This is a genomic window from Streptomyces lucensis JCM 4490, assembly GCF_014650035.1.
GTDB lineage: Bacteria > Actinomycetota > Actinomycetes > Streptomycetales > Streptomycetaceae > Streptomyces > Streptomyces lucensis.
In genome coordinates, this window is sequence record NZ_BMUE01000006.1 from 286483 (window position 1) to 400512 (window position 114030).

The 114030-nt window shown below is 72.5% G+C and carries 101 protein-coding genes, 1 tRNA gene and 3 pseudogenes (2 of these 105 cut by a window edge); 58 read left to right on the plus strand and 47 right to left on the minus strand.

The features are described 5' to 3' along the window. From sbnB to IE177_RS16505, 3 genes are all read right to left on the minus strand, one after another. A protein-coding gene (gene sbnB, locus IE177_RS16495) for a 2,3-diaminopropionate biosynthesis protein SbnB (protein ID WP_190016226.1) crosses the window boundary here: on the minus strand, positions 1 to 337 show its 5' end (the start). It extends 659 nt beyond the left edge of the window; only the first 337 of its 996 coding nucleotides appear in the window; its start codon is at positions 335 to 337; the stop codon falls past the left edge of the window. Positions 338 to 377: 40 nt separating this feature from the next. After that, a complete protein-coding gene (gene sbnA / locus IE177_RS16500; RefSeq protein ID WP_190016088.1) occupies positions 378 to 1394 on the minus strand; it encodes a 2,3-diaminopropionate biosynthesis protein SbnA in 1017 nt (338 codons plus the stop codon). Positions 1395 to 1638: 244 nt separating this feature from the next. Further along, positions 1639 to 2562: a helix-turn-helix transcriptional regulator gene (locus tag IE177_RS16505; RefSeq protein WP_308431560.1), complete on the minus strand. Its 924-nt coding sequence runs from the start codon at positions 2560 to 2562 to the stop codon at positions 1639 to 1641. Between the two features lie 228 nt (positions 2563 to 2790). Here IE177_RS16505 and IE177_RS16510 point away from each other — a divergent pair, with 228 nt between their 5' ends. The 4 genes from IE177_RS16510 (at position 2791) to IE177_RS16525 (ending at position 6439) form a co-directional block, all read left to right on the plus strand. Next, a complete protein-coding gene (locus tag IE177_RS16510; RefSeq protein WP_190016090.1) occupies positions 2791 to 3090 on the plus strand; it encodes a hypothetical protein in 300 nt (99 codons plus the stop codon). A 169-nt stretch (positions 3091 to 3259) separates the two neighbouring features. Next, the gene (locus IE177_RS16515; protein ID WP_190016091.1) at positions 3260 to 3502 is read left to right on the plus strand and encodes a hypothetical protein; all 243 of its coding nucleotides are present in this window, start codon (positions 3260 to 3262) and stop codon (positions 3500 to 3502) included. Between the two features lie 48 nt (positions 3503 to 3550). Further along, complete coding sequence (locus tag IE177_RS16520; protein ID WP_190016092.1) at positions 3551 to 4522, plus strand: ParB/RepB/Spo0J family partition protein; 972 nt, start codon at positions 3551 to 3553, stop codon at positions 4520 to 4522. A gap of 48 nt (positions 4523 to 4570) precedes the next feature. After that, on the plus strand, positions 4571 to 6439 hold the full coding sequence (locus IE177_RS16525) for an AfsR/SARP family transcriptional regulator (RefSeq protein WP_190016093.1): 1869 nt from the start codon (positions 4571 to 4573) through the stop codon (positions 6437 to 6439). Between the two features lie 116 nt (positions 6440 to 6555). Here the strand turns inward: IE177_RS16525 and IE177_RS16530 are convergent, their stop codons facing one another. Next, complete coding sequence (locus tag IE177_RS16530) at positions 6556 to 7257, minus strand: DUF5324 family protein (RefSeq protein WP_190016094.1); 702 nt, start codon at positions 7255 to 7257, stop codon at positions 6556 to 6558. A 279-nt stretch (positions 7258 to 7536) separates the two neighbouring features. Between IE177_RS16530 and IE177_RS16535 the strand changes: the two genes are divergently transcribed. Further along, complete coding sequence (locus IE177_RS16535) at positions 7537 to 8067, plus strand: peptidylprolyl isomerase (RefSeq protein ID WP_190016095.1); 531 nt, start codon at positions 7537 to 7539, stop codon at positions 8065 to 8067. A gap of 111 nt (positions 8068 to 8178) precedes the next feature. Then, complete coding sequence (locus IE177_RS16540; RefSeq protein WP_190016096.1) at positions 8179 to 9069, plus strand: rhomboid family intramembrane serine protease; 891 nt, start codon at positions 8179 to 8181, stop codon at positions 9067 to 9069. Positions 9070 to 9339: 270 nt separating this feature from the next. Here IE177_RS16540 and crgA read toward each other — a convergent pair whose 3' ends face one another. Next, positions 9340 to 9594 carry a cell division protein CrgA gene (gene crgA / locus IE177_RS16545; protein WP_190016097.1) on the minus strand — a complete coding sequence of 85 codons (255 nt, stop codon included), beginning with the start codon at positions 9592 to 9594 and terminating at the stop codon, positions 9340 to 9342. Between the two features lie 152 nt (positions 9595 to 9746). Here crgA and IE177_RS16550 point away from each other — a divergent pair, with 152 nt between their 5' ends. The 6 genes and pseudogenes from IE177_RS16550 to IE177_RS16570 all read left to right on the plus strand — a co-directional run bounded on the left by IE177_RS16550 (position 9747) and on the right by IE177_RS16570 (position 13441). Continuing rightward, positions 9747 to 10535, plus strand: coding sequence for a DUF881 domain-containing protein (locus IE177_RS16550; protein WP_190016098.1), 789 nt, complete (start codon positions 9747 to 9749; stop codon positions 10533 to 10535). 33 nt (positions 10536 to 10568) lie between these two features. Next, positions 10569 to 10713, plus strand: a pseudogene (locus tag IE177_RS34825) (class E sortase); the annotation flags it as partial. A gap of 52 nt (positions 10714 to 10765) precedes the next feature. Continuing rightward, complete coding sequence (locus IE177_RS16555; protein ID WP_190016099.1) at positions 10766 to 10927, plus strand: hypothetical protein; 162 nt, start codon at positions 10766 to 10768, stop codon at positions 10925 to 10927. Next, entirely contained in the window at positions 10924 to 11562 is a 639-nt protein-coding gene (locus IE177_RS16560) for an aminodeoxychorismate/anthranilate synthase component II (RefSeq protein WP_190016100.1), read from the plus strand. Before IE177_RS16555 ends, IE177_RS16560 begins: the two co-directional genes overlap by 4 nt. Then, positions 11559 to 12665, plus strand: coding sequence for a class E sortase (locus IE177_RS16565; protein WP_190016101.1), 1107 nt, complete (start codon positions 11559 to 11561; stop codon positions 12663 to 12665). Before IE177_RS16560 ends, IE177_RS16565 begins: the two co-directional genes overlap by 4 nt. A 26-nt stretch (positions 12666 to 12691) precedes the next feature. Further along, complete coding sequence (locus IE177_RS16570) at positions 12692 to 13441, plus strand: class E sortase (protein ID WP_190016102.1); 750 nt, start codon at positions 12692 to 12694, stop codon at positions 13439 to 13441. Positions 13442 to 13492: 51 nt separating this feature from the next. Here the strand turns inward: IE177_RS16570 and pknB are convergent, their stop codons facing one another. The 6 genes from pknB to IE177_RS16600 all read right to left on the minus strand — a co-directional run bounded on the left by pknB (position 13493) and on the right by IE177_RS16600 (position 21701). Then, positions 13493 to 15484 (minus strand): Stk1 family PASTA domain-containing Ser/Thr kinase, encoded by a 1992-nt coding sequence (pknB, locus tag IE177_RS16575; RefSeq protein ID WP_190016103.1) that lies wholly within the window; start codon positions 15482 to 15484, stop codon positions 13493 to 13495. A gap of 170 nt (positions 15485 to 15654) precedes the next feature. Further along, the gene (locus tag IE177_RS16580) at positions 15655 to 17130 is read right to left on the minus strand and encodes a peptidoglycan D,D-transpeptidase FtsI family protein (RefSeq protein WP_190016104.1); all 1476 of its coding nucleotides are present in this window, start codon (positions 17128 to 17130) and stop codon (positions 15655 to 15657) included. Next, the gene (locus IE177_RS16585) at positions 17127 to 18578 is read right to left on the minus strand and encodes an FtsW/RodA/SpoVE family cell cycle protein (RefSeq protein WP_190016105.1); all 1452 of its coding nucleotides are present in this window, start codon (positions 18576 to 18578) and stop codon (positions 17127 to 17129) included. Before IE177_RS16585 ends, IE177_RS16580 begins: the two co-directional genes overlap by 4 nt. 27 nt (positions 18579 to 18605) lie before the next feature. Continuing rightward, on the minus strand, positions 18606 to 20147 hold the full coding sequence (locus IE177_RS16590) for a Stp1/IreP family PP2C-type Ser/Thr phosphatase (protein WP_190016227.1): 1542 nt from the start codon (positions 20145 to 20147) through the stop codon (positions 18606 to 18608). A 140-nt stretch (positions 20148 to 20287) separates the two neighbouring features. Further along, a complete protein-coding gene (locus tag IE177_RS16595; RefSeq protein ID WP_190016106.1) occupies positions 20288 to 20824 on the minus strand; it encodes an FHA domain-containing protein FhaB/FipA in 537 nt (178 codons plus the stop codon). A gap of 10 nt (positions 20825 to 20834) precedes the next feature. Beyond that, on the minus strand, positions 20835 to 21701 hold the full coding sequence (locus tag IE177_RS16600) for an FHA domain-containing protein (protein WP_190016107.1): 867 nt from the start codon (positions 21699 to 21701) through the stop codon (positions 20835 to 20837). 425 nt (positions 21702 to 22126) lie between these two features. On the opposite strand from IE177_RS16600, the gene IE177_RS16605 reads away from it, so the two are divergent. Then, positions 22127 to 22210 (plus strand) — tRNA-Leu (locus tag IE177_RS16605). Positions 22211 to 22386: 176 nt separating this feature from the next. Here IE177_RS16605 and IE177_RS16610 read toward each other — a convergent pair. After that, a complete protein-coding gene (locus tag IE177_RS16610; protein WP_190016108.1) occupies positions 22387 to 23439 on the minus strand; it encodes a serine hydrolase domain-containing protein in 1053 nt (350 codons plus the stop codon). A gap of 422 nt (positions 23440 to 23861) precedes the next feature. On the opposite strand from IE177_RS16610, the gene IE177_RS16615 reads away from it, so the two are divergent. From IE177_RS16615 to IE177_RS16640, 6 genes are all read left to right on the plus strand, one after another. Continuing rightward, positions 23862 to 24530, plus strand: coding sequence for a response regulator (locus IE177_RS16615; protein WP_190016109.1), 669 nt, complete (start codon positions 23862 to 23864; stop codon positions 24528 to 24530). Beyond that, positions 24527 to 25639 carry a sensor histidine kinase gene (locus tag IE177_RS16620; RefSeq protein ID WP_190016110.1) on the plus strand — a complete coding sequence of 371 codons (1113 nt, stop codon included), beginning with the start codon at positions 24527 to 24529 and terminating at the stop codon, positions 25637 to 25639. Before IE177_RS16615 ends, IE177_RS16620 begins: the two co-directional genes overlap by 4 nt. 253 nt (positions 25640 to 25892) lie before the next feature. Next, positions 25893 to 26546, plus strand: a complete 654-nt coding sequence (locus IE177_RS16625; protein WP_190016111.1) for a histidine phosphatase family protein — start codon at positions 25893 to 25895, stop codon at positions 26544 to 26546. Positions 26547 to 26733: 187 nt separating this feature from the next. After that, complete coding sequence (locus tag IE177_RS16630) at positions 26734 to 28167, plus strand: DUF2252 domain-containing protein (RefSeq protein ID WP_190016112.1); 1434 nt, start codon at positions 26734 to 26736, stop codon at positions 28165 to 28167. 122 nt (positions 28168 to 28289) lie between these two features. Next, positions 28290 to 29102 (plus strand): hypothetical protein, encoded by an 813-nt coding sequence (locus tag IE177_RS16635; protein WP_190016113.1) that lies wholly within the window; start codon positions 28290 to 28292, stop codon positions 29100 to 29102. A gap of 49 nt (positions 29103 to 29151) precedes the next feature. After that, positions 29152 to 29481 carry a rhodanese-like domain-containing protein gene (locus tag IE177_RS16640; protein WP_190016228.1) on the plus strand — a complete coding sequence of 110 codons (330 nt, stop codon included), beginning with the start codon at positions 29152 to 29154 and terminating at the stop codon, positions 29479 to 29481. Between the two features lie 212 nt (positions 29482 to 29693). On the opposite strand, the gene paaE is transcribed toward IE177_RS16640, so the two are convergent. From paaE to paaA, 5 genes are read right to left on the minus strand one after another with little or no spacing between them, the layout of a single operon-like run. Continuing rightward, entirely contained in the window at positions 29694 to 30758 is a 1065-nt protein-coding gene (paaE, locus tag IE177_RS16645) for a 1,2-phenylacetyl-CoA epoxidase subunit PaaE (protein ID WP_190016114.1), read from the minus strand. Then, positions 30758 to 31285 (minus strand): 1,2-phenylacetyl-CoA epoxidase subunit PaaD, encoded by a 528-nt coding sequence (gene paaD, locus IE177_RS16650; RefSeq protein ID WP_190016115.1) that lies wholly within the window; start codon positions 31283 to 31285, stop codon positions 30758 to 30760. The genes paaE and paaD overlap by 1 nt, the downstream gene beginning before the upstream one ends. Then, positions 31279 to 31998: a 1,2-phenylacetyl-CoA epoxidase subunit PaaC gene (gene paaC / locus IE177_RS16655; RefSeq protein WP_190016116.1), complete on the minus strand. Its 720-nt coding sequence runs from the start codon at positions 31996 to 31998 to the stop codon at positions 31279 to 31281. The genes paaD and paaC overlap by 7 nt, the downstream gene beginning before the upstream one ends. After that, positions 31995 to 32282 carry a 1,2-phenylacetyl-CoA epoxidase subunit PaaB gene (gene paaB, locus IE177_RS16660; RefSeq protein ID WP_190016117.1) on the minus strand — a complete coding sequence of 96 codons (288 nt, stop codon included), beginning with the start codon at positions 32280 to 32282 and terminating at the stop codon, positions 31995 to 31997. Before paaB ends, paaC begins: the two co-directional genes overlap by 4 nt. Further along, entirely contained in the window at positions 32279 to 33307 is a 1029-nt protein-coding gene (paaA, locus tag IE177_RS16665; protein WP_190016118.1) for a 1,2-phenylacetyl-CoA epoxidase subunit PaaA, read from the minus strand. Before paaA ends, paaB begins: the two co-directional genes overlap by 4 nt. 430 nt (positions 33308 to 33737) lie before the next feature. Between paaA and IE177_RS16670 the strand changes: the two genes are divergently transcribed. From IE177_RS16670 to IE177_RS16680, 3 genes are read left to right on the plus strand one after another with little or no spacing between them, the layout of a single operon-like run. After that, on the plus strand, positions 33738 to 34652 hold the full coding sequence (locus IE177_RS16670) for a DUF5819 family protein (RefSeq protein WP_190016119.1): 915 nt from the start codon (positions 33738 to 33740) through the stop codon (positions 34650 to 34652). Next, on the plus strand, positions 34649 to 35857 hold the full coding sequence (locus tag IE177_RS16675) for an HTTM domain-containing protein (protein WP_190016120.1): 1209 nt from the start codon (positions 34649 to 34651) through the stop codon (positions 35855 to 35857). The genes IE177_RS16670 and IE177_RS16675 overlap by 4 nt, the downstream gene beginning before the upstream one ends. A gap of 50 nt (positions 35858 to 35907) precedes the next feature. Beyond that, a complete protein-coding gene (locus tag IE177_RS16680) occupies positions 35908 to 36657 on the plus strand; it encodes a TrmH family RNA methyltransferase (protein ID WP_190016121.1) in 750 nt (249 codons plus the stop codon). Between the two features lie 9 nt (positions 36658 to 36666). Here the strand turns inward: IE177_RS16680 and paaN are convergent, their stop codons facing one another. Next, the gene (paaN, locus tag IE177_RS16685) at positions 36667 to 38373 is read right to left on the minus strand and encodes a phenylacetic acid degradation protein PaaN (RefSeq protein WP_190016122.1); all 1707 of its coding nucleotides are present in this window, start codon (positions 38371 to 38373) and stop codon (positions 36667 to 36669) included. A gap of 159 nt (positions 38374 to 38532) precedes the next feature. Here paaN and IE177_RS16690 point away from each other — a divergent pair, with 159 nt between their 5' ends. Further along, positions 38533 to 40047, plus strand: coding sequence for a 3-hydroxyacyl-CoA dehydrogenase (locus IE177_RS16690; RefSeq protein ID WP_190016123.1), 1515 nt, complete (start codon positions 38533 to 38535; stop codon positions 40045 to 40047). After that, the gene (locus tag IE177_RS16695) at positions 40044 to 40634 is read left to right on the plus strand and encodes a TetR/AcrR family transcriptional regulator (RefSeq protein WP_190016124.1); all 591 of its coding nucleotides are present in this window, start codon (positions 40044 to 40046) and stop codon (positions 40632 to 40634) included. The genes IE177_RS16690 and IE177_RS16695 overlap by 4 nt, the downstream gene beginning before the upstream one ends. A 39-nt stretch (positions 40635 to 40673) precedes the next feature. Here the strand turns inward: IE177_RS16695 and IE177_RS16700 are convergent, their stop codons facing one another. Continuing rightward, positions 40674 to 41174 carry an Lrp/AsnC family transcriptional regulator gene (locus tag IE177_RS16700; protein ID WP_373305099.1) on the minus strand — a complete coding sequence of 167 codons (501 nt, stop codon included), beginning with the start codon at positions 41172 to 41174 and terminating at the stop codon, positions 40674 to 40676. A gap of 174 nt (positions 41175 to 41348) precedes the next feature. Here IE177_RS16700 and pdhA (IE177_RS16705) point away from each other — a divergent pair, with 174 nt between their 5' ends. The 7 genes from pdhA (IE177_RS16705) to IE177_RS16735 all read left to right on the plus strand — a co-directional run bounded on the left by pdhA (IE177_RS16705) (position 41349) and on the right by IE177_RS16735 (position 49431). Beyond that, entirely contained in the window at positions 41349 to 42503 is a 1155-nt protein-coding gene (gene pdhA, locus IE177_RS16705; RefSeq protein ID WP_190016125.1) for a pyruvate dehydrogenase (acetyl-transferring) E1 component subunit alpha, read from the plus strand. Continuing rightward, positions 42500 to 43504, plus strand: coding sequence for an alpha-ketoacid dehydrogenase subunit beta (locus IE177_RS16710; RefSeq protein WP_190016126.1), 1005 nt, complete (start codon positions 42500 to 42502; stop codon positions 43502 to 43504). Before pdhA (IE177_RS16705) ends, IE177_RS16710 begins: the two co-directional genes overlap by 4 nt. Then, entirely contained in the window at positions 43504 to 44850 is a 1347-nt protein-coding gene (locus tag IE177_RS16715; protein ID WP_190016127.1) for a dihydrolipoamide acetyltransferase family protein, read from the plus strand. Before IE177_RS16710 ends, IE177_RS16715 begins: the two co-directional genes overlap by 1 nt. A gap of 210 nt (positions 44851 to 45060) precedes the next feature. Beyond that, complete coding sequence (locus IE177_RS16720; RefSeq protein WP_229816080.1) at positions 45061 to 45960, plus strand: DUF6457 domain-containing protein; 900 nt, start codon at positions 45061 to 45063, stop codon at positions 45958 to 45960. Then, positions 45957 to 47309 carry a molybdopterin molybdotransferase MoeA gene (locus IE177_RS16725; RefSeq protein ID WP_190016129.1) on the plus strand — a complete coding sequence of 451 codons (1353 nt, stop codon included), beginning with the start codon at positions 45957 to 45959 and terminating at the stop codon, positions 47307 to 47309. Before IE177_RS16720 ends, IE177_RS16725 begins: the two co-directional genes overlap by 4 nt. Then, on the plus strand, positions 47306 to 48403 hold the full coding sequence (locus IE177_RS16730; protein ID WP_190016130.1) for a potassium channel family protein: 1098 nt from the start codon (positions 47306 to 47308) through the stop codon (positions 48401 to 48403). The genes IE177_RS16725 and IE177_RS16730 overlap by 4 nt, the downstream gene beginning before the upstream one ends. Before the next feature lie 47 nt (positions 48404 to 48450). Beyond that, positions 48451 to 49431 (plus strand): NAD(P)H-quinone oxidoreductase, encoded by a 981-nt coding sequence (locus IE177_RS16735; protein WP_190016131.1) that lies wholly within the window; start codon positions 48451 to 48453, stop codon positions 49429 to 49431. 15 nt (positions 49432 to 49446) lie between these two features. Here the strand turns inward: IE177_RS16735 and IE177_RS16740 are convergent, their stop codons facing one another. Next, a complete protein-coding gene (locus IE177_RS16740) occupies positions 49447 to 50238 on the minus strand; it encodes a hypothetical protein (protein ID WP_190016132.1) in 792 nt (263 codons plus the stop codon). A gap of 200 nt (positions 50239 to 50438) precedes the next feature. Here IE177_RS16740 and IE177_RS16745 point away from each other — a divergent pair, with 200 nt between their 5' ends. Then, positions 50439 to 50975, plus strand: a complete 537-nt coding sequence (locus tag IE177_RS16745; protein ID WP_190016133.1) for a bacterial proteasome activator family protein — start codon at positions 50439 to 50441, stop codon at positions 50973 to 50975. A 120-nt stretch (positions 50976 to 51095) separates the two neighbouring features. Here the strand turns inward: IE177_RS16745 and IE177_RS16750 are convergent, their stop codons facing one another. Continuing rightward, the gene (locus IE177_RS16750; RefSeq protein WP_190016134.1) at positions 51096 to 52733 is read right to left on the minus strand and encodes a protein kinase domain-containing protein; all 1638 of its coding nucleotides are present in this window, start codon (positions 52731 to 52733) and stop codon (positions 51096 to 51098) included. Positions 52734 to 53076: 343 nt separating this feature from the next. Between IE177_RS16750 and IE177_RS16755 the strand changes: the two genes are divergently transcribed. Next, a complete protein-coding gene (locus IE177_RS16755; RefSeq protein WP_190016135.1) occupies positions 53077 to 54702 on the plus strand; it encodes a protein kinase domain-containing protein in 1626 nt (541 codons plus the stop codon). A 94-nt stretch (positions 54703 to 54796) separates the two neighbouring features. Here the strand turns inward: IE177_RS16755 and IE177_RS16760 are convergent, their stop codons facing one another. After that, positions 54797 to 55813: a phosphotransferase gene (locus tag IE177_RS16760; RefSeq protein WP_190016136.1), complete on the minus strand. Its 1017-nt coding sequence runs from the start codon at positions 55811 to 55813 to the stop codon at positions 54797 to 54799. A gap of 619 nt (positions 55814 to 56432) precedes the next feature. Between IE177_RS16760 and pdhA (IE177_RS16765) the strand changes: the two genes are divergently transcribed. Genes pdhA (IE177_RS16765) through IE177_RS16775 form a run of 3 tightly spaced genes read left to right on the plus strand, consistent with a single transcriptional unit; the run spans position 56433 to position 60049 of the window. After that, positions 56433 to 57662 (plus strand): pyruvate dehydrogenase (acetyl-transferring) E1 component subunit alpha, encoded by a 1230-nt coding sequence (gene pdhA / locus IE177_RS16765; protein WP_190016137.1) that lies wholly within the window; start codon positions 56433 to 56435, stop codon positions 57660 to 57662. A gap of 1 nt (position 57663) precedes the next feature. Further along, positions 57664 to 58641 (plus strand): alpha-ketoacid dehydrogenase subunit beta, encoded by a 978-nt coding sequence (locus tag IE177_RS16770; RefSeq protein WP_190016138.1) that lies wholly within the window; start codon positions 57664 to 57666, stop codon positions 58639 to 58641. Positions 58642 to 58651: 10 nt separating this feature from the next. Beyond that, positions 58652 to 60049: a dihydrolipoamide acetyltransferase family protein gene (locus IE177_RS16775; protein WP_190016139.1), complete on the plus strand. Its 1398-nt coding sequence runs from the start codon at positions 58652 to 58654 to the stop codon at positions 60047 to 60049. Positions 60050 to 60124: 75 nt separating this feature from the next. Here the strand turns inward: IE177_RS16775 and IE177_RS16780 are convergent, their stop codons facing one another. After that, a complete protein-coding gene (locus tag IE177_RS16780) occupies positions 60125 to 61027 on the minus strand; it encodes a D-alanyl-D-alanine carboxypeptidase family protein (protein ID WP_190016140.1) in 903 nt (300 codons plus the stop codon). Positions 61028 to 61215: 188 nt separating this feature from the next. Between IE177_RS16780 and IE177_RS16785 the strand changes: the two genes are divergently transcribed. Beyond that, a complete protein-coding gene (locus tag IE177_RS16785) occupies positions 61216 to 61890 on the plus strand; it encodes a GntR family transcriptional regulator (protein WP_190016141.1) in 675 nt (224 codons plus the stop codon). Next, positions 61887 to 63185, plus strand: a complete 1299-nt coding sequence (locus tag IE177_RS16790; protein ID WP_190016142.1) for an MFS transporter — start codon at positions 61887 to 61889, stop codon at positions 63183 to 63185. Before IE177_RS16785 ends, IE177_RS16790 begins: the two co-directional genes overlap by 4 nt. A 260-nt stretch (positions 63186 to 63445) precedes the next feature. Here IE177_RS16790 and IE177_RS16795 read toward each other — a convergent pair whose 3' ends face one another. Both IE177_RS16795 and IE177_RS16800 read right to left on the minus strand, forming a co-directional pair. Further along, positions 63446 to 64198 carry an SAM-dependent methyltransferase gene (locus IE177_RS16795; RefSeq protein ID WP_190016143.1) on the minus strand — a complete coding sequence of 251 codons (753 nt, stop codon included), beginning with the start codon at positions 64196 to 64198 and terminating at the stop codon, positions 63446 to 63448. A gap of 135 nt (positions 64199 to 64333) precedes the next feature. Continuing rightward, entirely contained in the window at positions 64334 to 65158 is an 825-nt protein-coding gene (locus tag IE177_RS16800; RefSeq protein WP_190016144.1) for a maleylpyruvate isomerase family mycothiol-dependent enzyme, read from the minus strand. Between the two features lie 182 nt (positions 65159 to 65340). On the opposite strand from IE177_RS16800, the gene IE177_RS16805 reads away from it, so the two are divergent. After that, on the plus strand, positions 65341 to 66141 hold the full coding sequence (locus tag IE177_RS16805; RefSeq protein ID WP_190016145.1) for a carbon-nitrogen family hydrolase: 801 nt from the start codon (positions 65341 to 65343) through the stop codon (positions 66139 to 66141). Positions 66142 to 66183: 42 nt separating this feature from the next. On the opposite strand, the gene IE177_RS16810 is transcribed toward IE177_RS16805, so the two are convergent. Then, the gene (locus IE177_RS16810; RefSeq protein ID WP_190016146.1) at positions 66184 to 66678 is read right to left on the minus strand and encodes an LURP-one-related/scramblase family protein; all 495 of its coding nucleotides are present in this window, start codon (positions 66676 to 66678) and stop codon (positions 66184 to 66186) included. A gap of 259 nt (positions 66679 to 66937) precedes the next feature. Here IE177_RS16810 and IE177_RS16815 point away from each other — a divergent pair, with 259 nt between their 5' ends. Next, positions 66938 to 67780, plus strand: coding sequence for a calcium-binding protein (locus IE177_RS16815; RefSeq protein WP_190016147.1), 843 nt, complete (start codon positions 66938 to 66940; stop codon positions 67778 to 67780). A gap of 91 nt (positions 67781 to 67871) precedes the next feature. Then, the gene (locus tag IE177_RS16820; RefSeq protein ID WP_190016148.1) at positions 67872 to 69692 is read left to right on the plus strand and encodes an NHL domain-containing thioredoxin family protein; all 1821 of its coding nucleotides are present in this window, start codon (positions 67872 to 67874) and stop codon (positions 69690 to 69692) included. A gap of 12 nt (positions 69693 to 69704) precedes the next feature. Here IE177_RS16820 and IE177_RS16825 read toward each other — a convergent pair whose 3' ends face one another. The 3 genes from IE177_RS16825 to IE177_RS16835 all read right to left on the minus strand — a co-directional run bounded on the left by IE177_RS16825 (position 69705) and on the right by IE177_RS16835 (position 73282). Then, positions 69705 to 69962, minus strand: coding sequence for a DUF6458 family protein (locus IE177_RS16825; protein ID WP_190016149.1), 258 nt, complete (start codon positions 69960 to 69962; stop codon positions 69705 to 69707). Positions 69963 to 70071: 109 nt separating this feature from the next. Next, the gene (locus IE177_RS16830; protein WP_190016150.1) at positions 70072 to 71370 is read right to left on the minus strand and encodes a M18 family aminopeptidase; all 1299 of its coding nucleotides are present in this window, start codon (positions 71368 to 71370) and stop codon (positions 70072 to 70074) included. 85 nt (positions 71371 to 71455) lie between these two features. Beyond that, positions 71456 to 73282: an acyl-CoA dehydrogenase gene (locus IE177_RS16835; RefSeq protein WP_190016151.1), complete on the minus strand. Its 1827-nt coding sequence runs from the start codon at positions 73280 to 73282 to the stop codon at positions 71456 to 71458. A 283-nt stretch (positions 73283 to 73565) separates the two neighbouring features. On the opposite strand from IE177_RS16835, the gene IE177_RS16840 reads away from it, so the two are divergent. The 3 genes and pseudogenes from IE177_RS16840 to IE177_RS16850 all read left to right on the plus strand — a co-directional run bounded on the left by IE177_RS16840 (position 73566) and on the right by IE177_RS16850 (position 76015). Further along, the gene (locus IE177_RS16840) at positions 73566 to 74045 is read left to right on the plus strand and encodes an SseB family protein (protein ID WP_190016152.1); all 480 of its coding nucleotides are present in this window, start codon (positions 73566 to 73568) and stop codon (positions 74043 to 74045) included. 122 nt (positions 74046 to 74167) lie between these two features. Further along, positions 74168 to 74872: pseudogene (locus tag IE177_RS16845) on the plus strand (pirin family protein); the annotation flags it as partial. A gap of 75 nt (positions 74873 to 74947) precedes the next feature. Continuing rightward, a complete protein-coding gene (locus tag IE177_RS16850; protein WP_190016153.1) occupies positions 74948 to 76015 on the plus strand; it encodes an AI-2E family transporter in 1068 nt (355 codons plus the stop codon). Here IE177_RS16850 and IE177_RS16855 read toward each other — a convergent pair. Beyond that, positions 75964 to 78120 carry an ATP-binding SpoIIE family protein phosphatase gene (locus tag IE177_RS16855; RefSeq protein WP_190016154.1) on the minus strand — a complete coding sequence of 719 codons (2157 nt, stop codon included), beginning with the start codon at positions 78118 to 78120 and terminating at the stop codon, positions 75964 to 75966. The genes IE177_RS16850 and IE177_RS16855 overlap by 52 nt on opposite strands. Positions 78121 to 78296: 176 nt before the next feature. Here IE177_RS16855 and aspS point away from each other — a divergent pair, with 176 nt between their 5' ends. The 3 genes from aspS (at position 78297) to IE177_RS16870 (ending at position 82591) form a co-directional block, all read left to right on the plus strand. Further along, positions 78297 to 80060 (plus strand): aspartate--tRNA ligase, encoded by a 1764-nt coding sequence (gene aspS, locus IE177_RS16860; protein ID WP_190016155.1) that lies wholly within the window; start codon positions 78297 to 78299, stop codon positions 80058 to 80060. Between the two features lie 198 nt (positions 80061 to 80258). Further along, entirely contained in the window at positions 80259 to 80975 is a 717-nt protein-coding gene (locus IE177_RS16865; protein ID WP_190016156.1) for a response regulator transcription factor, read from the plus strand. Next, on the plus strand, positions 80972 to 82591 hold the full coding sequence (locus IE177_RS16870; RefSeq protein WP_190016157.1) for an ATP-binding protein: 1620 nt from the start codon (positions 80972 to 80974) through the stop codon (positions 82589 to 82591). Before IE177_RS16865 ends, IE177_RS16870 begins: the two co-directional genes overlap by 4 nt. Before the next feature lie 75 nt (positions 82592 to 82666). Here IE177_RS16870 and IE177_RS16875 read toward each other — a convergent pair whose 3' ends face one another. The 5 genes from IE177_RS16875 to IE177_RS16895 form a co-directional block, all read right to left on the minus strand. Then, positions 82667 to 83884, minus strand: coding sequence for an ABC transporter permease (locus tag IE177_RS16875; protein ID WP_190016158.1), 1218 nt, complete (start codon positions 83882 to 83884; stop codon positions 82667 to 82669). After that, positions 83881 to 84615, minus strand: a complete 735-nt coding sequence (locus IE177_RS16880; protein WP_373305100.1) for an ABC transporter ATP-binding protein — start codon at positions 84613 to 84615, stop codon at positions 83881 to 83883. Before IE177_RS16880 ends, IE177_RS16875 begins: the two co-directional genes overlap by 4 nt. Further along, entirely contained in the window at positions 84612 to 86072 is a 1461-nt protein-coding gene (locus IE177_RS16885) for a peptidoglycan-binding protein (protein ID WP_190016159.1), read from the minus strand. The genes IE177_RS16880 and IE177_RS16885 overlap by 4 nt, the downstream gene beginning before the upstream one ends. A 22-nt stretch (positions 86073 to 86094) precedes the next feature. Beyond that, positions 86095 to 86679: a hypothetical protein gene (locus tag IE177_RS16890; RefSeq protein WP_190016160.1), complete on the minus strand. Its 585-nt coding sequence runs from the start codon at positions 86677 to 86679 to the stop codon at positions 86095 to 86097. 154 nt (positions 86680 to 86833) lie between these two features. Beyond that, complete coding sequence (locus IE177_RS16895; RefSeq protein WP_190016161.1) at positions 86834 to 87586, minus strand: nucleotidyl transferase AbiEii/AbiGii toxin family protein; 753 nt, start codon at positions 87584 to 87586, stop codon at positions 86834 to 86836. Between the two features lie 337 nt (positions 87587 to 87923). Between IE177_RS16895 and IE177_RS16900 the strand changes: the two are divergent. Then, positions 87924 to 88136: pseudogene (locus IE177_RS16900) on the plus strand (pectate lyase family protein); the annotation flags it as partial. A gap of 31 nt (positions 88137 to 88167) precedes the next feature. Here the strand turns inward: IE177_RS16900 and IE177_RS16905 are convergent. The 5 genes from IE177_RS16905 to IE177_RS16925 form a co-directional block, all read right to left on the minus strand. Further along, positions 88168 to 88818, minus strand: a complete 651-nt coding sequence (locus IE177_RS16905; protein ID WP_308431561.1) for a hypothetical protein — start codon at positions 88816 to 88818, stop codon at positions 88168 to 88170. Positions 88819 to 89259: 441 nt separating this feature from the next. Continuing rightward, complete coding sequence (gene metG, locus IE177_RS16910; protein ID WP_190016162.1) at positions 89260 to 90975, minus strand: methionine--tRNA ligase; 1716 nt, start codon at positions 90973 to 90975, stop codon at positions 89260 to 89262. Between the two features lie 141 nt (positions 90976 to 91116). Beyond that, positions 91117 to 92943 (minus strand): VWA domain-containing protein, encoded by a 1827-nt coding sequence (locus IE177_RS16915; protein ID WP_190016163.1) that lies wholly within the window; start codon positions 92941 to 92943, stop codon positions 91117 to 91119. Between the two features lie 126 nt (positions 92944 to 93069). Continuing rightward, positions 93070 to 94026, minus strand: a complete 957-nt coding sequence (locus tag IE177_RS16920; protein ID WP_190016164.1) for an endonuclease/exonuclease/phosphatase family protein — start codon at positions 94024 to 94026, stop codon at positions 93070 to 93072. A gap of 16 nt (positions 94027 to 94042) precedes the next feature. Then, positions 94043 to 94834, minus strand: coding sequence for an alpha/beta fold hydrolase (locus tag IE177_RS16925; protein WP_190016165.1), 792 nt, complete (start codon positions 94832 to 94834; stop codon positions 94043 to 94045). Between the two features lie 88 nt (positions 94835 to 94922). Here IE177_RS16925 and IE177_RS16930 point away from each other — a divergent pair, with 88 nt between their 5' ends. After that, the gene (locus IE177_RS16930; protein WP_190016166.1) at positions 94923 to 96263 is read left to right on the plus strand and encodes an aminotransferase-like domain-containing protein; all 1341 of its coding nucleotides are present in this window, start codon (positions 94923 to 94925) and stop codon (positions 96261 to 96263) included. Between the two features lie 357 nt (positions 96264 to 96620). Here the strand turns inward: IE177_RS16930 and IE177_RS16935 are convergent, their stop codons facing one another. Both IE177_RS16935 and IE177_RS16940 read right to left on the minus strand, forming a co-directional pair. Continuing rightward, on the minus strand, positions 96621 to 97577 hold the full coding sequence (locus tag IE177_RS16935; RefSeq protein ID WP_190016167.1) for a hypothetical protein: 957 nt from the start codon (positions 97575 to 97577) through the stop codon (positions 96621 to 96623). A 237-nt stretch (positions 97578 to 97814) separates the two neighbouring features. Continuing rightward, the gene (locus tag IE177_RS16940) at positions 97815 to 98297 is read right to left on the minus strand and encodes a hypothetical protein (protein ID WP_229816070.1); all 483 of its coding nucleotides are present in this window, start codon (positions 98295 to 98297) and stop codon (positions 97815 to 97817) included. A 153-nt stretch (positions 98298 to 98450) separates the two neighbouring features. Here IE177_RS16940 and IE177_RS16945 point away from each other — a divergent pair, with 153 nt between their 5' ends. Next, positions 98451 to 99605, plus strand: coding sequence for a PP2C family protein-serine/threonine phosphatase (locus IE177_RS16945; RefSeq protein ID WP_190016232.1), 1155 nt, complete (start codon positions 98451 to 98453; stop codon positions 99603 to 99605). 91 nt (positions 99606 to 99696) lie between these two features. Then, positions 99697 to 101097 carry a hypothetical protein gene (locus IE177_RS16950; protein ID WP_190016168.1) on the plus strand — a complete coding sequence of 467 codons (1401 nt, stop codon included), beginning with the start codon at positions 99697 to 99699 and terminating at the stop codon, positions 101095 to 101097. A 48-nt stretch (positions 101098 to 101145) separates the two neighbouring features. On the opposite strand, the gene IE177_RS16955 is transcribed toward IE177_RS16950, so the two are convergent. Continuing rightward, positions 101146 to 103119, minus strand: coding sequence for a YncE family protein (locus tag IE177_RS16955; protein WP_190016169.1), 1974 nt, complete (start codon positions 103117 to 103119; stop codon positions 101146 to 101148). Positions 103120 to 103335: 216 nt separating this feature from the next. Then, positions 103336 to 103545 (minus strand): hypothetical protein, encoded by a 210-nt coding sequence (locus IE177_RS16960; protein ID WP_190016235.1) that lies wholly within the window; start codon positions 103543 to 103545, stop codon positions 103336 to 103338. Positions 103546 to 103657: 112 nt separating this feature from the next. Between IE177_RS16960 and IE177_RS16965 the strand changes: the two genes are divergently transcribed. Next, a complete protein-coding gene (locus tag IE177_RS16965) occupies positions 103658 to 105007 on the plus strand; it encodes a helix-turn-helix domain-containing protein (RefSeq protein WP_190016170.1) in 1350 nt (449 codons plus the stop codon). A gap of 38 nt (positions 105008 to 105045) precedes the next feature. Here the strand turns inward: IE177_RS16965 and IE177_RS16970 are convergent, their stop codons facing one another. Beyond that, positions 105046 to 105828 carry a hypothetical protein gene (locus IE177_RS16970; protein ID WP_190016171.1) on the minus strand — a complete coding sequence of 261 codons (783 nt, stop codon included), beginning with the start codon at positions 105826 to 105828 and terminating at the stop codon, positions 105046 to 105048. A 260-nt stretch (positions 105829 to 106088) separates the two neighbouring features. Between IE177_RS16970 and IE177_RS16975 the strand changes: the two genes are divergently transcribed. Both IE177_RS16975 and IE177_RS16980 read left to right on the plus strand, forming a co-directional pair. Next, on the plus strand, positions 106089 to 107057 hold the full coding sequence (locus IE177_RS16975) for a nucleoside hydrolase (protein ID WP_190016172.1): 969 nt from the start codon (positions 106089 to 106091) through the stop codon (positions 107055 to 107057). 107 nt (positions 107058 to 107164) lie between these two features. Continuing rightward, a complete protein-coding gene (locus IE177_RS16980; protein WP_190016173.1) occupies positions 107165 to 108811 on the plus strand; it encodes a glycoside hydrolase family 13 protein in 1647 nt (548 codons plus the stop codon). Between the two features lie 60 nt (positions 108812 to 108871). Here the strand turns inward: IE177_RS16980 and IE177_RS16985 are convergent, their stop codons facing one another. Next, the gene (locus tag IE177_RS16985) at positions 108872 to 109615 is read right to left on the minus strand and encodes a DUF4142 domain-containing protein (protein WP_229816071.1); all 744 of its coding nucleotides are present in this window, start codon (positions 109613 to 109615) and stop codon (positions 108872 to 108874) included. Positions 109616 to 109865: 250 nt separating this feature from the next. Between IE177_RS16985 and IE177_RS16990 the strand changes: the two genes are divergently transcribed. The 3 genes from IE177_RS16990 to IE177_RS17000 all read left to right on the plus strand — a co-directional run bounded on the left by IE177_RS16990 (position 109866) and on the right by IE177_RS17000 (position 112329). Then, positions 109866 to 110552 carry a DUF4328 domain-containing protein gene (locus IE177_RS16990; RefSeq protein WP_229816072.1) on the plus strand — a complete coding sequence of 229 codons (687 nt, stop codon included), beginning with the start codon at positions 109866 to 109868 and terminating at the stop codon, positions 110550 to 110552. A 71-nt stretch (positions 110553 to 110623) separates the two neighbouring features. Further along, positions 110624 to 111289, plus strand: a complete 666-nt coding sequence (locus IE177_RS16995; RefSeq protein WP_190016176.1) for an SDR family NAD(P)-dependent oxidoreductase — start codon at positions 110624 to 110626, stop codon at positions 111287 to 111289. Positions 111290 to 111372: 83 nt separating this feature from the next. Further along, entirely contained in the window at positions 111373 to 112329 is a 957-nt protein-coding gene (locus IE177_RS17000; protein WP_190016177.1) for an MIP/aquaporin family protein, read from the plus strand. 28 nt (positions 112330 to 112357) lie between these two features. Here the strand turns inward: IE177_RS17000 and IE177_RS17005 are convergent, their stop codons facing one another. Further along, a complete protein-coding gene (locus IE177_RS17005) occupies positions 112358 to 113464 on the minus strand; it encodes an SCO2400 family protein (RefSeq protein WP_190016178.1) in 1107 nt (368 codons plus the stop codon). A 276-nt stretch (positions 113465 to 113740) separates the two neighbouring features. Between IE177_RS17005 and IE177_RS17010 the strand changes: the two genes are divergently transcribed. Then, positions 113741 to 114030, plus strand: the 5' end (the start) of a protein-coding gene (locus tag IE177_RS17010) for a VOC family protein (protein WP_190016179.1). The gene runs 502 nt beyond the window's last position; the window shows 290 of its 792 coding nt (coding positions 1–290); it begins with the start codon at positions 113741 to 113743; its stop codon lies beyond the right edge, outside the window.

Here is a 114030-nt window from a genome sequence, read left to right on the forward strand (position 1 = left end):
TCGCGGAGATGACGGACGACTCCATGCAGGCGAACGGGAAGCCGGTCGCGCAGTCGTTGAGGATCAGCGTGGCCGAGGCGCGGGGGATGCCGTGCCGGGTGTTCTCCGGGAAGCTCGCGATCCACTTGTTGCCGGCGACCTCGAACTCGCCGCCGAGGTAGGCGGGCAGCGAGATGATGCGGGCACGGTCGTTGTGCGGGAAGCGCAGGAAGGAGCTGTGCGGGTTGGCGCTCTGCCCGGCGTCGTGCGCCAGGTAGGCCGCGCGGACGGTCTCCACGATCTCGGGGCGGTGGCCCTCGATCTGGGCGGCGATGTCACCCGCGTCGATCACCGTCATGGGCGGCGGGGTCAGGGTGGGCACGGAAGATCGTTCTCCTTCAGTTGACGGCCAGCACGGGCACGGGCGGGACCAGGTCCTCTTCCGTGAGCAGCTGGCGGCACCAGTCGGCGTTGTAGACGGTCTTGGCGTAGGCGTGACCCCGGTCCGGGGCGATGAAGGCCACCCTGGGGCGGCGCGTGCCGGGGCGGTTGCGGGCGAAGTAGCTGCGGATGGCGGCGTAGATGCTGCCGGTGGAACCGCCCGCGTAGAGGCCGTACCGCTCGACCAGGGCGCGGCAGCCCTCGACCGCGCGCGCCTCGGGGACGATCTCGACCTCGTCGATCACCGCCTGCTCGCACAGCGGGGGCACGATGCTGGAGCCGATGCCGGGGATGCGCCGCTTCTTCGGCGGACCGCCGAAGATCACCGATCCCTCGGTGTCGACGGCCACCACGACGCAGGCCGGGAAGGCCTCCTTGATCCGGCGGGAGACGCCGGCGATGGTGCCGCCCGTCCCCACCCCGACGAACAGGTGGTCTATGGGGCCGGCTTCCGCGATCAGCTCCGCCGCCGTGAAGCGGTAGTGCGCGTCACGGGCGTCCGGGTTGGCGTACTGGTTGGGCCAGTAGGCGTTGCCGAGTTCCACCAGCAGGTCCTGCACCCGGGCCAGCCGGGTGCGCAGGTATCCGCCCGCCGCGTCGTGCGTGGAGACCTTCTCCACACGCCGGCACAGCAGCCGCAGCTGGGCCTCGGTCGCCTCGCTGCAGTTCGGGTCGATCACCGGCACGAAGGGAATGCCCAGCATGCGGCAGTAGAAGGCCAGCGCCAGCGCGAAGTTGCCGGACGACGACTCGACCACCGTGGTGTCCCGGGTGATCTCGCCGCGGTGGATCGCCCGGTCCAGGATCCACAGCGCCGAACGGTCCTTGGAACTGCCCGTCGGATTGCAGAACTCCAGCTTGGCGAGGAGGTCGAGTTCGTCGTCCGCCAACGGCATCAGCGGGGTCCCCGCGAGACCGGAGCGGACCCGTCCTATCCGGTCGATCAGGGTTTGATCAGCACGCCTTTGAAGCATGCCGGGACTGTGGCACGCGGTTTCCAAGACCGGCTCAAGCGCGACTCAAGCGGCGCGCACGGTCGGCGTGGGCCGCTCGGGCGCCGTGCGGCGGGCTGTTCGACCGCGCACGGCGGACAGTCGGACGGCCGGACAGCCGGACGGGGTGGCGGGCGCCCGTGGCACCGGGCCGCCGTCCGGTCGGACCGGGGTGTCGTCCGGTCGGTCCGATGTGCCGTCCGGTCGGTCCCAGGGTGCCGTCCGGTCAGTCCGGGGCGTCGGGCAGGTAGTTGCGCCGTACGGCCTGCACGCCCGCCTGGAAGCGGCTGCGCGCGTCCAGCAGGCTCAGCAGGGACGCCATGGTGCGGCGCACCGTGCGGTCGGACACCCCGAGCTGATGCGCGATCGCTTCGTCGGTGAGCCCTTGCGCCATCAGCCGAAGCACCTCAGCCTGGTGCGCGGTGAGTTTCCCGGGGCTGCGCTCCGGAGAGGCGCCCATGGGCCGTGCGGACTGCCACACCGTCTCGAACAGCGCGTGCAGCAGGGCGATCGTGCCCGGGTTGTCCACGACGACCGCGCCGGCCCCGGTGTTCTTGCTGTCGGCCGCGATGAGCGCCGTACGACGGTCGATGAGGATGAGGCGATTGGGAAGGGTGGGGGTGGTGCGGACCTGGGCGCCGTGAGCGGAGAGCCATTCGGCATGGGCGACGGTCGGCGCGTCGCGGCGGATGCTGTCCAGATAGACGGTACGCATCCGGACGCCGCGATCGAGCAGGCGGAGATTGAGCGGGCGCGAGGAGGCCATGTTCTCGGGGGTCTGCGGACCTCCGGGGGCGAACGTCAGGAATTCCTCCCGGACCTCCTTGGTGAGGATCTCCAGGTGCTCCCTGATCGCCTCCACACCCGACAGGAAGTGGAACCCGGAACCGGCACCGGGAGCGTACTGCTGCGCGAACTGGGCGATGGTCTCGGCGACCATCGCGCGACTCGCCTCCACGCGCTGGCGGTGGGCCGCCAACTCGGCCTGCTGCTGGGCGAGGAGGGCCTCCAGGCCGAGCAAAGGGTTCACCGCGCGTAGACCCGACTGGTTCTCCGACGACGGCCTGATCAGTGCCAGCCCGCTCAGCCGGTCCAGTGCCGCGCGCACCTCGCCCGCCGGCAGACCGAGATCCTCCGCCCAGGCGGCCACGTCTCCCTCCGGCCGCGCCAGCATCGTCCGATACACGGCTTCCGAAGTCGGATCTATCCCGAGTCCAGAAAGCAATGCGATCTCCCCCCAGACACCTCGTCGGTGCAGGCCCGCATGCGAAAAAAACGCTCCTGAGATTACACGAGTGAGCGGGCCGGAGCTGTGACGGAGATCGCCCCCCGTCTTCGCAGGCCACAACGGGCCTGCCCCGCACTGGAGTTGTCACCGATGTACCTGGTCCACCTTCATCTGGGACCGCATCCGGCCGGTCTGCGGCTGCCCGAGGACACCGCGTCCGTCGTCGCCGGCGCCGCCCCGGACGCGGCGTTCCTGCGGCACGCCACCGTGCACGCCGGGGACGAGCCCGCCCTGGGTCTCTTCCTGTCGGCCGAGGGGCCGGAGCAGGCCCAGACGACGGCCCGCCTGGTGTGGTGGCGGGCGGTCGCCGCCCGCCCCGAGCTGGGTGGCTGGCCGGTGCTCGGCACCCGCCTGGCCCTGACCCCGCCGGACCGGACACACAGCTGCTGACCTGCATCGCGACTCCGATGTGTCCGCCAGCGGACATGTCCGCTCTGCCCCCTGGGAAACCCCTTTTCTCCGTGCCCCGTCCCGGGTGGAATTCCCTGTGTCGGAGTGATCACGGACCGGATCGACGCCGACGGGTATCACGCGGAAGAGTCGAAGGGGAGACGGACAGATGCGTCGAGTTGCTGGTTTCGGGGTGGCGGTCGCGGCGGTGCTGGCGATCGTGACGGGCGCGGCGCACCCGCAGGACCGGACGGCCGAGCAGGCGGGGGACGCGGGCTGGCAGAAGGCGACCCCCACGGTCGTCCTCGCCGACGCGGGCTGGCAGAAGGCGACCCCGACGGCGGCCCGCACCGACGCGGGCTGGCAGAAGGCGACCCCGACGGCGGCCCGCACCGACGCGGGCTGGCAGTAGGGGAGCGTGGGTGACAAGGGCGCCCGGGAGTCCCGTGTGGAGACTGTGATGTCCGAGACCGCGATGTCGGTGCCGGCCTGCCGGAACGACGCCGACCACCTGCTCGCACTGCGCGACGACCTGCTCCGCCTGCCGGTGGAGGAGATCCCCGTCGGGGCGCTGAGGGTGACCGGATCGCCCCGCAGCCGAGCGGAGGACCCGGACCACACCCGCACCCTCGCGGAGGCCGGCGACGCCCTGCCCCCGGTGATCGCGCACCGCCCGTCCATGACCGTCGTGGACGGAGTCCACCGCCTGCGGGCGGCACAGTCGCGGGGCGCGGCCACCATCGCCGTCCGCTTCTACGACGGCAGCATGGAGGACGCAAGGTTGTTGGCGGTCGCCCTCAACGTCACCCACGGCCTGCCGCTCACCCTGGCCGAACGCACCGCCGCCGCGGAACGCGTCCTCACCGCCCGGCCCACCTGGTCGGACCGGGCGGTGGCCTCCGTCGCCGGGCTGTCCCCCGGCAAGACGGCGCAGATCCGGCGCCGGGTCCTCGGCCCGGCGGTGCCCGGCACCATGCGCGTCGGCCGGGACGGTCGCGCCCGCCCCGTGGACGCCTCCCACGGCCGTGCCCTGGCCGCCGCCCTGCTCCGGGAGGATCCGACGGCCTCACTGCGCCGGATCGCCCGGGAAGCCGGTATCTCACCGGCCACCGTCGCCGACGTCCGCGACCGGCTGGCCCGCGGCGACGACCCCGTGCGCCCCGGCGACGGCCCCCGGCGCAGAACCACGCCCAAGACGCCGGGACCCGCACCGGACGTGGGCGAGATCCACAGCCGGCTGCGCCGTGACCCGGCGCTCCGCCTCAGCGAGACCGGCCGCTCCTTCCTGCGGCTGCTGGACGCCGGCGCCACCCTCGCCCGGCACCGCGAGGGCATCGCCGCCAGCCTGCCTCCGCACTGCAAGGCCGCCGCGGCCCACCTGGCCGAGGCCTATGCACAGAGCTGGCAGAAGCTCGCCAACGAACTGCAGTAGACCGGATCACCGGGCCGTACCCAGGCCCGCCGGAAACGGGGAGAACCCATGCGAGTCAATCTTCTCGGACCGCTGGAGATCTATGCCGGCGAACCCGGCGTCAACGCGGTCCCCGCGGCCCAGAAGGTCCGCCAGACCCTGGCGGTGCTCATCCTGAACGCCAACCGGGTGGTGCGCTTCGAGCAGCTCATGGAGGAGCTGTGGGAGGACAACCCGCCCGCCCGGGCCCACACCGCCCTGCAGACGTACGTCTACCAGATCAGGAAGCGCTTCGACCTCGGCAACCCCAGGAGCGACGGCCACGACCGGGACACCGGCCGGCCGGTCCTCGGCACCGTGGACGGCGGCTACCAGCTCACGCTGCCCGAGGACCACGTCGACGCCTTCCGCTTCGAGCCGCTGATCGCTCGCGCCCGCAAGGACTTCCGGGCCGGCGACCACCCCACCGCCCGTGACCGCGTCGCCGCCGCCCTCGCGCTCTGGCGCGACACGGCCCTGGTCGACGTCCGCAAGGGACCCCTGCTGGAGGCGGAGGCACTGCGCCTGAACGAACTGCACACCAGCGCCAACCAACTGCGCATCGAGGCCGACCTCCACCTCGGCCGCCATCACGAACTGCTGAGTGAACTGACCTCCCTGGCCGCCCTCGAACCGACCAACGAGAGCCATCAGCGGAACCTGATGACGGCGCTGTACCGCACCGACCGCCGGGCCGACGCCCTCCGCGTCTACCAGCGGGCCCGCACCCTCATCGCCGACGAGTTCGGACTCGACCCGTCACCCGAGCTCCAGGCCCTGCACACCGCCATCCTGCAGTCCGACGACAATCTGCTGCGCACCACGGGGCCGTCCGCACCGGCACCGGCGTCCGCCCCGCGCGTCCCCTGTCATCTGCCGGCCCCGCACGAGCGGTTGACCGGCCGCGGCGGCCAGCTGGCCCGGGCCACCTCCGCGCTGCGGTCCGGGGTGGTCCCCGGACCGGCTCTCGTCGTCGTGGGCGGCGCCCCCGGCACCGGCAAGACCGCTCTGTGCCTGCACGCCGCCCGCCAGGTGAGCGACCACTACCCCGACGGCCAGCTCTACGGCCGCCTCCTCGACGACTCCGGCCGGCCCGTCGCCCACGCCGACATCCTCCGCTCCTTCCTGCGGGGACTCGGCGCCACGGAGGACCTGCTGCGCCTCGGCGCGACCGACCTGAGCCTGATGTTCCGCAGCTGGACCGCCGACCGGCGGGTCCTCGTGGTGCTGGACGACGTGACCGGACCCGACGACCTCGGCCTGCTGCTCCCCTCGGGCCGCCGTTGCGGCGCGGTGATCAGCAGCAGGCGGCGGCTGTTCGTCCCCTCCTGCACGGAGCACATCGAACTCACCCGGCTCCCGCTCGACGACTGTCTGCACCTGCTGGTCTCCTCCGTGCCGGAACACCGCATCACCATGGATCCGCACGGCTCCCGGGAGCTGGCCGAGCTGTGTCACGGCCTGCCCGGCGCGCTGTCCGCCGTCGCCGCCCGGCTCCGGCTGCGGCCGCACTGGACCGCCCGCCAGGCCCTCACCTGGGCCACGGCCGCCGCCCGGTCGGGCGAGGACCCGCTCGGGCTGCGGACCGCCCTGGAGCGGACGCTCGTCACCCTTCCCGGCAACCTGCGCGGGGCCGTGCCCCTGCTGCTCTCCTGCGACGGCGCCGACCGGCCCACCCCGGCCGCGGCGGCCGCACTCCTCGGCACTGACGAGCAGCGGGCCGCGAACCTGCTCGAAGACCTCGTCGACGCCTACCTGCTCAGCGCCCCGGCCTCCGGGCCGGCCGGAGACCACCCCTGCACCGGAGACCACCCCTACCTCTGGGAACCGCCGCTCCAGGCGCTCCGAGCCGCCACCGGCGAACCGGTCCACCGCGCGGAGCACTCCGTGGCAGCCTGACCCGCCCGGCCACGGGACGGGCGGGCGGCCGGTTTCACGTGAAACAGGCCGTGGGGCGGACGCGTTGTTCTCGTCCGCCCCACGGCCTGTTCACGCTCCGACGTGACCGATCCGGCTCACTCCTGCTCGTCGCGGTCCGCCGCCTCGTCCTCCGCCTGTTTCGCCTGCACCTCGGGGTCGAGCACCGAGCCGCCGCTGCCGTCCACGGAACTCAGCCGGCCCGCCTCCGGGACCTCCGTGGCGGCGGGAGGCTCGACCAGCCAGTCGGGGTTGGCCTGCTTGTCCCACCACTTCCAGGCCGCGAAGGCGCCACCGGCCACGGCGGTGAGCACTGCCAGCACCTTCAGGGTCCGGCCGGCCCTGGACCGCCGCGCGTTCTTCCTGGCCATCTTCTGGATCTGCTGCGCGGAGACCTGACCGCGCAGCGCGACCAGGGCGGCGGCGCCCCGTGCGGCGGCCTCGTCGCGCACCGGGGCGGCCGCGGCCAGGGCCTGCTCGATCTTCGGGCGCGAGTACTCGGCGGCCTGCCGGGCGGCCTTACGGGTGCGGACGGCGGCTTCGTGCGCGGCCAGGTCCACCTTCGGCGGCACGTGCGCGCGCGCCTGCTCCAGACGCGGGGCGAGCAGGGCGTCGTACTGGTCGCGGGCCTGTTCGGCGGCCTGCGACACCACGGGTGCCAGCCGTACGCGCGCTTCCTGTGCGTAGTACGCGGCACGCTCCTTGGCTGTGTCGGCGTAAGGCGCCACCACTTCCGCGGCGTGCAGCACGCTGTCCTTCGCCGAACCGGTCGCGGCGCGCACGCTGTCGATGCGGGTCACGGGTTCCTCCTCCTCGGTGGCGTACGGTATTTCGACTTTCCACCCTTTTACGGATCATGCCTGCCAATGCTCCGTGCGGCATGTGAGGGCGGGCATATGGGTGCCGATCCACGCTTCGGCCCGATTCCGGGCGAACCAAGATGAAGCAGCCTCCTGTCGACCCTGCCACGAATCACCGTCGCGCGCCCCCCTCACCCCACAACTGACCGCTGCCGGGCGACGTACGCCCCGGACCATGCGAGGATCGGGGAGTCACAGGAAGACAACGGAAGGCAGATCGTGGCTGAGCAGCTTTACGCCACCCTGAAGACCAACCACGGCGACATCGAGGTCCGGCTGTTCCCGAACCACGCGCCCGTCACGGTCAAGAACTTTGTCGAGCTGGCCCAGGGCGAGCGCGAGTGGACGCACCCGGGCACGGGTGAGAAGAGCACGAACCGGCTCTACGACGGCACGATCTTCCACCGTGTCATCAGCGGCTTCATGATCCAGGGCGGCGACCCGCTGGGCAGCGGCATCGGCGGCCCGGGCTACAAGTTCGAGGACGAGTTCCACCCGGACCTGTCCTTCAACAAGCCCTACCTCCTGGCCATGGCCAACGCCGGCCCGGGCACCAACGGCTCGCAGTTCTTCATCACCGTCGCCCCGACCACGTGGCTGACCCGCAAGCACACCATCTTCGGCGAGGTCACCGACGAGGCCAGCCAGAAGGTCGTCGACGCCATCGCCGGCGTCCCCACCGGCCGCAACGACCGTCCTGCCAAGGACGTCGTGATCGAGTCGGTCGTCATCGAGAAGCGCGAAGGCTGACCCACCGCTTCCCGGGACCGTCCGCAGGGAACCAAACGCCCCGCTCGTCCGTAAGGATGAGCGGGGCGGGGTATTTGTCCCGGGCAGTCCCACGACGAGCAAGGGAATCCGATGGAGAACCAGGCCGCAGGCAGCGCGCAGGGTGCTCGCAGCGCGCCCGTGTGCTACCGGCACCCGGACCGTGAGACCGGCGTGCGCTGTACCCGGTGCGAGCGTCCCATCTGCCCCGAGTGCATGGTCAGCGCCTCGGTCGGCTTCCAGTGCCCCGACTGCGTCCGCGGCGGATCCGGCACGGGCCACGCCCCGGCCGCGTCCCGGCCGCGCACGGTCGCCGGCGGCACCGTGGCCTCCGACCCGCGACTGCTCACCAAGATCCTCATCGGGATCAACCTCGCGGTGTTCGTCGCGGTCCAGGCCGACACGTCACTGCTCGACCACCTCGTCCTCTACGGAGCCTGGCCGCCCAAGCCGTTCACGCCCACCTCCGGGGTGGCCGGCGGCGAGTGGTACCGCTTCGTGACGTCGATGTTCACGCACCAGCAGTACTGGCACATCGCCTTCAACATGCTGAGCCTGTGGTGGATCGGCGGCCCGCTCGAAGCGGCCCTCGGCCGGATCCGCTACCTCACGGTCTACTTCGTCTCCGGGCTGGCCGGCGGCGCGCTGACGTACCTGCTCGCGCCCGCGACGCAGGGCTCGCTGGGCGCGTCCGGTGCGATCTTCGGCCTCTTCGGAGCCACGGCCGTGCTGATGCGCCGGCTCAACTACGACCTGCGGCCGGTCATCGCGCTGCTGGTCATCAACCTGATCATCACCTTCAGCCCCGGTATGAACATCGCGTGGGAGGCGCACATCGGCGGGCTGGTGGCCGGAGTCGTCACCGGGTACGCCATGGTCCACGCCCCGCGCGAGAGACGAGCGCTGATCCAGTACGGCACCTGCGCCGTCGTCCTGGCGGTCGCGGTCGCCCTCGCCCTGGTCAGGACCGCTCAGCTGACCTGAATACGAACCGTTGTCCACAGCGCGTGCCGGATCTTGTGCACACTGTGCGCGGATGGCGGCGCCCCCTGCTGATCCGGCGCGTTCGCGCAGGTCAACAGGGGGCGAATGGGTGTGCGAGAGCCGGTAGGGCAGTCACACCGGCGTCAACCGCCGATGAGTTATCCACAGATCGTAGTCTTTTCCCCAGGGGGTATGTGGATACTTCTGCAGGCCTGTGGATAACTCAGGGGACAGCCCTGGGCAGAGGTTGCGCGACCGCCCCGGTATCGGCTACTTCCACTGCGTGGAGACGGCGAAGCCGGCGGCGATGAAACCGAAGCCGACCACGATGTTCCAGTTGTCCAGCGCGTCGATGGGCAGCGAGCCGCCGGTCACGTAGAAGACGACGATCCAGGCCAGGCCGATGAGGAACATGGCCAGCATCACGGGCGCGACCCAGGACCGGTTGGTCAGCTTGATCGCCTGCGCCGCCTTGGCGGGCGGCGGCGTGTAGTCGGCCTTCTTGCGGATACGTGACTTCGGCACGAGGGTCTCTCCTGTCGATGCGCTGCGTGGCCGCGCAGGTAACTGGGTCGGGCTCGGGGCAGCGTACAAGGGGCCAACATGACGACTCTGTGTGCTCCCCCGGGCGTCCGTTAGCGTAGTGCTTCCGTGGCGCCGAAGGAGATAAGGGTACGTTGAGCAATTCTGCCGACTCCCCAGGGACGGGAGCAATGGGTTCCGGCTCCGGACGGCGCACGCGCCTGCGGCCGGTGCGCGTGCTCACCGCCGCCGTCTTCGCCCTGGCGGGGCTCATCTTCTTCACCAGCTTCGACACGGCCAAGGGCACGGACATCCGGCAGGACGCCTCCCTGCTGAAGCTGTCCGACCTGATCCAGGAGCGCAGCCGCAAGAACAAGGAGCTGGACGAGTCCAACGCGTCCCTGCGCGGCAGCGTGGAGTCGCTCGCGGAGAGCGACGACGGCAGCACCAGGGCCCAGGACGAGAAGCTCAGCGGTCTGGAGAAGACGGCGGGCACCGAGAAGCTGACCGGCAGCGCGATCTCCGTCACCCTGAACGACGCCCCGCCCAACGCCACCGCCAAGCTTCCCGGCTACCCCGAGCCGCAGCCCGACTACCTGGTCATCCACCAGCAGGACCTGCAGGCCGTGGTGAACGCCCTGTGGCAGGGCGGGGCCAAGGGCATCAAGGTCATGGACCAGCGGCTGATCTCCACCAGCGCCGTGCGCTGCGTCGGCAACACCCTGATCCTCCAGGGCCGCGTCTACTCACCGCCGTACAAGATCACGGCCGTCGGCGATCCGGACAGGCTGCAGCAGTCGCTCGCGGCGAGCAAGGCGATCCAGACCTACATGGTGTACGTCAACGTCTACGGCCTCGGCTGGAAGGTCACCGAGGACGGGACGGTGACCCTTCCCGGCTACTCGGGCACGGTGGACCTGCACTACGCGAAGCCGGTGGAGTAGCCCCGGCGCCCCTGGACGACCCCTTCGAAGATATTCGCGTATCGGATCGACGAAGGGCCGCACAAAACCGTTCCGGCGCACGTTGAGGTGATCGACCCTGTGCCTCGTAAGTCCGGGTACGCGCCCGGACTCCGCACAGCCCGCGGAGGCAGGCGAACCGGAGGCCGTGCGCCGCTAGTCTGGTGCCGTGCGGCGGGAGTCCGGTGCCGTGGAGACAGGGAAGGGACGGCATGTACGGCTGGATCTGGCGGCATCTGCCGGGGAACGCGTGGGTGAAGGCGCTCGTCTCGCTCGTCCTGGTCCTGGCCGTCGTCTACGTCCTCTTCCAGTACGTCTTCCCGTGGGCCGAACCGCTGCTGCCCTTCAACGATGTGACGGTGGACAACCAGTGACTGCGCGGATTCTCGTCGTCGACAACTACGACAGCTTCGTCTTCAACCTCGTCCAGTACCTGTACCAGCTGGGCGCCGAGTGCGAGGTCCTGCGCAACGACGAGGTGTCGACCGCGCACGCCCAGGACGGCTTCGACGGTGTGCTCCTCTCGCCCGGCCCGGGCACACCGGAGCAGGCGGGCGTCTGCGTGGACATGGTCCGCCACTGCGCGTCGACCGGGGTGCCGGTCTTCGGCGTGTGCCTGGGCATGCAGTCCATGCAGGTGGCGTACGGCGGCGTGGTCGACCGGGCACCCGAGCTGCTGCACGGCAAGACCTCGCTGGTCGAGCACGAGGGCAAGGGCGTCTTCGCGGGCCTGCCCTCCCCCTTCACCGCGACCCGCTACCACTCCCTGGCCGCCGAACCGGCCACCGTCCCGGCCGAGCTGGAAGTGACCGCCCGGACGCACGACGGCATCATCATGGGCCTGCGCCACCGCGAACTCCTCGTCGAGGGCGTGCAGTTCCACCCCGAGTCGGTCCTGACCGAGCACGGGCACCGGATGCTGGCCAACTGGCTGGCGGAGTGCGGCGACCAGGGTGCCGTGGCGAGGTCGGCGGGGCTGGCCCCGGTGGTGGGCAGGGCCACGGCGTGACCGCGCTGCGCCCCGAGCGTGAGGACTCGTACGGGGAGCAACCGTACGCGTCCCATGGCGGTGCGCCGCACGCCGGCCGCGGCGCCGGACGGCATGCCGGCCGGCGCGGGGACCCGCCGACGGCCCCGATGCCGGCGATCACGGACCGGCAGCCGGGGGCACAGCCGCCCGCCGATGACGAGACGATGGCGTTGCGGGTCGCGGACCTGAGGTCCGGCGGCCCGCTTAGCGAGCCCCAACGGGCCTCTGTGGCCTCTTCCGCCGCTCCGGCCACCGGGGGCGCGCCGGGCGGCCGCGCGGCCCGCAGGAAGGCCGCCAAGCGGCGCGGTGGCCGCCACGGCGGGACGCGCGAGGAGCCGCCCGCGCCGCCGGCGGAGCCCGGCCGGCCGCTGTCCCGGGTGGAGGCCCGCCGGCAGGAGCGGCTGCGCAGGCCGGGTCCGGCCGTCGTCGCGAGCCGGGCGATCGGCGAGGTGTTCATCACCACCGGTGTGCTGATGCTGCTGTTCGTCACCTACCAGCTGTGGTGGACGAACGTCCGCGCCCACGCGCAGGCGGGCAAGGAGACGCACCAGCTGCAGGACGACTGGGCCAGCGGCAAGCGCAGTCCGGGCGTCTTCGAGCCGGGGCAGGGCTTCGCCATCCTGCACATCCCGAAGCTCGACGTGGTCGCCCCCATCGCGGAGGGCGTCAGCAACAAGAAGGTGCTCGACAAGGGCATGGTCGGGCACTACGGCGAGGGCAGCCTGAAGACGGCGATGCCCGACGCCAGGACCGGCAACTTCGGCCTGGCGGCGCACCGCAACACGCACGGTGAGCCCTTCCGGTACATCAACAGGCTCACGCCCGGCGACGCCGTCGTGGTGGAGACGCAGGACGACTACTTCGTCTACAAGGTGACGTCGACGCTCCCCGTGACGCCGCCGTCCAACACGAGCGTGCTGGATCCCATACCCAAGGACTCCGGCTTCACCGAACCCGGCCGCTACATCACCCTCACCACGTGTACGCCGGAGTTCACCAGCAAGTACCGGCTGATCGTCTGGGGCAAGATGGTCCAGGAACGCCCGCGCAGCAAGGGCAAGCCGGACGCGCTCATCGAGTAGGGCTCTTCGAGTAAGGCAGAGGAACTGTGGCAGCGACCGCCGACGAGACCGAAGAACACGCGGACGCGTCCGCTCCCGACCCCCGTCCGCGCCGGAGCCCGGGCCGGATCGCCCTGGCGGTCAGCCTCTTCGGCGAGCTCCTCATCACCGTGGGCGTGCTGCTCGCCCTGTTCGTCGTCTACTCGCTGTGGTGGACCAACGTGATAGCGGACCGCAAGGCCGACCGGCGGGCCGAGCAGGTCCGCGACCACTGGGCGCACGCCGCGGACTCCGGCCCGGGCACGCTGGACACCGGGGACGGCATCGGCTTCCTGCACGTGCCGGCCATGGGGAACGGCGAGGTCCTGGTCGAGAAGGGAACGGGCACGGACGTCCTGAACGACGGCGTGGCCGGCTACTACACGGATCCGGTGAAGGCCACGCTGCCCACCTCCGGGAAGAAGGGCAACTTCGCCCTGGCCGCCCACCGCGACGGCCACGGGGCGAAGTTCCACGACATCGACAAGCTGCGGGACGGCGACCCGATCGTCTTCGAGACGAAGGACGACTGGTACGTCTACAAGGTCTACTCGGTCCTTCCCGAGACCTCGAAGTACGACGTCAAGGTCCTCTCCCCGGTCCCCAGGGAGTCCGGCCGGAAGAAGCCCGGCCACTACATCACCCTGACGACCTGCACCCCGGTCTACACGAGCCGCTACCGCTACGTGGTCTGGGGCGAGCTGGTCCGCGTGGAGAAGGTCGACGGCAGGCGCACACCGCCGGCGGAACTGAAGTAGCGTCCGCCGGGGAAGTCCGGCGAGCGCCACTGATGGGTGCGGGGGCGGGCGTCAGCCGTTGTTGCCGCCGAGGAAGCCGCCGCCGTTGTTGTTGCCGCCGTTGTTGCCGCCGCCGATGCCCACGGTCGTCAGGGTGATCGTGGTGCCGGCGGGGTCGTCGACCTGCTGGTTCTGCTTCGGGTCCTGATCGGTGACGAACGCGTTGTCGCCGCTGTCGCTGCCCGGGGCGAACTGGATGTTCGTGAAGCCGGCGGCCGTCAGGATCTGCTTGGCCACGGCGACCGTGCGGCCACGGACGTCGGGGACCTGGGTCTTCTGCTTCTGCAGCTTGCCGACGTTGACCGCGATGGGCGTGTTCTTGGAGACCTGCTGGCCCGCCTGCGGGTTGGTGCTGAGGACCTTGCCGTCGTCGTCGGGGTTGGTCGTGTCGGTGTCGTTGCAGGTCGGGGCGAGACCCTGGGCCTTCAGCTTGGCGGTCGCCTCGTCGCAGGACAGGCCGGTGACGTCCTCGACCGTGACCTTCTCCTCCGCCTTGGCGACGGTGAGGGTGATGGTCGTGCCCTTCTCCTTGCTCGTGCCGCCCTCGGGGTCCTGGGAGATGACCACGCCCGGCGTCCGGGTCGACACCTCGGTCTTCCTCTCGACCTCGAAGCCCTTGCCCTTGAGCTGGGCCTTGGCGTCGGCGAACTGGATGCCCTGCACGTCCGGCACGGTGACCTTGGGCGCGCCCGTGGAGACCACCAGGTCGACGGTGGAGTTCTTGTCGACCTTGGTGCCCGAGTCCGGGTTCTGCGTGCAGACCTGACCCGCGGGCTGGTTGTCGCACTCCTTCTTGGTGACCGACACCTTCAGGTCGACGTTGACGGCCATCTTCTTCGCCGTCTTCTCGGGCTGGCCGATGAAGCTCGGCACCGGGACCTTGCCGTCGCCGTCGTTCCCGCCGCCGACGGCGTACTTGCCGATGAGAATCGCGCCGATCAGGACCAGGACGCCCGCGACCACGAGCAGGATCGTGGAGGTATTGGACTTCTTCTGCTGGCGGCGGCGGTCGGGGCGGTCGTCGTAGCCGAAGCCGCCGTCGTCCGGGTTCATCGGCGGGAGCATGCTGGTCGCGCCCGCGTCCGCCCGCATCGCCGTCGTCGGCTGGTCGTCGGGGTAGCCGCCGTAGCCGGCCGCGCCCATCGCGGCGGTGGCCGCGACCGGCTGGCCGTCGAGGCAGGCCTCGATGTCGGCGCGCATCTCGTCGGCCGACTGGTAGCGGTAGTCCGGGTCCTTGACCAGCGCCTTCAGGACGATGGCGTCCATCTCGGGCGTGATCTCGGGGTCGAAGACCGAAGGGGCCTGCGGCTCCTCGCGGACGTGCTGGTAGGCCACGGCCACGGGGGAGTCGCCCACGAAGGGCGGGCGGACGGTCAGCAGCTCGTAGAGGAGGCAACCGGTCGAATACAGGTCCGAGCGGGCGTCGACCTGCTCGCCCTTGGCCTGCTCGGGCGAGAGGTACTGGGCGGTGCCGATGACCGCGGCCGTCTGCGTCATCGTCATGCCGGAGTCGCCCATGGCGCGGGCGATGCCGAAGTCCATGACCTTGACCTGGCCGTTGCGGGTCAGCATCACGTTGGCCGGCTTGATGTCGCGGTGGACGATGCCGCTGCGGTGGGCGTACTCCAGACCCTGGAGGATGCCGACGGTCATCTCCATGGCGCGCTCGGGCAGCAGCTTGCGGCCGGAGTGCAGCAGCTCACGGAGCGTGGAGCCGTCGACGTACTCCATCACGATGTACGGGATCGACACATCGCCGATGTAGTCCTCGCCCGTGTCGTAGACCGCGACGATCGCGGGATGGTTGAGCGAGGCGGCCGACTGGGCCTCCCGGCGGAACCGGGCCTGGAAGGACGGATCACGCGCCAGGTCCGCGCGCAGCGTCTTCACCGCCACGGTGCGGCCGAGGCGGGTGTCATGCGCGAGGTAGACCTCCGCCATGCCACCACGGCCGAGCACGTGGCCCAGTTCGTACCGGCCGCCGAGGCGACGCGGCTCTTCCATAGCTACCTACCAGCCCTCTCCGTCGGTCCCGGCCGTCACGTCCTTGTACGCCCGAGGCTTCCGTCCGGGCCTACCGTACCCGGCTCGCTTTGTATGACCTGGCCAAGCCCGGAACCCGATACAGGACCGGTATCGCAACGTGCATCGATGTGGAGGTGATGTGAGAGGTCTCACTTCTTGGAGTGGATGACCGCCTCCATCACGTCCTTCGCGATCGGCGCGGCCAGGCCGCCGCCGGAGATGTCGCCACGGTTGGCGTTCTCGTCCTCGACGACCACGGCCACGGCGACCGGCGAGCTGTTGTCGGGGAGCTTGGCGTAGGAGATGAACCACGCGTAGGGGTTGGCGCTGTTCGCCACGCCGTGCTGCGCGGTACCGGTCTTGCCGCCGACGACGGCTCCCGCGATCTGCGCCTTGGTGCCCGTGCCCTCCTTGACGACCGTCTCCATCATCGACTGCAGGATCTGGGCGTTCTCCGGCGACAGCGGCCGGCTCAGCTCCTCCGGCTGGGTCTTGGCGACCGGGTCGACATTGGAGGACTGCAGCTCGTCCACCATGTACGGCTTCATGAGCTTGCCGTCGTTCGCGACCGCCGAGGCGACCATGGCCATCTGCAGCGGGGTGGCGGCGGTGTTGAACTGGCCGATGGAGGACAGAGCCGTCTGGGACGTGTTCATGTCGTCCGAGAAGACCGACGCGTTGGAGCGGACCGGTGTGAACTGCTCGGAGTCGAAGCCGAACTTCTTGGCCTCCGCCAGCATCTTGTCGTTGCCGAGGTCGGCGCCGATCTTGCCGAAGACGGTGTTGCAGGACACCTTCAGCGCGACCCGCATGCTCGCGTCCTTGCAGGGGATGGGCCCCTCGTTCTTCAGCTGGGTCGAGGTGCCGGGCATGACCCAGGGCAGCGGCGACTTCGTGTGCTGGTCGGCCGTGCTGTACAGGCCGTTCTCCAGCGCGGCCGCCGCGGTGACCACCTTGAAGGTGGAGCCCGGCGGGTAGGTCTCGCGCAGCGCACGGTTCAGCATCGGGTCGGCGGGGTTGTTCTTCTTCTGCAGCTTGTTCCAGGCCTTGCCGTCGGCGCTGGTGTTGCCCGCGAAGGACGAGGGGTCGTACGACGGGTACGACGCCAGGGCCAGGATCTTGCCGGTCGACGGCTCCAGGGCGACGACCGCGCCCTTGCCGCCCTGCCGCTTCAGCCCCTCGTACGCCGCCTTCTGCGCGGCGCCGTTCAGGGTGGAGACCACGTTGCCGCCCATCTGCGGCTTGCCGGTGATCATGTCCAGGGTCTTGCGGAAGAACAGCCGGTCGTCGTTGCCGGTGAGGATGCCGTCCTCGACCTTCTCGAGGAGGCTGCCGTCGAAGGCCTGGGAGGAGTAGCCGGTGACCGGGGCCCACATGGGCCCGTTCTTGTACGTGCGCTTGTACTTGAAGTCGCCGTGCTCGGTCTTGACGGAGTCGGTTATCGGGTTGCCGTCGACGATGATGTCGCCCCGGGGGTTCGCGAACCGCTCGATGGTCACGCGGCGGTTGTGCGGATCCGTGCGCAGCTTGTCGGCCTGGGCGTACTGGAGCCAGTTGTCACGGATCAGCAGCGCCAGGACGAGGAGTCCGCAGAAGATCGCGATGCGGCGCAGGGGCTTGTTCATGACGGGCGGACCACCTGGGTCATCTCGGCGTCGGGGTTGCTGGCGGGCGTGGGTGCCGGGCGGCGGGCCGTGTCGCTGATCCGGATCAGGATGCCGATCAGCGCCCAGTTGGCCAGCACGGAGGAGCCGCCGTACGCGACGAAGGGCATCGTCATACCGGTCAGCGGGATGAGGCCCATCACGCCTCCGGCCACCACGAAGACCTGGAGCGCGAAGGCGCCGGACAGGCCGATGGCGAGCAGCTTGCCGAACGGGTCGCGGGCGGCGAGGGCGGTGCGCACGCCGCGTTCCACGATCAGGCCGTAGATCAGCAGGATCGCCATGACGCCGGCCAGGCCCAGCTCCTCGCCGAAGGTGGCGAGGATGAAGTCGGAGTTGGCGGCGAACTTGATCAGGTCGGAGTGGCCCTGGCCCCATCCGGTGCCCATGGTGCCGCCGGAGCCGAAGGCCCACAGGGCCTGCATGGCCTGCTCGGAGTGGAGCGTGCCGTCCTGGACGCCGGCCTGGCTGAGCTTGTACTCGCGCATGGGGTCGAGCCAGGCGTGCACACGCGTCTGGATGTGGGACTCGAAGCTCGCCACGCCCACGGCGCCGACCGCGGACATCAGCAGACCGAAGACGATCCAGCTGGTCCGCTCGGTGGCGACGTACAGCATGATGACGAACATCCCGAAGAACAGCAGCGAGGTGCCGAGGTCCGTCTCGAAGACCAGGATGAGGATCGACATCGCCCAGACGACCAGGATGGGGCCGAGGTCGCGGCCGCGCGGCAGGTAAAGGCCCATGAAGCGGCGGCTGGCCAGGGCCAGGGCGTCCCGCTTCACCATCAGGTAGCCGGCGAAGAAGACGGCTAGGACGATCTTCGCGAACTCGCCGGGCTGCAGCGAGCCGAGGCCGGGGACCCGGATCCAGATCTTGGCGCCGTAGATGTCGGCGCCGAGGCCCGGTACCAGGGGCAGGATGAGCAGGACCAGCGCGCCGAACATGGAGATGTAGGTGTAGCGCTGCAGGACGCGGTGGTCCTTGAGGAAGAACAGCACGGCGACGAACATGGCGATGCCCAGCGCCGTGTACAGCAGCTGGCGGGGCGCGGCCGTGACGAAGTTGGGCAGCGACTGGAGCAGCTTGGACTGGTCCAGCCGCCAGATGCACACCAGGCCGAGGCCGTTGAGCAGGGTCGCCAGCGGCAGCAGCAGCGGATCGGCGTACGGGGCGAACTTCCGGACGCCGAGGTGCGCCACGCCGGCCAGCAGACCGAGGCCGAGGCCGTAGCTCAACAGTCCCGTGGGGACCTCGCCGCTGAGGGCCAGGCCCACGTTGGCGTAGGCGAACACCGGGATGACCACGGCGAACACCAGCAGGGCCAGCTCGGTGTTGCGGCGGCTCGGTGCGCCGATGGCGCCGATCGTGGACGTGTGGTGCGTCGGCGAATTGGAAGTGCTGCTCATCGTGTGACGGGGCCTCTCACGGCTGGCTTACTGCTTGCCGCACTGATCGACGACCTTCTGCTCATCCTCGGAGAGGCTCGGGCCGGGATTGGGAGTGGCGGTCGTGGACGGTTTCGGGGACTTCGAGGGCGAGGTCGGGGACTTCGACGACGCCGACGGGTTGGGCGTCGGCGAAGCCTTGGACGTGAGGGAGGTACGGGTGGTTCCCGCGGTGCCTCCGGTCCCGCCCTTCTCCGTCTTTGCGTTCTTCTCGCTCTCGGCGGTCGTGCGTTCCGCCTGCTTCCTGCAGGCGGAGGCCTGCACGGACAGCGCCTCGATCTTCGCCTGGGCCTGGTCCAGGCCGCCCGCCGCGATCGTGTTCTTGACCTGCTTGCGCTGGTAGGGGGGCAGGTACTTGAGTTCGATCTCGGGGTGGTCCTTCTCCACCTTCGACAGCGAGACCCACGCCAGGTCCTGGCTGATCCCGCGGTACAGCGCGACGTGCTCGTCCTTGGTGCCGACGTAGTACTGCGTCTGCGTCCAGCGGTAACCGCCGTACAGGCCGCCGCCGACGACGGCGAGGGCGAGGGCGCCGTAGAGGGATCTCTTCAGCCACCTGCGCCGGGGCGGCTTGCCGAGGTCGCCGTCGGCGTAGTCGTCGAACGAGCCGGCGGGGACGTAGCCGGTGGTGTCACCGGACCCGGGCGGTCCGAACTCGCCGCCGCCGTGGCCCTGGCGGCCCAGGTGGGAGGCGCGGCCGGCCGGGGTCTGCATGATGCCGTTGTCGTGCAGGTGGTGCTGGTTCTCGGCCACGGCGCCGACCACGACCGGCTGGTCGGACAGCTGACCGGCGAGGGTGTCACCGGTGTCCAGGTCGAGGACGTCGGCGATGATGACGGTGATGTTGTCGGGGCCGCCGCCGCGCAGCGCGAGCTGGATCAGCTCCTGCACGGTCTCCTGCGGGCCCTGGTAGCTGGCGAGGGTCTCCTCCATGGTCTGGTGGGAGACGACGCCGGACAGGCCGTCGGAGCAGATCAGGTAGCGGTCGCCGGCCCGGACCTCGCGGATCGACAGGTCGGGTTCGACGTGGTCGCCGCTGCCGAGGGCGCGCATCAGCAGGGAGCGCTGCGGGTGGGTGGTGGCCTCTTCCTCGGTGATCCGGCCCTCGTCCACGAGCCGCTGCACCCAGGTGTGGTCCTGGGTGATCTGGGTGAGCACGCCGTCCCGGAGCAGGTACGCGCGCGAGTCGCCGACGTGTACGAGGCCGAGCCGCTGACCGGTCCACAGCAGGGCGGTGAGGGTCGTCCCCATGCCCTCCAGCTGGGGGTCCTCCTCGACCATGGCGCGCAGCTGGTCGTTGGCGCGCTGCACGGCCGTGCCGAGGGAGGTGAGGAGGTCGGAGCCGGGCACGTCGTCGTCGAGCGTGACCAGGGTGGAGATCACCTCGGAGGAGGCGACCTCGCCGGCCGCCTGGCCGCCCATGCCGTCGGCGATCGCGAGCAGGCGGGGACCGGCGTAACCGGAGTCCTCGTTGCCCTCCCGGATCATGCCCTTGTGCGATCCGGCGGCGAAGCGCAGTGACAGACTCATGCGCACCTCGCCCATCGGCTCCGAATGCAGCCGGTCGTGTCGAGCCACACTGCCCACCCTCCGGTCGGGAGCGCGCCGGAGACCGGGTGGCGGCCTGCCGCTGCGTGCTCGCTCCACTCGCGCTCACTCATGATGTAGCACTACTTCCGCAGCTCGATGACGGTCTTGCCGATGCGGATCGGCGCGCCCAGCGAAATCGGCGTGGGAGTCGTCAGCCGGGACCGGTCCAGGTAGGTGCCATTGGTGGAGCCGAGGTCCTCGACGATCCACTGGCCGTCGCGGTCCGGGTAGATCCTGGCATGGCGGCTGGAGGCGTAGTCGTCGTCCAGCACGATCGTGGAGTCGTGCGCCCGGCCCAGCGTGATCGTCTGGCCCTGCAGGGCCACGGTGGTGCCGGTCAGGGTGCCCTCGGTCACGACCAGCTTGGTGGGGGCGTTGCGGCGCTGCCGGCCGCCGCCCTGCTGCCCGCGCTGCTGCGGGGGCGCGGCCTGCTGCCGGGCCGCCTGCTGCCGGCCCGACTGCTGCTGCTGCTGGCGCCCGGCCTCCCTGCGGGACCCGCGCTGGGTGACGCGCGTACCGAACAGGTCGCTCCGGATGACCTGCACGGCCACGATCACGAACAGCCACAGTACGGCCAGGAAACCCAGCCGCATGACCGTGAGGGTCAGCTCTGACATTGCCCCCGCTTCACCCTTCGGCTTGCCGGTAAATGATGGTGGTGCTGCCCACGACGATCCGCGAGCCGTCGCGGAGCGTAGCGCGGGTGGTGTGCTGCCCGTCCACCACGATGCCGTTGGTGGATCCGAGATCCTGGATCGTCGAGGGCGTGCCGGTCCGGATCTCGCAGTGCCGGCGGGAGACGCCGGGGTCGTCGATCCGCACGTCGGCCTCGGTGCTGCGGCCCAGCACCAGGGTCGGGCGGGAGATCTGGTGGCGGGTGCCGTTGATCTCGATCCAGTAGCGGGTGCGCCCGCCGCTCATGGGCGGGGCCGCGGGCCGCTGGGTGGCGGGCTGCGGGTAGCCGTAGCCGCCGGGCCGGGCGCCGGGCGGGGGCGCGGCCGGCATGGGGGGCGCGCCCGAGGGGGCGGCCGGCGGGTAGCCGTAGCCGCCGGGGGCGCCCTGTCCCGGGCGGCCGGCGTGCGGGCCCGCGGGAGGAGCCTGCGGCGCCTGCTGGCTGCTGGAGGAGGCGAGGGTGCGCGAGCGCACCCGGTACAGCCCGGTGTCGAGGTCGTCCGCCTTCTCCAGGTTGACCTTGATCGGGCCCATGAAGGTGTAGCGCTGCTGCTTGGCGTAGTCGCGCACCATCCCGGCCAGCTCGTCGCCGAGCTGCCCGGAGTAGGGGCTGAGGCGCTCGTGGTCCGGCGCGCTCAGCTCCACGATGAAGTCGTTCGGGACGACCGTGCGGTCCCGGTTCCAGATGGTGGCGTTGTTGTCGCACTCCCGCTGGAGCGCGCCGGCGATCTCCACGGGCTGGACCTCGGACTTGAAGACCTTGGCGAAGGTGCCGTTCACCAGACCTTCGAGACGCTGCTCGAACTTCTTCAGGACTCCCATGGGGCACCTCCTCCGTCCCTGCCGTTGCCTTGACCTGCTGTGTGTCGCTGCCTTGCCGGGTACTGCCGGTACTGCTCACTGATCGTATCTACGCGCCCGGCAATCAGCCGGTTCCCCCAGCGGCTCCCCTTCGAACTCCTCCCCGGAACTCGTCGCGGGACTCCTCCCGGGACGTCCTTCCGGCATGGATCGTAGAGGCGGGCGAAGACCAGTGTCCCGCACCCGGCTGTGCACCCGGTGCGCCTGCCGGGTAGACGACGGGGACCGGTACGAGGTTGATACGTGAACAGGCACCCGCTGATACGTGCGGGCCGCCCGGGGCGGTGGTGATCAACGGATGTGAATCCACCCCGTACGGCGTGCTAATGTTCTGGGTGTCGGAAGGGGCCAGCCCGAGAGGGCCGGAACCGGAGGACACACCCAATGCGCGGGTGGCGGAATAGGCAGACGCGCTGGATTCAGGTTCCAGTGCCCGCAAGGGCGTGGGGGTTCAACTCCCCCCTCGCGCACAGAGAAACCGTAGAGACGGGTCTCTGCCGGTGACGGAAGTCACGGCAGGGGCCCGTTTCTCGTCGTGTCCGGTTCTGTGAGGGATCGCACAGGCCGGGCGTGGGCGCGGGCGGCCGTGCCGGTGAGCTATCTCACGGACGCGGTCCACGGTTGCCGGACAAGTGATGCCGTGCCGTTACCCGCGGGAGAACGCGAGGGAGCGGAACGCGTCGCGGACGTGGGTGAGGGGCTCGCGGCCCCTGGTGAAGTAGTCCCTGTTGGTCAGCAGCACCGCCCAGCGGCCGTGCCCGGGGGAGAGCCACACCCCTGTGCCCGTGCGGCCGTAGTGCGCCCAGACGCCGTCGGCCGCCGGGTCGGTGCCCGGCGCCGGGTGCCAGAACAGCCCGCGGGCGGGTGCGAGGTCCCCGGTCTGGATCCGGAGCGACTGCTCGACCCAGGCGGGGCCGAGGCCGGTCGGCCCGTCCTCCCGCGCCGGCCGCAGCACGTGGCGCAGGAAGGCCGCGAGGTCGGGCAGGACGGTGAACACTCCGGCGATGCCGCAGACCCCGAGCAGGCGCGCCGAGGAGTCGTGGGCGGTGCCCCGCAGACGGGCCCCCGTGACGTCGTCGCGTCCGGTCGGCGCGCAGCGGGCGGCCGCGTCGGCGGACAGGGGGCCGTAGCGGGTGCGTGTCATGCCGAGGGGTTGCCACGCGCCGGTCGCCGCGAGGACGTCCAGGGTCTGCCCGGACAGGTGTTCGGCGAGGTAGCCGAGGACCAGTGCGGCGCGGTCGGTGTGCTCCACGGCCTCACCGGGCGAGCGGAGCGTCGCCTCGTGCAGGACGCCGTCCCTGATGTCCTGGGGGTCGGTGCCGTACAGGTGCGCGAGGTTGGTCCGCGACGGGACGCCGGCGGTGTGGGTGAGCAGGTGGCGCGCGGTCACCCGGCCCAGGGGGCGGCCGCTCACCTCGGACCAGAAGGCCCCCAGCTGTTCGTCCAGGTGCAGCTTGCCGTCCTCGACGAGGGATCCGATGGCGGGCCACACGGCGAGGATCTTGGTGAGGCCGGCCACGTCGAAGACGGTGTCGTGCCGCATCGGTTCGCCGGGCCGGTCGGGCTCCATGAGGCCCGGGGTGCCGATGACCATGTTGGTGCGGTCGCCGACGGCCCAGACGGCGCCGGGATAGACCTTGGCCCGGACACCTTCGTCGACGAGTTGGCGGATGCGGTCGATGTCGAGGTCGAGGGCCATGGTCTCCCGATCTGTCCTGGCCGTTGCTGTCCCGTCGCTCAGCGTAGTCAGAGGAGGTGTGAGGGCCCGGCTGCGCCACGGGCGGTCCGGGGGGACTCTTGGGGAGGGACCGGCGGGTGCCTTCGCGTCCGCGGGGGTGGGCGGCGGGGTGGCCGGGTTCCTTCGCGTCCGCGCGGGTGGGCGGCGGAGTGGTCGGGGTGCTTTCGCGTCCGCGGGGGCCGGGGGCGGGATGGCCGGGGTCCTTTCGCGTTCGCGGGGGTGGGCGGCGGGGCGGTCACCTGACCGGATGTCCGCCCGGACGCCGTTGCGGCCGACCGGCTGGGGTCACGCCGCCAACCGGCGGGTATCGCGCGCCGCCCGCCCACGGGCCCGGGCGGCGGGGGTATGCATCGAACGGCGGCCATGCGACGAGCGGAGCGCACGTGATCCGGGTACTGGTGGTCGACGACGAGGCCCTCGTCCGGACGGGTTTCACGCACATTCTCCAGACGGCGGGCGACATCGAGGTCGTCGCGGCGGTGCACGGTGGCCAGGCCGTGCGCACGGTGCGGGAGCTGCAGCCCGACGTCGTCCTGCTCGACATCCGGATGCCGGACGTGGACGGCCTCACGATCCTCGCCGAGCTGCGCCGCATGCCACGGGCGCCGGTGGTCGCCATGCTCACGACGTTCGACACCGACGAGTACGTGGCGACCGCCCTGCGCTCGGGCGCCGCCGGATTCCTGCTCAAGGACACCGACCCCGAACAGCTCCCCCACCTCGTACGCACCCTGGCCGAGGGAGGGACGGTGCTGTCGTCCAAGGTCACTCGCCTGGTGGTGGACGGCTACCTCGACAGCAGCGTCCGTGAGCTCGCCGCCGTCCGTCTCACGGCCCGGCTGACCGAGCGGGAGCGTGCCGTGCTCGTCCTCATGGCGGAGGGGCTCGCCAATCCCGACATCGGCGAACGGCTGCACCTGAGCACGGGCACCGTCAAGGGCCATGTCACCAGCGTCCTGGGCAAACTGCGGGTGAGCAGCCGCGTCCAGGCGGCGCTGATCGCCGAGCGTGCGGGCCTGCTCGGTCCGTCGCAGGAAGAGGGAGCCCGGTGAGCCCCCGGCGGCCGCCGGCCGCGCTGCTGGACACCGCCCTCGTCGTGTTCGCGCTGGCGGACGCGTGGACCCACGTCGGCGTCACGGACCCACCGGCCGCCGTCTGCGCGATGTCCGGCGCGCTCGCCCTGGTGCTGCGCCGCCGGCTGCCACTGACGACCTTCGTGCTCACGCTGCCCTCGGCTCTGGTCACGGACGCGGTGGTCGCACCCATGGCCGCGCTGTACACGCTGTCCTCGCTCAACCGGAACCGCCTGCTGCTGGCCGGCTGCGCCCTCATCTACGCGATCGTCGACTTCATGCCCTGGCCGTGGTCGTCCCTGGACGCCACCGAGCTGTCCCAGACCAACAACCTGTTCCACCTCAGCTACACCCTGGCCACCGCCGCCGCCCCCGTCTTCCTCGGCCAGCTCGTCCAGGCCCGGCGCGAGCTGTCCCTGCGGCTGGCCGACATCTCCGAGGCCCGCGAGCACGAACGGCTGCTGACCGCCCAGAGCGTGCTGGCGAAGGAGCGCGCCCAGCTCGCCCGGGAGATGCACGACGTGGTCTCCCACCAGGTCAGCCTCATCGCCGTGCAGGCCGGCGCGCTCCAGGTGGGCAGCCGGGACGCCGAGACCCGCCAGGCCGCGGCCACGATCCGGCGCCTGAGCGTGCAGACCCTGGAGGAGCTGCGGCACATGGTCGGCGTGCTGCGGGCCTCCGGCAGCCGGCCCACGGAACTCACCCCGCAGCCATCGCTCGCCGACCTGGAGCACCTCGTCGAGGCCAGCGGGATCGAGGCCAAGCTGGAGACCGACCTGTCCGAGGAGCTTCCGCCCACGGTCCAGCGCGCCGTCTACCGCACCGTCCAGGAAGCGCTGACCAACGTCCGCAAGCACGCCCCCGGCGCCACCGCTACCGTCCGCATCAGCCACCGGGACGGTGCCCTGCGCGCCACCGTCACCAACACCGCCCCCACCCGGCGCGCGTTCAGCCTGCCGAGCGCCCACCACGGTTTGGCCGGCCTGGCCCAGCGCGCCGAACTGCTGGGCGGCACCGTCACCTCCGGGCCCACGGCCCAGGGTGGCTACGAGCTGCGCCTGAGACTGCCGGTCGAGCGCAACCGGTGAACGCCTTCGGCCCGGGGCGGGCGTGATCGACGAACGCCGAGCGCGGCCCTGCCGGGCCCGTTTGCCCGACCGGGTGATTGTTCACGGCGCCGGCCGGGTGGCGGGGGCGCTCCGGCCGGTCGGCGGGACGGTTCCGGACACCTGGCGGATGTCGCGGCGGGGGCGCTGCCGCCGACCCTGGAGCTCAGGAGTCACGCCGTGGCGTCGGCCCTCTCGTCCGCCGCCCCTGTTCGCCCTGCCGGAGGTCGGTCCCATGACGATCCACCTGACGTTTCTGAGCGCGCCCGGCGGTGACGCCACCCTGGATCCGCGCCTCGTCGACGCTCCCGCGAGCGAGCCCGGCCTGCGGACGGCGGGCGCCGTGGGGGCGGCGCTCCGGCCCCACGAGCGGGCCGTCCGGGCGCCCTCGGCCCGCTGCTCCCGGACCGCCGACGCCATCGGCCTGGTGGCCGCGCCCGAGCCGGCCCTGCGCGATCTCGACCCGGGCACGTGGCGCGGTCGCAGCATCGCCGACGTGGCCGCGGCCGACCCCGACGGGTTCACCGCCTGGCTCACCGATCCGGACGCCGCGCCCCACGGGGGAGAGTCCGTGCGCGGGCTCTGCCGCCGGACGGCGGACTGGCTGGGCAGCCTGGCGCCCGGCACCGGCCACGTGGTGGCGGTCACCGAGGCGTCCGTCGTCCGGGCCGCGCTCGTCCATGCCCTGGCCGTACCCGCGCGAGCGTTCTGGCACCTCGCCGTGCCGCCCCTGTCCCCGGTCACCCTCACCCGGCAGGGCGACTGCTGGGACGTCCGGCTCGGCAGCGTCGCCCCGACGGTGATCGGTCCGCGCCGGCCCGAATGGGCGGCGGGGAGCGACCGGGTTCTCTTCCGGGGACGGTCCTCGACGGTCGTCAGCGGGCCCTGAAAGCGTCTCGCCACGGTGGTCCTGGGCGCCTGCCACAGGGTGCTCGCAGCCTGGGGGCCACCGCTGCCGGTGCCGAGTCGTCCACAGGGCCTGACGTGTTTCGGCCACCGGCTGTACGGTCTGCACGAGTTGATGTGCGAGCTGATCTGCGGACAGGCAGCAGCCGGGTGTGGGGGAGGCGGTCGCGGTGACCGAAACCGGTGTGGGAGCGGATAGGGGAGTGGCCGGGGCGGCCGGGCGCCGGCTGCCCCGGGTGCGGGGGTTCGCCGCCTGGCCCGCGGAGAGCACCGCGAAGCAGGAGGGCAAGGCGCTGCGGCAGAGCGTGTCGCGCGGTGCGCACCGTCTGCTCGACCCGGACGCCGGCCGTCCCGGCGCGGTGAGCGCGGTCGAGGAGTCCAACGCCGGCCGCATCCCGGAGCTGACGCCGATCCGGGTGGGCCGGATGGCGGCCACCCCCTTCGCCTTCCTGCGCGGCTCGGCCGGGCTGATGGCCCACGACCTGGCCCGCACCCCCGTGACGGGGATAGGCACCCAGATCTGCGGCGACGCGCACGCGGCCAACTTCGGTCTCTACGGCGACGCCCGCGGTGACCTGGTCATCGACCTCAACGACTTCGACGAGACCGTGCACGGTCCCTGGGAGTGGGACCTCAAGCGGCTCGCGGCCTCCCTGGTGCTCGCCGGGCGCGAGGCGGGCGCCGACGAGGACACCTGCCGTGCGGCGGCGCGGGACGCGGCCGGTGCCTACCGGCGCACCATGCGCCTGCTCGCCAAGCTGCCCGTGCTGGACGCGTGGAACGCCATCGCCGACGAGGAGCTGGTTTCCCACACCGACGCCCACGACCTGCTCGGCACGCTGCAACGGGTCTCGGAGAAGGCGCGGGCGAACACCAGCGGCCGGTTCGCCGCGAAGTCGACCGAGGCGGTGGCCGACGGCGGGCGCCGGTTCGTGGACGCGCCGCCGGTGCTCCGCAGGATCCCGGACGCCGAGGCCGCCGCGGTCGCCGCCTCGCTGGAGCCGTACGTCCACACCCTCAGCGAGGACCGGCACCCCCTGCTCGCCCGGCACGCGGTGCACGACGTGGCCTTCCGGGTGGTCGGCACCGGCAGCGTCGGCACCCGGTCCTACGTCGTGCTGCTCCTCGACCACCGTGAGCAGCCGCTGGTGCTCCAGGTGAAGGAGGCCCGCCCGTCCGCGCTGGTCCCGCACCTGGTGACGGCCGGCTTCGCCACGCCGGACACGGAGCACGAGGGACGCCGGGTGGTCCTCGGGCAGAAGCGGATGCAGGTGGTCAGCGACATCCTGCTGGGCTGGACCACGGTCGACGGGCGCCCCTTCCAGGTGCGCCAGTTCCGCAACCGCAAGGGCAGCGTCGACCCGGCCGCCCTCGCCGCCGACCAGGTCGACGACTACGGCCGCATGACCGGCGCCCTGCTGGCCCGCGCCCACTCCCACAGCGCGGACCCGCGGCTGATCGCCGGGTACTGCGGCAAGAACGAGGAGCTGGACGAGGCGATGGCGGACTTCGCCGTCGCCTACGCCGACCGCACCGAGGCCGACCACGTGGAGCTGGTCGCGGGCATACGCGCGGGACGGATTGCGGCCGAGCCGGGGGTGTGACCCGCTTGGACGAAGAGCGCCGGGGGCACGGTGGTGCCGTGGCCCCGGCGCCGCACGGGCCGGGGCACCGCACCGGACCCTCGGCATCCGGTGCGGGCCGGGCGCAGCGCTACGCTGGGCGGGTGACGACCCCGGAAGCCGATGAGTCCCAGGCACCGCGTCCCGAGGAGCGGCTCGAGCGGGCCGTCCGGGCCGCCGAGCAGGCGTTGATCGAGTACGAGATCGCGGTGGAGACCTTCCGCGTCGAAGTCGAGAACTTCTCCCGGCTCCACGAGCAGCGACTCGGTCCGCTCTACGCCCGCATCGAGGAACTGGACGCCGAGATCGCCGAGGCGAAGGCCGCCCGCACCGGCGATCCCGAGGACATCCGGCTGGCCGGAGAGGCCCGGGGCCGGGTCCTGCCGATCCCCGGCGTCGAGGAACTGCTGCACGGCTGGATGGACGGCGACGGCCTGTTCCCGGAGGCCACCGCCATGCTCACCGACCAGGCCGTACGGCCGCCGCAGCGGGTGCGGCCCAGCGAGGAGGCCCGCAAGCTCTACCGCGAGCTGGCCCGCAAGGCCCACCCCGACCTGGCACAGGAGGAAGAGGAGCGGCAGCGGCGCGAGGACTTCATCACCCGGGTCAACGCCGCCTACGCCCGCGGCGACGAGGTGCTGCTCAGGGAGCTGGCCGAGGAGTGGGCGGCCGGCCCGGTGCCTCCCGAGCGCCGTCCGAGCCCCGCCGACGAGCTGTACGCCCGCCTCGAATGGCTCTCCCAGCGCAAGGAACTGCTCACTCTCATCGCCCGTGAGCTGGAGGACGGCGCCATCGCCGGGATGCTCCGCCTCGCCCCCGACGATCCCGACGGACTGCTCGAGGAGATCGCCGCCCGGCTGCGGTCCGACATCGCCCAGCGGGAGACGAGGCTGGCCGACCTGCTCGCCCAGGGCTGAACGGATTCGCGCTTCGGGTAGCGTCGGGGACATGAACTTCGGAGCTGGTGTGCCCACGGTCCAGGTCACGGACCTCAAGGACGGCGACTTCCTGCTGGACGTCCGCGAGGACGACGAATGGCGGGCGGGCCACGCCGAGGGAGCGCTGCACATCCCCATCAGTGACTTCGTGGCCCGCTACGGCGAGCTGACCGAGGCCGCGCCGCAGGATGGCCGTGTCCACGTCATCTGCCGCTCGGGCGGCCGCTCCGCCCAGGTCACCATGTACCTGGCCCAGCAGGGCATCGACGCGGTGAACGTCGACGGCGGCATGCAGGTCTGGCAGGCCGCGGGCCGCCCGGTGATCACGGACGACGGCAAGCCGGGCGTCGTCCTGTAGCGACACCGGCTGTAGCGACACCGGCCGTGGACCGGTGGACCGGTGGACCGGTTCCGGCCCGGCGCCGCGCGATCGGCCGGGCGGGCGCGCCGCCCGCGGATCACCGACCCACTCCTTGTACCCCGTGGCCGGAACCACCGCCGGTGTGAAGGCGCCGGCCGGCGGGCAGCGTCCCGGGGCCGGCGCCGGGTGCCGCCTCGGCGAACGGTGCGTCAGCGGTCGAAGTCCAGCTCGACCGTCTCCGTCAGCGGATGCGACTGGCACGCCAGCACATAGCCGGCCTCCGTCTCCTCCGTCTCCAGCGCGAAGTTGCGGTCCATGCGGACCTCCCCCGAGATCAGGAAGGCCCTGCAGGTCCCGCAGACCCCGCCCTTGCAGGCGTACGGCGCGTCGGGCCGGTTGCGCAGGACCGTCTCCAGCAGCGACTCGCCCTCGCGCACCGGCCAGGTGCCGCCGCGTCCGTCGAGCAGGGCGGTGACGGTGCTGTGCTCGGGAGCCGCGGTGGCGGCGGCCGGGGCCGGCCCCGCGTCCACATGGAAGATCTCCTGGTGGATCCGGGCCCGGTCCACGCCCAGTCCGCGCAGCGCCTTCTCCGTGTCCTCCACCAGCCCGTACGGCCCGCACAGGTACCATCCCGCCACCTGCTCCACGGGCAGCAGCGCCGGCAGCAGGCCCGCGAGCCGTTCCCGGTCGAGCCGGCCGGACGGCAGGCCCGCCTGCTGCTCCTCCCTGGAGAGCACGGTGACCAGCTGGAGCCGCTCGGGGTAGCGGTCCTTCAGATCGGCGACCTCCTCCAGGAACATCGTGGAGGCGGCCGTACGGTCACTGCGTATCAGGCAGAACCGGGCCGACGGTTCGCGCGCCAGCAGCGTGGAGACGATGGACAGCACCGGCGTGATGCCGCTGCCGCCGACGACCGCCGCGTAGAGGCCGGGCGTCGGCTGGAGGGTGAACCGGCCGGCCGGGGTCATCACCTCCAGCTCGTCGCCCGCGTTGATCTCCTTCAGCGCGTAGGCGGAGAAGGCGCCGCCCTCGACCAGGCGCACGCCCACCCGCAGCGTGGCCGGGCCATCGCCGGCCGGGTCGGGCGCGGCGGAGCAGATCGAGTAGGTACGGCGTATCTCCGTGCCGTCCACCCGCCGGCGCAGCGCCAGGTGCTGGCCGGGGGCGTGCCGGTACTCCTCGCGCAGCTCGGCCGGGACGGTGAAGGTGAGGGCGACGGAGTCGTCGGTGATCCGGTCGACCGCGGCCACCTGGAGCGGGTGGAAGCGCGCCATCACAACTCCTTGAAGTGGTCGAACGGTTCACGGCAGGCCAGGCAGCGGCGCAGCGCCTTGCACGCGGTGGAGGAGAACCGGCTCAGCAGCTCGGTGTCGGCGGAGCCGCAGTGCGGACAGCGGACGGGCTCGCTCTGCGCCTCGTGGGTCCGGGTCGGGCCGAGGGCCAGCGGGACGGGGCCGGAGTCCTCGCGTACGCGCGGGGGAGCGATGCCGAACTCCTGGAGCTTGCGGCGCCCTTCCGGCGTGATGTCGTCGGTCGACCAGGCGGGCGCGAGCACGGTGCGCACGGAGACCTCGCGCACGCCGTGGGCGCGCAGCACCCGCTCGATGTCGAGGGTCATCGCCTCGATGGCCGGGCAGCCGGTGTAGGTGGGGGTCAGATCGACCTCGGCCGTGTCCGGGCCGCCCACGCGCACGGCGCGCACCACGCCCAGCTCCTTGAGGGTGAGCACGGGCAGCTCGGGGTCCGGCACCGAGCCGGCCAGCTCCAGCAGCTCGGCCTCCAGGGCGGTGGCGGTCACCATGACGCCCCCGGGTGGCTGCGGTGCAGGTGCTGCATCTCGGCGAGCATCCGCCCGAACGGCTCGGTGTGCAGGCCCTGCCGGCCGGCGCCCGCGGACCAGGCGCCCGTGCGCGGGCCCTCGGGAAGGGTCAGCGTGGCGCGGCCGAGTACGTCGCCGACGGACTCCAGCCAGCGCGTCTCAAGGGCCGCCCGGTCGGCGTCCAGGCCTTCGACCGGCTGGAACATCTCCCCGGTGAAGCGCCACAGCGCGTCGCACGCGTGCTGCATCCGCTCGTGGCTGGTCCCGGTGCCGTCACCGAGCCGCAGCGTCCACTGCTCGGCGTGGTCGCGGTGGTAGGCGACCTCCTTGACCGCCTTGGCGGCGAGCGGGGCGAACGGTCCGTCCCCGGAGGCCAGTTCGGCGTAGAGGAGCTGCTGGTAGGTGGAGAAGTACAGCTGGCGGGCGATGGTGTGGGCGAAGTCGCCGTTCGGCTGCTCGACCAGCTGGAGGTTGCGGAAGGCCCGCTCCTCGCGCAGGTAGGCCAGCTCGTCCTCGTCGCCGGCCAGGGACAGCAGTACCCGGGCCTGGCCGAGAAGATCCAGCACGATGTTGGCGAGGGCGACCTCCTCCTCCAGCACGGGGGCGTGCCCGGCCCACTCGCCCAGGCGGTGCGAGAGCACCAGGGCGTCGTCGCCGAGGGCGAGCGCGGCGGTCGCGGGGACGGTGGCGGTCACAGGTGCTTCACCCCTTCCGGGATCTCGTAGAAGGTCGGGTGCCGGTACGGCTTGTCGGCGGCCGGCTCGAAGAACGGGTCCTTCTCGTCCGGCGAGGACGCGGTGATCGCAGTGGCCGGAACGACCCAGATCGAGACGCCTTCACCGCGCCGGGTGTACAGGTCGCGGGCGTTGCGCAGGGCCAGCTCGGCGTCGGGCGCGTGCAGGCTGCCGGCGTGGGTGTGGGAGAGGCCCCGCCGGGAGCGTACGAAGACCTCCCACAGAGGCCAGTCGGTCGTGCTCATGCTCGCGTCGCTCCTGTCTCGTGTCCGGTCCCACCAGCGCTGCCGGTGTGCTTGGCCGCGTAGGCCGCGGCCGCCTCCCGCACCCAGGCGCCCTCGTCGTGGGCGCGCCGGCGCTGGTTGATGCGCTGCTCGTTGCACGGGCCGTTGCCCTTGAGGACCTCCCAGAACTCCGTCCAGTCGATCGGGCCGAAGTCGTGGTGCCCCCGCTCCTCGTTCCACCGCAGCTCCGGGTCGGGCAGAGTGAGGCCCAGGGACTCGGCCTGGGGGACGCAGATGTCCACGAAGCGCTGGCGCAGCTCGTCGTTGGAGTGGCGCTTGATCTTCCATGTCATGGACTGCGCGGAGTGCTGGGACTCGTCGTCGGGCGGGCCGAACATCATCAGCGAGGGCCACCACCAGCGGTTCACCGCGTCCTGCGCCATCGCGTGCTGCTCCGGGGTGCCCTTGCTCAGGGCGAGCAGCAGCTCGTAGCCCTGGCGCTGGTGGAAGGACTCCTCCTTGCAGATCCGCACCATGGCGCGCGCGTACGGGCCGTAGGAACAGCGGCACAAGGGGACCTGGTTGGTGATCGCCGCGCCGTCCACGAGCCAGCCGATCGCGCCGACGTCGGCCCAGGTCAGGGTCGGGTAGTTGAAAATCGAGGAGTACTTCTGACGGCCGCTGTGCAGCTTGTCCAGCAGCTCGTCGCGGCCGGTGCCCAGCGTCTCGGCCGCGCTGTACAGGTACAGGCCGTGGCCGGCCTCGTCCTGGACCTTGGCCATCAGGATGGCCTTGCGGCGCAGGGAGGGCGCGCGGGTGATCCAGTTCGCCTCCGGCTGCATGCCGATGATCTCGGAGTGCGCGTGCTGGGCGATCTGCCGGACCAGGGTGGCGCGGTAGGCGTCGGGCATCCAGTCGCGCGGTTCGATGCGTTCGTCGGCGGCGACGGCCGCGTCGAAGGCGTGTTGGTAGGCCGTCGTGTCGACGGGGTCCGGCGCGCCGTCCGCCTCCGAACCCGCCGTGCGCTGCGCGGCTGCTGTGGCCATGCGGTCCCCCTGATCTAGGGCTCTGCGGTGGTCTCTGTCCCGACCGATCGTTCGGTCCGTGCGGTATCAATGGTTGCCGGGCCGCCGAAAGGTGTCAACCGCTGTGGAAAACTCGTCGGGCCGCCTGTGGACAGGACACCGCGGCAGCGATCGTGAGCAGGCCGTGGGGCCGACGCGGCAGGTCGGGCGGCGGAGGCGGCCGGGCCGGCGGCCCGAGCCGGGGCCGTGAGGGCCTGCCGTGGCGAGGACCACGGTCACCGGCCCGTACCCCGGGGCTGCGCCCGGTGCCCCGGCCTGAGTACCGTTCCGTGCGAGCGCCGTGTGACGCTCGTGCACCGTGCGGCCCCTGAGGCGGGCGCCGCGCCCGGCCGAGTCACTCGGCCGATGCGACCAGCTGGAACGAATGAGCCGAAACGGGGGACGGGGCGCAATGGACGCGAACGACGAGGACCCGGGGGCCCGGCAGGGCGCGGGCGCCCCCGAGCCCTTGGAACCGCCGAGGCCACCAAGGCCGCCGAGGCCGCGCGAGCAGCCGCACCAGCCGTCCGGGGCGTCTCCCGCGACTTCCGCGACCGCATCCACCGGGTCGACCCCGTCGTCCGCGCCGGTCCGGTCGTCCTCGCCGGTCCCGTCGTCCTCGTCCGTCCTGGCGGTCGAGCCGGATCCGTCCGGCCCCTCCGCTCCCGTGGGCCCTCCCCGTACCGGCGTAGCCGCGCTCTCCCCCCGCTACCAGATCGGGGCGGCGCTGGCCCTCGCCGCGGTCGCCGTCGCCGTGTGCGTGCACCTGCTGATGGTGTTCCTGAGCCTCGCGCCCGCGAACACGGTCACGAAGAAGCACGGCGAGGCGATAGAGGAGTGGATCTATCCGGAGTTCGAGCAGAACTGGAAGCTGTTCGCCCCGAACCCGCTGCAGCAGAACATCGCCGTCCAGGTGCGCGCCGAGGTGCGCATGAAGGACGGCGCGCTGCGCACCACCGGCTGGACCGACCTCTCCGCCCAGGACGGCGCCGCGATCGAGGGCAACCCGGTGCCCAGCCACACCCAGCAGAACGAACTGCGCCGCGCCTGGGACTTCTTCGTCTCCACCCACAGCACCGACAACCGTCCCGTGGCCCTGCGCGGCGCCCTCTCCGAGCAGTACCTGCGCCGGATCGTGGTGATGCGGCTGTACCGGGACGACCCGACCAGCAAGGAGGGCGTCATCCAGCGAGTGCAGGTCCGCTCCAGCAGCACCAACGTGCAGCCGCCGAAGTGGAGCGGGGAGCGGGTCTCCGACAAGCCCGTCCACCGCGTGCTGCCCTGGTGGTCCGTGACGGTTGACGAGGCCGCGGGAGGCGTGCGGTGAACCGTTCCCCGCTGACCCTCCCGGGCGTCGTCGCCCGCGTCACCGAGGCGGCCCTCGGTCCCTACCAGAGCGCCGTGATCCGGATCGGGTTCGCCGGCACCTGGCTGATGTTCCTGCTGCGCGAGTTCCCCCACCGCCAGGAGCTGTACGGCCCCTCGGGCCCCTGGGGCTGGCAGCTCGCCAAGGACCTGACCGACGACAACCACGCCTTCTCGGCGCTGCTGTGGTCGGACGGTCGGGCCTGGTTCGAGTGCTTCTACCTGCTGGCGATCGCGGCCAGCGTGGCGCTGCTGCTCGGCTGGCGCTCCCGGACCGCGTCGGTTCTGTTCATGGTGGGCGTGCTGTCCCTGCAGAACCGCAGCGTCTTCATGGGCGACGGCGGCGACAACGTCCTGCACCTGATGTCCTTCTACCTCGTCTTCACGCGCTGCGGTCAGGTGTGGTCCCTCGACGCGCGGCGGGCGGCGCGTGACCAGGCGGCACGCGCGCGTGGTGAGCGCGTTCCCGCCGACCGGGTGGGTCCGGTGCTGTGGGCCGTCCTCGGTCTCGCGCTCGCCACCGTGACGCTCACCGGCCGGTTCGACAACGGCTGGCTGATCCCCGCACTGCTGTGGACGGTCTGGGTGACGCTCGGCCTGTGGGGGCTCGTCGAGCGCCGGGCGGCGTCCGCCGAGCCGCGGCTCCTGCTGGACGTGATCGTCAACGTCCTGCACAACGGCGCGCTGTTGGTGATCATGGCGGAGGCCTGCCTGATCTACGCGACGGCCGGCTGGTACAAGATCCAGGGGTCGCGCTGGCAGGACGGCACCGCCGTCTACTATCCGCTCCACCTGGACTACTTCACGCCCTGGCCCGGGCTGGCCGACCTGATGTCCACCAGCGGCACGATCATGCTGCTGGTGACCTACGGGACGGTCATGGTTCAGGTCGCCTTCCCGTTCACCCTGTTCAACCGGCGCGTCAAGAACGTCCTGCTGGTGCTGATGATGACCGAGCACGCGGTGATCGCGGTGGTCCTCGGGCTGCCCTTCTTCTCGCTGGCGATGATCACGGCGGACGCGGTGTTCCTGCCGACGTCCTTCCTGCGGCGGCTCGGCGGTCTGGTGGCGCGCGTGTGTCAGCGGGCGGTCCGGCGCGACAAGGGCTCGGTGCCGGCGCCGCGCTCCCCGGAGGACAGCGCCCCGGGCCGTGTGGGGGCCGCATAGGACCACGTGGGGCGGCGTGTGACGACATGGGGCCGCGTAGGGTTCCTCGCATGACCGACCCGCTGACCCGCTGGCGCGCGCTCGCCGGCACCTCCGTACTGCTCGACGGTTTCCACGCCCTCAAGCACGCGGTGCGCTTCGGCGCCGAGGTGCCGGTGGCGGTGACCACCGACCGGCGGGCCGCGCTCGCCCTCGCCGGGGAGCTGGCCGGGGACGTACGGGACGTGCTGGACGGGCTGCTGACCGAGGTGCCCGAGCAGACGTACGTCTCGCTCGTCCCGCGGCCCCATCCGACGGGGGTGGCCGCGCTGGCCGTACGGCCGTCGCGCGAGGCGAACCTGCGGGCGCTGGCCCGCACGCCGCGCACCGCGCCCGTGGTCGTCCTCGACGACCCGCGCAATCTGGGCAATGCCGGGGCCGTGATCCGGCTGGCCGCCGGTTTCGCGGCGACCGGAGTGGTCACCACGGGCACGCTGGACCCCTGGCATCCCACGGTCGTGCGCGGTGGCGCGGGCCTGCACTTCGCGACCGCCGTGGAACGCCTCGGCGTCGACGAGCTGCCCGCCGGACCGCTGTTCGCCCTCGATCCGGAGGGCGAGGACATCCGGGGCGCGAAGCTGCCCGACGACGCCCTGCTGGCGTTCGGCTCGGAACGCAGCGGACTGTCGGCGCCGCTGCGCGCCCGTGCCGACCACCTGCTGCGGCTGCCGATGCGCCCCCAGGTCTCCAGCTACAACCTGGCCACGAGCGTGGCCATGACGCTGTACCACTGGAGTGCCACCGGGGGCGCACCCCGCTGAAAACGGGTACTACGCCTCGCGGCGGACCTCCACCACCCGGAACCGGTTGGCCACGAAGGCTCCGTCGCACAGGGCAGCGTTCGCCGCCGGGTTTCCGCCGGAGCCGTGGAAGTCGGAGAAGGCGGCGGTCTGGTTCACGTACACCCCGCCGGTCAGGTTGAGCGACAGCTGGGCGGACTCCTCCAGGCAGACCTCCTCGACGGCCTGCTCGACCTCGGTGTCACTGGTGTAGGCGCCGACCGTCATCGCGCCCTTCTCGCGGACCGTGCGCCGCAGCAGGTCCAGCGCGTCGGCCGCGGAGTCGACCGCGACGGCGAAGGAGACGGGGCCGAAGCACTCGCTCAGGTAGGCCACGTCGGCGTCCGCCCCCTCCCAGTACTTCCGCGCGCCGTCCAGCTTGACGATCACCGGCGTCCGGACGACCGCGTCCGGGAACTCCGGGTTGCCGATCTCGCGGGAGGCGAGGGCGACTTCGCCCAGACCGGCAGCCGCCTCCAGGCGGGCCTTGACGTCCGGGTTGACGATGGCGCCGAGCAGGGCGTTGGCGCGCGCGTCGTCGCCGAGCAGGCCGTCGACCGCGCGGGCGAGGTCGGCGGTCACCTCGTCGAAGGTCTTGTGGCCCTCGTCGGTGCGGATACCGTCGCGCGGGATCAGCAGGTTCTGCGGGGTGGTGCACATCTGACCGCTGTACAGGGACAGTGAGAACGCCAGGTTCGACAGCATGCCCTTGTAGGAGTCGGTCGACTCCACGAGCACCGTGTTGACGCCGGCCTTCTCCGTGTAGACCTGTGCCTGGCGTGCGTTGGCCTCCAGCCAGTCGCCGAAGGCCGTGGACCCCGTGTAGTCGATGATCCGGATCTCGGGTCGCGTGGCGAGGGTCTTGGCGATGCCCTCACCGGGGCGTTCGGCGGCCAGCGCCACCAGGTTGGGGTCGAAGCCCGCCTCGGCGAGCACGTCCCGGCAGACCTGGACGGTCAGCGCGAGCGGCAGGACCGCGCGCGGGTGTGGCTTGACCAGGACGGCGTTGCCGGTGGCCAGGGACGCGAACAGGCCCGGGTAGCCGTTCCAGGTCGGGAAGGTGTTGCAGCCGATGACCAGGCCGATGCCGCGCGGGACCGGCGTGAACCGCTTGGTGAGGGCCAGCGGGTCCCGCTTGCCCTGGGGCTTGGTCCACTCGGCCGTGCCGGGCGTGCGGACCTGCTCCGCGTAGGCGTACGCCACCGCTTCCAGGCCGCGGTCCTGGGCGTGCGGGCCGCCCGCCTGCAACGCCATCATGAAGGCCTGGCCGCTGGTGTGCATGACCGCGTGCGCGAACTCGTGCGTCCGGTCGCTGATCCGCTTGAGGATCTCCAGGCAGACCACCGCGCGGGTCTCGGCGCCCGCGTCCCGCCAGGCCCGCTGGCCGGCCTTCATCGCGGGCAGCAGCACGTCGAGGTCCGCGTGCGGGTAGCTCACGCCCAGCTCGACGCCGTACGGCGAGACCTCGCCGCCCACCCAGTCGTCGGTGCCGGGCTGGCCGAGGTCGAGCCGGGTGCCCAGCAGGGCGTCGAAGGCGGCCTTGCCGGCCGCCGCGTCCAGGCTGCCGTTCTCGCCGTACGCCTTCGGGTGCTCGGGATGCGGCGACCAGTACGCGCGTGTGCGGATCGCTTCCAGCGCCTGGTCGAGAGTGGGCCGGTGCTTCGCGATCAGCTCCTGGGCGGTCAGTTCGGCGGCCATGCGGGACCAACTCCTCGTCTGGAGAACTCTTCGTCGAGTCCACGACCTGGAAGAAAGAGGCGCGGGATCGGGCGGTCAGAGCTAGAGTAACCGAACGATCGGTCGGGACAAGGGGGACCGCCGCATCTGTGGAAAACGCCGTGCGGGAGGATCGCGCACATGACAGCACTCGAGCTCAGCAGCCCCGTGGCCGTGGTCGGCACCGGCACCATGGGCCAGGGGATCGCCCAGGTCGCGCTGGTCGCCGGCCATCCCGTGCGGCTCCACGACGCCGTCGCCGGGCGGGCCCGGGCCGCGGCGGAGGCGATCGGCGCCCGGCTGGACCGGCTCGTGGAGAAGGGCCGGCTGGACGCCGCGGAGCGGGACGCGGCCCGGGCCCGGCTGAAGCCGGCGGACGGCCTCGCGGAGCTGGCGGACTGCGCGCTGGTCGTCGAGGCCGTCCTGGAGCGCCTGGACGTCAAGCAGCAGCTCTTCCGCGAGCTGGAGGAGATCGTCGCCGAGGACTGCCTGCTCGCCACCAACACCTCCTCGCTGTCGGTGACGGCCGTCGGCGGCGCCCTGCGCCACCCCGGCCGCTTCGTGGGCCTGCACTTCTTCAACCCGGCGCCGCTGCTGCCGCTGGTCGAGGTCGTCTCCGGGTTCGCCACCGACGTCACGTCGGCCACGCGCGCGTACGAGACCGCCCGCGCCTGGGGCAAGAAGCCCGTGGCCTGCGCGGACACCCCCGGCTTCATCGTCAACCGCATCGCCCGGCCCTTCTACGCCGAGGCTTTCGCCGTCCACGAGGCGCAGGCCGCCGACCCGGCGACCGTCGACGCGGTCCTGCGCGAGTGCGGCGGCTTCCGGATGGGCGCCTTCGAGCTGACCGACCTGATCGGGCAGGACGTCAACGAGTCCGTCACCCACTCCGTGTGGCAGTCCTTCTTCCAGGACGTGCGCTTCACGCCCTCCCTCGCGCAGCGCCGCCTGGTGGAGTCCGGACGGCTCGGCCGCAAGGCCGGACGCGGCTGGTACGACTACTCCGACGACGCCGAGCGGCCCGGGCCGCACACCGCCGACAAGGAGCCGCCGCCCGCCCACGTCGTCGCCGAGGGCGGGCTGGGCCCGGCCGCCGGACTGCTCACGCTGATCCGCGAGGCCGGCATCCAGGTCCGCGAGGAGGACGAGGTCGACGGCACCCGCCTGGTACTGCCCAGCGGCGGCCGGCTGGTCCTCGCCGACGGCCGGACGTCCGCGGAGTCCCGCGACGTCGTCCACTTCGACCTCGCCCTGGACTACCGCACGGCCACCCGCATCGCCCTGTCCGCCTCCGAGAACACCTCGCCGCAGACGCTCGCCGAGGCCACCGGTCTGTTCCAGGCGCTCGGCAAGGACGTCAGCGTCATCGGCGACGTCCCCGGCCTGATCGTCGCCCGCACGGTCGCCCGGATCATCGACCTCGCCCACGACGCCGCAGCCAAGGGCGTGGCCACCGAGGAGGACATCGACACCGCGATGCGCCTGGGCGTCAACTACCCGCTCGGTCCCTTCGAGTGGGACCGCAGACTCGGCCGTGCCTTCGCCCGCGCCGTGCTGGACGCGATGCACGAGCGCGACCCCTCCGGACGGTACGCGCCCTCCCTCGCGCTCTACCGTCACGCCTACGCCATCGACAAGCGGGAGGGCACCTCATGACGACGGCCAGGCGCGACACGTACACCCCGGAGACGCTGCTCACCGTCGCCGTGCGGGTCTTCAACGAACGCGGCTACGACGGCACCTCCATGGAGCACCTGTCCAAGGCGGCCGGCATCTCCAAGTCGTCGATCTACCACCACGTCAGCGGCAAGGAGGAACTGCTGCGCCGGGCCGTCAGCCGCGCCCTGGACGGCCTGTTCGCCATCCTGGACGAGGAGCACGCGCGCGTGGGGCCGGCCGTCGACCGCCTGGAGCACGTCGTGCGGCGCATGGTCGAGGTGCTCATAGCCGAGCTGCCGTACGTGACGCTGCTGCTGCGGGTGCGCGGCAACACGGCCACCGAGCGGTGGGCGCTCGAGCGGCGCCGCGACTTCGACCACCGGGTCGCCGCGCTGCTGAAGGCGGCCGCCGCCGACGGTGACGTACGCGGGGACGTGGAGGTCCGGCTGGCCACCCGACTGGTCTTCGGCATGATCAACTCCATCGTCGAGTGGTACCGGCCCGACGTACGCGGAGCCAGCGACCGCGAGGTGGCCGACGCGGTGGTCCAGCTGGTCTTCGCCGGCCTGTGCAGGGCGGCCTGACCCGGTCGCCCCGGCCACGGCGCGGCCCGCCCCGGGGCCTCAGTCGTCCGGCTCCAGGTCCTCCTCCTCGAACACCAGCAGGGTGCGGGTGCTGAGCACCTCGGGGATCGCCTGGAGCCGGGTCAGCACCAGTTCGCGCAGGGCCCTGTTGTCGGGCGTGTGGACCAGGAGCAGCACGTCGAAGTCGCCGCCCACCAACGCGATGTGGGAGGCGCCGGGCAGCCGGCGCAGGTGGTCGCGGACCGTGCGCCAGGTGTTCTGGACGATCTTCAGGGTGATGTAGGCCGACGTTCCGTGCCCCGCGCGTTCGTGGTCGACGCGTGCGCTGAACCCGCGGATCACCCCGTCCTCGACGAGACGGTTGATGCGCGCGTAGGCGTTGGCACGCGAGACGTGGACGCGTTCGGACACGGACCGTATGGAGGCGCGGCCGTCCGCCTGCAGGATTTTCAGGATGTCCTGGTCGATCGCGTCCAGCGGACGCGGCGGCGGCAGCGGTGCGCCGTCCTGCGACCCGTCGGCCATTTGTTCAGCTGCCATGTCCCCCTGCTTCACCGCCGTGGACGTCCTGCGTTCATTGCAGGCTGTGGAGAACCGTTTGTCCACAGCCTGAAGCGGCCTGTAGCCAAAATGTGCCGGCGACCGAACAATCGGTAGGTGAGGCGGGTCACAGCCGACGCGTCTCCGTAGCCGCTCCCACGAGGAGGTGCCGTCATGACGGTCATGGAGCAGCGAGGCGCGTACCGGCCTTCGCCGCCGCCCGCCTGGCAGCCCCGTACGGACCCCGCGCCGCTGCTGCCCGACGCCGAGCCCTACCGCGTCCTCGGCACCGAGGCCGCCGGAAAGGCCGACCCGGACCTGCTGCGCCGGCTCTACGCCCAGCTGGTGCGTGGCCGTCGCTACAACACGCAGGCCACCGCGCTCACCAAGCAGGGCCGTCTGGCCGTCTACCCGTCCAGCACCGGCCAGGAGGCGTGCGAGGTCGCCGCCGCCCTGGTCCTGGAGGAGCGCGACTGGCTCTTCCCCAGCTACCGCGACACCCTCGCCGTCGTCGCCCGGGGCGTGGACCCCGTCGAGACCCTCACCCTGCTGCGCGGCGACTGGCACAACGGCTACGACCCGCACGCCCACCGGGTGGCCCCGCTCAGCACCCCGCTGGCCACCCAGCTCCCGCACGCCGTGGGCCTCGCGCACGCCGCCCGTCTCAAGGGCGACGACGTGGTCGCGCTCGCCATGGTCGGCGACGGCGGCACCAGTGAGGGCGACTTCCACGAGGCCCTGAACTTCGCCGCCGTCTGGCAGGCGCCGGTCGTCTTCCTCGTGCAGAACAACGGCTTCGCCATCTCGGTCCCGCTCGCCAAGCAGACCGCCGCGCCGTCCCTGGCCCACAAGGCCGTCGGGTACGGCATGCCGGGCCGGCTGGTGGACGGCAACGACGCGGCGGCCGTGCACGAGGTGCTCGGCGACGCCGTACGGCACGCGCGTGCCGGTGGTGGCCCGACGCTGGTGGAGGCGGTGACCTACCGCATCGAAGCGCACACCAACGCCGACGACGCCACCCGCTACCGCGGTGACGCCGAGGTCGAGGCCTGGCGCGCGCACGACCCGATCCGGCTGCTGGAGCAGGAGCTGACCACGCGCGGGCTGCTCGACGAGCCCGGTGTGGAGGCCGCCCGGCAGGACGCCGAGGAAATGGCCGCCGACCTGCGTGAACGCATGAACCAGGAACCCGAGCTCGATCCCATGGCCCTCTTCGACCACGTCTACGCCGAGACGACCGCCCAACTGCGTGAGCAGCGAGCCCTGTTGCGGGCCGAGCTGGAAGCCGAGCAGGAGCGGAACGACGCGCAGGAAGGCGGCGCCCGATGACGACCGTCGCCGTCAAGCCCGCCACCATGGCGCAGGCCCTCACGCGCGCGATGCGCGACGCGATGGCCGCGGACCCCACCGTGCACGTCCTCGGTGAGGACGTCGGCACCCTGGGCGGTGTCTTCCGCGTCACCGACGGTCTCGCCAAGGAGTTCGGCGAGGACCGCTGCACCGACACCCCCCTCGCCGAGGCGGGCATCCTCGGCACCGCCGTCGGCATGGCCATGTACGGCCTGCGCCCGGTGGTGGAGATGCAGTTCGACGCCTTCGCGTACCCGGCGTTCGAGCAGCTGATCAGCCACGTCTCCCGGATGCGCAACCGCACCCGTGGAAGGATGCCCCTGCCGATCACCGTGCGCGTGCCCTACGGCGGCGGCATCGGCGGCGTCGAGCACCACAGCGACTCCTCCGAGGCCTACTACATGGCCACGCCGGGTCTGCACGTCGTCACGCCCGCGACCGTCGCCGACGCCTACGGGCTGCTGCGCGAGGCCATCGCCTCCGACGACCCGGTCGTCTTCCTGGAGCCCAAGCGGCTGTACTGGTCGAAGGACACCTGGGACCCCGAGCACCCGGCGGACGTCGAGCCGATCGGCCGGGCGGTCGTCCGGCGCACCGGCCGCGACGCCACGCTGATCACCTACGGTCCGTCCGTGCCGGTCTGCCTGGAGGCCGCAGAGGCCGCGCAGGCCGAGGGCTGGGACCTGGAGGTCGTCGACCTGCGTTCCCTGGTGCCGTTCGACGACGAGACGGTCTGCGCGGCCGTCCGCCGCACCGGACGCGCGGTCGTCGTCCACGAGGCCACCGGGTTCGGCGGGCCGGGCGGCGAGATCGCGGCCCGCATCACCGAGCGCTGCTTCCACCACCTGGAGGCGCCGGTGCTGCGCGTGGCCGGGTTCGACATCCCCTACCCGCCGCCCATGCTGGAGCGGCACCACCTGCCCGGCGTCGACCGCATCCTCGACGCCGTGGCCCGGCTGCAGTGGGAGGCCGAGGGCTGATGGCACAGGTGCTGGAATTCAAGCTCCCCGACCTCGGCGAGGGACTCACCGAGGCGGAGATCGTCCGCTGGCTGGTGCAGGTCGGTGACGTCGTCGCCGTCGACCAGCCGGTCGTCGAGGTCGAGACGGCCAAGGCGATGGTCGACGTCCCCTGCCCCTACGCCGGTGTGGTCACCGCCCGCTTCGGCGAGGAGGGCTGCGAACTGCCTGTCGGCGCCCCCCTGCTGACGGTGGCCGTGGGCGAATCCTCGGCGGAGCCGGAGGGCTCGGGCAACGTCCTGGTCGGCTACGGCACACAGGCCCCGGCCGCACGACGGCGCCGGGTGCGGGCCGCGGCGCCGGGCACGGCCGCCCACAACGGCCGGGCCGTGCGGCCCGCCGACGACCGGATCGAGCGACCCGGACCGGCCCCGGCGGCCCCCGCGCGCGTGACGGCGCCGGCGCCCGCCCCCGCCGACGGACCGGTCCCGGTGATCTCCCCGCTGGTCCGCAGGCTCGCCCGCGACAACGGAGTGGACCTGCGGCGGCTGGCCGGCTCGGGACCCGACGGGCTCATCCTGCGGGCCGACGTCGAAAGCGCCCTGCGGGGCCAGGCCGAGCCGGTGCGCACGGCGCCGGAGCCGGTCGTGCGGACTCCCGTGGCGTCCTCGTCGCAGGGCGGCGTCCGCATCCCCCTCAAGGGGGTCCGCGGGGCCGTCGCCGACAAGCTCTCCCGCAGCCGGCGGGAGATCCCGGACGCGACCTGCTGGGTCGACGCCGACGCCACCGAACTCATGCGCGCGCGGGCCGCCATGAACGCGACCGGAGGATCCAGGATCTCCCTCCTCGCACTGCTCGCCCGCATCTGCACCGCCGGCCTCGCCCGGTTCCCGGAGTTGAACTCGTTCGTCGACACCGAGACCCGCGAGGTGGTCCAACTCGACCACGTGCACCTCGGATTCGCCGCCCAGACCGAACGCGGACTGGTCGTGCCCGTCGTCCGGGACGCCCACGCGCGCGACGCCGAGGGGCTGACCGCCGAGTTCGCCCGGCTCACCGAGGCCTCCCGCACCGGGACGCTGACGCCCGGTGACCTCACCGGCGGCACCTTCACGCTCAACAACTACGGAGTCTTCGGCGTCGACGGCTCCACGCCGATCATCAACCACCCCGAGGCGGCCATGCTGGGCGTCGGCCGCATCATTCCCAAGCCCTGGGTCCATGAGGGCGAACTGGCGGTGCGCCAGGTGGTCCAGCTCTCGCTCACCTTCGACCACCGGGTGTGCGACGGCGGCACGGCGGGCGGTTTCCTGCGGTACGTGGCGGACTGCGTGGAACAACCGGCGGTGCTCCTGCGCACACTGTGACCACGGGGGCGGGGGCGCCGCCCGCCCTGTGAGGCCGCGGTCCGCGGGGCGGGGACGACAGGACATACTCGGGGGGTGACCGACAACGCCCCCGGGCTCCCCGGGACCGCCGGGCTTCCCGGGCTTCCCGGGCTCCCCGGGACCGCCGGGCTTCCCGGGCTCCCCGGAACCGCCGGGCTCCCCGGGGCCGCCGGGCCGTACGACGCCGTCGTGCTGGCCGGCGGGGCCGCGCGCCGGCTCGGCGGGGCCGACAAACCCGGTCTGCGGGTGGGAGGCCGTGCCCTGCTCGACCGGGTGCTGGCCGCCTGCGCGAGCGCCCGTACGACGGTCGTCGTGGCCGCCCCGCGACCCACCGCACGGCCGGTGCGCTGGGCGCGCGAGGAGCCGCCCGGCGGCGGACCGGTGGCCGCGCTGGAGGCGGGGCTGCGGCTGACCACGGCCGAGTGCGCCGTCGTCCTCTCCGCGGATCTGCCTTTCCTCGAACAGAGCGTGCTGCACCGCCTGTTGACGGTCCTAGGGGACACCGGCGCGGACGGCGTCCTGCTCACCGACGCGGAGGGCCGCGACCAGCCCCTCGTGGCCGCCTACCGAACCGCCGCGCTCCGCCGTGAGCTGGACGCTCTCGCCACCGCGCACGACGGCCTGACGGGACTGCCGCTGCGCCGGCTCACCGGCGCCCTCCGCCTGACCCGCGTCCCGGACCCCCTCGCGTCCTTCGACTGCGACACCTGGGACGACATAGCCGACGCCAGGGCACGCATCAGGGAGCATGGGCACGTGTTGGATGAATGGATCTCCGCAGTCAAGGAAGAGCTGGGCATCGACCTGGACGTCGACACCGGCGCCCTGCTCGACCTCGCCCGGGACGCCGCGCACGGCGTGGCCCGTCCCGCCGCCCCGCTGACCACCTTCCTCGTCGGCTACGCCGCGGCCCGGGGCACGGGCGGCCCGGAAGCCGTCGCCGAGGCCGCCCGCAAGGCCGCCGCACTCGCCCTGCGGTGGGAGGAAGAGAACGGCGCGAGCCCGCAGGCGAAGACCGCGACGGCGCGGGAGGAGCCCGCGGGCGCGGACGAGGGGACCGGGGGCCGAGGCGCCCCGGACGCCGGATGACCGCCCCCGGATCCCGGGCCGGCGCACCCGCCGCGGACAGCGACGACCTCGACGTCGAGGAGGCACTGGCCCTGGTGAGGGAACCGAAGGACGACAGCACCGCCCCCGCCCCGCCTAACGCACCGCCGGCCGCCGGGCACGAGGGGCACCGGGGCACCCCCTGGCCGCGGGCCCGCGAGATCGCCGCCCGCGCCGCACGCTCCGGTGCCCGCCGCGCCCCCGTCTCCGTGCCGCTCGGCGACGCCCTGGGCCTGGTCCTCGCGGCCCCGCTCGACGCGCTCACCGATCTGCCCTCCTTCGACACCTCCGCGATGGACGGCTGGGCGGTCGCCGGACCCGGCCCCTGGGACGTGCGCGACGCGGGCGTACTCGCCGGGCACGGCCGCCCCGAACTGCTCACCGACGGCGAGGCGGTCCGCATCGCCACCGGCGCCCGCATCCCCGCCGACACCACCGCCGTCCTGCGCTCCGAACACGGCCGCACCGACGCCCAGGGCCGGCTCCACGCCACGCGCGACGTCGCGCACGGCCAGGACATCCGCCCGCGCGGCCAGGAATGCCGCAGCGGCGACCAATTGCTGCCCGTCGGCACCCTGGTCACCCCGGCCGTGCTCGGCCTCGCCGCGGCGGCCGGATACGACACCGTCACCGCCGTACCCCGCCCCCGTGCCGAAGTGCTCGTGCTCGGGGACGAGTTGCTGACCGAGGGGCTTCCGCACGACGGCCTGATCCGGGACGCGCTCGGCCCCATGCTGCCGCCCTGGCTGCACGCACTCGGCGCCGAGGTCGTCGCGGTGCGCAGGATCGGCGACGACGCCCGGGCCCTGCGCAGGGCCGTCAGCCGCTCCGAGGCCGACCTGATCGTCACCACGGGCGGTACCGCGGGCGGTCCCGTCGACCACGTCCACCCCGTCCTGGAGCGCGTCGGCGCCGAACTCCTGGTCGACGGAGTCACGGTGCGGCCCGGCCACCCCATGCTGCTCGCCCGCACCCGGAGCGGCCAGCACCTCGTCGGCCTGCCCGGCAACCCCCTCGCGGCCGTCTCCGGCCTGCTCACACTCGCCGAACCGCTGCTGCGGACCCTCGCCGCCCGCCCCGCCCCGGAGGCGTACACACTGCCGCTCGGGGACGCGGTGCACGGCCATCCGCACGACACCCGGCTCGTCCCCGTGGTGCTGCGCGGGGACCGCGCCCTGCCGCTGCACTACAACGGCCCGGCCATGCTGCGTGGCGTCGCCGCCGCCGACGCGCTGGCCGTCGTTCCGCCGGGCGGCGCCCAGCAGGGCGAGGAGACGGAACTGCTGGACCTGCCGTGGGCGGCGGCCGGAATCGGAGTGTGTTTCACGTGAAACTTCCGGGCCATGACGCGATCGCCCGCCAGGCGGACGAGCACCTGGTGACCCATCGGGTGAAACTTCCGCGGGAAGTGGTGGAGCGCCCGATCCGCCAGGTCGCCAAACGGCTGGTCATGGCCCTGCTGGTGCTGGTCGCCACCGCACTGGTCGTCTACGCCGGTCGCGACGGCTACCACGACAACTCAGACGACTCCGTCGACCTGCTCGACGCGTTCTACTACGCGACCGTCACCCTCTCCACCACCGGGTACGGCGACATCACGCCGGTCAGCGACAGTGCCCGGCTCATCAACATCTTCGTCATCACACCCCTGCGCGTGCTGTTCCTGATCATCCTGGTCGGCACCACGCTGGAGGTCCTCACCGAACGCACCCGGGAGGAATGGCGCCTCAACCGCTGGAGGTCCACCTTGCGTGATCACACCGTCGTCATCGGCTTCGGCACCAAGGGGCGGTCGGCCATCCGGACCGTCTGCGCGACGGGACTGAGGAAGGAGCAGGTGGTCGTCGTCGATCCCGGCTCCAAGGTGATCGACGCGGCGACCGCCGAGGGGTACGCGGGCGTCATAGGCGACGCCACCCGCAGTGACGTGCTCAAGCGGGCCGAGGTGGACAAGGCCCGGCAGATCATCGTCGCCCCGCAGCGCGACGACACCGCCGTCCTCGTCACGCTGACCGCTCGCCAGCTCAACCGGAGCGCCAAGATCGTTGCCGCCGTCCGGGAGGAGGAGAACGTCCCGCTGCTCAAGCAGTCCGGCGCCGACGCGGTCATCACCAGTTCCGGCGCGGCCGGCCGCCTGCTCGGCCTGTCGGTGCTCAGCCCCGCGGCCGGCATGGTCATGGAGGACCTGATCCAGCAGGGCAGCGGCCTGGACATCGTCGAACGACCGGTGGTCCGGGCCGAGGTGGGCCTGAAGCCGCGGGAGACCGACGACCTCGTGGTGAGCGTCGTCCGCGGCCACCGGGTGCTCGGCTACGACGACCCGTCCATCGGCACCCTCCAGCTGACCGATCGCCTGATCACCATCGTCCGCGCCTCCCCCGGCGCCCAGGTCACCCCGGGCATACGGCCCCTGCCCGGACACTGAGCGGGCCTGCCCGGAGGACGGCACAGCCGGGGAGTAGCGTCGCAGTCATGCATGCGATCACGATTCCCGAACCTGGTGGTCCCGAGGCGCTCGTGTGGTCGGAGGTCCCCGATCCGGTTCCCGGTGAGGGCGAGGTGCTGGTCGAGGTGGTGGCCAGCGCCGTCAACCGTGCCGACGTCCTGCAGCGCCAGGGCTTCTACAACCCGCCGCCCGGCGCTTCCGCCTACCCCGGGCTGGAGTGTTCCGGCAGGATCGCCGCACTCGGCCCCGGGGTGTCCGGGTGGGCGGTCGGCGACGAGGTGTGCGCGCTGCTCGCGGGCGGCGGCTACGCCGAGAAGGTCGCCGTGCCGGCCGGACAGCTTCTGCCCGTGCCCGAGGGCATCGACCTCAGGCGGGCGGCCGCCCTGCCCGAGGTGGTCTGCACCGTCTGGTCCAACGTGTTCATGGTCGCCCACGTCCGCCCCGGCGAGACGCTGCTGGTGCACGGCGGCTCCAGCGGCATCGGCACCATGGCGATCCAGCTGGCCAAAGCCGTCGGCGCCAGGGTCGCGGTGACCGCGGGGACCAAGGAGAAGTTGGACTACTGCGCCGAGCTGGGCGCGGACGTGCTCATCAACTACCGCGAGCAGGACTTCGTCACCGAGATCGAGCAGGCCACCGACGGTGCCGGCGCCGACGTCATCCTGGACAACATGGGCGCCAAGTACCTCGACCGCAACGTCCAGGCTCTCGCCGTGAACGGCCGCCTCGCGATCATCGGCATGCAGGGCGGCGTCAAGGGCGAGCTGAACATCGGCACCCTGCTCGGCAAGCGGGCCGCGATCAGCGCGACCTCGCTGCGGGCCCGGCCGCTCGAGGAGAAGGCGGCCATCGTGGCGGCCGTACGCGAGCACGTGTGGCCCCTGCTGGCCGCCGGGCACGTCCGGGCGGTCGTGGACCGTGAGCTGCCGATGCCGGATGCGGCCGAGGGGCACCGGGTGCTGGAGGCCAGCGGGCACATCGGCAAGGTGCTGCTGGTCGCGCCGTAGGGCCGGAACGGAGGGTCAGTTCCTGCGCAGGCGGAATGCCAGGAGCGCGAGCCCCAGCCCCAGGCCGATGAGGACCAGTCCGCTGCCCAGCGGAAGGATCTGCGGGACCGGCTCGGCGGCGCCGTCGCCCTCCTGGGCGGCGGGCCGGGCGGCGGACGGCAACGGAGGCGCGGTGGGATCGAGACCCGCCTCCTCGGGCGGCTGGGAGGCCCCCGGCGTCCCGCCCGGCACGTCCGCGGTCTCCGGTTCCTCGGGCCGGCCGGCGGCGGTGTCGGCGGCCTCGCCGGGCGCGGTGCCGTCGTCGCCCTCCACCGCGGCCGCGGGTCCGTCCGGCCGGCCCGGGCGCATCCGCCCCTCACCGGCCCGGCTCCCCGCCCGCGACGGCTCGGCGGCCCGGGCGGGGCGGGCGGAAGGGGAGACCGGTGAGGAGACCGAGGCGGAGGCGGACACGGAGCCGGAGCCGGAGGGAGCGGGCGCCGTGCCGGAGCCGGCGACGGAGGAGCTTTCGTGCGGCCGATCGGGGCCGGGCCGGTCCGCGTGCCCCTGGTCCGGACGCCCGCGGTCCGTGGGGCTCGGGGAAACCGGCCGGTCCGGGCGGCGCGCGGGGTCGCGAGCCGGCTCGTCCGGGTCGACGCGGTCCGGCAGGCCGGGGTGGGCCGCACGTCCCTGAGGCGCTGCGGCGCCCGGCCCGGCGGCGTACGCGAGCGCGGTGCCGTAGGCGGTGACGGCACCGCAGGCGGACAGGACGGCCGTGAGCGCGAGCAGCAGCCGTGCGCAGCGGAGCGTGAGTCTCAGCCATGGAGTCACGTCGGTGGCCTCCCGGAGCCCGGATGCCGTGATCGATGGAAAGCCGACGGAAGCAGACCTCGTCTTCAGCCGACGGAAGCAAGCCTCACATTCGATGGCGAACAGGGCATTCCGGGTTGCGCCGACGGGTCTAAACGGTGGATCACCCCCATGAGGGGGCAGCACGGTGGTGAGGTGTACGCGTGCGAGAGAATGGCGGCATGGAGATGCCGAGGAACGAACGGTCGCCGGAGAACCCCCAGATCCTCGTTGTGGGACAGGACGGGATGGCTCTCGGCGGCGGCGACGAGGACTCCCGTGAGATCCCGGTGACGGAACAGGTGGAACAGCCGGCCAAGGTCATGCGGATCGGCAGCATGATCAAGCAGCTCCTGGAGGAGGTGCGGGTGGCTCCCCTGGACGAGGCCAGCCGGGTGCGGCTCAAGGAGATCCACGCCAGCTCGGTGAAGGAGCTGGAGGACGGCCTGGCCCCCGAGCTGGTCGAGGAACTGGAGCGGCTGTCCCTGCCGTTCACCGACGACACGACCCCGAGCGACGCGGAGCTGCGCATCGCCCAGGCGCAGCTGGTGGGCTGGCTGGAGGGCCTGTTCCACGGGATCCAGACGACGCTGTTCGCCCAGCAGATGGCGGCGCGGGCCCAGCTGGAACAGATGCGCCGTGCGCTCCCGCCGGGCGTGACCGGCCACGAGGGCGACGACCCCCGGGCCGGCGGCCGCTCGGGCGGGCCGTATCTGTAACGCCGTACCCGCCTGTAACACGACGCCGTACCCCATCCACCCGTTCACCCGATCGAACCACGACACGCCAAAGGGCCCGGCGGACGACCGCCGGGCCCTTTCGTACGGGCATCCGGGTGACTACTGGGGCTCGCCCGTCGACACACTCAGCTCGATCTTGCCGAGGTTGTCGGGGTCGACGTCCGTGCCCTGGGAGGGGAACTGCTCGATGACGGTGTTCTCGCCCCACGTGTTCTCGTTCACCCGCTTGATCTTCCAGTCCCAGCCCGCGGCCTGGAGGCATTCCTTCACGGAGTCGATGTCCTGGTAGCGGAAGTCGGGCAGTTCGATCTTGTTCTCGTCGTCGTACGACTCGTCGGGATCGGTGCACTTCTCACTGTCGATCCGCCGGGAGGGGTCCGGACCGCGGTAGCCCGCCTTGTGGGTGGCGGACGCGGAGGCGCTCGAACCGCCGCTGCCCCCCTTGTGATCGCTGCCGTTGCGCAGCGTCACCGCGACGACCGAGCCGACGATCACCACGAGCGCCACCGCGACCGAGCCGATGACGACGGGCCTGGAGCCCTTGCGGCCGCCGGGCCGCGGGGCCTGCTGGGGAGAGATCGCGTACGGCGGAGGCGTCGCGGCGCCCTGCGGGCCGTAGCCCACCGGGGGCGTCTGGTAGCCGCCCTGCTGCGGGTAGCCGTACGACGGCGGCACCGGGGTCGGCGCGGGCGTGGGCGCGGGGGTCGGGGGGCCGTACGAGTTCGGCTGGTACGGCGTCTGCACCGGCCCGGTGGGCGCCGGGGCCGCCTGGCCGACCGGCGGGAACACCGCGGAGCCCACGCCCGACCCGCTCTGCCCCGGCCCGGCGCCGGGCACGATGTTCGGCGGGGCCGCCTGGACGGAGGCGGCGACGCGAAGGCACTCGTCCCGCATGGACTCGGCGCTCGGGAACCGCTCGTTCGGGTTCTTCCGCAGGGCGCGGGCGACCAGCGCGTCCACCGCGGGCGGCAGCGCGCGGTTGATCGAGGAGGGCGCCACCGGCTCCTCCTGCACGTGGGCGTACGCGATCGCCAGCGGGGAGTCGGCGTCGAACGGCAGCCGCCCGGTGACCAGCTGGAACAGCATGACGCCGACCGAGTACAGGTCGGAGCGGGCGTCCACGGCGCGGCCGAGGGCCTGCTCGGGCGAGAGGTACTGCGGGGTGCCGACGACCATGCCGGTCTGCGTCATCGAGGTGACGCCGGACTGCATGGCACGGGCGATGCCGAAGTCCATGACCTTCACGACGCCGCGCTTGGTCATCATGACGTTGCCCGGCTTGATGTCGCGGTGGACCAGCCCCATCTCGTGGCTGATCTCCAGCGCCGCCAGCACATCGGCGGTGATCTTCAGAGCCTTGTCGGCGGGCATCGCGCCGTACTGGCGGATGTCCTCCTCCAGGACCGAGCCCAGCGGCCGGCCCTCGACGTACTCCATCACGATGTAGGGAGTCGCCAGGCCCTGCAGCTCGTCCTCGCCGGTGTCGAAGACGGACACGATGTTGGTGTGCGTGAGCTTGGCCACGGACTGGGCCTCGCGGCGGAAGCGCTCGCGGAAGGCCTGCTCCCGGCCCAGCTCGGTGTGGAGCGTCTTGACGGCGACCTGGCGGTCGAGCACGGCGTCGTACGCCAGGTGCACCGACGCCATGCCGCCCTCACCGAGCAAGTCGCGCAGCTGGTACCGGCCGCCGGCCAGCGCCCGCCCCGCGTACCGGTCCTGTGCGCCGTCCTGGCTCATCTCTCCGCGTCCCCCACTGGCCGTCCGGCGCCGTCGCCCAGCGAACAGGCCTTGATCGAATGTGTCATTCCCGGCCAAGTCTGCCCCAGGGCACTGACACGTCAAGCTCGGTGCCCGATCCGTGACCGTACGCGAAAGAAGCGTCGCGCAAGCGTTACGCCGGGCGTCCGACAGGCACACACAATTTGCACGACAGCGCGTGCTACGGGTTTCATGGCCGATCCGTCTCGGGCCGGTCCCGGTTCCGGTTCCGGACCGGTGGCCCCCACGAAGGCTGTAGCGTGGCCGACGGAGACCGTAACAACACCGCGCGCACCGCGGGCAGAAACGACGGCGAGGACCGATGGCACAGACGCACAGCGCCCAGGGCCCGTCCGACCCCGAGGCGACTGGCGGCGGCATGTCAGACACGCCGGAGATGTGGGGCAACGGCGGGCTCGTCGGCGACGGTCGGTACCGGCTGACCCACCGGCTGGGCCGGGGCGGCATGGCCGAGGTGTTCGCGGCCGAGGACGTCCGTCTGGGCCGTACGGTCGCGGTCAAGCTGCTGCGCGCCGACCTGGCCGAGGACCCGGTCTCCAAGGCCCGCTTCACCCGCGAGGCCCAGTCGGTCGCCGGACTCAACCACCACGCGATCGTCGCCGTGTACGACTCCGGCGAGGACTACGTGGGCGGCCAGTCCGTGCCGTACATCGTGATGGAGCTGGTCGAGGGCCGCACCATCCGCGACCTGCTGATGAACGCCGAGGCGCCCGGCCCCGAGCAGGCGCTGATCATCGTCTCCGGGGTGCTGGAGGCGCTCGCCTACTCGCACCAGCACGGCATCGTGCACCGCGACATCAAGCCGGCCAACGTCATCATCACCGACAGCGGCGCCGTCAAGGTGATGGACTTCGGCATCGCCCGCGCGCTGCACGGCGCGTCGACGACGATGACGCAGACCGGCATGGTCATGGGCACCCCGCAGTACCTCTCCCCGGAGCAGGCTCTCGGCAAGGCCGTCGACCACCGCTCCGACCTGTACGCGACCGGCTGCCTGCTGTACGAACTCCTGGCCCTGCGGCCCCCCTTCACCGGCGAGACCCCGCTGTCGGTGGTCTACCAGCACGTCCAGGACATCCCGACCCCGCCCTCGGACGTCTCCGACGGCTGCCCGCCGGAGCTGGACGGCCTGGTCATGCGCTCGCTCGCCAAGGAGCCCGACGACCGGTTCCAGACGGCCGAGGAGATGCGCGGCCTGATCCAGTACGGCCTGCAGATGCTGTACGAGGCGGGTGGCCACACCGGCACCTGGAACACCGGCCCGGTGGAGACGCACGACGGCCGGCACACCCCGGCGGCCGGGTTCGCCGGGACGGCCGTGATGCAGCACCCCGGCGACTTCGGCGGTACCACGCAGATCCCGCAGCCGATCCTGCCGTCCGGCGGTTACGGCAGCGGTGACGACGGCGGCTTCGAGGGGCACGGCAACAAGGGCAGTGGGCGCGGCAAGCTGTGGATCCTCGCCGTCCTCGCGGTGATCGCGATCGCGGCGGGCGTCGCGATCGCGCTGCAGAACGCGGGCGGCGGCGGCAGCGGCAAGGGCACCGACACCAAGCCGACGAAGACCCACTCCAAGAGCACGAAGGACGACACGGACTCCCCGAGCCCGTCCGACGAGGACACCGGCCGGCCGTCGGACACCTCCACCGAGACCGGCTCGGACACCGGCTCCAACTCCGGCTGGCCGCCTTCGTACCCGCCGTCCTCCACACCGTCCAGGTCGGCCACCTCCGACCCGAGCGAGGAGCCGTCCAGCCCGCAGCCGTCGGCGCCGCAGTCCTCGGATCCCGGGAGCGGCGGCACCGACGAGGGCACCACGGACGGCACCACGGAGGGCACGACCGACGGCACCACCGACGGCACGACGGACGGCACGACGACGGACGGCACGACGACGGACGGCGCCACGGGCGACACCGCCGGTTGAAGGACACCTACACCGACGGTGACCGGGACGGGGTCGCTGTGACCGGGTGACGACCGGCCGGCGGTTCAGCGGCCGGAGATTCAGCGGTCGCGGTTCAGCGCACGAACGCGTCGCACACCGCCTCGTACTCGCGCGTCCACCACACCGCGAGCGCCGAGGCGGCCGGGAACTGGCAGTCCGCGCGCGTGTCGCCGCGCTCGTAGTGCCAGCGCAGCATCCAGAAGTCGTTCAGGCGCTCCCACCACACCCGGTGCACGGCCGCCCCCAGCTCCGCGGGGGCGGCGCCGGCCGCCCGCCGGTACGCGCGCGCGTACGCCCGCACCTTCGGCAGGTCCAGGGTGCCCGCGGGTCGCACGAAGAAGATCGCGGCGGCCCGTACGGCCTCCTCGGCGCGGGGCTGCACGCCGAGCCGGTCCCAGTCGACGATCGCCGCCGGGGCGTCGTCCTTGTACAGCAGGTTGTACGGGTGGAAGTCGCCGTGCACCCAGCCCACGGAACCCCCGGGCGGCGGGCGCCGGCCGCCGTGCTGCTCCAGCAGCGCGCGGCGTTCCAGGAGCCGGTGCCTGGCCAGCTCGTCGAAGGCGTCGGCGGGGCGGTGCCGGTGGACGTGGGCGAGCAGATCGTCGATGAGGGCGAAGGTGTCGGCGGGATCGGCGCTCTCCACGGGGTGGGGGCTCGTGGCCGGACGGGTGCGTCCCTTGGGCGGCATGACGCGCTCCAGGCAGGCGTGCACGGCGCCCAGCAGCGCCCCGAGGCGGGCACTCTCCCCACGGGTGAGCTGGCCGCCGTCGCGATGCCGGCCGTCGATCCACGGGTGCAGGGCGTAGGCGTGACCGCCCACCACGGCGACCGTGCGGCCTTCGCGGTGCGCGAGCGGCGGGGCGACCGGGACGCCGAGGTCGGCGAGGCGCTGGGTGGCCCGGTGCCGGCGTTCGATGGCGGCCGGGTCCGCGGTGTCGGGATCGAAGTGGTGCTTGAGGAAGTAGCGGCCGCGTGTGGTGCACACCCGGTAGCCGCGGTTGAGCAGACCCTGGTCGACCGGTTCGCACGTGAGGGCGGTACCGGCGGCGTACAGGCGCAGGAGGGCGCCCAGAGGGGGCGCGTGGGGCACTAAGGGTGGTACACAAGAGCGCGGCACGCGGCAGATGCTAGGGCACGAAAAGGTGCCGTGAGCTGCGCGTTGTCACAGACTGTCATCGCTGATCGCTTTTGGTCACCAGGTGGTCGGGTGCACGGCGCCCGGGTGATCCGCCGGGCGTGGTCGAGGGTGAATCCCCGGCGGAATCCCCGGCCGGCTCCCGGATGGCGCCGTCACCTCTTCCGGATGGCCGGAATGCGCGGGGGCGTGCCGATGTCATGACGCCGCCCGGCGGCGACCGGAAACAATCCGACTTTTACGCTTTCGCTCACGAGGCCAGTCTCACAAATGGCTCTTCCCGTGACCCGGGTGAGCGGGATAACGTGCGGGTGCTCCGGCCTGAGCAGGGCTGTGACCAGCACGCTTGCACGCCACCCCGATTTACTTGGAAATCCAAGCAAAATCGCAGGTCAGGTGGGGTTTCACAGAAATGTGGAGCACTGGGTAACGTAATGGTCGCAGGGCGCTCGCCGGGGCACCTGTCACGCCTGTTCCCGGCCGAGTGGCACCCACCCCGTGCCCGGTGGTCGAGACAGGTGAGCCGCACTGGCCTACCGGCAACCCCGGGGGCCGGAACGACGGAGGAGCACACGTGACCGTGGACAGCAGTGCCGCGCGCAAGCCGCGACGCAGCGCCGCAGGCAAAGCCGGCACCACCGGCAGCAAGACCGGCACCACCGGCGACACGACCGGAGCCACCGGCACCAAGCGCACCACCCGCACCGCCGCCAGGAAGGGCGCCGAGCCCGAGCTCGTGCAGCTCCTGACCCCGGAGGGCAAGCGGGTCAAGAACGCCGAGTTCGACGCCTACGTCGCCGGCATCACCCCGGAAGAGCTGCGCGGCCTGTACCGCGACATGGTGCTCACCCGCCGTTTCGACGCCGAGGCCACCGCCCTGCAGCGCCAGGGCGAGCTGGGCCTGTGGGCCTCCTTGCTCGGCCAGGAGGCCGCGCAGATCGGCTCCGGCCGGGCGACCCGCGAGGACGACTACGTCTTCCCGACCTACCGCGAGCACGGCGTCGCGTGGTGCCGCGGGGTCGACCCCACCAACCTGCTGGGCATGTTCCGGGGTGTGAACAACGGCGGCTGGGACCCGAACAGCAACAACTTCCACCTCTACACGATCGTCATCGGCTCCCAGACGCTGCACGCCACCGGCTACGCGATGGGCATCACCAAGGACGGCGCGGACTCGGCGGTCATCGCCTACTTCGGTGACGGCGCCTCCAGCCAGGGCGACGTGGCCGAGTCGTTCACCTTCTCCGCGGTCTACAACGCCCCCGTGGTGTTCTTCTGCCAGAACAACCAGTGGGCGATCTCCGAGCCCACCGAGAAGCAGAGCCGCGTCCCGCTCTACCAGCGTGCGCAGGGCTTCGGCTTCCCGGGCGTCCGGGTCGACGGCAACGACGTGCTCGCCTGCCTCGCGGTGACCAAGTGGGCGCTGGAGCGCGCCCGCGCGGGCGAGGGCCCGACCCTGGTCGAGGCGTTCACCTACCGCATGGGCGCCCACACCACCTCCGACGACCCCACCCGCTACCGCGGCGACGAGGAGCGCCAGGCGTGGGAGGCCAAGGACCCGATCCTGCGCCTCCGGCGCTACCTGGAAGCCTCGAACCACGCGGACGAGGGATTCTTCGCGGAACTCGAGACCGAGTCCGAGGCGTTGGGCAAACGAGTGCGCGAAGCGGTCCGCGCCATGCCCGACCCGGACCACTACGCCATCTTCGAGAACGTGTACGCGGACGGGCACGCGCTCGTCGACGAGGAGCGAGCGCAGTTCGCCGCCTACCAGGCGTCGTTCGCGGATGAAGGGGGTCGCTGAGATGGCCGAGAAGATGGCGATGGCCAAGGCCATCAACGAGTCGCTGCGCCACGCCCTGGACGCCGACCCCAAGGTTCTCGTCATGGGTGAGGACGTCGGCAAGCTCGGCGGTGTCTTCCGGGTGACGGACGGCCTGCAGAAGGACTTCGGCGAGAGCCGGGTCATCGACACCCCGCTGGCGGAGTCCGGCATCGTAGGCGCCGCGATCGGCCTGGCCCTGCGGGGCTACCGCCCGGTGGTGGAGATCCAGTTCGACGGCTTCGTCTTCCCGGCCTACGACCAGATCGTCACCCAGCTGGCCAAGATGCACGCCCGCTCGCTGGGCAAGGTGAAGATGCCCGTCGTCGTGCGCATCCCCTACGGCGGCGGCATCGGCGCGGTCGAGCACCACTCCGAGTCCCCCGAGGCGCTGTTCGCGCACGTGGCCGGCCTGAAGATCGTCTCGCCGTCCAACGCCTCCGACGCCTACTGGATGATGCAGCAGGCCATCCAGAGCGACGACCCGGTGATCTACTTCGAGCCCAAGCGCCGCTACTGGGACAAGGCCGAGGTCGACACCGAGGCCATCCCCGCCCCGCTGCACAAGGCCCAGGTCGTCCGCGAGGGCACCGACCTGACGCTGGCCGCGTACGGCCCGATGGTGAAGCTCTGCCAGGAGGTCGCCGCCGCGGCGGCCGAGGAGGGCAAGTCGCTGGAGGTCCTCGACCTGCGCTCGGTCAGCCCCCTCGACTTCGACGCCGTCCAGGCCTCGGTGGAGAAGACCCGCCGTCTGGTCGTGGTCCACGAGGCGCCGGTGTTCTTCGGCTCCGGCGGGGAGATCGCCGCACGGATCACCGAGCGCTGCTTCTACCACCTGGAGGCCCCGGTGCTCCGGGTCGGCGGCTACCACGCGCCGTACCCGCCGGCGCGTCTGGAGGAGGAGTACCTGCCCGACCTGGATCGCGTGCTCGACGCCGTCGACCGCTCGCTGGCGTACTGAGGAGAGGGTCGTGACGACGATGACGGAAGCGTCCGTGCGCGAGTTCAAGATGCCGGACGTCGGCGAGGGTCTCACCGAGGCCGAGATCCTCAAGTGGTACGTCCAGCCGGGCGACACGGTCACCGACGGCCAGGTGGTGTGCGAGGTCGAGACCGCCAAGGCGGCCGTCGAACTGCCCATCCCCTACGACGGCGTGGTCCGGGAACTGCGCTTCCCCGAGGGCACCACGGTGGACGTGGGCACGGCCATCATCACGGTGGACGTGGCGGGCGGCGCCCCGGCCGGGGCGCCCGCCGAGCAGCCGAAGGCGGAGCCGGTGGCTCCCGCCGAGCCCGCCGAGGAGCCGAAGCAGCAGGGCCGCCAGCCGGTCCTCGTCGGCTACGGCGTGGCCACCTCCTCCACCAAGCGCCGCCCCCGCAAGGGCCCCGAGGTCACCGTGCCGGCTCCGGCCCAGGCCGTCCAGGGGGAGCTGAACGGCCACGCCCCGGCCGCGGAGAAGCCCCGCCCGCTGGCCAAGCCGCCGGTGCGCAAGCTGGCCAAGGACCTCGGCGTGGACCTGGCCACGGTCAGCCCGTCCGGCCCGGACGGCATCATCACGCGCGAGGACGTCCACGCGGCGGCCGCCCCCGCGGCCGCCCCCGAGCCGGCCGCCGAGACCCCGTCCGCCGCCCGCCCGGCCCCCGCCCCGGCCGTCACCTACGACGGTGCGCGGGAGACGCGCGTCCCGGTCAAGGGCGTGCGCAAGGCGACGGCCGCGGCGATGGTCGGCTCGGCGTTCACGGCCCCGCACGTCACGGAGTTCGTGACGGTGGACGTGACCCGCACGATGAAGCTGGTCGAGGAGCTGAAGCAGGACAAGGAGATGCAGGGCAGGCGGGTCAACCCGCTCCTGCTCATCGCCAAGGCCCTGCTGGTCGCGATCAAGCGCAACCCGGAGGTCAACGCCTCCTGGGACGAGGCGGCGCAGGAGATCGTCCTCAAGCACTACGTCAACCTGGGCATCGCGGCGGCGACCCCCCGCGGCCTGATCGTGCCGAACATCAAGGACGCGCACGACAAGACGCTCCCCCAGCTCGCGGAGGCGCTGGGCGACCTGGTGTCGACGGCGCGGGAGGGCAGGACGTCCCCGTCCGCCATGCAGGGCGGCACGGTGACGATCACCAACGTCGGCGTCTTCGGCGTCGACACCGGCACGCCCATCCTCAACCCGGGCGAGTCCGCGATCCTGGCGGTCGGTGCGATCAAGCTCCAGCCGTGGGTGCACAAGGGCAAGGTGAAGCCGCGTCAGGTGACCACGCTGGCCCTCTCCTTCGACCACCGCCTGGTCGACGGCGAGCTGGGCTCGAAGGTCCTGGCGGACGTGGCGGCGATCCTGGAGGAGCCGAAGCGCCTGATCACGTGGGCGTGACGCCTCCGGCCGGATGACGCCGGAACCCGAAGGGCCCGCCGCTTCACGCGGCGGGCCCTTGCGGCTCTCGTGGCGTCAGCCGAGCTTGGCGAAGCCGTAGGTGAGGAGCTTCTTCGCGTCCGCCTCGCGCTGCGCGATGGAGGAGGAGGCGAGGACGGTGCCGATGACCGTCTTGCCGTTGCGGGTCGCGGCGAAGACCAGGCAGTACTTGGCCTCCGGACCGGAGCCCGTCTTCACGCCGATGGTGCCGCTGTAGCTGCTGAGCAGACCGTTGGTGTTGTCCCACGTCTTCATCGTGCGGGTGCTGCCGGTCTTGGTGATCGTCTTGGCGGTGTAGTGCTTCGTCTTGACGATCGTGCGGAACGTGGAGCTCTTCATCGCGCTGCTGGCGATCTTCGTCAGGTCGCGCGGCGTCGAGTAGTTGGAGCCGTTGCCGATGCCGTCGAAGGAGTCGAAGTGCGTGTCCTCCAGGCCCAGGTTCTTGGCGGCGGTGTTCATCTTGCCGATGAAGGACTTCACGCGCGCGGACATGGTGGAGCCGGTGCCGTACTTGTCGGCCAGCGCGTAGGCGGCGTCGCAGCCGGAGGGGAGCATCAGGCCGTACAGCAGCTGGCGGACGGTGACCTTGTCGCCGACGATCAGGTGCGCCTGGGAGGCGTTGTTCCTGACGACGTAGTCGCTGTACTCCTTCTTGATCGTGACCTTAGAGTCGAGGTTCAGGTTCGACTGCGCGAGCACGACCTTGGCCGTCATGATCTTGGTGGTGGAGCCGGTGGACCGCCGCGTGGCCCCGGCCTTGGTGTACAGCGTCGAGCCGTTGGCGTTGTTCATCACGTAGCCGCCCTTGGCCACGATGGAGGGCGTCGTGACGGCCTGCGCGGGCGCCGCGGTGAGGGCACCGGTGGCGAGCAGCGCGCCGGAGGTGACGGCGACGGCGGCAGCTCTGCGGATGCGGGTGCCCTTAATGCCGGTAATCAAAGTGAGATACCCCGATTGTCTTGAATGCCCCTGGTGTGCGGCCGAGTTGAGGGTGAAAGCAAATGGGGCCGCACGTGTGTGACACGTAAGTAGCACAGAAGGTTGTGCGGTTGCCGTGCGGGGTTCTCGCCGGGTCCGCATCGTGGACGTGGTTCCGCATGCGTGCGTGTTGTATCTATCCTGTCGGCATGAGTACGGCCGTACAGCAGACCACCCACCAGCCCCTCAAGCGGCCCCCGGCCGCGGACCGTGTCTACGCCCACGTCAAGCAGGGCGTCCTCGACCGCCGCTACGAGGGCGGGGCGCTGCTCACCGAGGGTGAGCTGGCCGAGGCCGTCGGTGTCTCGCGCACCCCCGTGCGGGAGGCGCTGCTGCGGCTGGAGGCCGAGGGGCTGATCCGGCTCTATCCGAAGAAGGGCGCCCTGGTGCTGCCCGTCTCCGCCCAGGAGATCGCCGACGTGGTGGAGACCCGGCTGCTGGTCGAGGAGCACGCCGCCCGCAAGGCCGTGCCCGCCCCGCCGGCCCTGCTGGAACGGCTCACGGAACTGCTGGAGCGGCAGAAGGCCCAGGCCGCCGCCGGCGACCTGGCCGCGGCCGCGGTCACCGACCGCTGCTTCCACGCCGAGATCGTGCGCAGCGGCGGCAACGAGATCCTCTCCCGGCTGTACGACCAGCTGCGCGACCGCCAGCTGCGCATGGGCGTCGCCGTCATGCACTCGCACCCCGACCGGATCGCCAAGACGCTCGCCGAGCACGAGGAGATCCTCCAGGCGCTGCGGGCCGGGGACGCCGAGGCCGCCGTCGGGGTCGTGCACCGGCACGTGAGCTGGTTCTCGCACCTCGCGCGGGGTGAGGTCAGGTGAACGACGCCACCCTGCCGGGTGACCCCCCGGGCGGACGCCGAGCGGTCGCCGTCTGGTCCATAGGCGTTGCCGTCTACTTCGTCGCCGTCATCTTCCGCACCTCGCTGGGCGTGGCGGGGCTCGACGCGGCCGACCGCTTCCACGTCAACGCCTCCGCGCTGTCCACCTTCTCGATCCTCCAGCTGCTGGTCTACGCGGGCATGCAGATACCCGTCGGCCTGCTGGTCGACCGGCTCGGCACCAAGAAGGTGCTGAGCATCGGCGCCGTGCTGTTCACCGCCGGGCAGCTCGGCTTCGCCTTCTCCCCCACGTACGGCACCGCGCTCGCCTCCCGCGCCCTGCTGGGCTGCGGTGACGCGATGACCTTCATCAGCGTGCTGCGCCTCGGCACCCGCTGGTTCCCCGCGCGGCGCGGTCCCCTGGTCGCGCAGCTCGCGGGCCTGGTCGGCATGGCCGGCAACCTGGTCTCCACCCTGGTCATCGCCCGGCTGCTGCACGGGATCGGCTGGACCCAGGCCTTCGCGGGCAGCGCGCTCGCCGGCGTCGTCGTCCTGGCCCTTACCCTGCTCTTCCTCAAGGACCACCCCGAGGGCTACCAGCCCGAGCCGTCCCCGCACCAGGGCGCGGCCTACGTCCGCCGGCAGATCACCGCCGCCTGGCGGGAGCCGGGCACCCGCCTCGGTCTGTGGGTGCACTTCACCACCCAGTTCCCGGCGATGGTGTTCCTGCTGCTGTGGGGCCTGCCGTTCCTCGTCCAGGCGCAGGGGCTCAGCCCGGCCACGGCCGGTGAGCTGCTCACCCTGGTCGTGCTGTCCAACATGGTGATCGGCCTCGTCTACGGCCAGATCGTCGCCCGGCACCATGCGGCACGGCTGCCGCTGGCGCTCGGCACGGTGGCGGCCACCGCGCTGATGTGGGCCGCGACGCTGGCCTGCCCCGGCGCCCACGCGCCCATGTGGCTGCTGGTGGTGCTGTGCGCGGTGCTCGGCGCGTGCGGCCCGGCCTCGATGCTCGGCTTCGACTTCGCCCGCCCGGCCAACCCGCCCGAGCGACAGGGCACCGCCTCCGGGATCACCAACATGGGTGGTTTCATCGCCTCCATGACGACCCTGTTGGCCATCGGGGTGCTGCTGGACGCCACCGGTGACGACTACACCGTGGCCTTCTCCGTGGTCTTCGTCCTGCAGGCGCTCGGCGTCAGCCAGATCCTCCGGCTGCGCGAGCGGGCGGCCCGGCGCGAGCGGGAGCGGCTGGTGGCGAGCCGCGTGGAAACGGTGCACGTCCCGGCGGTCTGAGCCCCCTCCGCCACCCCGGCCGCCCTGGCATCCGGCCGCCCTGGCATCCGGCCGTCCTGGCGTCCGGGCATTCGGCCGCCTTGGCATTCGGCCGTCCCGGCAACAGGCCGCCCCGGCACCCGGCAGTCCGGGTCGCGCGGCGGCCGCCGGCGGGCCCCACGGCGTCGCAGTGCCGTCGGGGTGGCGGGACGCGCAGGCGCCGGCGCGCCCCACGGCGTCACGTGTCGTCGGCGTGATGGGACGCGCAGGCGCCGGCGCGGTCAGCCCGTCACCGGGACGAGGGTGAGGTAGGCGAGCCCCAGTACGCCCCGGTAGCTCATCCACTGGCCCCGGTGCCGGTCCAGGCGCTCCCGGGTCTCGGCGGCCAGCGGATGCCCCGGGTTCCCGGCGAGCCAGACCTCCGCGTCCGCCTGGTACGCCGACTCGAACTCCTCCCACTCCTCCGGGCTCGCCGTCTCCGTCCACTCCGGCCGGAAGCCGGCCTCGACGGCCAGGTCGAGCAGGGCCGCGAGGCTGTCGTGATCGTCCGCGCCCGCACCCGGCCACATGCCGGACAGCTCGGCCTCGGTGGGCGGGCGCTCCCAGAACCCCTCACCGAGCAGTACCCGCCCGCCCTCGCTCACCATCCGCCGCAGCTCGCGCAAGGCCTCGGCGGTGGGCCGCTCGGCCGTGCTCAGCGCCTGGCTCGCGCCGAGACACAGCACCACGTCGGCGGGGCCGCGGCGGGTCGCCAGGGCGGGCTCCTCGACGAACTCCACCCGGTCCGCGAGCCCGCGCGCCTCGGCGCCGCGCCGTGCCCTGGCCAGGTCTTCGCCGTTGACGTCTATGCCGGTGCCCTTGGCGTCCGGTGCGGCGTCCAGGATCCGGAGCAGCAGCTCGCCCCAGCCGCAGCCGATGTCCAGCACGGTGCGGGGACGGGTCACGGCGAGCCGCTGGACCATCCTGGCGGCGCGGGGCTCGGAGAGGGGGCCGTGGAAGGTGAGACGGCTGAGGCGTGGCGGGGTGTCGGTCATCCGGCGACGCTAGGCGGCGCCCGCGCCCACGCACCACCCATTTCCCCCGGCCTCGCCCGCGCCCGCGACCGCGCGACCGCGGGAACGGGCACGGGCAAGCTCCCGGCCGTCCGCTCGGCCCCGCCCCTTACGGACTTACGGCGTCACGCAGAAGTGGCGCAGGATCGCCGAGGCCAGGTCCTGGTCGCCCTCCGTCTTCACACGGTCCGCGACCGACTCCGGCGTGACGCGACCGCAGGCGAGACGGACGTAGGTCTCCCAGTCGAGGGTGAGGGCGGCGGCGGGACCGAGGGCCGGAGCGGTCTCCAGGGTGCCGCGGCCCTGGATGTCGACGCGGACGGTGCGCAGGAACTCGACCGGTCCGTGCACGTCGAACACGACCGCCGAACTGCGCGGCGCCCCGGCGTTCTTGGCGACGACACGGGGCAGCGCCTCCAGCAGCACGTCCCGCACGACGTAGGCGCCCGGCGAGTCGAGGTTGCCGGGGCGGCCGAGGGCCGTACGCAGGTCCTGTTCGTGCACCCACACGTCGAACGCCCGCATGCGGTAGGCCTTTTCCAGGGTGATCTCCGTGCCCAGCGGGCCGCGCATCGTGGCGCCGGGGTCGCGGGACTCGTTGCGCAGCTGGCGGTTGCGGCGGATGACCGTGTACTCCAGCTCGGCCGTCATCTCCGGCGCCGTGTGGTGGCGGCGGACGTCGACCTGCATCTCCATGTAGCGCTGGTGCTCGGTGGTGACGTGGAAGAGGTCACGGGGCAGCGCGTGGATCGGGCGCGGGTCGCCGAGCATCTCGCAGTCCATGCCGATCACGTGGGACACGATGTCCCGGACGGACCAGCCGGGACACGGGGTCCGCCGGTTCCACTCACCGTCGACGAGCGACTGCACCATCTCGGATATCGCGTCGACGGAGTGCGTCCAGGCGTCGGCGTAGGGCTGGAGAGTGGGATGCAGACTCACGGAAACGGGACCCCTCGGCGGTCGGTACACGGGCAGGTTGTGGCGGCGTTGCCAGCGGGCGGTGGCTGCACTCGGCGGGTGTCTTGAAACGCTAAGTTACGCTGCTGTGAGGCACCCCGGCAGTGCTTTCGTGTGACGATCGTAGGCCTGTTGGACGACTCGATGGCCAGGACGGTGGTAGTGTGCGCGCCTCGTTGATCCAGATCGCCGTGACGGAGGGCGAGTCCGTCGAGTCCCGACGGCAGCGCGCGGCCGCGCTGGTGCGGGAACAGGCCGGCGCCGACCTCGTGGTGCTGCCCGAACTGTGGACCACCGGGGCCTTCGCCTACGAGGAGTTCGGACGCCAGGCCGAGCCGCTCGAGGGACCGACGTACGGGGCGATGGCCAAGGCGGCGAGCGACGCGGGCGTGTGGCTGCACGCCGGCTCCATCCCCGAACGCGACCCCGACGGTCCCCTCTACAACACCTCTCTCGTCTTCTCCCCTTCCGGTGAGCCGGCCGCTGCCTACCGCAAGATCCACCGCTTCGGCTTCGACAAGGGCGAGGCCGTGCTGATGGGCGCGGGCCGGGACCTGGTGACGGTCCGGCTGCCCGGGACCACGATCGGCGTGGCCACCTGCTACGACCTCCGGTTCCCCGAACTGTTCCGCGGACTGGTCGACGCCGGCGCCGAGACGCTGGTGATCCCGGCGGGCTGGCCCGAGCGGCGACGCGCGCACTGGACGCTGCTGGCCAAGGCGCGGGCGGTGGAGAACCAGGCGTTCGTGCTCGCCTGTGGAACGGCCGGAACGCACGCGGGGGTTCCCCAGGCGGGTCACTCGATCGTGGTCGATCCGTGGGGCGAGGTGCTCGCCGAGGCGGGGCCGGGCGAGGAGGTTCTCACGGTCGAGTTCGACCCGGCGAAGGTGGCGGCCACCCGCGAGCAGTTCCCGGCCCTGAAGGACCGCGTCCTCGGCCTGGACCCGCCCCGCCGCCTCGGCTAGTAGTGCGACGTAACGAAGCACTACTAGGCCGTCCGAAAGGCCTCAGTCCTCCAGCCCCTCCTTCTCCGCGAGGTGGATCACGCACACCGCCACCGCGATCAGCAGTGCCGGGTCGGCGTCCTCCCGTACGACGTCGACGCCGTAGGTGTCCCGGACGTGCAGCCGGCGCCGGGAGATCACCGCGAGGAGTTCGCCGTCGTACTCGACCGCGAACTCGCGGTCCAGGATCCTGCCGCTGACGTCCAGCTCCGTGCCCTCCGCGAGGGACACCCGGTAGTGGTTGCGCAGCAGGGACAGCCGTTTGCGCCTGATCCTGGCCAGGGGTTCGCCGTCCCGTTCGATCACCATGGTGTCGCGCAGGGCGAGCATCTTCTGGTGGATGTCGATCAGGACCCGCCCCTGGGCGTCCTTCAGCTCGAAGGTGTCCCGCAGCCGCATCGCCTTGCCGTCGACGAGGAACACCTTGCGGCCCTGCTCGTCCTCGATCCACCAGTCGTCACCGATGCCGAGGATCCGGTCGCGCACGAGGAATCTCATGCGGTAACGGTTCCCCGACACTCGGTGATCATCACGGGGCCGGACGGAGGCGCGGACGCGCCCGTCTCCCGCCCCCCCCTTTCCGACCGGCCACCAAAATCCACCGGGACACCAGGTGTGCGGAAGGTGAACTTCCGTCTCACGTCCGGAAGTTGCCCAACCACCGGCCCGGCTTCCGAGTCGAACGCCACGAAAGCCGAGCCGGCGTCAAGACGACGACGAACCCCTTCCGCCCACTCGTGCCTCCCGGAGGTCCGCCATGTCCACTCGCTCCCGCCACCACCACCCCCTGCGCGCGTTCGCCCTGTCCGTCGGCACGGCCGCCGTCCTGGCCGCACCCCTCGCCCTGTCCGGCACCGCCTCGGCGGCCCCCTCGGCGACGGCCCCGGCGGCCACCGCGGAGGTCAACCAGTACGGCTGGCAGCTCGCCTACCGGGCCGCCCCCGGACAGACCAACAAGGCGGCGGTCACCGCCTCGCGCGCCGGAGGCGGACCGGGCATCACCTACGTGATCGACGACGTCGTCAGGATCAGCGCGGGCCGCGGCTGTTCCTACCCGGACGGCGCCGACCGCACCAAGGTCTCCTGCACGGTCGACGGCGAGGACAGCCAGGACCCGTACGCGGCCCTGACGATGGACCTCGGCGACCGCGACGACACCGTCTCCTACGCCAACGACACCGGCCAGGTGTACTGCTTCGCCCGGATGACCCTGGGCCCCGGCGACGACAGGCTCACCGACACCGGCCGCCTCGACGGCAGCTCCGTCTCGGGCGACGCGGGCGACGACACCCTCACCGTCGGGGAGCTGGGCCTGGCCTTCGGCGGCGACGGCGACGACACCGTCAACGCCAACGGAGACCTGGTCATCGCCAAGGGCGGCAGGGGCGACGACGTGCTGCGCGGCGGCGCCTCGGGCCAGGACCTGTCCGGCGACGACGGCAACGACACGGTCTACGGCGGCTCCGGCGCCGACACCCTGTACGGCGGCAGGGGCAACGACAAGCTGTACGGCAACAGCGGCAACGACCGGCTCTACGGCGGCCCGGGGCGCGACACCCTCTCCGGCGGCCCCGGCCACGACGTGGTCCACCAGAACTGACACCCCCGGCCGGCCTCCGGCGAGCCCGCCGCGGACAGGTTGTCCACAGGTGCCGATCCCGCCGTCGCCGCCGGATGGCACCCTTGGATCCATGACCGACTCCACATCCCGACGCGCCCGCGTCCGCGCCCCCGAGCTGATCGGCAAGGGTGGTTGGCTGAACACGGGAGGCAGCCAGTACACCCTGGCCGACCTGCGCGGACGCATCGTCGTGTTGGATTTTTGGACCTTCTGCTGCATCAACTGCCTGCACGTCCTGGACGAGTTGCGGGAGCTGGAGGAGCGGCACCGGGACACGGTCGTGGTGATCGGGGTGCACTCGCCGAAGTTCGTGCACGAGGCCGAGCACCGGGCGGTCGTGGACGCGGTCGAGCGCTACGGCGTGGAGCACCCGGTGCTGGACGATCCCGAGCTGGCCACCTGGAAGCAGTACGCGGTGCGGGCCTGGCCGACTCTGGTCGTGATCGACCCCGAGGGGTACGTGGTCGCCCAGCACGCGGGCGAGGGGCACGCGCACGCCATCGGGCGGCTGGTGGCGGAGCTGGAGGCCGAGCACGGGGCGAAGGGCACCCTGCGCCGGGGCGACGGGCCGTACGTGCCGCCGGAGCCCGAGCCGACCACGCTCCGCTTCCCGGGCAAGGCGCTGCTGCTGCCGAGCGGGAACTTCCTGGTCAGCGACACCACCCGGCACCAGCTGGTGGAGCTGGAGGGCGACGGTGAGACCGTCGCGCGGCGGATCGGCCAGGGCGGCCGGGGGCTGACCGACGGTCCCGCGGACCGTGCGCGCTTCCAGGAGCCGCAGGGGCTCGCGCTGCTGCCGGACGGCACGGTCGTCGTCGCGGACACGGTGAACCACGCGCTGCGGAGCTTCGACCCGGAGACGGGACGGACCACGACCCTGGCCGGCACCGGGCACCAGTGGATGCGGGGCGAGGCCACGTCCGGCCCGGGCCGCGAGGTGAAACTGTCCTCGCCCTGGGACGTCGCCTGGTGGGACGGCAAGGTGTGGGTCGCCATGGCGGGGGTGCACCAGCTGTGGGCCTACGACCCGGCGGACGGCAGCGTCCGCGTCGCCGCGGGGACCACCAACGAGGGGCTGGTGGACGGGCCTTGCGCGCAGGCCTGGTTCGCGCAGCCCTCCGGTCTCGCCGCCACCGCCGACCGGCTGTGGCTCGCGGACTCCGAGACCTCCGCCCTGCGCTGGGTCGGCCGCGACGGACACGTGCACACCGCCGTCGGCACCGGCCTGTTCGACTTCGGGCACCGCGACGGTGCCGCGGCGCACGCCCTGCTGCAGCACCCGCTGGGCGTCACGGCGCTGCCGGACGGCTCGGTCGCCGTCGCGGACACCTACAACCACGCCCTGCGCCGCTACGACCCGGCGACCGGCGAGGTGACCACGCTCGCCACCGACCTGCGCGAGCCCAGCGACGCCGTCCTCGTCGGCGAGGACATCGTGGTGGTCGAGTCGGCCCGGCACCGGCTCACCCGGCTGCGGCTGCCCGAGGAGGCGGTCCGGGTGGAGTCGGTCGCCCACCGGACCCAACGTGCCGCGACGGAGGTGGCCCCCGGCCGGCTCCGCCTGGACGTGATCTTCCAGGCCCCGGCGGGCCAGAAACTGGACACCCGCTACGGTCCCTCGACCAGGCTGCTGGTCTCCTCGACCCCGCCCGAGCTGTTGCTCGAGGGCGAGGGAGCGGACACGGACCTGGCCCGGGAGCTGGAGCTGAACCCGGCCGTCACCGAGGGTGTCCTGCACGTCTCGGCGATGGCCGCGAGCTGCGACGACGATCCGGCGAACGAGTACCCCGCCTGCCATGTCCACCAGCAGGACTGGGGTGTCCCGGTCCGTCTGGCCGAGGGCGCGGCCGACCGGCTGCCGCTCGTCCTGGCGGGGATGGACGAGCAGTAGGCGGGCGGCACGTCAGACGCCGTAGCCGTCGCTGTAGCCGTCGACGCGGTGGGTGTGGTGGTGGGGTTCCTCCTCCACCACCGGCGTGGTCGGCGGGACCACGACGCGGCGGCGGCGGGCGATGCCGCTGAACGTGGCGACGCCGATCAGGCCGACGGCCATCAGGATCAGGCCGACGACCGTGAGGTTGACGCCCTGCATGTGCCAGTCGGTCGCGAACGTGAGGATCGCACCTATGGCGATCAGGATGATGCATCCGCCGAGACCCATGAGACCTCGCCTCCCCTTCGGGTACCGGAATCTCCGGTGGGTTCCGGGTACCCGGCGAGGTCCGGACTAGCCCTCCGGGAAGGCACGCCGGCCTTCCCGGAAGGCCTCGCTAGGCCTCCAGGAACGCCGTCAGCGCGTTGGCGAGCAGGAACGGGTCGTCGGCGCCGCACAGTTCGCGGACGCTGTGCATCGAGAGGATGGCGACGCCGATGTCGACGGTGCGGATGCCGTGCCGGGCCGCGGTGATCGGGCCGATGGTGGTGCCGCACGGCATGGAGTTGTTGGAGACGAAGGTCTGGAAGGGGGTGCCCGCTTTCTCGCAGGCGGCGGCGAACACCGCGCGGCCCGAACCGTCCGTGGCGTAGCGGTTGTTGACGTTCACCTTGAGGATCGGGCCGCCGTTGACCCGCGGGTGGTGCGTCGGGTCGTGCCGCTCGGCGTAGTTGGGGTGCACGGCGTGGCCGGTGTCGGAGGACAGGCAGACCGAGCCGGCGAGGGCGCGGGCGCGGTCCTCGAGGGAACCTCCGCGTGCGAGGACCGAGCGCTCCAGCACCGAGCCGAGCAGCGGGCCGTCCGCGCCCGTGTCGGACTGGGAGCCGTTCTCCTCGTGGTCGAAGGCGGCCAGCACCGGGATCCGGGTGAGCGCCGCACCGGAGGCCGCGGCGGCCGCCAGGGCGGCGGCGCCCGCGTGCACCGACAGCAGGTTGTCCATGCGCGGGCCGGCCACCAGTTCCCGGTCCCGGCCCAGGTACGCCGGCGGCTCGACGGGGTGCGTCATCAGGTCCCAGCCGGTCACCGAGCCCGCGGTGAGCCCGGCCTCCTGCTCCAGGAAGGCGATCAGGTCGCCGTCGCTCACGTCGTCGCCGAGGCCCCACACCGGCTGCAGGTGCCGCTGCTTGTCCAGCTTGAGTCCCTCGGAGCCGACCGAACGGTCCAGGTGGATGGCGAGCTGGGGCACGCGCAGCAGCGGCCGGTCCACGTTCACGAGGACAGTGGAGCCGTCGCGCAGGGTGAGCCGGCCGGCCAGGCCGAGGTCCCGGTCCAGCCAGGAGTTCAGCAGCGGGCCGCCGTAGATCTCCACGGCGACCTGGCGCCAGCCGTGGGCCGAGCTGTCGGGGCGCGGCTTGATCCGCAGGCTGGGGGAGTCGGTGTGCGCGCCGATGATGTGGAACGGCGTGTGCGGCTCGGCATCCTCGGGGACGTACCAGGCCACGATCGCGCCGCCGCGCAGCACGTACTTGCCGCCGGCCGTCCCGTCCCAGGCGTCCGTCTCGGCGACCTGCCGGAATCCTGCCTTCTCCAGCCGTTCGGCGGTGTTCGCCACGGCGTGGTACGGCGACGGGCCGGCCGCCAGGAAGGACATCAGGTCGTCGGTGTGGCCGCGGTCGAAGCGGGATGCTGCGCTCATGGTGTTCACCTTAACGACGTGCACGGGCCCGCTCCCGGGAAAGGAAGCGGGCCCGTGCGGGAATCGGCGGGGACGTCCGGAACGTCTAGAACGCGGACTCGTCCAGCTCCATCAGGTCCAGCTCGACGCCGGCGGCGACCTTGCGGGCGAGGGTGACGCCCGGCAGGACGTTGGCCGCGAAGAACTTCGCCGCGGCGATCTTGCCGGTGTAGAACGCCTTGTCCTTGGCCGAGGCCGTGGCCAGCTTCTCGGCGGCGATCGCGGCGCCCTTGAGCAGCAGGTAGCCGACGACGACGTCACCGGAGGCCATCAGCAGGCGGGTGGTGTTCAGGCCCACCTTGTAGATGTTCTTGGTGTCCTGCTCGGTGGCGGCGAGGTCGGTCAGCATCAGGCCGACGATCGCCTCCAGCTCCACGGCGGCCTTGGCGAGGTGCTCGCGGGCGCCGGCCAGCTCCTCGCCGCCGGTGCCGAGGGCCAGGAACTTCTTGATGTCCTCGGCGAGGGAGTTCAGTGCGGCGCCCTGGTTGCGGACGATCTTCCGGAAGAAGAAGTCCTGGCCCTGGATCGCCGTGGTGCCCTCGTACAGGGTGTCGATCTTGGAGTCCCGGATGTACTGCTCGATCGGGTACTCCTGCAGGAAGCCGGAGCCGCCGAAGGTCTGCAGCGACTGGGCGAGCTGCTCGTAGCCCTTCTCGGAGCCGTAGCCCTTGACGATCGGCAGGAGCAGGTCGTTCAGGGCGTGCTCGGCGGAGGCGTCCTCGCCGTTCGCCTCCTTGATCTGGATCTCGTCCTGGACCGAGGCGGTGTACAGCACCAGGGCGCGCATGCCCTCCGCGTACGCCTTCTGCGTGATCAGCGAGCGGCGCACGTCGGGGTGGTGGGTGATGGTGACCTTGGGGGCGCTCTTGTCCATGAAGTTCGCCAGGTCCTGGCCCTGGACGCGCTCCTTGGCGTACTCGAGCGCGTTGAGGTAGCCGGTGGACAGCGTGGAGATGGCCTTCGTGCCGACCATCATGCGGGCGAACTCGATGATGCGGAACATCTGGCGGATGCCGTCGTGCCTGTCGCCGATCAGCCAGCCCTTGGCGGGGTGCCGGTCGCCGAAGGTCATCTCGCAGGTGTTGGAGGCCTTGAGGCCCATCTTGTGCTCGACGTTGGTGGCGTAGACGCCGTTGCGCTCGCCCAGCTCGCCGGTCTCGAAGTCGAAGAGGTACTTCGGGACGAGGAAGAGGGACAGGCCCTTGGTGCCGGGGCCGGCGCCCTCGGGGCGGGCGAGGACGTAGTGGAGGATGTTCTCCGACATGTCGTGCTCACCGGAGGTGATGAAGCGCTTCACGCCCTCGATGTGCCAGGAGCCGTCCTCCTGCTGGACCGCCTTGGTGCGGCCGGCGCCCACGTCCGAGCCCGCGTCGGGCTCGGTGAGGACCATGGTGGAGCCCCACTGCTTCTCGGTGGCGACCTTGGCGATGTGCTTCTGGACCTCGTTGCCCTCCTCGAAGAGGATGCCGGCGAACGCGGGGCCGGAGGAGTACATCCACACGGCCGGGTTGGCGCCCAGGATCAGCTCGGCGTAGGCCCAGATGAGGGAGCGGGGCGAGGTGGTGCCGCCGATCTCCTCCGGCAGGCCGAGCCGCCAGTACTCGGAGTCCATGAAGGCCTGGTAGCTCTTCTTGAAGGACGCGGGGACGGGCGCGGTGTTGGTCTCCGGGTCGAAGACGGGCGGGTTGCGGTCGGCGTCGGCGAAGGACTCGGCCAGCTCGTTCTCGGAGAGGCGGGTCAGCTCGTCCAGGACGCTCTTGGCGGTGTCGACGTCCATCTCTTCGAACGGGCCGGTGCCGTACACCTTGTCGCGCCCCAGTACTTCGAAGAGGTTGAACTCGATGTCGCGGAGATTCGGCTTGTAGTGCCCCATGGCGACGGCTCCGTAGAGAGATCGGCGAGGCACTGACTCCTCGCACTAGTTCACGTACCAACAAGTAGTACGCATGATGCTACCCGCCGGTAATAAGAAGCAACCCCCGCCGGTGCAAGTGTGAGGAGGGTCTACTTCGCCATGCCCCTGAGCAGGGCGGCCCGCCGCCCCGCCCGCCCGGTCACGGGGTGACCGCCCGGTATAGACGGTGCTCCGAACGAGTGATGGACGCTGCTCCGAACGGGCGCCCGCGGCGCTACCGCTCCTCGGTACTCTTGCGCCCATGTACGGCTACGACCAGAACGTGGGCGCTCAGCAGCAGTACGCCCCGCCGCAGCAGCAGATGCCCGGCGGTGTCGGCGGGTACGGCCAGCAGCCGCCGCTCTACCCGGAGCCGTCCCCGCCCTCGCTCGCGGACGCGGTGCGCGCGTTCACCACGGGCCAGATGGCCGCCGAGGACTTCCAGCAGATCTTCGCCACCTCGAAGGTGTACTGCCCGCGCGGCGACACCCCCGGCTTCCTGGCCCTGCACAACACCCAGCAGCCGGTGATCCCGATGTTCACCTCCCTCAAGGAGCTGCGCCGGTACGCGGGCAAGGAGTCGAAGTACTTCGTCATCACCGGCTCGGAGGTGATCGACCTGCTGCCGACCGGCTACGGCTTCGTCCTGGACATGGAGGGCGAACACCGCATGGTGTTCGACGCCAAGGCGGTCGAGCAGATGGTCGACTTCGCGATGCGCCGGATGTACGGCGGCGGCTGACCTGTCCCCGTTGCTGCCCACGAGTGGTGGAGCCCGGAGGGAATTCCCTCCGGGCTTTCTCCGTTACGGCTGGCAAGAAGTTCAACGCTCAACTAAAGTGGGCGTACCAAGGAGGTACCCACATCGACGGGATCTTCGACCACCAGGACAGCCAGGGCGGCGGCGGCACCATCACCGACGGCGACACCCAGTGGATGACGGCCGGATCCGGGCTGCTGCACATCGAGGCCCCGCCGGAGCACCTCGTCGTGTCGGGCGGTCTCTTCCACGGCCTGCAGCTGTGGGTGAACCTGCCGGCCAAGGACAAGATGATGGCCCCGCGCTACCAGGACATCCGCGGCCGCAGCGTCCAGCTGCTCACCTCCCCCGACGGCGGCGCGCTGCTGCGCGTCATCGCCGGTGAGCTGGACGGGCACGCCGGTCCCGGGATCACCCACACGCCGATCACCATGGTCCACGCGACGCTCGCCCCGGGCGCCGAGATCACGCTGCCCTGGCGGGAGGACTTCAACGGTCTCGCGTACGTCCTGGCCGGCCGCGGCAGCGTCGGTGCCGAGCGCCGTCCGGTCCGCGTCGGGCAGACCGCCGTCTTCGGCGCCGGATCCTCGCTGACCGTCCGCGCGGACGAGAAGCAGGACTCGCACACGCCGGACCTGGAGGTCGTGCTGCTGGGCGGGCAGCCGATCCGCGAGCCGATGGCCCACTACGGCCCGTTCGTGATGAACACCAAGGAAGAACTCATGCAGGCCTTCGAGGACTTCCAGAAGGGCCGCCTCGGCACGGTCCCCGCCGTGCACGGCATGACGGAGAGCGGCCCGCAGGGCTGACGTCCGGCGGACGGGTTCACCCGCGCGGCCGCACGCGGCAGGACAGCCGTACCGGGCTCGTGGTCGGCTGGACGCGTGCAGCTGCTGCCCGAGCCCGTCCGCCGACTCGCCGCGTGGTGTGCCGTGCTGCTGCTGGCCGCCGGCGTCGGCTGGGTCGCCGTCGAGCTCTGCTCGGTGCTGCGCACCGCCGTCGTGCCGGTGCTGCTCGCCCTCCTCGGCACCGCCCTGCTCGGGCCGCTGTACCGGCGGCTCGTGCGGGCCGGGGTGCAGCCGTCGCTCGCGGCCGGGCTCACCTGCGTCGCGGTCGTGGCCGTCGTCGGCGGTGCCGTCTACATCATCGTCGCCGCGCTCATCGACACCGGCGACCAGATCGTCGCCTCGCTCCGGCAGGCGGCCATGGCCGTCGCCCGGCACTTCGGGGCCGCCGGCACCGGTCTCGACGACCTCGCCGCCCACGCGCGCGAGCTGCTGGGCAGGTTCGGCGGGACGGCCGCGTCCAACGTCATCAGCGGCGTCAGCGTCGTCGGCGAGTACATCGCCATGGCCGTGCTCGCGCTGCTGCTCGTCTTCTTCTTCCTGCGCGACTCCGGCCGGGCCGTACGGGCCCTGCGCGACGTCGCGCCCGGCGGCACGGCCGACCTCCTGGAGGCCATCGCCCGCCGCGCCTTCCGGGCCGTCGAGGGCTTCATGCGCGGGACCACCCTCATCGCCCTCATCGACGCCGTCTGCATCACCGTCGGCCTGCTGATCCTCCAGGTGCCCGGTGCGGTCGGCCTGGGGGCGCTCGTCTTCGTCGGCGCGTACATCCCCTACCTCGGGGCCTTCCTCTCCGGCGCGGTGTCGGTGCTGGTCGCCCTGGCCGACCGGGGCTTCGTCATCGCGCTGTGGGCGCTCGGGGTGGTGCTGGCGGTGCAGGTGCTGGAGGGGCACGTGCTGCAGCCGGTGATCCAGAGCCGGACGGTGCAGATGCACCCGGCCGTGGTGCTGCTGGCCATCGCCGCCGGCGCCTCGGTCGCCGGCATCGTCGGCATGCTGCTCGCGGTCCCGCTGACCGCGGCCGCCTTCGCGATCGCGCACGAGCTGCGGGCGCGTCAGGCGGAGTCCGGGCCCTTGGGCGGACCGGCCGGGCCGCCCGCCTCGTAGAGCTGGAACCAGATGCTCTTGCCCTTGCCCCGCGGGCTGACGCCCCACGTGTCCGCGAGGAGTTCGATCAGCATCAGACCGCGGCCGGAGGAGGCCAGTTCGCCCGGACGGCGCTTGTGCGGCAGGTCGTCGCCCACGTCGGTGACCTCCACCCGCAGCCGGCGCCCGTCCCCGTTCCCGTTCCCGTTCCCGTTCCCGGTCACCTCCGCCACCAGCAGCGCGTCGGTGTCGGTGTGGACGAGGACGTTGGTGACCATCTCGGAGACCAGCAGCACCGCCGAGTCGACCTGTTCGGCGGAGGCCCAGTCGTGCAGCAGCTCGCGCAGGTGCTGGCGGGCCTCGGCGATCCGCTCCGGCTCGTCCTGCGCCACCGACATCAGCGTGCGCCGCACCTTGGGCCAGGCCGGCCCGCGGCCCTCCGCCGGCCGGTACAGCAGCACCAGCGCGATGTCGTCCTCGCGGCGGTCGGCCAGCCGGCCGGTGGTGTAGTGGGAGGTCGGGCCGTGCACCCCCTGCACCAGCGCGTCGGCCAGCGTCTCCACATCGCCGTGGTGCGCCTCGAGGATCCTGCGCAGCCGCCGCCAGCCGCTCTCCATGTCGTGGCCGCCGGTCTCGATCAAACCGTCGGTGCACAGCATCATCGTCTCGCCCGGTTCCAGGGCGAACCGTGTCGTCGGGTAGTCCGCGGCGGGGTCGACGCCGAGCGGCAGCCCGCCCGCCGTCGGCCGCATCAGCACCGTGCCGTCGGCCATCCGGATCGCCGGGTCCGGGTGCCCGGCGCGGGCGATCTCCAGCATGCCGGTCGCCGGGTCGGCCTCCACGTACACGCAGGTCGCGAAGCGGAGGTCGGCCGGCTGCTCGTCCCCGGAGCCGTAGACCACGCCGTGCAGGAAGCGGGAGGCGCGGGAGAGGACCGCGTCCGGCCGGTGTCCCTCGGAGGCGTAGGCGCGCAGGGCGATCCGCAGCTGGCCCATGAGGCCGGCCGCGCGGACGTCGTGGCCCTGGACGTCGCCGATGACCATCGCGAAGCGGCCGGAGGGCAGCGGGATCATGTCGTACCAGTCGCCGCCGACCTGCAGGCCGCCGCCGGTCGGGATGTACCGGGCGGCCACCTGTATCCCCGGGATCTCCGGGCCCAGCGACGGCAGCATGGAGCGCTGCAGGCCCTCCGCCAGCTCCCGTTCGGTCTCGGCGGCGCTGGCCCGGGTCAGCGCCTGGGCGAGCATCCGGGCGACCGTCGTCAGGACCGCGCGCTCGTCCGGGGTGAAGGCCACGGGATAGGTGAAGGCCGCCACCCAGACGCCCATGGTCCGTCCGGCGGCCGTCAGCGGCAGGAACGCCCACGAGCGGCGCCCCCGGTCCCGGGTGAGCGGCCAGGCGACCGGGTAGCGGTTCTGGTACTCCCGGGGCGTGGTGAGGTAGACCGCCCGGCCGGTGCGGACGACCTCGGCGGCCGGGTAGTCCGTGGTCAGCGGCATGTCGGAGAAGGGGGTGTCCTGACCGGGCTGGTGCCCGTGGTGGCCGATGAGCGTCAGCCGGTCGCCCTCCACTCCGTAGACCGCCAGCCCGTCCGGGGTGAACCCGGGCATCGACAGGCTGGCCGCCATCCGCAGCACCTCCTGCGTCGACCGCGCCTCGGCCAGCGCCCGGCCCGCGTCCAGCAGGAACGCCTCGCGCGAGCGCCGCCAGTCGCCGGTGACCGCGTTGCGGGCCGCCGCCGTGCCCGGGACGGGCTCGGTGACCTGCTGGAGGGTGCCGATCAGCTCGTAGGACCGCCGCTCGGGGTCGAAGGACGGCTTGGAGCGGCTGCGGACGACCCGGACCACCCGGCCCTGCTCGTCGACGATGCGGACCCGCACCTCGGCGAGCGTGCCCTCGTCGACGGCCAGCGGCACGACCCCGACGATCTCGTTCCAGTCCACCGGGTGGAGCCGGGCCCGCGTCTCGGCCTCGGTGAGCGTGGTCCGGCGCGCGGGCAGCCCGAGCAGCCGTGCCGCCTCCGGATCCACGGTGACCAGACCGGAGGCGGTGTCCCAGTGCCACAGTCCGGTCGCGAGGGCGGCGAGGACGTCGCCGACGGACGGCAGGGGCTCGCCTGTGCGCATTGCCCCACTTTAAGAAGATTCGACGGATGCCTGCCACCCTGAACGCGCAGGCCGTAATGATGGGGAGCCGAGCTTGGGGTGCCCGGTACCCTTGATGGGTCCGGGCCCCGTGCCCGTTCCCGCCGGTCCGTGAAGCCGGCGGGAGTGAACCCCACCACGAAGGACGATGAACGACGATGCATCGGTACAGGTCCCACACCTGCGGCCAGCTCCGCGCCTCTGACGTCGGCACCGACGTCCGGCTGAGCGGCTGGCTGCACAATCGGCGCGACCTGGGCGGCATCCTCTTCATCGATCTGCGCGACCACTACGGCATCACGCAGCTGGTCGCCCGCCCCGGCACGCCCGCGTACGAGGCCCTGGACAAGATCTCCAAGGAGTCCACGGTCCGCGTCGACGGCCAGGTTGTTTCACGTGGAACCGAGAACGTGAACGCCGACCTGCCCACCGGTGAGATCGAGGTAGAGGTCTCCGAGGTCGAACTGCTCGGCGCCGCCGCCCCGCTGCCGTTCACGATCAACGCCGAGGACGGGGTCAACGAGGAGCGGCGCCTGGAGTACCGCTTCCTGGACCTGCGCCGTGAGCGCATGCACCGCAACATCATGCTGCGCACGGCCGTGATCTCCGCGATCCGGCACAAGATGGCGGCGATGGGCTTCAACGAGATGGCGACGCCCATCCTCTCCGCCACCTCCCCCGAGGGCGCCCGCGACTACGTGGTCCCCTCCCGGGTCCACCCGGGCAAGTTCTACGCGCTGCCCCAGGCCCCGCAGCAGTTCAAGCAGCTGCTGATGATCTCCGGCTTCGACCGCTACTTCCAGATCGCGCCCTGCTTCCGCGACGAGGACGCCCGCGCGGACCGCTCGCCGGGCGAGTTCTACCAGCTCGACGTGGAGATGTCCTTCGTCGAGCAGGAGGACGTCTTCCAGCCGATCGAGAAGCTGATGACGGAGCTCTTCGAGGAGTTCGGCGGCGGCCGCCACGTCACCTCCCCCTTCCCGCGCATCCCGTTCCGCGAGGCGATGCTCAAGTACGGCTCGGACAAGCCGGACCTGCGCGCCAAGCTGGAGCTGGTGGACATCACCGACGTCTTCGAGGGCTCGGAGTTCAAGGCCTTCGCCGGCAAGCACGTGCGCGCGCTGCCGGTGCCGGACGTCTCCGCGCAGCCCCGCAAGTTCTTCGACCAGCTCGGTGACTACGCCGTCGAGCAGGGCGCCAAGGGCCTGGCCTGGGTGCGCGTGGCCGAGGACGGCTCGCTGTCCGGCCCGATCGCGAAGTTCCTCACCGAGGCGAACGTCGCGGAGCTGACCAAGCGCCTGTCCCTGGCCCCCGGCCACGCCGTCTTCTTCGGCGCGGGCGAGTACGACGAGGTCTCGAAGATCATGGGCGCGGTCCGTGTCGAGGCCGCCAAGCGGGCCGGCCAGTTCGAGGACGGTGTCTTCCGCTTCTGCTGGATCGTCGACTTCCCGATGTACGAGAAGGACGAGGAGACCGGCGCGATCGACTTCTCGCACAACCCCTTCTCGATGCCGCAGGGCGGCCTGGAGGCCCTGGAGACCCAGGACCCGCTGGACATCCTCGGCTGGCAGTACGACATCGTCTGCAACGGCGTCGAGCTGTCCTCCGGCGCGATCCGGAACCACGAGCCGGACATCATGCTCAAGGCCTTCGAGATCGCGGGCTACGACCGCGAGACCGTCGAGGACAAGTTCGCCGGCATGCTTCGCGCGTTCCGCTTCGGCGCCCCGCCGCACGGCGGCATCGCCCCCGGCGTGGACCGCATCGTCATGCTCCTCGCGGACGAGCCCAACATCCGCGAGACGATCTCCTTCCCGCTCAACGGCAACGCCCAGGACCTGATGATGGGCGCCCCGACCGAGCTGGACGAGTCCCGCCTGCGGGAGCTGCACCTGAACGTCCGCAAGCCGCAGCCGAAGTAGTACACGCGCCGTTTCCCACTACGGCCGGAGGGCGGCCCCGCCGGGGGGCCGCCCTCTTCCCTGTCGTACCGGGAGTCCCTGTCGTACCGAAAGCCGCTGTCGTACCGAGACTTCCCTGCCGTACCGAGACTTCCCTGCCGTACTGAGAGTTCCCTGTCGTACTGAGAGTTCTTCCGGACCCAGTCGAAGGAGTGCGCGTTGCCCGCTCGCATACTCGTGGCCGAGGACGACGTGAAACAGGCGCAGCTCATCCGGATCTACCTGGAACGGGAGGGCCACGACGTCCAGGTCGTGGCCGACGGACGCTCGGCGATCGACCGCGCCCGCGCCTCCCGGCCGGACCTGATCGTCCTCGACGTGATGATGCCGCACGTCGACGGGCTCGACGTCTGCCGCATCCTGCGCATGGACTCCCGGGTGCCGATCCTGCTGCTGACCGCCCGCAGCACCGAGGAGGACCTGCTGCTCGGCCTCGACCTCGGTGCCGACGACTACATGACCAAGCCGTACAGCCCCCGGGAACTGACCGCCCGGGTAAGGGCGCTGCTGCGCCGGGCACGCGCCGCCGGGGACGAACGGCCCCCCGTGTTCACGGTAGGCGACCTGGAGATCGACACCGCGCGCTTCGAGGTGCGGGCGGCCGGCGATCCGGTGTCGCTCACCGGCAAGGAGTTCGCGATCCTGGCCGTGCTCGCGGGTGAGCCGGGGCGCGCGTTCACCCGGGCGCAGATCATCGACAGGGTCTTCGGGTTCGACCAGAACGTGCTGGAGCGGACCGTGGACGCCCACGTGATGAACCTGCGCAGGAAACTGGAGCGGGGCCGCGGCGGTGTCCGGTACGTGGAGACCGTCTACGGGCGGGGATACCGGCTGGCGGCACAGCCGTCCGCGGCGCCGGGAGGCGGGACGCGGTGAGTTTCCGGCTGCGGGTGCTGGCCATGCTGGCGCTCATCGCGCTGACCGCCACGGGAGCCACCGCCTGGCTGACGTTACGCCAGGTCAGCGGTCAGGCAAGGGACTCGGTGACCGCGGGACGCCAGGACGCGGCGCGGATCACCGGAGCCCTGCGGGCGTACGGCTTCCAGCACGGCACCTGGGAGGGCCTCGCCCCCACCGTGCGGGAGCTCGCGGCGGACACCGGGCAGCGCATCCGGGTCAGCACCGAGACGGACAACACCCTCCTCGCGGATTCCGACAGCCTCGCCGGGCGCGCGCCTCGCCCGGCCGGCGGGCAGCCGCCCGTCCTCGTCGACCCGCGCCCCCGGCTGCGACTGCCGGAGACCTCCGTGCGACTCGCCTCGGTCAAACGGACGGTGACCGCGATCGCCGACTACCGCTCCGCCGTCGCCTACGCCGCCTGCCTCACCCGCGCCGGAGCGAAGGTCACCGCCCGGGCCGGCCGGACGGGCATCCCCCGGATCACCGCCGACCGGCACCCGGACCGGTGCGTCCCGGCCGAACCCGGCGCCGACCCCGCGGCGGGACAGGACCACACCGCCGCCTCCCGGTGCTCAGGCGAACAGCGGCTCACCGCCTGCCTGCAGCGGGTCTTCGACGAACGGACGGCCACCGTCGCACCGCCCCGCCTCCAGGTGCGGCTCGGCTACCGGGGCGAGGCTCCGGCCGGCCTCGCCGCCGCGCCCACGGTGGCGGTCGCCTCCGGCGTGGCCCTCGTCGCCGTCCTCGGCGCGCTGCTGCTCAGCCGGGCGGTGCTGCGGCCGGTACGGGCCCTGACCTCGGCCGCCCGGGACCTCGGCGAGGGCGAACTGGAACGGCGGGTGCCCGCCTCCGGGCGGGACGAGATGGCCGAGCTGGGCCGGGCGTTCAACCGCATGGCCCACTCGCTCCAGGCCGCCGAGGAACGACAGCGCCGGCTCACCGCCGACATCGCCCACGAACTGCGCACCCCGCTCGCCAATCTGCGCGGCTATCTGGAGGCGTTGCGGGACGGCGTGGTCGAACCGACCCCCGCACTGCTCCACTCCCTCCACGAGGAGGCGATGCTGCAGCAGCGGATCGTCGACGACCTGCAGGACCTGGCGCTGGCCGAGGCGGGCGCGCTCACCTACCACCGGTCGGCCGTGGACCTCGGCGACCTGCTGGAGGCCGGCCGCACCGCCCACCTCGCCCAGGCGGAGGCCGCGGGCGTGACGCTGCGCACGGAGGCGCCCACGCCGGTGCGGGTCCACGCCGACGCCGACCGGCTGCGGCAGGTCGTCGGCAACCTGGTCGGCAACGCGCTGCGGGCCACCGCCCCCGGAGGGACGGTGACCCTGTCCGTCACGCGCGTGGGCGACGCGGCGGTGCTCCGGGTGCGGGACACCGGCAAGGGGATCCCCCCGGAACAGCTGTCCCACCTCTTCGACCGCTTCTGGCGGGCGGACGCCGCGCGCGGCCGGGCCACGGGAGGCAGCGGCCTCGGCCTCGCGATCGCCCGCCAGATCGTCACCGACCACGGCGGCACGATCGAGGTGGCGAGCCAGGTGGGCACGGGGACGACGTTCACTGTGACGCTGGCGGCGACGGCGTGAGACGGGCGCCGGCGGGCCGATGGCTGGCTGGCCACGGGGCCTGCCGGCCGGCAGGCCCCGTGGCCGTCAGGCGGTTCACTGCCCCGCCAGCGCCTCGGTCGGGGCCAGGCGGCCCGCCCGGACCGCCGGGTACAGGCCCGCCAGCGCTCCGATGAGGAGCGTGACGGCGACGCCCGCCGCCGTCGCCCAGACCGGAACCTCGGTGGGCCAGCCCCGCACGGACGCGAAGACCGCGGTGATCGCCGTGCCCAGCACCGTGCCGCCCAGCCCGCCCAGTGCCGACAGCAGCAGTGACTCCGAGACGAACTGGCCCCGGATCTGCCCGCTCGTCGCGCCCAGCGCCCGCCGCAGCCCGATCTCCGGCCGGCGCTCCAGCACCGAGATCACCATGGTGTTGCCCACCCCGACCCCGCCGACCAGCAGGGCCACCGAACCCAGGCCCAGCAGCAGCCCGGTCAGCGTCGACTCGGTGGCCTCCCGGGCGGCCAGCGCGTCGGACGGCCGGGAGACCAGCACGGCGTTCGGCTTCTCGGGATTGGCGGTCGCCGCGAGCACCGACCGCACCTGGCTCACGCGGTCGTCACGGGCGCGCACGTACACCGTCGACGGATGGCCGTCGAAGCCCAGGTACCGCCGGGCCGCCTGCCAGCCGACCAGCGCCGAGCCGTCGATCTCCGGAGCGAGCGGCACCGGCTTCAGCACACCGACCAGGGAGAACCACTTGCCGCCCAGCCACAGCCGGGTCCCCGGCTCGCGGACGTCGAGCCGGCGGGCGGCCTGCGCGCCCAGCACCACCGCCGGGTACTCCTGAGTCGTCTCGGTCAGCCACCGCCCGGTCCGCACCTCGCCGCCGACCGCGGGCAGCAGCCGGGCCCCGGCCGCGGCCACCTCCACGCTGCCGGTGCGCCCCACCGGTATGTGCTCGTTGCGGTAGACCGCAGCGCCCTTTATCTCGCCGGTCGCCGCGACCTCACGCACCGGACCGATCCGCCGGATCATCGGCGCCGCCTCCCGGGGCAGCCGGGTCGCCGTGCCGTCCGGGGTCCGGCCGGGAGCGACCCGCAGCATGTTGGTGCCCAGCGCGTCCAGCCGGCGGTCCACCTCCGCCCGGCTGGAGGAGGAGATGCCCACCACGGCGACCATCGCGGCCACTCCGATCGCGATCCCCAGCGCGGACAGGAAGACGCGCAGCGGCCGGGTGCGCAGCCCGGTGCCGCCGAGCCGTACGAAATCGGCGGGCCGCAGCCGGGCCGGCCGGAGCGTTCCCGCACCGGGAGTGGTTCCCGCCCTCATCGTCGGCCCCCCGTGTCCGCCGCCCTCGTGTGTGGCCCGCCGCTGCCGCTGTCGGCCACGACGCGCCCGTCCCTCATCTCCACCCGGCGGTCGAAGACCTCGGCCATCTCCCGGTCGTGCGTGATGACGACGACCGTGGTGCCGGCCGTGTGCAGCTCCCGCAGCAGGGCCAGCACCGCCGCTCCGGACGCCGAGTCGAGGTTGCCGGTCGGTTCGTCGGCGAGCAGCAGTGCAGGTTCGCCGACCACCGCGCGGGCGACCGCGGCGCGCTGCCGCTCGCCGCCGGAGAGCTGGTGCGGGAGGTGGCCGAGCCGGTGGTCGAGCCCGACGCGGGCCAGCGCCCGCGCGGCCCGGCGTCTGCGCTCCCGCAGCGGGACCCCGGCGTACAGCAGCCCGTCGGCGACCGTGTCGAGGACGGGCACTCCGACGGCGAGGTGGAACTGCTGGAACACGAACCCGATGCGCTGCGCGCGCAGCGCGGACAGCTCCCGGTCGGAGAGATCGGCGGCCTCGTACCCGTCGATGACGACGCGCCCGGCGGACGGCCTGTCGAGGGTGCCCATCAGGTGCAGCATGCTCGACTTGCCCGAGCCGGACGGGCCGACGATGCAGGCCAGTTCGCCGTGGTGGACGGTCAGGTCGACGTCCGCCACGGCGACGACGCCTCCCGGGTACGTCTTGGAGACGCCCGCGAACTCGACGACCGGGGTGGCGGGCGCGGCCGGTATCACCTGGGAATCCTCACCTTCATGCCCTCGCGCACGCCGGGGCCGCTGACCTCCACCTTGCCGCCCGCGAACAGACCCGTCCGCACGGGGACGAAGCGGCTCTTGCCACCGGGGTCCCCGCCCCGGGCGCCGCTTCGGGAGCCGTCGTCGGCGAGTTCCAAGGCGTAGCCGCCCTCGGCGAGCGCGGTCAGCGCGGCGACGGGGACGGCCAGGACGTCCTTGCGCTGCTCGCGTGCGTAGCGGACGGTGACCGGGCCGCTCTGCAGCCGGCCCAGGGATTCCTGGCCGTCGAAGGTGATCACGACCGACACCGTGGCGGACTTGCCGCCCGCACCACCGCCCGTGCCCCCGTCCGTCCCGCCGCCGGCTCCCGACCCGCCGTCGCCGCCGTCGCCGGTCCCGGACGCCGACGAGGCGTCGGAGCCCAGGCTGGCCACGGTGCCCCGGGCCGACCGCCCGTCGGGGAGGTCCACTGTGACCCGGTTGCCGCGCCGCGCCCAGTCCGTGTCGGCGGCGGGAGCGTCGACGGTCACCATGCGGGAGGTGCTGGTGTAACTGACCTGGCCCCCGGCGGCCTCGTCGCCGACGCGGGCGCTGGTGCCCGCGACACGGACCGGACCGGGCGCGTACACGACGTCACCGGCGCCGACCCGGCCGGTCTGCGGCAGCCCGAGGTCCTTCTGCCAGCGTTCGACCGCGTGCGCCGTCAGGTCGGTGTAGGACTCGTCGACGGTGAAGCCCGAGTAGCCGAGCGCGCTGAGGTTGCTCTCGAACTGCTTGACGTCCATCCCGCGCAGGGGAGCCGCCGCGCCGGCGGCCGGTCCGGAGGCCGGTTCCGAGGCGGGCGGGCTGGGCGAGGCCGGTGACCTGCCGTCCGTGCCACCGTCCACGCCACCGCCCGTCCCGCCGCCGTCACCGTCGCCGGTGGTGTGGCCGGCCGTACGCCCGGACCGCACGACTCCCAGGTCCCGGTACATCGGCAGACTGCCGTACAGCAGCACCACCGGCCGGTCGTCGGCCCGCATGACGGTCTGACCGCGCCGCAGGGTCGTACCGGTGGCCGGCAGCCAGGTCACCGTGCCCTTCGCCTTGACGGGGAAGGGGACCTGGGGGCCGTGGTCGAGCTGCCCCTCGACCTCCGTCTGGTCGGTGAGGGTGGTCCGGGTGACGCGCACGTCCTGGCTGCTGCGGCCTGGTGCCGAGTCGTCGTCCGAACCGCCGTCCCCGCCGAGCCCGAGGGCGCCGACGACGCTGACGCCGGCCACGACGAGGACGCCGGCCGAGAGGAGAGCGGTCCTGTGCCGGCGCCGTCCGGCCCGCCGCCCCGGGCCGGCCCTCCTGCCCGGGTCGCCCGGTCCACCCAGGGCGTCCGGTTCGCCCGGGTCGACTGGTTCGCCCGGGTGGCCCGGGCGCTCGTGGCGTTCCGCCTCCGCCCCGGGCTCGTGCTCCTGGTCGTTCATGAGGTCCACCGCACCGTCCCCGTCAGCCCTGGGCCGACGGCGCGTCGGTGGGAACGCCGATGATGGAGGCGCACGTGCGTGTGGCCCGCTTGGCACCCGTGGACGTGGAGTCCCACGTGACGTCCCGGAAGTGGCCGCCGGAGTCGGTGTCCGGGAAGTCGGGCGCGCCGTGCTCCTGCATGCACTTGGCGTACTTCTGGTTCTTGCGGATCTCCGCCTCGGACAGTTCCGGCTGCTGCGCCTTCTCGACGCTGTCCGGTACGGGCACGCTGAGGTTCGCGCACTTCTCCTGTGCCTTGAGAGCCGTCGAGTCGCGCTTCCACTTGGACTGGTCGCCGAGGTCCACCTTGCCCTGGGCGTCGGGGTCGGGCGCGTCGAGCCCGGCGTCGCGCAGGCACTTGACCCACTTGCGCTGCGCGTCGACGTACTCGGTCAGCTCGCTCGACGCCTTCTCGGAGCCGGCGCCCGTCTTGCCGCCTCCGGCCGAGGCGACCTCGCCGCCGTCGTCCCCGTCACCGCCGCAGCCCGCGGTGCCCACCAGTGCCGCCGCCGCCACTCCGGCCAGCCAGGTCCGTGCTCCGAACCGCCGCCGCGCATTCGTTCCCATGGGTTTACCGGGCTCCTTCACACCGTCGCCGCCCGGTCCGGTCCGGCCGGGCGGCGACGAATGTAGGACCGCGGTCATGAAGGACCCATGAAGAAGCCGTCAAGAACTCTTGGGCGGTGCGAGCCGGACGCCCGGCGGCCGGGACCGGCGGGCGTCACCAGCCGGTGCTGTCGGTGCCGTCCTTGCCGTCCTTGCCGTCATAGCCGTCAGTGCCGTCAGCGTCGGCACCGGTCTCCTCGTCGTCCGGGGAGGCACCGTCCTCCAGCAGGCGTTCGGCGATGTCGTCGGACCAGTGCTGGGCCCAGACCCGCAGGGCGGCCAGCCGCGGCTCGTCCAGGCCGTACCGCAGGAACTCGCGGTCGGCGTAGAAGTCGGTGCCGGTGAGCCGGGACTGCAGGGTGGGCAGGTCGAAGGGGTCGTGGGCGTGCCGGCGGCCCAGTTCCTCCAGGCCGGGCAGGGAGAAGCGGGTGGCGGCCGCCTGCGCGTCGATGAGGTCGACGGCGGCGCCCCGGTCGTACAGGGCCCGGATCTTGGTGCCGACGGCGTCCTCCAGGGACAGGGCCGGGCCGTACTCGGTGAGTTCAGGCGGCTGCCAGAAGGCCTCCTTGTGCAGGGCGAGGACGCAGGGCTCGCCGGTCGGCGGGTCGGTGACGGTCAACTGCGCGGTGAGGACGCTGACGGGGCCGGGACGCACCTGCCGGCCGCGCGCCTCCAGCGCCGCGCCGACGGCACCGGCGATCCGGTCCATGGCCTCGGAACTCTCCGTGGCGAAGTCGAGGTTGGCGTGCGGGCGCGGCGGCAGACCGTGCGCCTGGAGGGCGTATCCACCGGCGAGCACCAGCCCGTAGGGGCTGCCCGCCGTGACGACGTCCGCGAGGAGCCGCCGATGGGGTTCGGGGAGGTTCACGGCATGCGTACTCTGCCAGATCCGGGGGGCGGCTCGCCGTCCGCGCCGCCGTGTTGGAGGAAATCCGCACGCGCACGGCAACCTCTGCACCCGCGGCGGCCACTGATGGTCCGTGAGGAATGTTCAGCAGACCCCTAAGGACTCCTCCGTGGCAGCTCCCTCCCACCCCGGTCCCTCCGCAAGCGGCGCACCCTCGCCGTGTCCGCCGCCGTCGTGGCCGCGGGTGTCGGCGCCGCCGACCTGTACCATCAGACGCTGTCCGCCAAGGACGGCTGGGCGTCCTCCGGCACGGGGACCACCGGCGGCACGAAGGCCGACTCCGCGCACACCTTCACCGCTCAGCGGCGACGGCACCGGCTCGGTCGCGGGCAGCGGCAACCTCGTCAACGGCACCGCGACGGACCTCGTGGCCGCCTACAACGCCGCGAGCTCCAAGAAGCTGAAGACGACGGTCAACTGGACGCCTTCCCTGACCGCCGGCCTGGAGAACTCCGCGGCGAACCTCCCGACGACGCTGGCGACGACGACAGGGGCGGGCGTCCTGAACTGACACCCCTACCGATCACGATGGTGCCCGCGGGTCAGGCTTCGCCCTGATCCGCGGTGGCCCTCGTGTCCTCGGTGAAGAGGTCGTCGACGCTCTCCACGTGGGGTGTCCGGTCCAGCCAACGGTTGAGGAGATCGAGATCGGTGCAGTGGGCGATGCGGTCCCGGGCTGCGTCGGTTACGGAAATACCCCGTGCTTCGAGAAAGCGAAGAATGGCCTTGGCCTCGCCCCTGGCCTCCCCTTCGGCTTGGCCTTCCAGGTAGGTCTCCTCCAGCAAGGTGCCCCGACCGGGGAAGAAGTTGGTGAAACTCATCAGCTTTCTCCATGTCTGTCGGGCCGGAGTGTCTCCCAGGCCGATCTCCAGCAGGCCGCTGAAGTACATGGCGGTCTGCGGGTCTGTCTCCCGCAGGGCGCCGAGCAGGGCCTCCAGTATCGCTGGGACCTCCGGATTCCTGCTATGCGTGATGGCGGAGAACGTCGCCATCGCCAGGCCCCGGGCAGCCGTTCGCCGGTCGGTGATCATCGGTACGTTGTCCGGGCTCAGGACCAGGGGATGGGTGCTGTGAGTGGTCCAGCCTCGCACCTCACAGATGAATGGTCCGGTCGCCCACAGCGCCGTACCCCGATCGGTGCAGGTGACGAGGAGTAGCACCGGGAGGCGGAACTTCTCGTGCAGATAGGCCACGTAGTACGACCAGCTCGTCGCCTTGCGGTTGTCGCGCCGGCCCTGCGTCTCGATGGCGAGAAGGAAGGCATCCCCATCGGACGGTTCGACACGCAGGACGGTGCCACACGCCGTTCCAGAGGCTGAATCTCCGTCACGTCGGCGCTGAGTACCGACACCGATGCCTTGGCGGACATCGGGACTCCGAGGAGGTCGAAGACGGGGGTGAGCAGCTCCGGCCTGTCCTGGAATATCCGGTGAGATGCCTCGTGGGTGGATGTGACCATGTGGTCAACGTAGAGGGATCTAGAGCCGGGGCGTGGCGCGAACGAAATGATTCACTCGTTCGGGTATGGGAGAAACGTTCACGCCTTCTCGGCTGGTGCCCGCATACGCGCAGGGACCTGGAAACGTCGTGTTTCCGGGTCCCTGTCGTTCCGTCGGCGGGTTACGCGGTCGGTGTCATCCCTCTTCGCCGCCGAAGCGCTCCTTGTACGTCCCCAGGTCCTCGTCCGTGAGCTTGGCGAAGAGGACCGGCGGGACGGTGAAGGGGGTGCCGGCGGGAACGGCGGAGAGGGACTTCGCCTCGGCCGCCGTGACCCACGTCGCCGTGTCGTCCTCAAGCGAGAACGCTGCGCGCATGATCGCCGCGGTGGCCGGGATGAGGGGCTTCGAGACCACCGCGTACAGGTGGATCAGGTTCATCGCCGTGCGCAGGGTGAGGGCCGCGCCGTCCTTGTCGGTCTTGATCTCCAGCCAGGGGGCCTTCTCCTCCAGGTAGGAGTTGCCCGCCGACCACAGTGCGCGCAGGGCGGCGGCCGCCTTGCGGAACTGGAGGGCCTCCATCTGCTCCTCGTACTCCGCCAGCAGGCGTGCGATCTCCTCGCCGAGCTTTGCCTCGGCCTCGCCCGGCTCGCCGCCGGCGGGCACGTCGTCGCCGAAGCGCTTGCGGGAAAAGGAGAGTACGCGGTTGACGAAGTTGCCGAGGGTGTCGGCGAGGTCCTTGTTGACCGTGGCGGTGAAGTGCTCCCAGGTGAAGGACGAGTCGTCCGACTCGGGGGCGTTGGCGATCAGGAAGTAGCGCCAGTAGTCGGCGGGCAGGATGCCCAGGGCCTGGTCGGTGAAGACGCCCCGCTTCTGCGAGGTCGAGAACTTGCCGCCGTAGTACGTCAGCCAGTTGAAGGCCTTGACGTAGTCGACCTTCTTCCACGGCTCGCGGACGCCCAGCTCGGTGGCCGGGAACATCACGGTGTGGAACGGGACGTTGTCCTTGGCCATGAACTCCGTGTAGCGGACCTTGGTGTCCACGTCGTACCACCACGACTTCCAGTCGCGGTTCTCCGGGTCCTGGTCCGCCCACTCCTTCGTCGCGCCGATGTACTCGATCGGGGCGTCGAACCAGACGTAGAAGACCTTGCCCTCGGCCGCCAACTCCGGCCAGGTGTCCGCGGGCACGGGAACGCCCCAGTCGAGGTCACGGGTGATCGCGCGGTCGTGCAGGCCTTCGTTCAGCCACTTGCGGGCGATGGAGGAGGCGAGCTGCGGCCAGTCGTCCTCGTGCCGGGCGACCCACTGCTCGACCTCGTGCTGCAGCTTCGACTGCAGCAGGAAAAGGTGCTTGGTCTCACGGACCTCCAGGTCCGTGGAGCCGGAGATCGCCGAGCGCGGGTTGATCAGGTCGGTCGGGTCCAGCACGCGGGTGCAGTTCTCGCACTGGTCACCGCGGGCCTTGTCGTAGCCGCAGTGGGGGCAGGTGCCCTCGACGTAGCGGTCCGGGAGGAAGCGGCCGTCGGCGGGGCTGTACACCTGGCGGATGGCGCGCTCTTCGATGAAGCCGTTCTCGTTGAGCTTGCGGGCGAAGTGCTGGGTGATGTCCCGGTTCTCCGCGGAAGAGCTGCGGCCGAAGTAGTCGAAGGCCAGCGCGAAGCCGTCGTAGACCGCCTTCTGGGCGTCGTGCGCCTGGGCGCAGAACTCGGCCACGTCGAGTCCCTGCTCCTTGGCGGCCAGCTCCGCGGGGGTGCCGTGCTCGTCCGTGGCGCAGATGTACAGGACGTCGTGGCCGCGCTGGCGGAGGTACCGGGAGTACACGTCCGCCGGGAGCATGGACCCCACCATGTTGCCCAGGTGCTTGATCCCGTTGATGTACGGAAGGGCGCTGGTGATGAGGTGTCGAGCCATTGGCGGCTGCTCCCAGGTCGCTGAGTGTACGAACCTTGAAATCGTAGCCGACATGTGTATGCCGTCCGCCTCCCGTTTTGCGGGGTGAGAAGCGGACGGCATCCGGCGGAGCGGGCGGTTCCGTAAGGCGCTTACGCCCTGTTACGGGCGCCAGACGGCCAGTACGCCCTCGTACAGCTCCGTGTCCGTCAGCTCGCGGGGGGTGGGGCCCGCGTGGAAGAAGGACGTGTTGCCGGTCTTCAGTCTGCGGAGGTAGTCGAAGGCCTTGTTGTCGTGCTCGCCGAAGGCGACGAAGGAGAAGAAGACCTCGGGGTGGTTCTTCGCGGCCTCGGTGAGGGACTGGGTCGCGGGGGTCTTGGCGTCGGGGGCGCCGTCCGTCTGGAAGATCACCAGGGTGGGGGCGCCGGCTCCGTCATTCTTCTGCCGGTGGTCGAGGACGGCTTCCACGGCGGCGTGGTAGCTGGTCCGGCCCATGCGGCCGAGGCCGGCGTGGACGTCGTCGATCTTCGTCTCGTGGTCCGGGGCGAGGATGAGGTCGGTGGTGCCGTCGACCTCCGTGGAGAAGAAGACGACGTGCACCGTGGCCTGCGGGTCCAGGTGGGCGGCGAGGGCGAGGGCCTGGTCGGCGAGGGCCTGGGCGGAGCCGTCCTTGTAGTACGGGCGCATGCTCGCGGAACGGTCCAGCACGAGGTAGAGCTTCGCCCGGGTGCCGGTGAGGTCCGTCTTCTTGAGGGTGGCCGTGGCGGCCTTGTAGGCGGTGGCGAGGGAGGGAGTGCGGGACTTGACCTTGGTGAGGGGGGTGGCCGGCTTCGGGTTGTCGTCGGTGGCGCCGATGGGCGCCGACTCGGCCTTCGCCTCGGTTTTGCCTTCGGCGTCCGCCGGTTCCGTGGTCTCCTCGACCGCGTCCGGCTCCGCCGCCGGCTGGGCCTTCGCCCCGGCTTCGCCTTCGGCGTCCGGGTTCCCACCGGCACCACCCGTGCCGGTCTCGTGGTCGGGTGCGGGTGGCCCCTGAGGGGCCTCCTCGCCGTCGGCGGCCGCCGGCTCGGTGGTCTCCTCGACCGAGGTCTCCTCCGGCTCCGCCGCCGTCTCGGCCTGCTCCTCCGCCTTCGGAGCGGCCTCGCCCTCGGGCTCCCCGGGCTTCTCCCCGGTGGCGGGGGCCTCCGGGCTCGTATCAGCCGTCGTCGTCGCCTCGGGCGCGGTCTGCGCCTCGGGCGCCGCTTCCCCCTCGGCCGCGGTCGCCGCTTCGGCCTCCGCTTCCGCCGTCGGGACCTCGGCCTCCGCTGCCGCCTGGTCCTCGGTCTCCGCGTCGGCTTCCGCAGCAGCCGCCGTCTCGGCCTCGGGCGCCGTCTCCGGCTTCGTCGCCGTCTCGGCTGCGGGTGCCGTCTGGGCCTCGGGGGCGGCCTCGGCCTCGGCCTCGGGTGCCGTCTCGGCTTCGGGCGCCGACTCCGGCTTCGTCGCCGTCTCGGCTTCGGGTGCCGTCTGGGCCTCCGGGGCGGCCTCGGCCTCAGGTGCCGATTCGGCCTCCGGGGCGGCCTCCGCTTCGGCTTCCGGCTTCGCCGCGGGCGCCGCTTCCGGCTCCGCGAGCCGGTTCGGGTCCGTCGGGTGCGGGACGCGGACGCTGTCGAAGGCCGCTGTCACCAGGTCGTGTTCGTCGGGGGCCGCCTGACGGGGCTCCGGGATCTCGGCGACCTCGGGGATGCGGGGCTCGGCCGACTGCTGGGGGACCGCCGCGGTGGGGGCGGGGCACTCCGTGGGCACCGTGGGTTCCGGGCTCGGGGTGTCCCCGGTGCGGGGCTCGGCAAGAGTGATCTCCGGGATCGGCGTCTCGTCGGCCGGGGGTGCCGGTTCAGTGGTCCGGGGCTCCGGGGTGGAGGGCTGCGTGGGAAGTCGGTCCGCACCCTCCGCCTCGGTGGCTCGTGACTTGCGTGAGCGGCCGAATGCGTTCCGCAGGAGAGTGAGAATGCCCATTTCGCAACCCTTCGCGTGAGTTGGTGCCCGTCGATCGCTGGCCAGGACGGACACGTAAGGTTAGCGAAGCGGTCCGGGAGGGGACGCGATCGACCGCGCCGCCGGTCCACGGCTCCCCGTTGCGGCTCATCGTCGCTGGTGAAGGGTGAGGTTGACCAGTAGGGCGCGATGATCGGTGCCGGTTACACGCAGGAAGCGGGCGTCGGTCGCCGCGAAGTCCCGGGAGACCAGGACGTGGTCGATCTGGACGCCGATGACGGAGGCGGTGCGCGCCGGCCAGCTGGGCGCGCGGTCGGCGCCCGCGAGGCGGGCCGCGTCGAAGAGGCCGGTGTCCAGGATGTGGCGGAAGGACGCGTGGTCCTGGGAGGCGTTGAAGTCGCCCGCGAGGATGGTCGGGGTGTCCGCGCCGCCGGCGGCGAAGGCACGCAGTCGCCCCAGTTCGCGGCGCCACGGACCGACCCGGTCCGGCAGCGGGGGCGTCGGGTGGGCGAGCTGGAGGCGTACGGAGTGTCCGCGCACGTCGGCGACGGCGCCGGGCATGCCCATGGTGCCGGGGACGCCCGCGGTCGGCCGCAGCGGGAAGCGGCTGAGGATCAGGGAGCCGTGGGAGCCGGCCTCGCGCGCCGCCCGCCGGTAGGGGTAGGCGTCGGTGAGGCCGCCCTGCAAAGTGGCCCGGCAGGCGTACGGGCACTCCTGGACGAAGACCACGTCCGGGCGCCGGTCGCGGACGAGCGGCACCAGGGCGGGGGTGCCGTGCCCGAAGCCGACGTTCGCGGTGAGCACGCGCAGGGCGGCGAGGGGCCGGCCGGCGGGCTCGGCGGACCTGCCGTACGGCTCCAGGTACCAGGCGAGCAGGCCGAGGACCGCGACGCCCCACACCAGCCCCGCCCACCAGCGGGCGAGCAGCGCGCAGAGCAGGGCGAAGCCGGTGGGCAGGAGCAGCCAGGGCAGGAAGGCGAGGAGCTGGGGCACGGGCGTGAAGCCGTCGGTGTCGGCCACCCGGCAGCCGACGACCACGCTCACACCTGTCAGTGTCACTCCGGCACACCAGGCGCCGAGCCTGAGTCCACGGCGTCGGGTCACGATCGCGAGCCTACGATCACCCGTCCAGCCGCGCCAGGAAGCCGGCCAGCGCCCGGTTGAACTCCTCCGGCCGCTCCAGGTTCGGCAGATGGGCCGCGCCCTCGACGACGTGCAGCGACGAGTCGGGCAGGGCCGCGTGCATCGCCTCGGCGTCGGACACGGGCGTGTAGGTGTCGTCGGCGCCGACCACGACCAGCGCGGGCACCCGCACCCGGGTCAGCAGGGCGCGGTAGTCGGGGCGTTCGGCACGGCCGCGCAGGGCCGCCGCCGCGCCCTCGGGCGGGGTGGCCGTCATCATGCGGTGGACGTGGGCCCTGACGTCGGGATCCGCGTACGGGGCGACCATCTTCTCCAGCACCTCGTCGGCGTAGCCCCGCATGCCCTCGGCGAGCAGCCGGTCGGCCATGGCGGTGCGGCCCACCCTGCCCTCCGGTGTCTCCGGGTCCGGGAAGGTGTCGGCGAGGACCAGGCCCCGGACCCGGTCGCCGAAGCGGGCGCAGCACTCCATGGCGATCTGGCCGCCCATGGAGAGGCCGGCGAGGACGAAGCCGTCCACCCCCAGGTGGTCGAGCAGCTCGGCGATGTCCTCGGCGTGGCGGGAGAGCGGGACCGTGCCGGGTGTCACGGGGGAGGCGCCGTACCCGCGCAGGTCGGGGGCGATCACCCGGCGGCCGGCGGAGAACTCCGTCAGCTGCGGGTGCCACATCGTGCGGTCGAAGGGGTGGCCGTGGACGAGGACGAGGGGTACCCGGCCGTAAGTGGCGGGAGTCCCGGGGCCTTTGTCCTCATATGCGAGGAAGGGGGGCATGTCAGTGACCCTAGGCGCCCCAATTCATCGGTGCAATAAGATCTTTGCCCTCGGTGCAATAGAGGTGCCGGCGCGGACGGGGGGACGAGTGGACGACTACCGGCGCATCGCCGACCGGATCGCCGACGACATCACCGGGGGGCGGCTGCGTCCCGGGCAACAGCTGCCACCGCAGCGGGCGTTCGCCCGGCGGTACGGGATCGCTCCCTCGACGGCCGGCCGGGTGTACGCCGAACTCGTGCGCCGGGGGCTGGTGGTGGGCGAGGTCGGGCGCGGCACGTTCGTGCGGGCCACCGAGCCGGACGGGCAGCCGGGGCGCGCCCTGGCCGAGACCGCCGGTGCGGCCTCCGTGAACCTGGAGCTCAACTACCCCAGCACGGCTGGGCAGTCGGAGCTGCTGGCGCCGGCCCTCGCGCCGCTGCTGCGGCCGGACGCCCTCGCGCAGGCGTTGCGGCCGGCCGCGGCCGCGGGCACCCCGGCCGCCCGTGAGGCGGTGGCCTCCCTGCTGGCCCAGGGCGGCCTGCGCTCCTGCGCCTCCCGGATCCTGTTCACGGGCAACGCCCGGCAGGCGATCGCCGCGACGCTCGCCTCCCTGGTGCGGCCCGGTGGCCGGGTGGGCGTGGAACCGCTGACGTATCCGCTGGTCAAGGAGATCGCGTCCCGTCTGGGCATCGTTCTGGTCCCGCTCGCGGCGGACGCGCAGGGCCCGCTGCCCGAGGGTGTCGCCGCCGCCCACCGCAGTGCGCCGCTGTCCGCCCTCTACCTCCAGCCCACTCTGCACAACCCGACCTCCCGGACGGTGGGCGCCGGACGGCTGGAGGAACTGGCCGGCGTCGTCCACAGGCTGGGGACACCGGTGGTCGAGGACCGGATCTGGTCGTTCCTGCACCCGGGCGGCACGCCGCCGCTCGCCGCGCTCGCCCCCGGGCTCGTCCACCTCGTGGACGGGCTGTCCAAGCGGGTGGCGCCGGGGCTTACGGCCGGGTTCACCGTCGTCCCGGAAGGGCGTACCGAGGCGGTGGCGCGGGCCATCCGGTCCGGCGGGTGGAGCGCGGGCTCCTTCGCTCTGGAGGCGGCCGTCCGGTGGATCGCGGACGGGACCGTGGACCGGCTGGTGGCGGCCAAGCGCCAGGACGCACGGCGTCGGCAGCGGCTGGTCGCCGAGGCGCTGGCCGGGTTCACCGTACGGTCCGACCCGGCGGCCTACTTCGCCTGGTGGGAGCTGCCCGCGCCGTGGCGGGGGGACACCTTCACGGCCGCCGCGCGTGCGCACGGGATCGCGGTCACACCGGGTACGGCCTTCTCGGTGGACCCCAGCCGGACGCCGGACGCGGTCAGACTCGGACTCGCGTCGGCTCCCGAGCCCGACCTGGCGCGTGCGCTGGCGACCCTCGCCGGGCTCGCGCGGGGCGGGCCGGGGATGACGTAGCGGCCGCCGGGGAGCTGGGCTCGCATCGGTGGGGGGCGCGTAGTCAGGTTGGCGGCGGGGCGTGGCCGTGCGGTGCTTGCCGGTTCGCGGAGGTGGAGGGGGCGGTGCCTGCCGGTTCGGGGGGTGTGGCCGTGCGGTGTGGCCGTGTGGTGCCTGCCGGTTCAGGGGGCGTGGAGGCGGTGCCCGCCGGTTCGGGGTGTGGGGTGACCGGCCGGCGAGGCTGCTCGCAGGTCCGCCTCAGGGCGCGCGGGGCGCGCGGCGGGGCGCGGCGGGGCGGGGACGGTACCGGACTGGACTGCGGGCCGGGGCGCTGTCAGGGGCGCCGTAGGGGCCCCGTGGGAAGGTGTCCGGCCGGTGTCAGGCCCGGACCTGGGTGGGGGTCTGGGGCGGGGCCGGTGCGGCGGGTGTCGAGGTCTGGTGGTCCGGGACGGGGTGGGGCGCGGGGTGCTGGGGCCGTCCCAGCGGGCGCGGGCGTGCCAGGTAGCGGGTGAGCCACGTGGTCAGGGCCACGGTGAGTCCGGCGCCGCACAGCATCCAGGCGCCGGTGCGCAGGGGGCCGGTCAGGGCGTCGTAGACGGCGCCCGCGGCCGGGTGGGAGAAACCGGCGGGCAGGTCGTCGAGGGTCAGCCGGCGGCCGGCGTCGAGGGCCAGGACGAGCAGCGCGCCGCTCAGGGCCGTGCCCACCGCCGTCGCGGCCACGGCCAGGCGGCGGCGGACGGCCAGGCCGATCCCGCAGGCGGCGCAGGCGGCGGCCGCCACCGGCAGCCAGAACCCGGCGACCTCCAGCGTGTGGAAGCCCGTGCGCAGCACGGCCAGGTCGCCCGCGGGCAGCACGGCGACCGCGGTGTGCTCCACCGGGATGCGCTGGGCGAGCGGCACGTGGTCGTGGGTGAGCTGGCGCTTGACCTGGACGGTGACGGGGGCGAGGTCGACCGTGACGTCCCGCTCGTCCCCCTCGCGCAGGGCGCGCAGGACCGCGTCGTGCGTGACCCGGTTGCCGGTGTCCCAGGCCACCCGGAAGGCCCGGGTCTGGGTGAAGGAGCGCACCGCCTCGCGCACGAACGGGCGGACGGAGCCGTGCATCGCGCGGACGTCCACGTGCTCGTCCACCGTGCGCAGGATGCCGTCCCCGACCGTGTCCGCGACGGCCTCCCGCACGTCCGGGTCGGTGGCGAGCGGGGCCATGGCGGTGACGTACCGGCCCGTGTCGGCGAGTCCGTACGCCGCCCAGGCCGCCAGTGCGCCGAACGGCACGAGGAGGCAGGACAGGGCGATCAGTACGGCCGACAGGGCGCTCCTTAGACGTGGGGGCACCCTTCCAGGCAACGGTCCCGGGGGGCGTCGCGCGAGCGGGAGGACTGCATTCGGGGGACGTCCGGGCCACACGGGTGGCTCCCGGCCCCCCTCACGGGACCGGGTGCTCCGCCTTCCGGTGGAGGGATCACCCGAGCGGGTGTTTCCTGGTGCTGGGGAGGTCGCTGAGGAGGGAACGCAGGGGAGTGCGTGGGCGCCGGCCGGAAGCGACCGGAGCCCACGCACATGCCGTACCGCTCAGTGGACCCGGTGCCCGGCGGCGTCCTCGCGGGTGTAGTAGCGGTAGAAGAGCGTGATGAAGGTGCCCGCGGACACGAAGAGCGAGATGAGCACCGTCTCCCAGACCGGCCCGTTCGACTGGCTGTAGAGGAACCCGAACGCGGCGCCGGTGAACGCCGCCCACAGCACCGCGTGCACTTCCCGGGGCATCCGCGGGGCCATGGCGAGCAGCGCCGCGCACAGCACGGCGAACACGAGCGCGGTGACGAAGCCGAACAGCAGGTTCCATCCGGTGACGGGGCCGCCGAAGCGCTGGTTGGCCGCGGCCCAGTAGCCGTAGATCAGGCCGAGCACCACCGGGACGGCGATCCGGGCCATCCTGTGGGTGCGGGCGTCGAAGACGTCGGGCGTACGGCCGTGCCTCTCGGATGCCCGGCGCTCCGCCCCGGACATACGGCCGGACCGGGACGCTTTGCCGGACGCGGGTGCCGCATGAGCCATGAGAGCACTCCTCTCTCTCCTCGCCCCCGCCTACCAGGGCACACCGGGGGGCACGGCCTGGCAAGTCGGCCAGGAGAGTGACGGGTGCCCGGATGCGCCCCTTCCTCCCCCGTGATTCGCTGGGGTGATGGAGGGCTGGCCGCCGTGACGCGGATGGACTACGGGCGGCGGCGGCGTCGGCTGCACGTGCGCGGCCGGAGCATCGCCTGGCTGGTGCCCCTCCTGCTGCTCGTGGCCATCGTGCTGGCCGACTTCAACACGCCCCAGCACTTCCGGATCATCACCTGGATCGTCCTGGTGCCCGCCATCGCCGCCACCGGCTGCGGGGTGTGGACGACCGCCGTCTTCAGCCTGGTGTCGGTGGTGACGTACGTCGCCGTCGACAACGCCTGGCCCGAGGAGTACCAGGCCGGTCTCGCCGACTTCGTCCTGGTGGCGACCGGCGGCCTGCTGGCCGCGCTGGCCGCCGAAGCGCGGGTGCGCCAGGAACGGCGGACCCTCCACATGCGGGACATCGCCGAGACCACCCGCCGTACCGTCCTGCGCCCGTTGCCGCCGAACTTCGGCGGCCTGGAACAGGCGGGGGTGTACCTTGCCGCCGACGAAGACGCCCGGGTCGGCGGCGACTTCTACGACATCCAGCCCGGCCCGCACGGCTCCCGCGTCCTCGTCGGCGACGTGCAGGGCAAGGGCCTCGGCGCGGTGGAGACGGCCGCCGCCCTGCTCGGCACCTTCCGCGAGGCCGCCTACTACGAGAGGGACCTCGCGACCGTCGCCGAGCACCTGGAGACACGGATGCGGCGTCACCGCCATCTGACCACCGCGCTCGGCAGGAACGACGGCGACCGCTTCGCCACCGCCGTGCTGATCGGCTTCCCGGAGGACGCCCCCGACACCATCGAGGTCGTCAACTTCGGCCACGAGCCCCCGCTCGCCGTGGGCGCATACGGGGTGCGGGAGCTGCCCAGTGGTGACGGGCTGCCGATCGGCCTCACCGAACTGGCGGGCGGCCCGCCGCCGGTGCGGCGGGTGCCGTTCGCCGCCGACGAGACCCTGTTGCTGGTCACCGACGGGGTGAGCGAGGCCCGGGACGGGTCCGGCGCGTTCTACCCGCTGGCCCGCGAGGTCGGCCGCGCGGTCGGCGCCGACCCGGGCCGCGCGGAACCCAGGCGCCTGGTCCGCCGGGTCCGTGACGGCGTCGTGCGGCACTGCCGGGGCCCGCTGGAGGACGACACCACGGTGTTCGCCGTGCGCCGGGCGCGGGGAGCGGTGCGCGAAGCCCCCGAACGGGGACGTTTGCAGGTCTGACGCGCCGGTTCGCGGCAGCAGCGGCTACGGTGCTGGCTGGAGAGCGGATCCACAGGACCACGGATCCACAGGGCCGACCGGGGGAGGACCGATGCCAGGAACCGTGCTGCTGCTCGCGGCCTCGCCGCTGGGCCGGGGGCGCCTGGTGGACGCGGCCGGTGTGCTGCCGGTGCTCGCGGCCGTCGCGCCGTCCGTGCTGTCCGGCACCGACACGGCCAACGTGGTGGAGCTCGCCGACCCGCTGGAGCCGCAGGCCGTCCTGACCCGGCTGCGCGCGGCCGCGGCGTCCCCCGGCCCGCTCACCGTGTACGTCAGCGGCCAGCTCCAGCTTGACCGCCGTCAGCGCCTGCCGCATCTGGCCCTGGCCCGCACCACCGCGGCCACCGTCCGGTACACCGCGCTGCCGTGGCACTGGATCCGCGAGGAACTGCGGCTGCGCTCCGCCGATCGGACCGCGCTCGTCGTGGACCTGCACGCGGACGCGGAGGCCTGGCGGCACGTCGTCGAGCGCGGGCTCGACTGCGGGCCCAGCACCGCCGTCTACGGCCGGGTCGCCCCGCCCGGCCGGCGCGGCGTCGCCGAGCCGTCGTACATGAAGGCGGTGGCGACGTTGCTGCGCAGCGGACACCGGCCGCCGCTGGAGACGCTGCACCAGCAGGCGCTGGGCCGGGTCGCGGAGGAGATCGCGGGAAACCTGGTGCTGGGCGGCGCCGGGGGGTTCGCCCTCGGCGCCGCCCCGGGTTCCGTCCCCGGCTCCGTCGCTGATTCCCTCCCCCGGCCTGCTTCCGGGGCCGTCTCCGGGGCCGTCTCCGGGTTCGCGCCGGGTTCCGCCCCCGGGTTCACCGCCGATCCCGCCGCCGGGTCCGCCTCGGGCTATGTCCCGCGGCCCGCTGCCGGGTCTTCCCCGGGTTCCGCCGCCGGGCCCGCTCATGGTTCCGTCCCTGGGCTCGCCCAAAGTCCTGTCCCCGGCTCCACCGACAGGTCCACCCCGGGCTCCTCCGACAGGTCCGCTCCCGGCTCCTCCGCCAGGTCCGCCCCGAACTCCTCCGTCAGGTCCGCCGCAGGCTCCGCCGTCGATGCCCACGCCGCCATCAGCGCCGCCGTGCGGGCGGGGCGACACGGTGAGGCCGACACGATCGCCGCCCGGCACGAGCTGGCCGCCGTGCGGGCGCACGGGCCGGCCTCCGAGGACGCCCTGCACTGGAGCGAGGTCCGCGCCGATCTCGCGATGTTCGCGGGGGACGCGGCACGCAGCTGCCGGGCCTGGCTGGACGTCGCCGGGGTGCGGCTGGCCGCAGGCCAGTCCGTGGACGCGCCCGCCGTGGAGGCGGCCGTGGACCGCGCGCACCACCAGTGGGGCCGTATCGAGGACGCGGCGCGGGCCCGTGAACTGGGGCCCGCGCTCGCGGAGTTGAGACTCAGGGTGCCGGGCCGCCGCAGCGGCGCGCTGGAGAACGTCCAGCGGCAGCTGCGGCAGCTCCAGACCCAGTAGGCCCGTCCAGACCCGGTAGGCCCGTCCGGTCCCGGGTGGGCCCGGGCCTCAGCGGGTGAACGTGAGGTACTTCCAGGGACCGTGGGTCGTGGAGTTCACGCTGTCGCCGGAGGAGGCGTTGATGTACGAGGAGCGGATCCGGAAACGCCAGCCGACGTCCTCGGCGTGATTGCCGGTGATCTGCACCCGGGAGACGCCGTCGGGGCCCAGCTTGAAGTACGCCGGGTCGCTCGGGTACCAGCGGCCCTGGTAGTAGACCTCGAACTCGAGCTTGTGCTTGCGGCCCGGGTAGTACGACATCTTCGTCGTGACCAGCGGGTTCTTGGTCTTGTGGAAGAAGTAGTACGTGTGGCCCCACGTGTACTTCGACTTGTAGTGGTTGCCGACCGACGTGGACAGGCTCACCTTCGCGCCGACCGTGCTGGAGGCGGAGGCGGACTTGTACTGGGAGTCGCCCGCGAACTTCGCCGTGACCTTGGTGTCACGCTTCAGGTCGATGGTGACCGACAGGTTGCCGTCGGAGTTGACCTTGCCGGACTTCACCAGCTTGTTCGGCTTGTCGGAGCCGAACGGGTCGGCCCAGATCTCCACCGTGCGGTTCTTGTAGGTCCTCCCGAGATGGGCCGTGAACTTGACGTCCTTGCCGTACGAGTAGACCTTGCCGTTGTTGTTGACGGTGAGCGTCGGCTTGGCGCGCGAGACGTCCACGGAGTCGGAGCCGGAGCCCGCCGCGTGGTCGGCGTCGCCCGCGAAGGACACCGTGTACTTCACCTTGCCGCCGGCCGGCGGTTTGTCGGTGAAGGAGTAGGTGCCGTCGGCCTTGGTGGTCACCGAGGCGAGCGACTTGCCCTTCGGCGACTCGAGGTCGTTACGGGTGACGCTCAGCCTGGTGCCGGCGGGCAGCGCCACCCTGGAGGCGGCCGTGCCCTTGACGGTGAGCGCCTTGGTACGGGTGGCGGTGGCCGGGGCGTTCACGGTGATGGTGGTGACCGCCTTGGTGGGGGCGGTCAGCACGCGCAGGGAGTAGACGCCGTCGCTGTTGTACGACACCGCGAAGAGCCGGGAGCCGTCCGGGGTCCAGGCCAGGCCGGAGTCGGCCAGCAGGTCGGAGCCGCTGGTGTGGCCGGTGTTGGGGAAGTCGTAGGTGCGGACCGCCTCGCCGCTGCCGGGCCGGAAGACGTAGACGTCCGGCTCGTAGGAGCCGTCGATGCCGGCCGCCACGGTGCCGTCGGGGGCGATGGCGACGGAGTTCGGGTACGCGTCCGTGACGTACTTGCCGTCCTCGTTGAGGTCGGAGGTACGGAACACCTGCTGGTAGTAGGGCGCCCCGCTGGCCACCACGACGTCCTTGCCGTCGGGCGTGACCTGGAGGTCGCCGAGGTTGCTGCCGGCCTCCCGGGTGCTCGCCAGCCTGGTGGCCGAGCCCGAGGAGACGTCGTACGAGGCGAGTTCCACCGGGCTCTGCCCGACCGCGCCCGCGACCAGCACGTTCGAACCGGGCGCGGCGTCCAGCAGGGGAGCCGCGTACCAGTTGCCGTCCTGGCCGAGCGTGACCTCGTGCTGCTCACTCGTCAGGTCGACGTTGCCGATGTCGCCCTCGGCGGCACCGCCGTAGCCGAACCACAGCTTGCCGCCCGCCAGGGCGACGCTCAGTGGCTTGTCGCCCACCGTGTACCGGGTGGTCTCGGTGGCGGTGGCGGTGTCGATGACGGCGATGGCGTCGAGGTCCTGCACGGCCGCGTAGAGCGTGCCGGAGTCGGCCGACAGCTCCAGTCCGCTGACGCCGGAGAGGTTGGTGGTGAGCTGCTTGACGACGTTGCCGGACCAGTCCGTGACGACGATCTTGCCGTTCAGCGGGTCGCTGATGAAGACCTGCTGGTGGGCGCCGTCGACGACGATGTCACCGGTCTGCCTGACCGGCAGGGGCTTGGTGGTGTCGGCGAACGCCGGAGCGGCGGCCAGTGCCGCCGAGCTGAAGACGACCGCCAGGGCGGTGGTGGCGGTGAGAATGCGCTTACGCACGCTGATTCGAACCCCCCGGAACGAATGAAGAGGTGAGCGCCACGCGGTACGGCTGATGTGTGAGTCCCCTGTGAGCCGTGTGTGGCGGATGAGCGAAGACTAGGGGGCGAAGACTAGGTCATGCCACTGACAAAAGCGTCGGCGGCCCCCGGCGCGGAAGCCCGGGCGGGCGGCCGGGGTAAGGGCTTTCGGGGAGCAGGGCTTTCGGAGGGGCTTTCAGGGAGCCGCGTGCTGCACGGCCGTGGGCGCGTGCGTGGGTTCCGCCGCGCGGGCCGGGCCGGCGTTCGCCGCGATGACCAGGGCCGCGGCGGCGATCACGGCGGCGGCGACACCCCGGGCGGTGGGGGTGCTCCCGCCGGTGCGCAGCCGTGCGGGGGCCGGCTCGGGGGTGGGGCGTCCGTAGGGTGCGGATGTACGTCCGTGCACGGCGACCTCGCTCCACGACAGCAACGTATTAAGCAGGCTTAACCCGCCGTTTAACCTAGAGGCTGCACGAGGCCAACGGCAAGAGGCACCACGGGAGTTGGGAGACCAGCCAATGCGGGAACGGGACGACCCCCAGGTCATCGGGCGGCGCGTGCAGCACCTGCGCACCCAGCGCGGGCTGACCCAGCGGCAGCTGGCCGAGCCCGCGTACACGCCGGCCTACATCTCCACCCTGGAGGCGGGCCGGGTCCGGGCCTCCGACGAGGCGCTCACCCACATCGCGGACCGGCTCGGCGTGGCCTACGAGGAGCTGGCCGTGGGCCGGCCCGCCCACCTCGCCGTCGGCCTGCGGCTGCGGCTCACCGAGGCGCAGCGGATCCTCGCCGACGGCAGGGCCGAGGAGGCGGCCGCGCAGTACTCGGCGCTGCTCGCCGAGGCGGAGACGCACGGCCTCGGCGGCGAACAGGCCGGCGCGCTGCTCGGGCTCGGCGAGTGCGCACTGGAGACCGGTGAACTGGCGACGGCCCGCGAGTGCTTCGAGCGGGCCGAGGAGCGGCTGGCGGGCGAGTCGCTGCCGGTGCGGGTGCCGGCGGTGCGCGGCCGGGCGGTCTCGCACTACCTCGCGGGTGAACTCCGTTACGCCGTCTACCTGCTGGAGACCGCCCTCGACGAACTCAACCGGGGCGGGCTGCACGACCCCGAGGCGCTGCTGCAGCTCTACGCCGCGGTCATCGGCCCGTACATGGACATGGGCGCCCACGCCCGCGCGGCCAAGGCCGCCGAGTTCGCCCTCGCGCTCGCCCCGCAGGCCGAGGACCCCGCGCTGATCGCCCGGATGCACCGCTCTGTCGCGCGCACCCTGCTCGCCGACGGCCGGGCCGCCGAGGCCGACGCCTCCCTCGCCAAGGCGGCCGAGCTCTACCGCGGGCTGCGGCTGCGCACCGAGCTGGCCAACTGCCACTGGATGCGCGGCTACGTCTGCGCCCAGGCCGGCGAACTGGAACGGGCGGAGGACGAGTTGCGCAAGGCGCTCGCCATGCTCTCCCAGACGCGGGCCGCCCTCTACCGCAGCCAGGCCGCGGTCGAGCTCGCCGACGTGCTGCACCGGCGCGGCAGGTCCGCCGAGGCCGCGGAGCTGCTGCAGGGCGTACTCGGCGACCTCTCCTCCGAGCGCGGCGCCGTCCACGCGGCCGCGGCCCACCGCCTGCTCGGCATCATCGCCGAGGACGGCCGGGACACCGAGGCGGCCGAGGAGCACTACGTCCGCGCGCTCAGCCTCCTGGAACGCGCGGGCGCCGCCGGCGACCTGGCCGACCTGTGCCGTCTCCTGGGCGACCTGCTGCGCCGCACGGGCCGTACGGAGGCGGCCCTGGACGCCTACCGCACCGGGCTCGGCCACCGCACGGCCCCCGGCACCACCACCCTCGGCCCGGCCCCGGCCCAGCCCCCGCTGGGGCCATGAGAGTGACCGTGACCGCGGCCTGATCCGGAGGGCGGATCCTAGACCTGCGCCCGGCCCTGCTTCTGGATGTCCGCCAGGCGCAAGGCACCGATCTGGACGGCGGCCTGAGTGGCGTCGTTGGGCACGTCGCCGAGGCCGCCGTTGGTGAAGGCGAAGGAGTCCGTGCCGACCCGGACGGCGGCCAGGTCCAGGGTGAGCAGGTACTTCTCGCCGTTGTCCGTCGTGGTGGCGATGCCGATGCGCAGGCCCTGGCGGGCGTCCCCGACCTCCGGCAGCGGGGCGTCGACGACCTGGACGTCCTCGACCAGCCCGCGTTCCGTGGTGGCCGTGAACCGGGCGCAGTGCACCGGCATCGTCCGCAGCCAGGTCAAGGCGGCGTCGACGTCCGCGGCGCGGCGGGCGCCGATCTGGTAGCGCAGCTGGGCGTCGGTGTCGGCGTCGTCCAGGCCCACGGTCACGCGGGCCGGGCCGCCGAGCAGCTCGTCGCTGTAGAGGGCGTCCAGCAGCGGCTGGCACTCCCGCGCCGGGGTGGTCGCCTTCAGCAGCCCGTCCCGCCAGGTGGCCGCGCCGCGCGTGGGGATCCAGGAGGCGCCCACGTCCGACTGGGTGATGAGCGCGGACTGCGCCTGTTCGTCGCTGAGCGCGGAGCCGTCGGCCCGTGCGGAGTGCCGGACGGTCGGGTCCGGCCGGTCGATCGTCGGCAGGGGGTGCGGGGCGGTCGCCGGGTGGTGCAGGCCGAGGGCGGCGCAGCCGCCGACGGCGAGCAGACCGGCGGCGATCAGGGAGAGACGCAGGCCACGGGGGCGTATCGCGGGGGTCATGGGGGGTGCCTCCTCGGCTGCGTGCCGGTGGGGGTGCCGGAGGGATGCCTGCTCTCACGGCACCACCACCCCGACCGCGCCACCAACGCTCGGAGCCGTCCGGGTGAGCGGTCACCGCGGTCACGGCGTCGCCGGAACGGTGCGTCCGGCGCCGTACCGGGCGGTGCCCCTGCGGGAGTGGGCGTCCGTCCGTCGGAGCAGCGGTGCCGCCCACCGGCCTGCCGGCTGATCTATCGTCGGCACGACGGAAGGAGTCAGCCGTGACCGGTCAGCGCGTCCCCGTGATCATCGACTGCGACACCGGGGTCGACGACGCCCTGGCCCTGCTGTTCGCCGTACGCCACCCGGGTCTGGACGTCCGGGCGGTGACCTGTGTGGCCGGCAACACGGACGTCGACGGGGTGGTCCGCAACACGCTGACCGTGCTGGAGCAGGCGGGCGCCCCCGGCATCCCGGTGGGCCGTGGCGCCGAACGCCCGCTGCTCGAACCGGCCCGCCCGGCCCGGCACGTGCACGGCGCCGACGGCATGGGCGACCTGGGCCTGCCCGCGCCCACCCGGTCCCCGGCCGCCGAGGACGCCGTCACGCTGCTGCGCCGCGAGATCCTCGCCTCCCCGCGCCCGGTCACCCTGATCCCGACCGCTCCCCTGACGAACATCGCCCTGCTGCTGCGCACCCACCCCGAGGTGACCCGCAACATCGAGCGGATCGTCTTCATGGGCGGCGCGGTGGCCACCGGAAACGCCACGCCGGTCGCCGAGTTCAACGTCTGGCACGACCCGGAGGCGGCGGCGGTCCTGCTGACGGCCGGCGTGCCCATCACGATGTACGGCCTGGACGTCTTCATGCGGGTCGTCGTTCCCGGCCCCGAGGTGCACCGGCTGCGCGCGAGCAGCGATCCCGGAACCCGCCTGGCCGGCGAACTCCTCGCCCACCGGCCGACCACGCAGGGCGGCGAACCGGAGGCCGAGGAGGCGGGCGGCCTCGGGGACGCGGGCGCGGTGTGCGCCGTCGCCGATCCGCAGGGCATCACCACGCGCCTGCTGCCGGTCGAGGTCTGCCTCGCCCCCGGCCCCGCCCGGGGCCAGACCCTCGTCGACCGCCGCCCCCGCCCCGGCGAGTCCGAGATCCACGAGGGCCGCCGCGAACAGACCCTGGTGGACGTGGCGTTGGACGTGGACGTGGACCGTTACGTGCGGCTGTACCTGGAGACGGTGGAGCGCCCCTAGAGTGCCCCGGCGCACCCCTGGGCAGTCCGGGACAACGGGTTGGAACATTGCCTTTCCGGGCAATGTGGACAGGTTCCCTGCTGTCGTCCTTCCCGAAGGGATCCCCTATGGCAGACCTCTCGTCCAGGAACCCCGACTGGTGGCGTCAGGCCGTCATCTACCAGGTCTATCCGCGCAGCTTCGCCGACACCGACGGCGACGGCCTCGGCGACCTCAAGGGCATCGCCCAGCGTCTGAACCACCTCGCCGCGCTCGGCGTCGACGCCCTGTGGCTGAGCCCCTTCTACCCCTCCGAACTCGCCGACGGCGGCTACGACGTCGCCGACCACCGGGACGTCGATCCCCGGCTCGGCACCCTGGACGACTTCGACGCGCTGGTGGCCGAGGCGCACCGGCTCGGTCTGAAGGTGGTCGTCGACGTCGTCCCCAACCACACCTCCCACCTGCACCCGTGGTTCCAGGAGGCGCTGCGGGCCGCCCCCGGCTCGCCCGCCCGGGACCGCTACGTCTTCCGCCCCGGCCGGGGCGCGCACGGCGAACTCCCGCCCACCGACTGGCAGTCCGTCTTCGGCGGCAGCGCCTGGAGGCGTACGGCCGACGGCGAGTGGTACCTGCACCTGTTCGCCCCCGAACAGCCCGACCTCAACTGGGACAACGAAGAGGTCCGCGCCGACTTCCGCACCACCCTGCGCTTCTGGTCCGACCGCGGCGTCGACGGCTTCCGCGTCGACGTCGCCCACGGCCTGGCCAAGGACCTCACCGAGCCGCTGCGGGACGTCGGCGGCATCGGCGCCACCGGCGAGGACGCCCTGCCGCGCGTCCCGGCGGGCAGTCACCCCTACTGGGACCGCGACGAGGTCCACGAGATCTACCGCGACTGGCGCAAGATCTTCGACGCCTACACCCCACCGCGCACCGCCGTCGCCGAAGCCTGGGTGCCGGGCGCCCGGCGCGCCCTGTACGCCCGCCCCGACGAACTCGGCCAGGCCTTCAACTTCGAGTACCTGGAGGCCGGCTGGGACGCCGGGGAACTACGGCAGGTCATCACGGACTCGCTGGCCACGGCGCGCGCCGCCGGCGCCTCGGCGACCTGGGTGCTCTCCAACCACGACGTCGTCCGTCACGCCTCCCGTCTCATGCTCCCGCCCGGCACCGACCCGGGCGCCTGGCTGCTGTCGGGCGGCACGGCGCCGGCCGTCGACCAGCAGGCCGGCCTGCGCCGGGCCAGGGCCGCGACGCTGCTGATGCTGGCGCTGCCCGGCTCGGCCTACCTCTACCAGGGCGAGGAACTCGGGCTGCCCGAGGTCGCCGACCTGCCCACCGAGGTGCTCCAGGACCCGATCTGGGAGCAGACCGGCCACGTCCGCAAGGGCCGCGACGGGTGCAGGGTGCCGCTGCCGTGGACCACGACCGGACCCTCGTACGGTTTCGGGCCCGGCGGCGCCTGGCTGCCGCAGCCGCCGTCGTTCGCGTCGTACGCCGTCGAGGCGCAGGACGGCGCGGAGGGCTCCGCTCTGGAGCTGTACCGCACCGCCCTGCGCCTGCGCCGCAAACTGCTGGACGGCGAGAGGCTGACCTGGACGCCGGACGCACCCGCCGGAGTCCTGGACTTCACCCGCTCCGCCGCCTGGCGCTGCGTCACCAACCTGACCGGTGCGCCGGTGCCGCTCCCGGCGGGCGAGACCCTGCTGACGAGCACACCGCTGTCCGGCACCGGAACCCTGCCCCCGGACACCACCGTGTGGCTGGCCTAGGGTCTCTCGCCTGGTTCGCGCCGGGCTCGTCCAAACGAAGGACGCCGGCGGCCCGGTGGCCTAACGCACGGTCGGGCTGGGGCTCGGGCTGGGAGCGGTGCCCGTGCCCGCGCCGCCTCCGCCGCCGAGGCCGTTCAGGTCCAGCGAGCTGGACGTGGCCGTCGGCGGCGGGGTGAGCACCACCTCCGGCTGGCCCGCGGGCGGTGCGGGCGGCGTCAGGTCGGAGGAGGGCAGCTTCGGCGGGGTGGTCTGTTTGAAGACGGTCTGCTCGAAGTCGACCAGACCGGTCTTCTCCATCACCGTCATGTGGTCCAGCACCGTGTCGTTGGCCTGGTCGGCGAGGGCGCGCACCAGTGAGTTCTTGGTGGTCGAGCGGACCTTCGCGATGGTGTTGAAGATGGAACCGTGCGTCATGCGCAGGATGTTGGCGAAGTCGGTGTCGAACTGCTTGCCGTCCTCGCCCTTCAGCTGGGTGACGAAGCCCTCCTGCTGCGGACTCGCCACGTTGGGCAGCGTGATGTTCAGCATGGGCGCGATCTTGCGGCAGGAGGCGTCCAGCGCGGCGTGCCCGTCGACGAGGTGCTCGCTGGCGGTCTTGACCCCCTTGCTGCTGCCCTTCTGCAGCCCGATCTGTCCGAGCGGGTACTCCCACAGACCGGCCGCCCGCACCTTGACCACGAAGTCGCGGTCGCCCTCGGTGAGCGGTCCCCACTGCGTCTGGGCGATGATCCGCGTCTGCGAGCTGGAGACGGTGTCCAGTCCCAGCATGCCCGGGTAGGCGAGGGCCGCGAGGGTCAGTGCCATGGCACCGCCCACGAATACCGTTCCCGTCGCGTTCCGCGAAAAGCGCACCGTGCCTCCTGCCCGGTCAGGGATCCCGCTCGCAGTGACGGCGCGAGCGGATCGGACACACAGCAGTACGGACGGGAGCGCCGTTCGTCTCTGTTCCGCGGGTAAAGAATCGGCAACTGACCGCCCTCGCGGCCGCCTTCGCGGCAGGTGGGCGGGCGGGCGCCGGGGAGGCGGGCCGGATGCCGGGTGCGAGGATGACGCGGTGACCGTACAGATCGACAAGCCCTCCGTCCGCCCGTCCGGGCTCCAGCCCGTCCGCTGGTCCGGGCGGCTGGCCGTCGGGGGACTGCTGCTGGCCGGGGCCGCCTGGGTGGTGCACGGCGTGTGGGAGATCCGGCTGGCCCTGGCCGGGGAGCCGGCCTCGGGGCCGCCGGACCAGGGTGACGGGGTGCACCGGCCGCTCACCGCGCTGGAGAACTCGTACCACCTCGTCACCGCGTTCGGCGGCGGTGCCGTCCTCCTCTGCGCGCTGTCCTTCGTGTCGTGGCTGTGGCGCCTGCGGGACAACGCGCGCGCCCTGTCGGGGCGCGGGCCCCGGTACGGCGGTGTCTGGGTGTACCTCGGGTGGATCTTCCCCGTCGTGAACCTGTGGGTCCCGCGCGGCATCGTCGTCGACGCCCTGGAGGCCACCGCGCCCGGGCGCCGCAGGCCCGTCTCCGTGGACGTCTGGTGGGGGCTATGGCTGATCGGCATGCTCAGCGGGGTCGGGATCGTCTACCGGGACTCCACGGACGAGATCATCGCCCGGGCGTACAGCGAGGTCTGGCCGCTGCTCGCGAGTGACGTGGCGGTGGTCGCCGCCGCCGTCGCGGGCGTGTTCGCCGTGCGGGCCGTCACCCGGGTGCAGGACGAGCGGATGCGGGCCGTGGCCGGCGATCCGGAGCGGTAGGGCGCGCCCCGGGAGGGCCGGGGCGGAGCCGCTGGTGTGGGGCCGTGCCGTGCGCGGTACTCATCCCCGGCATGAGCACTGTGGCGATCGTGGGTGCGGGGCCCGGACTGGGCGCCGCCGTGGCGCACCGGTTCGGGCGCGAGGGGTTCGCCGTCGCCCTGGTCGCCCGGGACCGGGAGCGGCTGGACGCGATCGTCGGCGAGCTCGCGGACGGGGGCGTCACCGCGCGCGGCTTCGTCGCCGACGTGCGCAGGCCGGAGGAGCTGACCGCGGCCCTGGGCGCCGCCGCGAGCGCGCTGGGGACCGTGGAGGTGCTGCAGTACAGCCCGGTGCCGCACCGGGACTTCATGCGGCCCGTGCTGGACACCGGGCACCGGGACCTCATCGGGCCGATCGAGTTCTCCGTGTACGGCCCCGTCGCCGCCGTGCAGCAGGTGCTGCCGGGGATGCGGCGGCTCGGGCGCGGGACCATCCTGTTCGTCAACGGCGGGACCGCCGCCGTGCCCCGGCCCGAGCGGGCCGGCACCTCGATCGCGTTCGCCGCCGAGAGCGCGTACGGGCACCTGCTGCACGACCGGCTGGCGGGCGAGGGCATCCATGTCGCGCAGCTGGTGATCCCGGGAGCGATCGTGGCCGGGCACGCGCGCAAGGACCCGGCGGCGCTCGCGGAGACCCTGTGGCGGCTGCACCGGGAGCGGCGGGGGTACCGGCACTACGCCGACGATCTCGACAGCTGACGGGGTTCTGTCACGCTGCGGGGAGTGGCTTTGTAGGTCAATATGGCGCTATTGGCCGCATTGTCCTCTTCAAGGGGGCCTCAATGGCTGTAGAAATCCCTCCGCTCGTCAAGACGTCCCGCCTGCGGAGCCGGGGCGGACTGCTGGGCGAGTGCATCGCGGAGTTCCTCGGGACCTTCGTGCTCATCGCCTTCGGCTGTGGCGTGGTCGCGATGGCCGTCGCGGCACTGCCCGGCTCCGGCCGGGCCGCGACCCCCACGACGATCTTCCTCGCGGCCGGCGACTGGCTGCTGATCACCTGGGGCTGGGCCCTGGCCGTCGTCTTCGGCGTCTACGTCGCCGGCGGCATCAGCGGCGCCCACCTCAATCCGGCGGTGACACTGGCGATGGCCGTACGCCGCGGTTTCCCCTGGGTCAAGGTGGTGCCCTTCTGGATCGCGCAGCTCGTAGGCGCCTTCACCGGGGCGGCCCTGGTCTACCTCGTCTACCACAACGCGATCACCGCGTTCGACCAGGCGGTGCCGGGGCCGAAGGTGAACGGGCACACCAACGCCACGTTCTCGATCTTCGCGACCTTCCCGGCGCCGTACTTCCACGGCGGCGTCTGGGGGCCCCTGATCGACCAGATCGTCGGTACGGCCTTCCTGCTCATCATGATCGCCGCCGTCATCGACCTGCGCAATCAGGCCGTGAAGGCCAACCTGGCACCACTGATCGTGGGTTTCGCCGTCGCCGCCATCGGCATGTCCTACGGCGCCAACGCCGGATACGCGATCAACCCGGCCCGTGACTTCGGCCCGCGGCTGTTCACCTACGCGGCGGGCTGGGACAGCCTGGCCTTCCCGGGCAGCGTCGCCGGCGTGTTCAGCAACTACTGGTGGATCCCGATCGTCGGGCCGCTGGTCGGCGGGACGATCGGGATCCTGGTGTACGACCTGTTCATCGGCGACGTCCTGACCGTGCGCGCGGAGATGGCCGAGCTGCCCGAGCCGGGTCGCACCCGGCCGGTGAAGACGGTCGACGAGGACGAGGAGTACTGACCGTCACCCGGCCGGCCCGGCCGCACCGTCAGCCGAGGCAGACCACCACCAGGCAGAGCTGGGAGGGGGAGGACGGAGCCGGAGCCGGGGGCGTCGCGGGCGTGCCGGTGTCCGTGCCGCCGCCGCTGGGGGTCGCCTGCGTCGGCGCGGGGGCCGGTGCCGTGCCGGTGCGGCCGGTCGCCGCGGTTCCGGTGCCGGTCGGGGCGGTGGCCTGGGACCGAGGGGCGTCGGCGGCCGCGGCCGGGGCGGGTCGTGCGGCCGTGTCCGGGCGGGTGACCTGCTGCGCCGTGTGGGGGGTGGCCGGGAGGGAGTGCCGATGCGTCACGGCGGTGGACGGTGACTGCGCCGTGGGCGCGCCGGTGCCGTCCGGCCGGTGCGGGGTGGGCGCCGTCGGCACCGGGCGGCCCGGCTCGTCCGGCTGCTCCCCGGTCGCACCCATGCTCCGGTGGTCCGGCGCGGTCGCCGCCTGCGCCCGGTCGCCCGAGTTCCGGTCCAGCGTGGCGATGCTCAGGCCGCCCCCGACGATGGCGACCGCCGTGGCCACCGCCGCCCGGCGCCGGCTCTTCTTCCAGCGGGCCAGCTGACGGCGCCGCGCCGCCCGCCCCCGCGACAGGGGCGGCATTTCCTCGGCTCCGGTCACGGCTCCGGTGCCGGCCTCGGCTCCGGTGCCGGCCCCGGTCCCGGTCAGGGCCTCGGCCCCGGCCCCGGCATCGGCATCGGTCACGGCTCCGGTGCCGGCCTCGACTCCGGTGCCGGCCCCGGTCCCGGTCAGGGCCTCGGCTCCGGCCCCGGTCACGGCATCGGCATCGGTCACGGCTCCGGACATGGCCCCGATCCCGGTACCGGTCCGGTCCTCGGCTCCGGTCCCGGTGGCTCCCGTCCCGGCCCCGGGCCCGGTCCCGGCGACCGGACCGGTGCCCTCCCACTCCCACCCCGTGGCCCCGGCGTACGGAGCCCCGGACGCCCCGGCGGCGGGCGCGACGCCCGTCGTCCGCGCCGAGCCGGGGGATGCCGTCCAGCTCGGGTCGCCGAGCCCGTCGATGCCGGGCGGGGCGATGTCCGGGGCGTACGCGCCGCACCCGGGACACACCAGGGCGCCGTTGAGGTGCCGTCGGCACGAGGAGCAGTAGTCCATGCGCGGTCTTCCTGGGTTGACTGCACCGTCGGCCCTTTTCGGCCACGGTCTGGTCACGCTCGTGCGGGGGACCGAGCGACCAGTCACGCTAACGAGCCTTTCGAAAGGCCGTGTGCAGCCCATGTGGCACTCCTGCGCAGATTCCCGGGGCTTTCCGGGGCCCCTCTTCCCCGGCCGGGTGAACCCGCCGGGGCGTCCGGCCGGGGCGCGCCGCGCCGCCCGCACCGGTCGGCATAGTGGCGGGCGGCCCCGTACCGGACCGGCAGGAGGACACGCATGCTCGGCACAGAGTTCCGCACCGGCTCACCCGTCTGGATCGACCTCGGCAGCCCCGACACGGACGCGGCCGCCGCCTTCTACGGCGCCGTCTTCGGATGGCGGTTCGCGTCCGCCGGGCCCGAGGCGGGCGGCTACGGCTTCTTCCAGAAGGACGGCAGGACCGTGGCCGGCCTCGGTCCGCTGACCGAACAGGGCGCGGCGTCGTCCTGGATGACGTACTTCCGCACCGAGGACGCCGGGGCCACCGCCCGTGAGGTGGTGTCCGCCGGCGGCACGGTGCGCGCCGA

Bases quoted from the DNA above. Each gene is read 5' to 3' on its own strand.
- sbnA (WP_190016088.1), bottom strand. From the start codon at position 1,394: ATGCTTCAAAGGCGTGCTGATCAAACCCTGATCGACCGGATAGGACGG.
- IE177_RS16510 (WP_190016090.1), top strand. From the start codon at position 2,791: ATGTACCTGGTCCACCTTCATCTGGGACCGCATCCGGCCGGTCTGCGG.
- IE177_RS16515 (WP_190016091.1), top strand. From the start codon at position 3,260: ATGCGTCGAGTTGCTGGTTTCGGGGTGGCGGTCGCGGCGGTGCTGGCG.
- IE177_RS16520 (WP_190016092.1), top strand. From the start codon at position 3,551: ATGTCCGAGACCGCGATGTCGGTGCCGGCCTGCCGGAACGACGCCGAC.
- IE177_RS16525 (WP_190016093.1), top strand. From the start codon at position 4,571: ATGCGAGTCAATCTTCTCGGACCGCTGGAGATCTATGCCGGCGAACCC.
- IE177_RS16540 (WP_190016096.1), top strand. From the start codon at position 8,179: ATGGAGAACCAGGCCGCAGGCAGCGCGCAGGGTGCTCGCAGCGCGCCC.
- IE177_RS16555 (WP_190016099.1), top strand. From the start codon at position 10,766: ATGTACGGCTGGATCTGGCGGCATCTGCCGGGGAACGCGTGGGTGAAG.
- pknB (WP_190016103.1), bottom strand. From the start codon at position 15,484: ATGGAAGAGCCGCGTCGCCTCGGCGGCCGGTACGAACTGGGCCACGTG.
- IE177_RS16580 (WP_190016104.1), bottom strand. From the start codon at position 17,130: ATGAACAAGCCCCTGCGCCGCATCGCGATCTTCTGCGGACTCCTCGTC.
- IE177_RS16585 (WP_190016105.1), bottom strand. From the start codon at position 18,578: ATGAGCAGCACTTCCAATTCGCCGACGCACCACACGTCCACGATCGGC.
- IE177_RS16590 (WP_190016227.1), bottom strand. From the start codon at position 20,147: ATGAGTCTGTCACTGCGCTTCGCCGCCGGATCGCACAAGGGCATGATC.
- IE177_RS16595 (WP_190016106.1), bottom strand. From the start codon at position 20,824: ATGTCAGAGCTGACCCTCACGGTCATGCGGCTGGGTTTCCTGGCCGTA.
- IE177_RS16600 (WP_190016107.1), bottom strand. From the start codon at position 21,701: ATGGGAGTCCTGAAGAAGTTCGAGCAGCGTCTCGAAGGTCTGGTGAAC.
- IE177_RS16610 (WP_190016108.1), bottom strand. From the start codon at position 23,439: ATGGCCCTCGACCTCGACATCGACCGCATCCGCCAACTCGTCGACGAA.
- IE177_RS16625 (WP_190016111.1), top strand. From the start codon at position 25,893: ATGACGATCCACCTGACGTTTCTGAGCGCGCCCGGCGGTGACGCCACC.
- paaE (WP_190016114.1), bottom strand. From the start codon at position 30,758: ATGGCGCGCTTCCACCCGCTCCAGGTGGCCGCGGTCGACCGGATCACC.
- paaD (WP_190016115.1), bottom strand. From the start codon at position 31,285: ATGGTGACCGCCACCGCCCTGGAGGCCGAGCTGCTGGAGCTGGCCGGC.
- paaB (WP_190016117.1), bottom strand. From the start codon at position 32,282: ATGAGCACGACCGACTGGCCTCTGTGGGAGGTCTTCGTACGCTCCCGG.
- paaA (WP_190016118.1), bottom strand. From the start codon at position 33,307: ATGGCCACAGCAGCCGCGCAGCGCACGGCGGGTTCGGAGGCGGACGGC.
- IE177_RS16670 (WP_190016119.1), top strand. From the start codon at position 33,738: ATGGACGCGAACGACGAGGACCCGGGGGCCCGGCAGGGCGCGGGCGCC.
- IE177_RS16680 (WP_190016121.1), top strand. From the start codon at position 35,908: ATGACCGACCCGCTGACCCGCTGGCGCGCGCTCGCCGGCACCTCCGTA.
- paaN (WP_190016122.1), bottom strand. From the start codon at position 38,373: ATGGCCGCCGAACTGACCGCCCAGGAGCTGATCGCGAAGCACCGGCCC.
- IE177_RS16690 (WP_190016123.1), top strand. From the start codon at position 38,533: ATGACAGCACTCGAGCTCAGCAGCCCCGTGGCCGTGGTCGGCACCGGC.
- IE177_RS16695 (WP_190016124.1), top strand. From the start codon at position 40,044: ATGACGACGGCCAGGCGCGACACGTACACCCCGGAGACGCTGCTCACC.
- IE177_RS16700 (WP_373305099.1), bottom strand. From the start codon at position 41,174: ATGGCAGCTGAACAAATGGCCGACGGGTCGCAGGACGGCGCACCGCTG.
- pdhA (WP_190016125.1), top strand. From the start codon at position 41,349: ATGACGGTCATGGAGCAGCGAGGCGCGTACCGGCCTTCGCCGCCGCCC.
- IE177_RS16710 (WP_190016126.1), top strand. From the start codon at position 42,500: ATGACGACCGTCGCCGTCAAGCCCGCCACCATGGCGCAGGCCCTCACG.
- IE177_RS16715 (WP_190016127.1), top strand. From the start codon at position 43,504: ATGGCACAGGTGCTGGAATTCAAGCTCCCCGACCTCGGCGAGGGACTC.
- IE177_RS16725 (WP_190016129.1), top strand. From the start codon at position 45,957: ATGACCGCCCCCGGATCCCGGGCCGGCGCACCCGCCGCGGACAGCGAC.
- IE177_RS16735 (WP_190016131.1), top strand. From the start codon at position 48,451: ATGCATGCGATCACGATTCCCGAACCTGGTGGTCCCGAGGCGCTCGTG.
- IE177_RS16745 (WP_190016133.1), top strand. From the start codon at position 50,439: ATGGAGATGCCGAGGAACGAACGGTCGCCGGAGAACCCCCAGATCCTC.
- IE177_RS16750 (WP_190016134.1), bottom strand. From the start codon at position 52,733: ATGAGCCAGGACGGCGCACAGGACCGGTACGCGGGGCGGGCGCTGGCC.
- IE177_RS16755 (WP_190016135.1), top strand. From the start codon at position 53,077: ATGGCACAGACGCACAGCGCCCAGGGCCCGTCCGACCCCGAGGCGACT.
- IE177_RS16770 (WP_190016138.1), top strand. From the start codon at position 57,664: ATGGCCGAGAAGATGGCGATGGCCAAGGCCATCAACGAGTCGCTGCGC.
- IE177_RS16785 (WP_190016141.1), top strand. From the start codon at position 61,216: ATGAGTACGGCCGTACAGCAGACCACCCACCAGCCCCTCAAGCGGCCC.
- IE177_RS16795 (WP_190016143.1), bottom strand. From the start codon at position 64,198: ATGACCGACACCCCGCCACGCCTCAGCCGTCTCACCTTCCACGGCCCC.
- IE177_RS16810 (WP_190016146.1), bottom strand. From the start codon at position 66,678: ATGAGATTCCTCGTGCGCGACCGGATCCTCGGCATCGGTGACGACTGG.
- IE177_RS16815 (WP_190016147.1), top strand. From the start codon at position 66,938: ATGTCCACTCGCTCCCGCCACCACCACCCCCTGCGCGCGTTCGCCCTG.
- IE177_RS16820 (WP_190016148.1), top strand. From the start codon at position 67,872: ATGACCGACTCCACATCCCGACGCGCCCGCGTCCGCGCCCCCGAGCTG.
- IE177_RS16825 (WP_190016149.1), bottom strand. From the start codon at position 69,962: ATGGGTCTCGGCGGATGCATCATCCTGATCGCCATAGGTGCGATCCTC.
- IE177_RS16830 (WP_190016150.1), bottom strand. From the start codon at position 71,370: ATGAGCGCAGCATCCCGCTTCGACCGCGGCCACACCGACGACCTGATG.
- IE177_RS16835 (WP_190016151.1), bottom strand. From the start codon at position 73,282: ATGGGGCACTACAAGCCGAATCTCCGCGACATCGAGTTCAACCTCTTC.
- IE177_RS16840 (WP_190016152.1), top strand. From the start codon at position 73,566: ATGTACGGCTACGACCAGAACGTGGGCGCTCAGCAGCAGTACGCCCCG.
- IE177_RS16855 (WP_190016154.1), bottom strand. From the start codon at position 78,120: ATGCGCACAGGCGAGCCCCTGCCGTCCGTCGGCGACGTCCTCGCCGCC.
- aspS (WP_190016155.1), top strand. From the start codon at position 78,297: ATGCATCGGTACAGGTCCCACACCTGCGGCCAGCTCCGCGCCTCTGAC.
- IE177_RS16875 (WP_190016158.1), bottom strand. From the start codon at position 83,884: ATGAGGGCGGGAACCACTCCCGGTGCGGGAACGCTCCGGCCGGCCCGG.
- IE177_RS16885 (WP_190016159.1), bottom strand. From the start codon at position 86,072: ATGAACGACCAGGAGCACGAGCCCGGGGCGGAGGCGGAACGCCACGAG.
- IE177_RS16890 (WP_190016160.1), bottom strand. From the start codon at position 86,679: ATGGGAACGAATGCGCGGCGGCGGTTCGGAGCACGGACCTGGCTGGCC.
- metG (WP_190016162.1), bottom strand. From the start codon at position 90,975: ATGGCTCGACACCTCATCACCAGCGCCCTTCCGTACATCAACGGGATC.
- IE177_RS16915 (WP_190016163.1), bottom strand. From the start codon at position 92,943: ATGGGCATTCTCACTCTCCTGCGGAACGCATTCGGCCGCTCACGCAAG.
- IE177_RS16925 (WP_190016165.1), bottom strand. From the start codon at position 94,834: ATGCCCCCCTTCCTCGCATATGAGGACAAAGGCCCCGGGACTCCCGCC.
- IE177_RS16940 (WP_229816070.1), bottom strand. From the start codon at position 98,297: ATGGCTCATGCGGCACCCGCGTCCGGCAAAGCGTCCCGGTCCGGCCGT.
- IE177_RS16945 (WP_190016232.1), top strand. From the start codon at position 98,451: ATGGACTACGGGCGGCGGCGGCGTCGGCTGCACGTGCGCGGCCGGAGC.
- IE177_RS16950 (WP_190016168.1), top strand. From the start codon at position 99,697: ATGCCAGGAACCGTGCTGCTGCTCGCGGCCTCGCCGCTGGGCCGGGGG.
- IE177_RS16965 (WP_190016170.1), top strand. From the start codon at position 103,658: ATGCGGGAACGGGACGACCCCCAGGTCATCGGGCGGCGCGTGCAGCAC.
- IE177_RS16970 (WP_190016171.1), bottom strand. From the start codon at position 105,828: ATGACCCCCGCGATACGCCCCCGTGGCCTGCGTCTCTCCCTGATCGCC.
- IE177_RS16980 (WP_190016173.1), top strand. From the start codon at position 107,165: ATGGCAGACCTCTCGTCCAGGAACCCCGACTGGTGGCGTCAGGCCGTC.
- IE177_RS16985 (WP_229816071.1), bottom strand. From the start codon at position 109,615: ATGGCACTGACCCTCGCGGCCCTCGCCTACCCGGGCATGCTGGGACTG.
- IE177_RS16995 (WP_190016176.1), top strand. From the start codon at position 110,624: ATGAGCACTGTGGCGATCGTGGGTGCGGGGCCCGGACTGGGCGCCGCC.
- IE177_RS17000 (WP_190016177.1), top strand. From the start codon at position 111,373: ATGGCTGTAGAAATCCCTCCGCTCGTCAAGACGTCCCGCCTGCGGAGC.
- IE177_RS17005 (WP_190016178.1), bottom strand. From the start codon at position 113,464: ATGGACTACTGCTCCTCGTGCCGACGGCACCTCAACGGCGCCCTGGTG.